The organism is Mesorhizobium sp. LCM 4577 (assembly GCF_001854795.2).
Taxonomy (GTDB): domain Bacteria; phylum Pseudomonadota; class Alphaproteobacteria; order Rhizobiales; family Rhizobiaceae; genus Mesorhizobium; species Mesorhizobium plurifarium.
In genome coordinates this window covers 113145-227172 of the sequence record NZ_MDDU01000013.1, presented here as the reverse complement: position 1 = coordinate 227172, position 114028 = coordinate 113145, and the positions used below count along the sequence as shown (strand labels likewise).

Sequence of the window (114028 nt, the reverse complement as noted above, 5' to 3'; positions counted from 1 at the left end):
GTAACCAGGAATGTGACGGCGAAAAACGCGATAGCGCGCATGGCAATTCCTCATTGATCGTCAAATGCCCGGTGCCTGAAAAAAAGCTAACTGGAGGACTGCGGAAGTCAATCATACGAAGGTCCAGACTCCGGATCGACAGATGCCCATCCTGTACTTTCGCCTTTGTTGACGGTCTTGGGGCGAGCGCGTAGCTTCGGATCGTTCTGGATTTCCAAGGGCACCTCGGGACGTCGGCCAGGCTGGCTGAGATTTGCCCAGGCAACGGGGTCGGCGGCATTTCGCCGGAGCGGGCATCTTCGCGCGCGAGAGGTGCTGAATGAGTATGGTCGACCTCATCTTGACGGTTTGCCTGAGTGCCAATCCCGGCGATTGCCGAGACGAGCACCTCTATTTTGAAAGCCGCGGCTCCCTGTTCCAATGCATGATGCTGGCGCCCAGCGAGATCGCGAAATGGTCGCAGGAGCATCCGGCCCTGAAGGTCAGGCGCTGGAAATGCGCTTTCCCGACGAAGGACCAGGCGATCTGACCGGCGCCCCTGGTTTGTTGCAGTCCCGGGAGGACGCGTCATGATTTCGCGGCGGGAAACGCTCCGTTTGGCGGCCCTTGGAACGGCGGCGCTTCTCGGCTCGCATGCCATTGCCGCTTCCGCCGCATCCAAGGTCCGCATCGGCGTGCTGAAGTTCGGCACGGTGAGCTGGGAGCTTGATACGCTGAAGCACCACGGGTTCGACGCGGCCAACCGGATCGATCTGGACGTCATCTATTTCGCCGGGGAGGATGCGACCAATGTGGCGATGCTGGCAGGCGCGATCGACATGATCGTGACCGATTGGCTGTGGGTCTCGCGCCAGCGCTCGGATGGCGGCGACGTCACATTGGCCCCCTATTCGACTTCCGTCGGAGCGATCATGGTGAAGGACGCATCGCCGATCCGCACGATCGCCGACCTCAAGGGAAAGAAGATCGGCGTCGCCGGCGGGGCGCTCGACAAGAGCTGGCTGCTGATACAGGCGCTGGCCAGGCGCGATCACGGTCTCGACCTGCCTTCGGTGAGCGATGTCGTCTTTGGCGCGCCGCCGCTGATTTCGCAAAAGGCCATCCAGGGCGAGCTCGATGCGGCGCTCAACTTCTGGCATTTCTGCGCCCGGCTGGAGGCCGATGGCTTTCGCCGGCTGATCGGCGTCGGTGACGCGCAGATGGCGCTCGGGGCATCGGGCCCGGTATCCGCGCTTGGCTATGTCTTCCACGACAAATGGGCGAACGACAATCCGCAGGCCGCCCGCAGTTTCTTCAAGGCTTCCGCGCAAGCCAAGGATCTGCTGGCAAGGTCCGACGAAGAGTGGTTGCGCCTCGCGCCGATCATCCGCGCGGACGGCAAGGAACTAGCAAAGCTGCGCGACCGCTACCGCGAGGGCATCCCCAGGCGCCCGGTCGCCGAGGAGGCGGCCGATGCCGGCAGGCTCTATCGGGTACTGGCCAGGATCGGCGGCGAAAAGCTGGTCGGCAGCGCGTCCGAGATGGCACCCGGCACATTCTGGCAGGAGCCGCCGCAATGACCACGAGAGACGGCGACGGACGCACACTTGGCGATATGATCGGCATCTCCAGCCGTTCCGGCTCCACTGCGACGCTGATGCCCGCGCTAACGGTGACGATCTCCTTGCTCGGGCTTGGCCTGTTGTGGAGCCTGGCGGCGAATACCTGGCCGAGCCGTGCCTTTCCGGGGCCGGGAGAGGTCTGGCAGGTGTTGCTGAGAGAGGCGGCGAGCGGCGACCTCTTCTACCATCTCGGCGCGACGCTGGGCCGGGTCGCCGCCGCATACGTCGTCGCGATGATCATCGGCTCGGTGATCGGCATCCTTCTCGGCAGCTACCGCCGCGCGGACCGGTTCTTCAACCCCTGGGTCATCCTGTTCCTCAACATCCCGGCGCTGGTGATCATCGTGCTGGCCTATATCTGGTTCGGCCTCACCGAGGCGGCGGCGATCGGCGCGGTCGCCGTGAACAAGATCCCGAATGTCGTGGTGACCATGCGCGAGGGCGCCAGGGCGCTGGACCCGCGTTACGCCGAAATGGCGGCTGTCTACCGCTTCGCTCCCCTCGACCGGCTTCGCCACATCCTGCTGCCGCAACTGCAGCCCTATCTGGCCGCGGCCTCGCGCTCCGGCATCGCCCTCATCTGGAAGATCGTCCTGGTGGTCGAGCTGCTCGGCCGCTCCAATGGCGTGGGCTTCCAGATCCATCTCTATTTCCAGCTTTTCGACGTCGCCGCCATTCTTGCCTATACGCTGGCATTCGTGGCGGTGATGCTCGTGATCGAACTTCTTCTGGTGCAGCCCGTTGAACGACATGCAACCCGTTGGCGCCGCCGCCCCGCTTAAGGTCGACATCGCCGAGAAGACCTTCAGGTCCGCGCAGGGCGTTTCGGTCACGGCGCTCAGGAACCTTTCCTTCGAGGTCCGGCAAGGCGAATTCGTCTGCCTGCTCGGGCCGTCGGGTTGCGGCAAAACCACGACGCTGCGCATTCTGCTTGGGCTCGACAGGCAGTTCTCCGGTTCTTTCCAGCTTCCCGAAGGCGGCTCGAACCGCATAGCCGCTGTGTTCCAGGAACCCACACTGCTGCCCTGGCGGACGGTGGAGGAGAATGTCAGGCTAGCGCTGCCGAAAGACCTGCGCGTCAAAAATCTCGACGCGCTGTTCGACACGCTCGGTCTCGCCGGCATGCGCTCGCTCTATCCGGCCGAGCTCTCGCTCGGCCTTGCAAGAAGGGCTGCCCTCGCGCGGGCCTTCGCGATCGAGCCGGCGGTGCTGTTCCTCGACGAGCCCTTCGTCTCGCTCGACGGACGGACCGCCGGGCAGCTCCGGCGCCTGCTTCTCGACGTCTGGTCGGCCCGGCCTACGACTGCCCTGATGGTGACGCACAACCTGACCGAGGCGCTGACGCTGGCGGATCGCATCATCGTGCTTGCGCCGCGCCCCTCGCACGTGCTCGGCGTTTTCGACATAGGGCTGCCCCGGCAACACCGCAGCCCCGAGGCGACGAACGACCTTTTGCGATCGTTCCATCAGAAATTTCCGGGCGTGGCCTGACCGCCCTGGCCTATTCCTATTCCGGACGGAACCTCGCTGCAGACTGTCCTGGTTCAGAAGCAACGCACGTCGGCTTCAGCCTGCGCCTGCTTCAGCTCCGTGCGCGCGGCTTTCGCCGGCGCGCTTTCGCGGAACAGACCTGCATTCTCGCCTGTCGTCAGGGACATGCTCTTGAAGGTCTCGGCCCTCTCATAATGGTCATAAGGCAGGATCGAGGCGATGACGTCGATCGAGCATGAACAACTCTCCAGCGCCTGGCGTGTCTGGCCGTTCGTCCGCATGCAGCCGAGCACATAGTCGACGATCGTTGCCGTCGGATAATCCCCCGCGGCGCCGGCCGGGTTTGCAAGGACCGTTGCCGACGAGAAGAGGAGCGTCAGGATCGAAAATCCAGCATATCTGACCATGAGAAATTCCTCCTATTGCCCGGGCGCGCCGCAGCGAGGCGGCATCATCGTGCCCACTTGGCGACATGCCGCAAGCGCGGTCAAGTTCTCACCGCCTCGGTATAGGACCAAAGGAGGAATGCCGTACCCACCGACAACGGCGCTCCAAGGCAGCTTCAGGACCATTCCCAGCGCCGACCTTCGTGAGTACTTTTTTATGACCATATAAATATGGAAACCAAAGATATCATACGAAATAACAAGAAAGAATATATATAAGTATAAATCGAAGTTAACTATACGCAACAATACGGGAATTGTAGTTATACATATATATGGCGCCTCAACTTTACACTAAAAAACGGCGCGAATTTTCGAGTGGTTTTTATCCTTGAATTTTGTATTGCGCCGCATCAAAGTTATGCTGCATCGCACAATCCAGGCAGGGGTTTTTCCTTGCCTGACTTTTTGCAATGACATAGCCTTACCCTGTTTCCGGCTTCAAGGACATCGCTGTAACAAGGGAGCGGCGACAGTCTTTCGTAGGCCACATCGGGCGGGTGCAGGCTAGACTGGTTTGGTAGAGGACGGAAAAGTTCCTCTGCTATTTGCAGTTTAGGTCGTGACAGCTGCCGGAAATACTTCCCAATACGGATCGCCTGGACAGGCTCTTGCGAGCTTGAGTACCGATTTCTTGTTGTCAACCTGGGAGGAATTTGATGCGCGCACTTAAGCAAGCTACCTACATCGCGACAACCACTGCGTTACTATCGTTGGGCGCGCTCTATACAGCGTCAGCCAACGAAGAACTCGCGAAGATGGCCAAAAATCCGAAAGACTGGGTGATGCAGACTGGCGACTATGCCAACACCCGTTATTCCACGCTCAAGCAGATCACCAAGGAAAATGTGAAGAACCTGCAGGTCAAGTGGACCTTCTCGACCGGCGTGCTGCGCGGTCATGAGGGCGGCCCGCTGATCATCGGCGATGTGATGTATGTTCACGCGCCGTTCCCGAACACCGTCTATGCTCTCGATCTCAACAAGGACGGAAAAATCCTTTGGAAGTACGAGCCCAAGCAGGACACGAACGTCATTCCGATCATGTGCTGCGACACGGTCAATCGCGGCGTTGCCTATGCGCCTGCCGATGGCGATCGCCCTGCGCTGGTCATTCTCAACCAGGCCGACACCACGGTCGTCGCGCTCGACGCCAAGACCGGAAAGGTCGTATGGTCGGTCAAGAACGGCGAAAACACCGACGGCGGAAAGGGCGAATCCGGCACGTCGGCGCCCGTGGTCGTCAAGGACAAGGTCCTCGTCGGCGTCTCGGGCGCGGAGTTCGGCGTCCGCGGCTGGCTGGYCGCCTACGATCTGAAGGACGGCAAGCTCGCCTGGAAGGCCTATTCGGAAGGCCCGGACGCAGACACCCTGCTCGATCCCGAGAAGACCACGCAGCTCGGCAAGCCGGTGGGGAAGGACTCTGGCACGAACACCTGGGAAGGCGAGCAGTGGAAGACGGGCGGCGGCACGACATGGGGATGGTATTCCTATGATCCCAAGCTGAACCTCGTCTACTACGGCACCGGCAATCCCTCGACCTGGAATCCCGTCCAGCGCCCCGGCGACAATCGCTGGTCGATGACCATCTTCGCCCGCGACGCCGACACCGGCGTGGCCAAATGGGTCTACCAGATGACCCCGCATGACGAGTGGGACTATGACGGCATCAACGAGATGATCCTCGTCGACGGCATGGAGGTCAAAGGCAAGAAGCACGACGTGCTGGTGCATTTCGACCGCAACGGCTTCGCCTACACCATGGACCGGGCCACCGGCGAGCTTCTCGTCGCCAAGAAGTACGACCCGGCGGTGAACTGGGCCACCGAAGTCAATATGGACCCCAACAGCAAGGAATATGGCCGCCCGCAGGTCGTGGCGAAATATTCGACGCAGCAGAACGGCGAAGACACAAACTCGACGGGTATCTGCCCGGCAGCGCTCGGAACCAAGGACCAGCAGCCGGCCACCTACTCGCCGAAGACCGGGCTGTTCTATGTGCCGACCAACCACGTCTGCATGGACTATGAGCCGTACAAGGTGAGCTATACCGCCGGCCAGCCTTATGTGGGCGCCACCGTATCGATGTATCCGGCGCCAGGCGGCGACGGCAACATGGGAAACTTCATTGCCTGGGACGCCGCCAAGGGTGAGATCGTCTGGTCGAAGCCCGAGCAGTTCTCGGTGTGGTCGGGCGCGCTGGCAACCGCCGGCGACGTCATCTTCTATGGGACGCTCGAAGGCTACATCAAGGCAGTCGATGAGCACGGCAAGGAACTCTACAAGTTCAAGACCCCGTCCGGCATCATCGGCAACGTCACGCCCTTCGAGCACAACGGCAAGCAATATATCGCCGTTCTGTCCGGTGTCGGCGGATGGGCAGGTATCGGCCTCGCCGGCGGACTGCTGTCACCCGACAACGCCGCTGCCTGGCACGGCGCCGTCGATCAGGGCCGCGCGCAAGGCGATCAGGCCGCGGTCGTTGGAACCGCCGGTCTCGGAGCGGTCGGTGGCTACGCGGCACTTGCCGACTACACGACGCTGGGCGGCCAGCTCACCGTCTTCGGTCTTCCGGATTGATCTCCCGGAAAACCCTTAAGACCGAAGACTGAAAGATCGAGAGCCCGGATCATCCGCAGGCAACAGCCGGGCTCTCGATCTGCAGCACACCCGAACACCGGTCAACAACGCCGCGTCGCGACGGCAACCCTTCGTCCTTGGCAAAATAAGGAAGTGTCTGAATGTCCATCCGCATCGCAATTTCCGTTCTCGCCCTGGCCCTTCTGCCTTTGGCCGGCCCGACGTCGGCGCAGGCCGAGGACAGCGCCGACAAAGCCAAGGCGGTGAAGGACGAGGGCGGCAAATATTTGGATGCGGATGGAAACCCAACCTTCAAGATCGAGAACGGAACCGTGGATTGGTATACGTTCAGCGGCTATCGCCGCTATCACTCGGACTGCCATGTCTGCCACGGACAGGACGGGATGGGTTCGACCTATGCCCCGGCCCTGGCGAACAGCCTTAAAACGATCGACTACCCTACCTTCCTCTCGATCGTCGCCCAGGGCCGCAAGAACACCGCCAACGGCAAGGAGAATGTCATGCCGGCCTTTGGCGACAACAAGAACGTCTATTGCTACCTGGATGACCTCTACGTCTATCTGCGCGCCCGCGCCGACGGCGCCGCGCCGCGCGGCAGGCCGCCCAAGCACGAGGACAAACCCCAAGCGGCCAAGGATGCCGAAAAATCCTGCATGGGGGGATGACGTGACAGGCCGGGTTGCATCGAAGCCACGTTTCGTTCTGCCCATGCTCGGCGCGCTCGCCTTGCTGCCATCGGCTGCCTGGGCGCAAGGCGCCGGCCTCGGCGCCGCGGGAGAGCTGGTCGATCCCGACATTCTGCGCGTCTGCGCAGATCCTTCCAACATGCCCTTCACCGACCAGAACGGCCAGGGATTCGAAAACAAGCTGGCCGAGCTGGTCGCCAGGAAGACGGGGCGCAAGTCAGTCGCCTACACCTGGTTTCCGACCGTGATCGGCTTCGTGCGCAACACGCTTGCCGCCAACCGATGCGACGTCATCATGGGCTACGCTCAGGGCGATGAGCTGGTGCAGAACACCAATGCCTATTATCGCTCTTCCTATGTGCTTGTGCATCCCAAGGGCGACGGCCTCGAAGGTGTCGAGACGATCGAGGATCCGAAACTCACCGGCAAGCGGATCGGCGTCGTCGAACGCACGCCGCCGACCGCCAACATGGCCGCCAACAAGCTTTTGCGGACGGCAAAGATCTACCCGCTGGCCGTCGACACGCGCGTCACGCCGTCGATGGGAGAGGTCATGATCAAGGACATGCTCGCCGGCAAGATCGACGCGGCGATCCTGTGGGGGCCGATGGCGGGCTACTATGTCAGGCAGCTCGGCGCGAATGTCGCGATCGTTCCGCTGGTCAAGGAAAAGACCGGTTCGCGCATGTCCTACCGCATCACCATGGGAGTGCGTCCATCCGACCAGGAATGGAAGCGTACCCTCAACAAGGTGATCCGTGAGAACCAGGCGGAGATCAACAAGCTGCTGCTCGACTACAACGTGCCGCTGATCGATGAGCATGACAACCCGATCACGGCGACGCCGGGGTAACCTCGATGGGAGCGAGAACGGCAGAGGCGATGGAGGGAAGGAACCGATCTTCGATGCGGATAGTTTCTTTTAGTTGTTTGAGAACCCGGTGTTTCATTTGTCCATTTGTGAAGTGATGGACGAGCCATTGCACCCGCCCGCAATGGCGCCAACGACATGACCGGCCCATTCGGGCTGGCAGAAGAGGAGAATGCGATGAAGAAGAGCTGGAAGAAACCGACCATGTGCCAGGTCGCTGCGGGCTTCGAAATTTCGCGGTATCTGCCTGCTGAAATTCCTCCCAGGAAGTAGGCCGCAAGGGTGCATGTCCCTGGCAGCAGGGGCATGCACCCCGCCTCACGTGAGGGCTTTGCAGCGGGAAACACGGATACGAAGCTGCCTGCCGCCGACAAGCCGGTCGGATGGGCCGCGGAGCGGGCATTTGGCATGCGCGTGAAGATCATCGGATCGGCGGCGGGAGGCGGCTTTCCGCAATRGAACTGCAATTACCGCCTGAGCCGCGCGGCCCGCGCCGGCATGCCTGGCGTGCATTCGCGTACCCAATCGTCCATCGCCGCCTCGGCGGACGGGAAAGGCTGGGTTCTCTTCAACGCATCGCCCGACATCCGTCAGCAGATTGCGCAAGCGCCCGAGTTGCAGCCCGCGGCGGACGCACCGCTGCGTTCGACGCCTATCCGCGCGGTGGTGCTGACCAATGCCGACGTGGACCATGTCGCGGGCCTGCTCAGCCTTCGTGAGCGACAGCCTTTCGCGATCTATGCGAGCGCGCAGGTGCTGGCGACGCTTGAGGCCAATTCGATCTTCAATGTTCTCGATCCGTCGATCGTGCCTCGGCGCCTCTTGGCGCCGATGGAGGAAGTGGCGATCCGCGGCGCGGACGGCCACCCGACCGGCGTGGTCGTCGGCAGCTTTCCGGTGCCAGGCAAGGTCGCGCTCTATCTCGAGCAAGGAGGCGATCCCGGCGCCGACTTCAGCTCCGACACGGGCGACACGATCGGCGTCCGCATCAGCGGGGCCGACGGTCGCGGCGCCGTGTTCTATGTTCCGGGCTGCGCGCGCATCGACGCCGCGCTGCGCATGCGCCTGGCGGACGCCGCCTGCCTTCTGTTCGACGGCACCGTCTACACGGACGACGAGATGATCACCGCCCGTGTCGGCCAGAAAACCGGCGCGCGCATGGGGCACATCGCAATGTCGGGAGAAGCGGGTTCGATCGCCGGCCTGGCCGATGTGAAGATCGGTCGCCGCATCTTCATCCATATCAACAACACCAATCCTGTTCTGGACGAGAATTCCGCCGAACACGCGGCGGTCAAGGCGGCTGGCTGGGAAGTCGCCGCCGACGGCATGGAGATGGAATTTTGAGCGATTTCCACGACCCGGCCCGAGGCGGCCTCTCCAAGAGCGGGCTCGAAGCCGTGCTGCGGCAGGTGGGCGACGAGCGCTACCACAACCGCCATCCTTTCCATCACAGGATGACCAGCGGCGCCCTGTCGAAAATCGAAATGCAGGCCTGGGCGCTGAACCGCTATTGCTACCAGGCCGTCATTCCGCGCAAGGACGCCATGATCCTGGCACATGCCGAGGATCCGGCGTTCCGCGCCGCCTGGCGCAAGCGCATCGAGGATCATGACGGCGAGGACGGCTGGAGCGGCGGCATCGCGCGCTGGCTGCATCTGGCGACTTCGCTCGGCCTTGATGCCGAAGCGGTCAAAAGCGAAAGGCTGGCGCTGCCGGCGACCCGCTTCGCCGTCGGCGCCTATCTTTCCTTCTGCACGAACCGGACGCTGCTCGAGTCGGTCGCATCGTCGCTGACCGAGATGTTCTCGCCAACCATCATCGGCGAGCGGGTGCCGGCGATGCTGGCGAAATACGATTACATCACCGAGGACACGCTGGCTTATTTCAGCCGGCGACCCGAACAGGCATCACGCGACGCCGACTTCGCCCTCGCCTATGTTCTCGCTCATGCCGACACGGCTGAACGCCAGCAGCAGGCGATCGATGCGCTGGTGTTCAAATGCGATATACTCTGGGCCATGCTCGATGCGCTCCAGCATGCCTATGGCGCGCCGGGAAACATACCGCCCGGCGCCTTCCGCCCGGAGGCGGCCTTATGACAGCACAGCGCGAAAGAGCCATCGTATCGCCGCGGTCGGTGCCATCGCTGCCCAGGCATGTGCGCATACAGCACGACCCCGTGCGGCAGGCCTTCGCCGTGCTTTCGCCGGAGAAGGTGTTCTGGCCGAACGAGATCAGCCTCGACATTCTGCGCCGCTGCGACGGCCGGTCCAGCGTCGAGCGCATCATCGCCGATCTTGCGGCCGACTATGACGCGGATCCGCAGGACGTGGCGGCCGACGTCGTCGCCTTCCTGCAGGAATGGTCGGACAAGCTCCTGGTGAAGCTATGAGCGAGCCCACTCTGCCTCCGATCGGCATGCTGGCGGAGCTGACGCATCGCTGCCCGCTGCAGTGTCCCTATTGCTCCAACCCGCTCGAACTGTTGAAGGCCAACCGCGAATTGGACACGCAGACCTGGCTCGATCTCTTCTCGCAGGCCGCCGATCTCGGTGTCCTGCAGGTGCATCTTTCCGGCGGCGAACCGACGCTGCGCCGCGACCTCGAGCAATTGATCGCCGGGCTTTCGGCGCGCGGCGTCTACACCAACCTCATCACCGCCGGCGTCGGCATTGCCGAGGGCCGCATCGAGGCCTTCGCCGAAGCCGGTCTCGACCACCTGCAACTGAGTTTCCAGGGCGCCCGTCCGACGACCACCGACCGTATCGGCAACAACCGTGGCAGCCACGAGAAGAAGCTGGAGACGGCGCACCGCGCCCGCGCGGCCGGGTTGCCCCTCACCATCAACGCGCCGGTCCATCGGCACAACATCGAGGAAGTACCGGAATTCATCGATCTGGCCCTCTCCTTGGGTGCGGAGCGGCTCGAGATTGCGAACGTCCAATATGCCGGTTGGGCGCTGGCCAACCGCGACAGGCTGATGCCCGACCTGGCAGCGGTCAACCGCCAGTCGGACATCGTCGCGGCGGCGCGCGAAAGGCTCGCCGGCATCATGACCATCGATTTCGTCACGCCGGATTATTTCGCCATCTATCCCAAGCCATGCATGGGCGGCTGGGCGCGCGACGCCTTCATGGTGGCCCCCGACGGCACCGTGTTGCCGTGCCATGCCGCCCAGACGATCCCCTCGCTGCGCTTCGAGCGCTTTGGAGACCGCAGCCTCGCCGAAATCTGGGCCGATTCACCGGCCTTCAACGCCTTCCGCGGCACCGACTGGATGCGCGAGCCGTGCCGAAGCTGCGAGCGCCGCGAGATCGATTGGGGCGGCTGCAGGTGTCAGGCGATGGCGATTGCCGGCGATGCCGCCGCAACGGATCCAGCCTGCATCAAGTCGCCGATCCACAATCGAATGGCGATACTGACCGACGCTGCGGAGGCGGAGGCAGCGCCGGAGGGAAATGAAAGCTTCATTTTCCGGCGGATCGGCTCGCCACAACGCGACCCGACACGCGCTCTTGAGCCTGCCCGCCGATGACGGCCGCGGCGGGTCTAAGCGCCGCTCAGGCCCGCAACCGCCGCCAGATCGATCTCGGTGATGTGCCAGCGTCCGAGGTTCGCAGTATAGAGCTTGTCGCCCTTGAACGCGATGTTGGTGGGATGCGCCAGCGTCGTCGCCGCCGGATCCTCGATCAGCACTTCGAGACCGCTGTCCTTTCGCCAGCGATAGATGCGGCTCGGCTCGTAGCATGAGATGAGCAGCGAGCCGTCGGAAGCGAAGGCGAGCCCGTCCGGAACATTGCGCACGTCTTCGACGACCACCTGCCGGGCCCCTGCCGCACCATCGGCGAGGATCGGCACATAGCTGATGCAGGGCGCATCGCTCTCGACAACATAGAGCCCGTTGCCGTCCGGCGCCATGGCCATGCCGTTGGCGAAGGACATCGCTTCCCGGCACCATAGGCCGCCCTCVCCCGTTTTGAGATCGTAGCGGAAGATGCCCGAGCGTTTGTTCTCTCCGACGCTGTCCGACACGTAGAGCCAGCCTCGCGCCTCGTCGATGACCGGATAGTTCGGCACGCGGATGCCGGATGAAGCGAAGCGCTCCATGTGACCCGTCGCGGCATCCCGGCGGAAGATCGCGGCATGCTTGAGATCGCAGGCAAAGCAATTGCCGGCGCTGTCGAAGGCGATGCCGAGAAGGAAGCCGTCGGTGCCGCCCATGCGCTCGACCGAACCGCCATCTGCCGCCAGCCGCAGGAGATCGCCGGTTTCGGTGCCGCACCAGATCGATCCGTCGCGGTGGACTGCCACGCCCTCCGGATGCGCCACCCGCGGATTGGTGAAGATGCCGTCGAAGAAGACGCGGGCGGCGGACATGTCGAGCAATGGTTTTGCCATGAAACGCTCCTCAGCTTGCGGCAGTCAACCTTTGCGCGGCGATGCAGCGCTCGACCATGGCGCGGTCGGCCGCGAGTATCTCGGCGATGAGCGCGCCGCGCTCCTTGGCGCTGACGAATTCCAAACGACGCAGGCCAAGCGGGTCGATGCGGTTCCGCAGCACCCACAGCGTCTTCTCGGAAGGCGTCGCCACCTCGCGGCAGTCGGCATCGAATGTCACCTCGAACCCTGTGGCTTCACGGATCTGCTGCCGGGTGACGCCCGGCATGGTTTCGATGACGATCAACTCCCTGGATGTCTGGTCGAGCCGGAAGATGCAGAGATCGGTGAAGACCAGCGCCTTGCCGGTTCGGTAGCCCATCGGCTCGCGTTCGGCCGGCGTCAGCAGGCCGCGGGCGGAACTTGCGATCTCGACCTCTTGCACAAGAGACTGGACCGAATGGCGCGGGACATAGAGCAGGTAGTCGCGATGCATGTTGGCTACGTCGGCCATGCCGCCCTGCCCCGGCAGCCGGATGAGGCCGCCGCTCGGCTTGCGCAACGCGATGGTGTTGACGCGGCCGTGCCGGTCGACCTGCGCGGCGCCGACGATCTCGTGCGTCACCGCGCCGGCCTGGTAGTAGGCCGAATAGGTGTCGTCGCCGCCGGCATGCGCCACCGCCGTCTCGCAATCGAGGCTCTCGATCAGCGACAGCACCATCGGGCTCGGCGCGATGTCGAGGTGGCCGCAGCTCATCGTCGCGATGATCATGTCCGGCGCGTGCGTCGCCTTGGCCAGCCGGTAGGCGACATTGGCGAGCGGCGACACCGCCCCGGCGCTGGCGAAGCTCTCATTGTCGAGCTCGGCGGCGATCCGCGCGGCGATGATCTCGTCGACGGATGCTTCCCTTTCGCCCTGCACCGATGCGGGCATCGCGAGGACTGTTTCGGCGCTGACTTTGGCCGCCTTTTCAACCAGCTCCGGCAGGCCATCCGCTGGCACGCGGAGCTTCTCCGACAAAGCCGCGTCCTTGGTCGCGAACGCCTCCGACAACGCCTGATAATCGGTGACGTAGAACGGCAGGCACGATGCCGGGTAGGCGCCGCCCGGGGCCAGCGCTATCGCCGAAACCTGGTTGCGGGTAAGCACGCTCTGGCGGCCATCCCGCCGCAGCGACCCGACCGGCACGACCTCTTCGACCGTGACCAGCACTTTCGGCGCCGCGCCCGCCATGGCGAAGTCCAGCGCCCGCGGCCCGATGATCTCGACATTGCCGCTTTCGTCGGCGCGCTGGGCGTGGACGATGAAGGCGTCGAGCCTGAGCGGCGGGACAAACCCGGTATCGGTCCCGGCGAGCGGATCGGGCCTGGCGACCGCGCCCGGCACACGCGCCAGCATGTCGGACCCTTGAGGAAGCTGGAACTGCATCGAGGGCAAGTTCTGCTGGGCCGCCCGCAGCGCCTGGATCATGGCCAGTGCCGTCCAATCACGAACCGGGATCGCGCCGCTCTCGGCGGCCGTACGGAACTTCGGCGGYAGCCCGAAGACATCCAGGCTGGAAAAGCAGAGGTCGATTTCCGCCACCGCGCCCGCCTCGAGCAGCAGTTCGAGCGGCAGGCCGCCAGCCCAGGAGACGTAGCGCAAATCTTTCACGCCGGACCCGGCGATCGCGCGCAGCAAGGCGATCGGCAGCCGGGCGAAGTGATGGCCGCCGACGCCGAAAGCATCGCCGTCGCAGACCATCGCCGCCAGCCCCTCGATATCGGTGAAGCGGGGCCGGTTCGGCTTGACCAGGGAAACTGAACTGCGATCTGTCACAGCGCCGATGCCTCGATACGGTAGCGGGTCACGAACGGTTTCTCGGGCGAGAAATCCAGCGCCGTCGCTATGCCGGATTGCGCGATCGGATTGTCGGCCAGCGCGGTCGCCGGACCGAGCCCAAAGGGCGAGCAGATCGGCTCGATGCCGATCGCGACATGGCGCCCCTGCCAGGGCGCCGCCTTGCGGCCGCGGTTGGAGTACCAGAGCAGAAGGCTCGGGAAGTGCTCCTTCTCCCAGGAAAGCTGCACCCGGTAACCGTCCTCATGGTTGACGAGCGCCGCGATACCGTCGACGCCTTCGATCTGCAGCAACTCCTCCGTGGCGGCAGCCAGGGGTAAACGGGAGGCGTCGATCGTGTTCCCGGTGCGCGCCGGCACCGATGTCAATTCGAAAAAGGTTTTATTCCTGGCAAACAAAGCCGCGCCGGGCTCGACATCATGCGGATAGGTGCGGCCTTCATCGAAGCCATCAAGCTCGAGCGTGGCGGCGCCCGTCTCGAACGGCAGCCGGAACACCGGATGCAGGCCGATCGGCAGGCGGCAGGCACGGCGAACGAATACCCGGAACGCAATATCGATTGCCGGCGCCGACGGATCGGGCGTCACCGTCCGCTCGACACGCTCGACCGGGCTTGTCTCAGGATAGGCAAGCGCCAGCGACAGYGATCCGCTCCCACTGGCGCGCCAGGTCCAGTCATGGTTGGAGCTATGGCCATGAACTTCCTCGTCCGGCGCAGGTGGCCCCATCACACGCGCCCATTCCTCCGGCCACCCGTCGGCAGACACCGAATAGCCGAAGGGCACGCAGGGCCATTCGCCGCGCAGTTTGCGCAGTATACCTGGCAGCGTTTCCGACTCCGGCTCGTTCGCCCAGGGTGCGATATGCATCGGCGAGACTTGCCGGCCATCGGCCAGTACGAATGTGACCGGCGCCAGCATCGCGCCGAGCCGCTGCACGGTCAGCGCGCCATGCGCCCAGCCGAGGCCGCGATGGTCGTCGCCACTCATGAGCCGGCCTTCTTCACGGCGCTCCTCTCGGCAAACTCCTTGACGCGCCGCTGGCCGGTCTCGCTGCGGTAGAGCCCGCCCAATATGTTGCGCTCCATCGCGAGGCCCTCACCCAGATCGCCAGACACGGCATGCGCCGTCAGGGCTTTCAGGCCTTCGATCGCGGCGGCGGGTTCGGCGGCGATCATCCCTGCCAGTTCCAGCGCGCGCGGCATCAGCCTTTCGACATCGACGATCTCGTTGACCAGGCCGGCGCCGACGAATTCGGAGGCCGGCACGATGGCGCCGGTCATCAGCAGCAGATTGGCGCGGTTGCGGCCGAGCTTGGCGACGCTGCGCTGCGTACCGCCGCCACCGGGAATCAGCCCGAGCTTGATCTCCGGCAAGCCGAGTTTCGCATACTGGTTGGCGATGACGATGTCGCAGCACAGCACCAGCTCCATGCCGCCGCCCAGCGMGAAGCCGTTGACCGCCGCGATCACCGGCTTTCGGTTGTCCTCGATCGCCGCGTACATGCGCGTGCCGGCAGCCTGGAACGTGTCGAACTCGGCCGCGGTCTGCGCGGCATATTCCTTGATGTCGGCGCCGGCCATGAAGCCGCGCCCCTCGCCGGTCACCACGATCGCGCCGATGCCCGCGTCGGAGGACAGCGCTTCGAATGCCTCGTTGATCTCGCCTTGCATCTGCCGGTTCATGGCGTTGAGTTGATCGGCGCGCCGGAAAGTCACGACCGCGACGCGATCGTGGGTTTCGACCGTAAGCGTCTGGTAGGTGCCCATCATCAGGCCGCGTCCACGGTCATATCGCCGGACGCCTCGAGCGCCGCGATCTCGTCCTTCGACAGRCCGAACTCAGCCAGGATCTCGCGCCCATGCTGGCCGACCAAGGGCGCCGGCCGCTCGATGGTCGCGGGCGTCTCGCTCATCTTGACGGCTGGCGCCACCACCCGCACCTTGCCGCCGCGCGGATGCTCGTAGCTGGTGATCATGCCCATATGCGTGACCTGCGGGTCCTCAGCCGCGCGACGGATGTCCTTCACCTCGGCGCACCAGATGTCGGCCTTGAGAAGCCGCGCCAGCAATTCCTGCGTGGCGAATTTCTTCGTCTCGGCGTTGACTTTCTCGAACACCTCGTCGCGCTTGTCGAACAAGGTCTTGAGGTTGTCATAGACGGCCAGCTGCGGCGCTTCCAGCACCTCGTAGAGCGTCTTGAACGGGCTCATGGCGATGGAGACGTAACCGCCGTCCTTCGTCTCGTAGATGCCGAACGGCGCCTGCATGCCGGGATGGCCGATGCCGGAATTCGGCCGAACGAAATCCTCGCCGAGATTGAGCACGGCGACATATTCCTGGTTGAGATGCGCGAGCAGCCCGGCCAGCAGGTTGACCTCGATTTTCTGCCCCTTGCCGGTCCTCTCGCGATAGTAGAGCGCCGAGAGGATGCCGTAGACCATGTTCATGGCGCCGATCTGGTCGGCGAGCCCGGCGCCGGCCGGAACCGGAGCCTGATCGCCGCGACCGGTGTTGGCGATCAGCCCGGCCAGTCCCTGGATCAGCATGTCCTGCCCGGGGCGCTCGACGTAAGGCCCCTCCTCGCCATAGCCCGAACCCGAGCAGTAGATGATGCGCGGATTGACGGCCTTGAAGTCCTCATAGCCGTAGCCGAGCTTGGCGAGCACGCCGGGACGGAAATTCTGCACCACGACGTCGGCGCTTTTCGCCATCTCCATGATGATGGCATGCACCTTGCGGCTCTTCAGGTTGAGCGCGATCGAGCGCTTGTTGCGGTTCCAGGCGAGGAAGTTCGGGCTCTCTGAGCCGCCCACCCATTTGGCGAAAAAAGTCATGCCGCGGAACATGTCGCCGGCGCCGGCGCGCTCGATCTTGATGACGTCGGCGCCCATGTCGCCGAGCAGCTGCGTGGCGAACGGTCCCTGCAGCAGATGGCTGAAGTCGAGGATGCGGACGCCTTCGAGGGCCTTGTTCATGTCATGTCTCGTTTCGTGTTCAAAGCAATTCGGGAACGTAGCGGGGCGCCGCCGTCAGCCCGCCGTCGACGCGCAGGTCCGTGCCGGTGGTGAAGCCGGCCGCATCGGAAGCCAGATAGACGGCGGCCTCGGCCACTTCGGAGGGCTCGCCGATGCGGCCGAGCGGATGCATCTTGACCCAGGCCTTGGCGAGGCTGCCGCCGATCTCCTTGATCAGCCTGTCGTTCATCGGCGTGTTGATGGTGCCCGGCGAGATCGAGTTGACGCGGATGTTCATCGGGCCGAACTCGACCGCCATCTGGCGCGTCATTGCCATCACCGCGCCCTTGGCGCCGGCATAGGCGGTCCAGCCGTCGAGGCCGATATGGCCCTGCGCCGAGGCCATGTTGATGATCGAGCCTGACTTCTGCGCGATCATGTGCGGCAGCGCGTATTTGCAGCCGCGAAACACGCTGGTCAGGTTGACCGCGATCAGCCTGTGCCATTGCTCGTCGGTCATCTCGTGCACCGGCATGCCGCCGATGGCGATGGCGGCGTTGTTGACCAGGATATCGAGATGTCCGGTCTTCTTCACCGCGCTGTCGATCAGGCCGGCGACATCGGCCTCCTGCGAAACGTCGCAATGGACATAGTCGGCGCGGCGGCCGGCCGCGCGAAGTGCTGCGGCGAACGTCTCGCCGGTCTCATCGGCGATATCGCCGAGGAAGACATGCGCCCCTTCCCGCGCCATCGCCTCGGCGATCGCGTGGCCGATGCCGTCGGCGGCGCCGGTGATGACGGCGGTTTTTCCTTCAAGACGAGCCATGTCAGCCTCCATTCGCGCGCCGGCGCTTCGCCTCGTCGAAGGCGACCGCGGCGATGATGATCATGCCGGTGATGACCAGCTGCCATTCGGTCGGCAGGCCGAGCCCGCGCAGGCCGTTGGACAGGAACTGCAGGATCAGCACGCCGAGCGCCATGCCGGTCAGGCTGCCGATGCCGCCGGCAAGGCTGACGCCGCCGAGCACGGTCGCGGCAACGACCTGGAATTCGAAATTGAGCCCCGCCGTATGCTGCGCCGAGCCGACGCGCGCCGCTAGGATGATGCCGGCGACCGTCGCCAGCAGCGCGCTGATGATGAAGCAGACGAACTTGACGCGCCGCACGTCGTAGCCGGCCAGCCGCGCTACTTCCTGGTTGCCGCCGACGGCATAGATCTGCCGCCCGAACGGCCGGTGCTGCATCATGTAGCCGAAGGCGGCAAGCAGCACGATGGCTATCACCGCCGAATAGGGGATGATGTTGAACAGGCGCCCGTCGGAGAGCGCGATGAAGCTATCGAGGCTGGCGTCGTCGGGGATCGCGCGCTGGCCGGTGTAGAGATAGACGCCGCCGCGCATGATGAACATGGTGCCGAGCGTCACGATCAGCGAGTTGATGCCGGCATAGGCGACGAGATAGCCGTTCACCACCCCAATGATCAGGCCGAACAGCAGCGCGCCGCTGACGCCGAGCAGCAGCGAATTGGTATCGTTCATGATGATGATCAGCGGCAGCGCGATGGTCGCCAGCAGCGAACCGATCGAGATGTCGACCTCGCCGGAAATGAAGACGATGGCGCAGCCGATGCCGGCGGTGAGCGCCAGCGAGGCCTGCCCGAGCACGTTGGTCATGTTGCGCACGGAGAAGAAATTCTCGACGGTGACGGAAAAGAACGCCAGCACCAGGATCAAGCAGACGAGCAGCGCGAGCTCCTGCCGGGCAAAGAGCCGCGCCAGCAGGGATGGCGGGGCTTTTGCGGACGCCGTGCTTGCAAGGCTCATCGCTTGCCTCCTTCGAGGGGATGGCGCGCATCGCAAGGAATGCCGAGACGATGTGTCATGGTTCTATCCGATCGCCGCATTGAGGATCTTCTCCTGCGTGGCTTCCTCGCGCGGCATGATCGCGGTCAGACGGCCTTCGCACATCACCGCGATCCGGTCGGCGAGGCCGAGCAGTTCCGGCATCTCCGACGTCATCATGACGACCGCCAGGCCCTCGCCGGCCAGCCGGTCGATCAGCGCGAAGATCTCCGATTTGGCGCCGACATCGATGCCGCGCGTCGGCTCGTCGACGACGATGACCTTCAGGCCGAGCATCAGCCAGCGCGAGATCAGCACCTTCTGCTGGTTGCCGCCCGACAGGTTCTTGATCTGCTGGAACAGGCTAGGCGTCTTGATGCGGAAGCGGTCGACATAGTCCTGCACCGCCTGATGCTCTTTCGCCTTGTCGACGAAGCCCAACCGGGCGAACGCGCCGAGCGACGCGAGGCTGGCGTTCTGGTAGACGGGCAGTTCGCCCATCAGGCCTTCGCTCTTGCGGTCCTCGGTGAGCAGGCCGATGCCGAGCCGCACACCGGTGCGCGTGTCGTGCGGCGCCAGCCGCTGACCGTCGACCGTGACCGTGCCCGAAATGATCGGATCGTAGCCGACGATCGCCTTGGCGAGCTCGGTCCGGCCGGCGCCCATCAAGCCGAAGAAGCCGAGCACCTCGCCGGCGCGTGCCTCGAAGGACACGTCGGTCAGCTTCTTCGCCGTGCTGAGGTTTTCAACCGACAGCGCCACTTTGCTGCCTGCCGCGCCTCGCTGGCGGGGAAAGAGGTTGTCGATCCGACGGCCGATCATGTCCTGGATCAGCGTATCGTTGGTGTGCTCGCCGATCGGTTTGGTCGAGATGTGGCGTCCATCGCGCAGCACCGTCACCGTGTCGGCGATCTCGAACACCTCGTCGAGCTTGTGGCTGACATAGACCACGGCGATGCCGAGCGCCGCCAGGCGGCGGATGACTGTGAACAGCAGCGAGACTTCATTCGGCGTCAGCGAGGATGTCGGTTCGTCCATCACCACCACGCGCGCCTCGTGGGCGAGCGCGCGGGCGATCTCGACCATCTGCTGCTGGCTGACCGGCAGCGATCCCGTCCGCGCCGCCGGATCGACGTTGAAGCCGATGCGGTTGAACAGTGCTGCCGAGTCCGCGCGGATCTTCTTCCAGTCGATCGAGCCCGTCCTGCCGGTCGGATAGCCTTCGAGGAAGATGTTTTCAGCGACGGTGAATTCGGAGATCAACGCGATCTCCTGGAACACGACCTTGATGCCTTCCTTCAGGCTGTCGCGCGGCGACTTGATGTCGACCTCGCGCCCGCGCATGCGGATGGTGCCGGCGTCCTTGCCGTAGACGCCGGCCATGATCTTGATCAGCGTCGACTTGCCGGCGCCGTTCTCACCCATCAGGGCGTGGATCTTGCCGGGCTCCAGGGTGAGATCGACATTGTCCAGCGCCACCACGCCCGGAAACCGCTTGCCGATGCCGCGCATTTCCAGCGCCGACACATTCGTGTCGATGGCCGCGCCCTCGCCGGGATGAAGGAAATCAACGGACATTGGCTTTGTTCCGGATGATGTCGAGATAGGTCGCCAGGATGATGACGATGCCCGGCACCACCATCTGCAGGTCCTGGTTCCAGCCGAGGATGATGATGCCGTTGTCGATCACCTTCAGCACCAGCACGCCGAGCAGCGTGCCGAACAGCGAGCCGCGGCCGCCGAGCAGGCTGGTGCCGCCGAGGATGACGGCGGCGATCACCGTCAGCTCGAAGCCGCGCCCGGCGGTCGGCTGGCCGGCATTCATCAATGACGACAGGATCATGCCGGCCACGCCCACGCACAGGCCGGTGACGATGAAGGCAAGCAGCTTCAACCGTTCCGAACGCAGGCCGGACAGGCGCACCGCTTTTTCATTGGCGCCGACCGCGTAGAGATAGCGGCCGAGCGTGGTGAAGCGCAGCGTCACATAGGCGACGATGAAGATCAGCGCCGCGATAATGACGGGGACGGGCACGGCGCCGACATAGCCGGCGCCGAGATCGGTGAAGCTTGCCAGCTGATTGTGGTTCTGCACCGCCTCGCGCGTGAACAGATAGACGCCGCCCTGCAGCATCATCATGGTGCCGATGGTGGCGATCAGCGAGTTCACCCTGAGCCTGGTGACGACGAGCCCGTTGAACAGGCCGACGCCGCCGGCAAAGGCAAGTGCGGCCAGCATGCCGAGCGCGAGGCTGTGGGTGGAATTGAGCACCGCCATGCCGATGCAGCCGACAAAGGCAAGCGAGGCGCCGACCGACAGGTCGACCTCCGCCGTGATGATGAGCATGGTCATGCCCGAGGCGACGATCAGCACCAGCGCGCATTGGCGCAGGATGGCGATGATGTTGGCCTCCGAATAGAACTGCGGCGCCGCGATCGAGATGGCGATGCAAAGCACCGCCAGGATGGCGCCCAGCACCAGCTGGCTGCTGCCGAGAAGCTGGCCGCCGATGAAACGCTTCTGCGCGGAAGCGTGTGTAAGCTCGCTCATGTCAGTCCGTTCCCGTCGCTAGAGCATGATGCCGAAAAGTGTGAAGCGGTTTTCGGACGACACCATGCTCTATCTCTTGGACTTAGGGGCGGATTCAGATTTCAGGTCGAACAGACCTGAAATCATCCGGCTCTAAGGTCAGGCGCCGGCTCCATGTMCTTGCCGGCCACCGGCGCCTGGCAGGTAGCCCTTCCCGCGTYGCGGGAAGGGCCGTGCCGATCGACCTATTTCTTCAGGTCGGCCGAGGTCTTCATGCACTTTGCCGGCGGCTGCAGCGCATTGACGGCGTCCCATTTGATGGTGCGGGTCTTGCCGTCATAATCATAGTATTTCTTCCAGTCGTCGCCAGTCATCGGAGCGGTCGGGCTGACGATGTGCTCCGGCACCTGCTCGTTGTTGAACAGCTTGACCGCCGCGTCGATGGTGGTGAAGCCTTCCTTTTCCGGGAACATGGCGGCCTCGATGCGGTAGGACGGCTCGTTCTGCATGGCGTTGATGAAGGCGAGCCCTTCGCCGCCGGTGCCGACCGTCAGCAGGCCGTCCTGCGACTTGCCGGCGGCCTTCCAGGCCTGCAGACCGCCGAGCGAGGAGGAGTCGTTGATGCCRTAGATGATGTTGATGTCGGAATTCTTGGCGAGCGCCGCCGAGGAGACTTCCAGCGCGCGGTCCGGATTGCCGCCGCCGTCGAGGTCATGCACCATGACCGCGTCGGGAATGATGGTCTTCAGCCCATCCATGAAGCCGTGCGAGCGCAGCACCGTCGCCGACAGCAGCGGCAGGCCGACATTCATCACCTTGGCGACGCCGCCGAGCTTTTCCTTGGCATATTTTCCGGCCTCGACGCCGGAGAAGTAGCCGGTGTCGTAGTCGCAGATGGCGACCATCGTGGTCATGCCCTTGACCGGGTTGCCCTCGAGCACCACCGGGATGTTGGCGGCTTTGGCCTGACGCAGCAGCGGCACCACGCCTTCCTCATTCACCGGGGTGATGATGAGCACGTCGACGCCCTTGGCGATGAAGTCTTCGGCCGCGGCGACCTGCTTGGCTATGTCGAGATTGGCGTCCTGCACCTCGACGTCGATCCCGAGTTCCTTGCCGTGCGCCTTCATGCCCTTGATGACGTTCTGGTACCACTCATGCGTGGCGTAATTGGTGACGTAGCCGATGTGCTTGGGCATGTTCTCGGCGCGCGCCGCCGCCGCGCCTATGGCCAGCATGGCCGCGGATGCGAGCAGGATTGATTTGGACCAGTGCATTTTTCTCTCCCAGGTTTTTCGTTTGTCTCAGTCGCTGAACGGGTAGTCCCGCCGTTCCGGGTCGGCACGTGAAGAGCTGTTGGCTTCGCCCCAGCCGAGCGCGGCCGATATCTTCTCGGCGGCGGTCCGGGTTCGTTCGAAGACGGTTTGACGGTCGAAGCGCGCCGCCTTCTGCGGCAGCAGCGGCACCGTGAGCGCGGCGATGACGGCGCCGACATGGTCGCGCACGGGCATGGAGATGTTGGTGCAGCCCTCGACGGCCAGCGACGCGCGCATCTCGTAGCCGAGCCTGGCCACCTCGTTCAGCCGTGCCTCGATTTCCTCGCGCGTCCCCTGCCCTTCGCCTGCGGCGACGATCCGCTCGACGATGCGGTCGCGCTCCGCCCGGTTCGAATGGGCGAGCAGCACCGCGCCGGAACTGGTTTCGAGGATCGGGAAATGCGATCCGAGCGCAACCGAGTAGCGCATCGGCAGCGGCGAATCGATCTGCAGCACCACCAGGGCGTTCTGTCCCTCGCGCACCACCAGGTGACAGCTCTGGTCGGCATTGGCGGTCAATTCGCGCATCACCGGCAGCGCGCATTCGACCAGCCTGTTCACCGGCGGGTGCATATGCGCCAGCTCGAACAGTTTCAGCGACAGCCGGAAGCGGTCCGATTGCGTGCGGAACAGGTAGCCGCGCTTCTCCAGCAAGAGCAGGATGCGGTAGATCTCATGGATGGACCTGCCAAGGCCGGTCGCGATCTCGGTCTGGGTCATCGCATCGGCGCTTGCAGCCATGAACTCCAAGACGTCGAGCGCCTTCTCCACCGCCGGCACGCGATATCCGTTGCGGCCGCTTTCGCTTTCCTCGAGCGTTTCGGCAATACCGGCAGCCATCACGCGACGCTCCGTTCCGGTTGCCTGGTTTCGCGATAGAGGCGGTTGACGTGATCGGCGAGTTCAGCGGCCGAGATGTCGCCGGCAATCGCAGCGGCCGCGCGCGGCGCGCATTCGCGGAAGAAGGCGATGAAACCCGGATGGGTCGGACGCAGATAGGAAGAGCTGATCGTGCGCAACGTCGAGGAGAAGAAATCGCCGGAAAGACGATTGACCTCGGCATCCTTCCACGCCGCCAGCGACCCGGGCTGTCCGCCCGACTTCACATAGTCGCCGCGCTGATAGTCGGGCGAGCATAGAAACAGCGCGTAATCGATCGCCGCCTGCTTGTGCTTCGACTGGGCGCTGACGCCGATGCCGGCGCCGCCGAGCAGCGCGCCGGCCGATCGCGCGGTCGGCACGTCGGCGAAGCGCAGATACGGCCTGTCGGTTTTCGCGGCGTAATTCACATAGCCGAAGGCGAACGGCACATAGACCACGTCGTCATGCGCGATCATATGATCGTAGCAGCGGATCGGATTCCATCCGGATGAGTTCGGGTGCGACAGCGCTGCCAATTCGCGCAATTGCCCGACGGCCTGCTCGACCATGTCCGTCGCGATGAACTGGTCGCCATCTTCCTGCGGATGTCCAAGCGTCAGAAGCAGGCACATCGCGTCCGTCGGCACAAAAGGCAGGCCGAGCCACTTGCCGTCCTTGCGCGCGCGCCGGCCGAGCTCGACGACTTCTTCATGCGTACGCGGCACCGGCCCGTAGCGCACCAGAAGGTCCGGGCGATACGAGGCGACGTGGCAGGCGGCGTCGATCGGCAACGCCCATTGGCGTCCGTTCTTCTCGTAGGACCGCCAGGAGGGACCCACTGAATCCTGTTCGAAGAAACGGACCTGCTCCGCCGACAGATAGGCGTCGAACGGCACCATCAGTCCATCCTGCGCGATGTCGCCGATGAAGGGATGGTCGAACACCACCAGGTCGTATTCGCCGAGCACCGGGCCGAGCGCGCCCTCGCCGAATTCATAGAGGCTGCGGCGGTCCCATTCGATTTCCAGGCCGGGATTGGCGGCGCAATACGGCGCGACGCTGGCGTCCAGCGGACCCCAGCAACGTCGATGATCCCACGCAAGACCGCGCAGTCTTGTCATATCCGGCAATCCCTCCCTGGAACCGGGCCACGTGCCCGGTCCGCAAACCACTAGCAGGTATTTTTACCTGGGCAAATAGTTTTTACATACGCAAACCGCTTCAGGCCAGCCCGAACCGCTCGACGGCCCGCATGATGCCGCGCAGTTCGGCGAGGCCCTTGAGCCGGCCGATCAGCGAGTAGCCGGGATTGATCCTGGTCTTGCCGATGTCGTCGGCGAGCAGATGCCCGTGGTCGGGCCGCATCGGAATGCGCCAGTCGGCGCGGCCTTCCTTGCGGCGACGCGCCTCTTCCTGCATCAGCGCGAGGATGACATGCGCCATGTCGGTACCGCCCTCGAGATGCTCGGCTTCATGGAAGGAGCCGTCATCCTCGATGGTGACATTCCGCAGATGGACGAAATGGATGCGGCTGGCGAACTCCTTGACCATGGCGACGATGTCGTTGTCGGCGCGCGTGCCGTAGGAGCCGGTGCAGAACGTCAGCCCATTGGCTGGGCTGTCGACGGCATCGAGGATGAAGCGCGCATCCTCGGCGGTCGAGACGATGCGCGGCAGGCCGTAGAGCGAGAATGGCGGATCGTCGGGATGGATGCACATGCGCACCCCTTCCTGCTCGGCCACCGGAATGATCTCGCGCAGGAACCAGGCGAGATTCTCGCGCAACTCCTTCGGACCGATTGCGTCATAGTCGGCAAGGGCCTCGCGAAAGCTGTCGCGGTTGTAGGCGCGCTCGGTGGCGGGCAGGCCGGCGATGAGATTGCGCTCGATCCTGTCGATCTTCTCGTCGCTGAGTTCCTTCAGCCGCGCTTCCGCTTCTGCGATGCGGGCGGGCGTGTAGCTGGCCTCGGCATTCCGGCGCTTCAGCACGAACAGATCGTAAGCGGCGAAATCGATGGCGTCGAAGCGAAGCGCATAGCCCGTCGTCGGCAGGCGGTACGCCAGGTCCGTGCGGGTCCAGTCGACCACCGGCATGAAATTGTAGCAGATCGTCGCGATGCCGGCCTTGGCCAGCGCGCGGATCGTGTCCTTGTAGAAGCCGACATAGCGGAGCCGCTCCGGCGAACCGATCTTGATCGAGTTGTGGACCGGAATGCTCTCGACGACCGACCAGGTCAGCCCCGCCGCCTCGATGATGCGCTTGCGCTCCAGGATGTTCTCCAGCGGCCAGACGCGCCCGTCATAGATGTCGTGCAGGGCCGAGACCACGCCGGTCGCGCCCGCCTGCTTGACATGATCGAGGGTGACCGGATCGTCCGGACCGTACCAGCGCCAGGTTTGTTCCATTTGCCGCTTTCCTCCGCGAGAGGTCGGCAACTTATTGTTGGACCACAATGAGAGTCAAATTAAAATTTGACGCTCGTAAGTGGCTACTCACTTGGGTCAAGTCGGGAAAATTCACCGACATCAAACCCAAACTGGTTGTTTTCCTCAAATCATACGATATGTTGGTCCAACAATTAGGAGGATCGATGCCGGAAAATCCCCAGGCTGCACGCGACAATGTCGCCGTCCGCCGCGCTGGCGGCTCCTCCGCGGTCGACACCGCGGCCGGGCGCATCCTCGACCTCATCCGCGCGCGGCAGCTGAATGTCGGCGACGTGCTGCCGACGGAGCGCGAGCTCAGCGAGATCACCGGCGCCAGCCGCAACACGGTGCGCGAGGCGCTGCGTACCATCCGCACCTACGGGCTGATCGAGCCCAAGCCGCGCGTCGGCGCCGTGCTCGCCGACGGGCAGAGCATCGCGATCCAGAATTTCTTCGCCGCGCACATGGATGTCTCGCGCTCCTCTTTCGCCGACATCCAGGGTTTCAGGCGCATCATCGAGGTCGGCATCGGCGACCACATCGTGCTCAACGCCACGAACGAACAGATCGCGGCGCTCGACGAGGTCAACGCCAGGATCGTCGACAGCCGCTCGATCGAGGAAGCCGCTCAGAACGACTTCAATTTCCACAGGGCGCTGATCGGCCTGGCGGGCAACCGCACGCTCATCGACATGTATTCCTTCCTGTCGCCCGTGATCCTGCGGATCATGACCATCGGCAAGGAAATGCGGCCGGTGCTTGCCGACACTCGCGCCGCGCATGGCGAGATCATCGCCGCGCTGCGTGCACGAGACCGACTGGCCTATGCCTATCTCATGAGCCGCCATCTCGATTTCGCCTTGCGCTTCCTGCCGGAAGAGCCGGTGTCCGACAGTGACTGAAGGAGTTCCCGCAATGAAGGATTTTGAAGGCAAGGTCGCGCTGGTGACCGGGACGACCGGGATCGGTCTGGCAACCGCCAGGCGCCTCGCCGCCGGCGGCGCCGCGATCGTCGCCTGCGGCATCGACCGCTCGGCCAATGAAGCGATGAGAGCGGAGCTGGGAAGCTTAGGGGCCGGCGCTCTGGTCGTGGACACAGACGTCTCCGTGCCGGACCAGGTTCGCGACGCCGTCGCGGCTGGCGTGGCGCGCTTCGGCGGCCTCGACGTGATCGTCAATTCGGCCGCGGTCCATCCGTATGGAACCGCGACGACGACCGACTGGGAAATCTGGAACAAGGCGATGACGGTCAATGTCGGTTCGATCTATCTGACCGCCCATTTCGGCATTCCGGAAATGATCAAGCGCGGCGGCGGCGCGATCGTCAACGTCGCCTCGGTGCAGGGCTTCGCCTGCCAGCGGAACGTCGCCGCCTACGCCACCACCAAGGGCGCGATCCACACGCTGACGCGTTCGCTGGCGCTCGACTACGCGGCGGCCGGCATCCGGGTCAATTCGGTCAGCCCGGGCTCGATCCGCACGCCGATCCTGGAGAAAGCCGCGCGCGGCGACAACGGCAGCGATGCCGATGTCGAGGAAGCCTACAGGCGCTTCGGCGCGGCCCATCCGCTCGGCCGCATCGGCGAGCCGGAGGAAGTGGCCGAGCTCATCGCCTTTCTATGCTCGTCCAAGGCCGGCTTCTGCACCGGCGCCGACTATAAGATCGATGGCGGCCTGACCGCCGGCATCGGCGTGAAGTGAAACCATGAAGATCGGTCTTGGCCTCTACCGGGAATCGCTGACGCCCGAGAATTTCCGCTTCGCCCGTCAGGCGGGCGCAACGCATATCGTCGCCCACCTCACCAATTACTTTCGCGGCCGCGATCCTTCCCTGTCGGCCGGCAGCGAGACGGAAGGCTGGGGCGATTGCTCCACCGACGAGCTATGGAACTATGAGGACTTCGCCGGCCTGGTGAAGACCGTGCGCGACAACGGGCTGGAAATCGCCGCGATCGAGAATTTCTCGCCGCGCTTCTGGTCCGATATTCTGCTCGACGGCCCCGATCGGGCGAAGCAGATCGAAGGGCTGAAGCGGCTTATCCGGGATGCCGGGCGCGCCGGCATCCCGTGCATCGGCTACAACTTCTCCATCGCCGGCGTCTGGGGCTGGTCGCGCGGGCCCTTCGCGCGCGGTGACGCGATGTCGGTGGGGCTCGACCTTGCGGCCATCGATCCCGATCTGCCCCTCCCCGACGGCGTGGTCTGGAACATGCGCTACCGCGCGGGCCGACCGGGCGCCGCTCCGGTGACGGTGAGCAGCGACGAGCTCTGGCAACGGCTCGGAGCCTTCCTCCGCGACATCGTTCCGGTGGCTGAGGAAGCCGGCGTGATACTTGCTGCGCACCCCGACGATCCGCCGGCCGAAGCGCTGCGCGGCGCGGCACGGCTCGTCAACCGTCCGGAGAAATACGACCGGCTGATGGACATCGTCGAGTCGCCGTCCAACGGGCTGGAGCTCTGCCTCGGCTCGCTGCAGGAAATGCCGGGCACCGACGAGATCTACGGGCATGTCCGGCGCTTCGCCCGGCGCGGGCGCATCGGCTACATCCATTTCCGCAACGTGCGCGGCAAGGTGCCGAACTACCACGAAACCTTCGTCGACGACGGCGACATCGACATGGCTGAAATCGTCCGCATCCTGCGCGATGAAAACTATGACGGCGTCATCATCCCCGACCATACGCCGGAAATGTCCTGCGATGCGCCCTGGCATGCGGGAAAGGCCTTCGCGCTCGGCTATATGCGCGCGCTGGTGCAGAACGCCGCGGCGCTGGGACCTTCGCAGTCGATTCAATCCACCAGCATCCGGATGCAAGCCTGATGACCAGATCGACACGCCTCTATGCCGACGACGCCGAAATGTACCACCTGTTCGAGGAGGAGCTCTTCGTCGCTGTCGTCGGCGACGTGATGGACACGATCGGGCTACAGCATCAGTTCCTGCCGCCGGTATTCAAACCTGTCGACGAGAAGACGAGACTGCTCGGCCGGGCCATGCCCGTGCTCGAGACCGACATCTTTCCGTCCAACGAACCGACCCACAATCCGCTGATGAGCAAGCCCTTCGGGCTGATGTTCGAGGCGCTGGACGATCTGAAGCCGGGCGAAGTCTACGTCGCAAGCGGCGCCTCGCCCCGCTACGCGCTGTGGGGCGAGCTGATGTCGACGCGTGCGAAGATCCTCGGCGCGCATGGCGCGCTGGTCGACGGCTTCGCCCGCGATACAGATGGCATCAAAGCGCTGGGATTTCCCTGCTTCTGCACCGGCTTTTACGCGCAGGACCAAGGCGTGCGCGGCAAGGTCGTCGACTATCGCTGCGCGCTCGAGATCGGCGGCGTCCGCATAGAGCCCGGAACGCTTCTGTTCGGCGACAAGGAAGGCGTCCTTGTTATCCCAACTGAAGCCGAGGAAGAGGTGGTGCGCCTCGCCCTCGAAAAAGTCCGCGGCGAAAAGCGCGTCGCCAAGGCGATCCGTGACGGAATGAGCGCGGTCGAAGCCTACAAGACCTTCGGCATCATGTGACAGGGCGTGGCAGTCAGTGGTAACCGGATGGTCAGTCGGGCTTGCGCGACAGCACGAGATACATGGCTGCAAGCATCAGGATCAAGGCCAACCAGAACGAGGCGGCCGGCCGTTCGTCGAAGACGGCCAGGCTCCAGAGAATGCCGGCGGCCACGGCCAGATAGTTGAAGATCGAAAAGCGCGCCGGTCCCATCCGAGCGACCAGCTCGAAGAACAGGACGAAGAAGACGGCATTGATCGTCGTGGCGAGAGCGAGCGGCATCAGGGTCCTGCCCGTCCACTCGAAAGGCAACACCGCGCCGCCGAGCGCAAGCATGACGACGCCAGCAACCGCGGCCCCTCCCAGCAGCGTTCCGGCCGCCATCATCAAGGAGGGCGCACCTTCGGGGCGCAGCCATTTGGCGCAATTGTTGGCGGCTGCAAACATCACCGGGGCAATGAGCGCCACCAAAAACCAAACGAAGCCGTCCGGGCCGACAGCGCCCGCATCGGGCAGCACGAGGACAGCCACGCCGGCCACGCCGAGAAGCATACCGGCGAAAGTTCGCCTATCGAAGCGATCGATGCCCGCCAGCGCGCCAATGGCGAGGGTGAATAGCGGAGAAAGGCAGAGCACCAGGGTCAGCACCGAGGCGTCGACATGCGGAGCGGCCGAGACCAGGATACCGATCGGCAGGCCAACCACAAGGCCGCCTATGATGAGGTATGTGCGCACCTGCCCGGCGGTGACGGCGAACCGCCCGCCGGCAACTACCGCCGCCAGGGCCAATATCGCGCCTGCCGCAAGCGACTGGGCGAAAGCGAAACCCACAGGCGGCCATTGCGTTTCGGCGGCCAGCCGGTTGACCGGAAAGATACCGCCATAGATCGCTGCCGCCAGGAGCAGAAGGGCAGCGTCCGTCGATGGCAGGCGGCGGCTCGATACCGGTCGATCATCATGCATGGCAAACCGCCGGCAAGGCGCTCCCTCCGCCAATCAATGGTCTGGAATTCCAGGTTTCTGCCGATTTCGCGCCTGTTGGAATCAAACCGCCCTGAGGGCGGCTGTACGGGCTTCGTCGACTTTGAGCAGGCCAGGCTCGTCGGCAACGGTCAGAACCACCTTGTAGACCGTTTCGGCGTCCTCGCGGCTCAGCCAGCCGCGATTGACGGTCGCCGCGACACGCTTCGGATCGCGCTTCAGCGGATCGCCGTAACCGCCGCCACCGCAGGCGGTGAACTCGATGCGGGCGCCATCCTCGATCRTCTCTTCGCTGAAGGCGGGCAGCACGATCTTCTCGCCGGCCCTGAGCTTGATCGTCTCGCTCTCCTTGCCGTCGCCGCCGCCCAGCACGCCGCGCGGCGGGAAGCTGGTGCCGTCGGCCGCGTAGACGATCGTCATGTCGTGGTCGAGCGGATAGAAGACGCCGCCGGTCGCCGGTGCGCCCTCGAACTCTCCGAAACCTTGCGATCCAGGCAGCACGCCGCGCCGCTCGATGACGATCGGATACATCGACTCGTCGACCTCGACCGAGTCGAGCTGGATCAGGCCGGCATTGGCCGGGCCGCAATAGGTCAGCCAGCCGTCATAGCCATGACGGGCGCCGCCGCCGGCGTAGCCGACGAAGACCTGGTTGACATAGGACTTGCCGTGCTTGAACGGATCCTCGCCCGAGATGACGCCGACGCCGGCCGGCAGGTGCGAGCCGCTCTCCGCCTGGCCGTAAGGCGCGCCCATGCGCGAGAAGACGCAATTGCCGGCAATCATCAGCCGGTCGTTGACATTGGTCGTGGCGACCGAAGTGCCGACCGGATATTTCGGCTTGCCGATGGCGCTGCCTTCGCGCAGCAGCACCTTGATCTGCGACTTCGCGCCCTCATTGTGCGGGATGCTCTCGTCGAGATTGTTGAAGACGCCGATCCGGCAGGAGCCGGTGGCGGTGTTCTCGGACAGATTGAGGCCGCCCGGCACATTGTCGATGTTGTCGCGCACGTCGACGACGATCTCGCCCTTTTCCGGATCGACATTGATCGTCACCTTCACCGGTATGCCTTCGTCGGCGACGCCCGGCACCGGATCATGGCGCGTTTCGTAGCTGTAGCTGCCGGCCGGCAGTTTGGCGATCGCGGCCTTGGCGCAACGCGCGCCGTAATCGAACCAGTCCTCGACGAAGCCGAGGATGGTGTCGCGGCCGTAGCGCGCGAACAGCTCGCCGATACGCCTTTCGCCGGTGCGGCAGGCGCCGATCTGTGCGCGCACGTCACCCAGCCACATGTCCGGCACACGGTTGCGCATCGTGCCGATGCGCAGGATGTCCTTCTTCTCCTCGTAATTCTGCGCGACGCGCACGCAGGGGAAGTGCATGCCTTCCTCGAAGATGTTCTTGGCGAAAGGCAGATAGGTCGACGGCACCGGCGCGCCGGTGTCGGCGTGGTGCGACAGCGCCACGACCCAGAACAGCGGCTCGCCCTCGAAGAACACCGGCATCGCCATGATCAGGTCGGCGTGATGGGTGCCGCCGGTATAGGGGCAGTTGTTGAGGAAGATGTCGCCCTGCGTGATGTCGTCGAACAGGTCGGTCAGCGGCCGCGTCGCCATGTCCATCGACATGACGTGGATCGGCAGCGCGTCCTCGACCGAGACCAGCCGATGATCATAGGTCAGGATGGCGCAGGAGAAGTCGCGCGCGTTCTTGATCACCGCCGAGCGGCTGGCGCGCATGACGACCAGCGTCATCTCGCGAACGATCGCCTCGAAGCGGCTTTTCAGCACCGACATCAGGAAGGGGTCGACACGGCGTTCAGCGACGTCGAGCTCGAGCCTGTTGATGGAGTCCATGGGTCGTTCTCTCACGTGATTGTTGAACTAGGCGATGTTGACGACGAGATTGCCGTAACGGTCGATCTGCCCTTGATGCTGATCCTTGAGATAGGCCGTGAAGGTCTCCGCCTCGACCAGGCAGGGGCCGGCAAGCTGCGCGCCGGCGCGCAGCTGCGCAAGTTCGTAGACCGGGACCGTTTCGACACGACCGCTCTCCTGCTGATAGATGCCGCGCCTGGCCTTCAGGTCGATGGGGCCATTCTGATCGGGCAGCGTGTTCTTCTGCCAGATGTCCTGACCCGAGCGCTTGCCGATGGCGCGCAGCTTCCACGCCGTGAACTCGACGACGTCATTGTCGGCGCGGATCGAATAGATGCGCTCATGCATCTTGTGGAAGGCCTCGACCAGCGTCGGCAGGTCGCTCTCCGACACCGCGCCGTCCTTGGCCTCGAACGGCACTTCGATCTCGAAGGACTGGTATTCGTAGCGGCCGAGGAAGGAGAATTCGAACTGACGATTCTCCGCCGCGACGCCCGCTTCCGCGAGGAAGGTGTTGCCGGCCTGCTTCAGCCGCTTCAGCGCGTCGTTGACGCCGGCGACGTTGAAGTCCGCGTCGGAGGTGAGCAGCACCGCGCTCTCTTCCGAGCGGATGTCGGAGATCAGGCCGCCGAAGGCGCTGAGCCCGGCCATGAAACGCGGCACCATGTAGCGCTTCAGGCCGAGGATGTCGGCCATCTCGGCGATGTGGATGGCGGTGGCGCCGCCGCCGCAGACAAAGAAAGAATCGCGCGGGTTGATGCCCTCGCGCACGGTGATCTCCTCGATCGCCGCCACCATGTTGTGGTTGGAAGTGGTGTAGATCGCGTAGGCGGCTTCCTCGCGCGTCACACCGAGCCGCGCGGCGATCTTGTCGACCGCGGCTTCCGCCAGCTCCCGCTTCAACTGCATCTTGCCGCCGAGGAAGTAATCGGGGTCGACGATGCCGAGCACCACATTGGCATCGGTCACCGTCGGCTCGGTGCCGCCCTGCCCGTAGCATGCCGGGCCCGGCCGGGCGCCGGCGCTGCGCGGGCCGACCTGCAGCAGGCCGCCTTCGTCGACGAAGGCGATCGAGCCGCCGCCGGCGCCGACCGAGCGCACGTCGACCTTGGGGATGCCGAGCGAATCGTCGTGGATCATGCTGTCCGGCGTGACGATGATCTGATGGTCGCGCAGCGCCGACACGTCGAAGGTGGTGCCGCCCATGTCGCCGACGATGATGTCGGGCTTATCGGACAGCGCCAACGCCGCCATCGGCGCCAGCGTCGGACCGGACATGACGCTGTAGATCGGCTTCCGGATCATGTCGGCCAAAGGCATCATGCCGCCGACGCAATTGGCAAGCAGCAGCTCGCCCTCGAAACCCTCCTCGTCGAGCGCCGTCTTCAGCTTCTCGATATAGGTGCGCACGATCGGATTGATCGAGGCATCGATCGCGGCCGCGATGATGCGCTTGTATTCGCGCGGCATCGGGTTGATCTCGTGGCTGAGCGTCACCGGAATGCCTGGCAGCTCTTTCTCCAGGATCTCGCGCACGGCAAGCTCATGCGCCGGGTTCACCACCGACCACAGCAGACCGACTGCGATCGCCTCGACGCCGAGGCCTCGGAATTCGGCCGCCGCCTTGCGCACGTCGTCCAGCGACAGCGGCGCGAGCTCGCGGCCGCGCGCGTCGATGCGGCCCGCGACCGTCTTGGTCAGATGGCGCGGCACATAGGGATCGGGATAGTTCAGCCGCCACTGGAAGGCGCCTTTGCGCGGGCCTTCGCGCAGCACGAGGATATCCTGGTGGCCGGAGGTCAGGATAAGGCCGACCTTGACCGTCTTGCGTTCGACCAGCGCGTTGGTCGACACGGTGGAGCCGTGCACGACGAGGTCGATCTCTTTCATGAAGTCGGCGCCGCTCAGGCCATAKCCCTCGGCCGCGACATGCAGCACGTTGATGAAGCCTTTCTCGAATTCGCCTGGCGTCGTCGGCGATTTGAAGATCGCGATCTCGCCCTTGCTGTTCGAGACGAGGCAGTCGGTGAAGGTGCCGCCGATGTCGATGCAAACTTGATAGGCCATACGAGCTTCCCGAAGAGGTTGGAGTATCAGCGCCTGGCTTCGTCGCGATTGACGATCAGGCTGACGATGATGATGACGCCCAGGCAGATCTGCTGCAGATAGCCGTCGATCTGGACGAGGTTCATGCCGTTGGAGAGCACGGTGACGAACAGCGCGCCGAGCACGGCAGCGCCCACGCCGCCCTCGCCGCCGGAAAGGCGCACACCGCCGACCACGGCGGCCGCGATTGCTTCCAGGGTGAGATTGCCGCCGAGATTGGGCTCGCCCGAGCCGGTGCGCGCGGTGAGCAGAAGCGCGCCGAGCGCCGCCAGCAGCGCACACAGAACATAGGCCAGCACCAGCACCGGCACGGTGCGGATGCCAGCTGCCACCGCCGCCTTGGGATTGGCGCCGATGATATAGAGGCTGCGGCCGAAGCGCGTCGCCTTGAGCGTCAGGAACAGAAGCACGAAGACCAGCGCGGCGATCCAGATCGGCGTCGGGATGGCGAGCAGCGAGCCCTCCGCGAATTCGGCTGTGAGGCTCTTCGGCAGGCCGGTGACGGGGAAGCCGCCGCTGATCGTCGAGGCGAGGGCCAGCACCATATTGGCCATGCCGAGCGTCGTCACCAACGGATTGATGCCGATGCCGGCGATAAGCAAGCCGTTGGCGAGGCCGATCGCGCCGGCGATCAGAACCGCCGCGCCGACGCCATAGAGGATCGAAACGTCGCCGCCGCCCATCGCCACCATCGCCATCGAGGCGGCGACGCTGACCAGCGAGACGGTGTAGCCGAGCGAGAGATCGAAGCCACGCGTCAAAAGCACCATGGTTTGCGCCATGGCGAAGATGGCGAGATAGCTCGCCTGCAGCGCGATGTTGCGAAAATTGCCGAAGGAAAGCACGCGCGGCTCGACCAGGCCAAACAGGACCAGCACGACGACGATGGCGATCGGCAGTCGCGCGGCGCGCAGGATCTCTTTCGGCGAGAGGCCGGAAGGCTGAGCCATCGGTTGTGTCTTGGCCTCGGTGCTCATGCCTGCCGCTTTCTCAACAGAAGCCGTTCGATGGCCAAAGCCACGATCAGCACAGCGCCGAGCACCAGCGTTTGATATTTGCTGTCGACCTGCACCAGGTTCATGGCGTTGGCGATCACCGACAGGAACAGCGCCGCCAATGCCACCAGTTCGGCGCGACCGACGCCGCCGCGCAGCGACACGCCGCCGATGACCGCGGCGGCGATGGTCTCGAGCGCCAGCGTCCCGCCGATGGTGGATTGGCCCGAGCCGAGCCGCGACGTCATCAGGAAGCCGGTGAGCGCGGCGAGCAGGCCGGCGAGCATGTAGGCCGCGATCAGCGTGCGGCTTGTGGCAACGCCCGACAGGCGCGCCGAGCGCTGGTCGCTGCCCACCGCATAGATATGGCGGCCGAGCGCCGTGAAGCGCTGCATGATTATACACGCGGCAAGGACGCCGAGCGCCACCCAAAGCACGATCGGCAGGCTGAGAAACTGGCCGCGCCCGACATTGGCGACGAAGGAATCCACCACGCCGTAGATCGGGATGCCTTGCGTGAAATAAAGCGCGATGCCCATCAGCACCGACATCATCGCCAGCGTCACCATGAAGGGCGAGAGGGAGAAGATCGAAACCAGACCGGCGTTGACGAGCCCGACAAGCGCCCCGACGCCAAGGGCGATCACCAGCGAGGCGATGATGAGGGCCAATTCCATGCCGGGGAAATAGATGCTGCCGACCAGCATCACCGCGGCCGTCACCACCGAGGTCGCCGCCACCACCGCGCCGACGGAGAGATCGAAACCGCCGGCCGTCATCACCAGCATCTGCGCCAGCGACGGGATGAGCAGCAGCGCGAAATTGCGCATGACGTTGAGCAGGTTGAGCCGGTTGAGGAAGCGCGGCTCGATCAGTGCGGTCGCGACCACCGCCACGACCAGGAAGGTGATGACGATGCCGCCTTGCATGAGAAAGCGGTCGAGTCGGCTCGCGCGGTGCGATGGCGCGTTGGCAACGGTCATGGTCGCCGTTTCAGAGCTCATGCGTGCCCTCCGAAATAATGCGACAGCACCTGGGCTTCGCTGAGCTCATGCTGGGCAAGCTCGGCGACGATTTTGCCTTCATGCATGACATAGACACGCGAGGCGAGATTGATCAGCTCCGGCAATTCGGACGTCGAGACGACGACCGAGGCGCCTGCCTCGACCAGCGATTTGATGAGATTGTAGACATCGGCCTTGGCGCCGACATCGATGCCGACGGTGGGTTCATCGAACAGATAGACATCGAAAGATTTCATAAGGCCACGCGCCAGCATCAGCTTCTGCTGATTGCCGCCGGAGAAGGCGGAGGCCCTGCGCTCGGGCGCCATCGGTCGCAATGCGAGATTGCCGAGCGGCTCCTTGATCGCCTCGGTCTCGCGCCAGAACTTCAGCACCGGTCCAGATGACAGCGCCGGCAGGTCGAGCGAGCTCATCGTCGCATTCTCGCGCGCCGATCGCGCCAGTGCCAGGCCTTCCGATCCGCGATCGGCCGGAAAATAGCAGACATTGGCGGCAAGCATCGACGTCGGCGTCGGCCGCTCGACCGGCTTGTCGCCCAGGCTGATGGTGCCTGCCTCGATGGTCTCCAGGCCGAACACGGCGCGGCAGAGCTCGCTGCGCCCGCAACCGACGAGGCCGGCAAGACCGACCACCTCACCCGCGCGGGCGGTGAAGGAAGCGCCGATGACGGAGTGCTTCTCCGTCGTGAGATCCCGCACCTCGAGCCTGACCGCGCCGGGCTTGTGCTCGATCTTCGGAAAGAGCTGCTCGACGGGGCGGCCGACCATCATCTCGATCAGCCCCTCGTCCGAAATCTCGGCCGTGACCACCGTGCCGATCTTCTTGCCGCCGCGCAGCACGGTGACGCGGTCAGAGAGGTTGCGGATCTCGCTCATGCGATGCGAGACATAGATGATGCCGACGCCCCGCGCCTTGAGCAGCGCCACGGCATTGAACAGTTTCTCCGCCTCGCCGTCGGTGAGCGACGCGGTCGGCTCGTCGAGGATGAGCACCTTCGGCCGCATGCGCAGCGCCTTGGCGATCTCGACCATCTGCTTTTGCGCGCGCGACAGGAAGGCGACCTTCTCGTCGAGCGGCAAATGGAAGCCGAGACTGTCCAGCAGCTCGGCCGCAGCCTGTCGCATCTGCTTGCGTTTCAGGAACAGTCCGGACGACTGTTCGCGGCCGAGGAAGATGTTCTCTACCACGGTGAGGTCGGGCACCAAGCTGAATTCCTGGAAGACCGCGGCAATGCCGATCTCTTGCGCCACCTGCGGCGTCAGGCTGGTGATTGTCCGGCCGTTGATGCGGTAGACGCCTTCGGCCCAGGGAAACGTGCCGGCAATGAGATTGATGAGCGTCGACTTGCCGGCGCCATTCTCGCCAAGCAACGCGTGGACCTCGCCCTCATTGAGGGAGAAGTCGACATTGTCGAGCGCGGCGATGCCGCGGAATCTCTTGGTGAACCCTGTAACTTCCAGCATCTCGTCCAAAGGCCCAAAGCCGGCAAGAGCAATTCAAGCAAACTGCGTGGCGGTTCGCCCGGAATTGCGTCAAGTCGCCTGACCGCCTTCTGCAAGGCGGTCAGGCCGGGAGGATCGCGATATAATCGCGAAGCTGAAGGCCGCGCCGGCGGCCTCGTTACTATTCGACCGAGAACACGGGGCGCCAGTTGTCCGGCGCGAAGATCTGGGTCGTGTCGATCTTGTCGACATTGTCCTTGGTAACGATGCCGGGGGCAACCAGCAGGACCTTTTCGTGATCCTTCTTCTCCAGCGCGCGCACCGCGAGGTCGACGCCGATGCGCCCCATGATGACCGGATACTCGGTGGCGAAGCCGAGCACCGAGCCATCCTTGACGGCCTTCAGCATGGTCTGGTTCTCATAGGACGACATGATCGTCACGTTGCTCAAGCCGGCATCGGCCACGGCGCCGATCGCGGCCTCCGCCGTCGGTGCGCCCCCCCAGATGACGTTGACGTCCGGATGGGTCTGCAGCGCGTCTTCGACCAATTTGAGCTGCGCCGGCACGCTGGCCTCGCCGAACATCTCGCCGACCAGCTTGATGTTGCCGCTCTTGGTGCTGTCGCGGAAGCCGTTCATGTAGGTCTCGGCCCAGCCGCTGCCCTGCGGCCCGGGGAACGCCACTGCGGTGCCCTGCTTGTCGCCGAGATACTTCTTCACATACTCGCCGGTCTGAAAACCCTTCTGGTAGAAGTCGGGCGTGATGCGAGCGGTGATCGGCGTCTCCAGGATCGGATTGGCGACGGCGATGTTGACGATGCCCTTGCCCATGCCCTCGTTGATCTTGGCGGCCACGCCGGCTTCCGAGATGGCCGAGATCAGGATGGCGTCGGCGCCCGAGGCGACGCAGTCGTCATATTGCGAGATCTGCTTCGGYAGGGCGGTGTAGCCGCCGGCCTGCAGCACCGTCACCTTGACGCCGAGGCGTTTCGCTTCCTCGACGATGCCATAGTCCACCGAGACCCAGTAGCTGTCCTGCAGGTGCGGGAAGAGCACGCAGAGCTTCCAGGGCTTCTCCGCCTTGTCGAGCGGCTTGTACTCGATCTCTCCGACATTCTTCAGATCGCCGTCCTTGGCCGAAGCGATCTTGAATGGCCACCAGTCGGCGGCCTGCGCCATTCCGGCCGACAGCACCGTCGCCGACAGCGCCAAGGCCAGTGATTTCTTCAATCCTCTCATATCAGTCTCCCATTTTTCAGCGCCCTGCTGGGCTGAAGTTTTCTCGATTTCGGCTTCAGTTGCCTTTGTATCCAATTGCCACTTCTGCGTTGGCATTTCATAATGTTGGACGACGCGTTGCAATAAGAATGTATCCAATAGGCATCGCAACGTACATCTTATATCTTATATGTCAACGCGAGAAAGAGCAACCGCCACCGCGCCGGATACCTGACGAAGCCCTTCAGCCCTGCGGGTAAACCTGCGGCAATGCAGCGTCGAGCGACCKCTCGAAGGCATCGACCAGGGCGTCGATTTGCGCCTCGGTGATGATCATCGGCGGACAGAAGGCGATCGCATCGCCCATGTTGCGCGAGATGACGCCGTTCTGCTGCAGGAAGCCGTTGACCAGCGCGCCGAGCGCCGCCGGCTTGCCCCACGACGCCTTGGTCGCCTTGTCGGCGACAAGCTCGACCGCGGCGATGAGACCGACGCCGCGCACCTCGCCCACCAGCGGATGYGAGGCGAGCTTGCGCAGCCTTGCCTGCAGGTGAGCGCCGACCTTGCGCACATTGCCGACGAGGTCGCGCTCCTCGATCAGCTTAATGTTCTCCAGCGCGACGGCCGCGGCGACCGGATGGCCGCCGCCGGTGAAGCCGTGGCCGAAAGTGCCGATGCGGTCGCTCTCGTCGGCGATCGGCTCGAACACCTTGTCGTTGATCAGCAGTGCCGAGATCGGCAGGTAGGAGGACGAGATCTGCTTGGACAGCACCATGATGTCGGGCTTGATGCCGAAGGTCTGCGAGCCGAACATCTCGCCAGTCCTGCCGAAGCCGCAAATCACTTCGTCGGCCACCAGCAGGATGCCGTATTTCGACAGCACCGCCTGGATCTTTTCCCAATAGCCGGCGGGCGGAACGACGACGCCGCCGGCGCCCATGATCGGCTCGCCGATGAAGGCGGCGATCGTTTCAGGCCCCTCGGCAAGGATGAGCTTCTCCAGCTCGTCGGCAAGCCGTGCGGAGAACTGTTCCTCGCTCTCGCCGGGCTCCGCGTCGCGCCAGTGATGCGGCGTCGACGTATGCAGGATATTGGCGATCGGCAGGTCGAAGGAGAGATGGTTGTTGGGCAGGCCGGTCAGGCTCGCCGAGGCGATGGTGACGCCGTGATAGCCGCGCTTGCGGCTGATGATCTTCTTGCGCGCCGGCTGGCCGAGCGCGTTCGAGCGATACCAGATCATCTTGATCGCCGTATCGTTGGCCTCGGAACCGGAATTGGTGAAATAGGCCTTGCTCATCGGCACCGGCGCCACCTGCACCAGCTTCTCGGCCAGGTCGATCAGCGGCGAATGCGCCTTGGAGCCGAAGTCGTGATAGAAGGGCAGCTTCGACATCTGCCGCGTCGCGGCGTCCACCAGCCGCTTTTCCGAGAAGCCGACGGCGACGCTCCACAAGCCCGCCATCGCCTCGATGTAGCGGTTGCCGGCGATGTCCTCGACATAGACGCCATCGCCCTTTTCGATCACCAGCGGCCCCGTCTCCTGATGCTTGCGGGCGTTGGTGTAGCCATGCAGGTGGTAGCGAATGTCGCGGGCTTCGGGGGAATTCGGTCTGGCGTCCATGACGGCTCCTGTCTGCAGGCGTCCAAGCGGGAATTGCCCTGCCTACCCCTCGTCCAAGGGATCGCAGTTCCCTCTTGCATTATGCTGTTTGATGCATCATGTTTCTTATAAGATATACTGTCAAGCCCTTTTGGGCCGGCAGCCAAAAAACGGGACGGGAACGGCATGGCGAGCTTCAGCTTCGAAACGCTCGAGCGCGAAAACCTCGGCGAAACCGTCTATGCGCGCGTCGCCGAGGCGCTGATCAAGGGACGTTTCGCACCGGATGCCAGGCTGACCATCCGCGATCTCGCCCAGTCGCTGGGAACCAGCGTCACGCCGGTCCGCGACGCCATCCTGCGCCTCATCCAGGACGAGGCTCTGGTGCAAAAATCGGCGCGCGAGGTGCGCGTTCCCATCATCACGCTGGAACGCTATCGCGAGATCCGCCAGATCAGACTGAAGCTCGAAGGGCTTGCCGCGCGCGAGGCCGCGCTCAAGGCGACGGCCAGGGATATCGAGCGGCTGCGCGATCTGATCGCCCGCAACGAGCGCGCGATCGCCGACAGGAACTGGACCGAAGGGCTGGAGCTCAACCAGACGTTCCACTTCGCGCTTGCCGACATAGGCGACATGGTGGTGCTGCGCGGCATCCTGAACCGGCTCTGGCTGCAGATGGGGCCGCTGATCGCGGAATCCTACCACGAAGGCGGCCGCGCCATGATCGACAACCATCATGCGGTTCTCGCCGCGGTCGAAAAGAAGGATGCCGATGCCGCCGAACGTGCGATCATCGCCGACATCACCGAGGGCGGAAATGTGATTCTCGAGCGGCTCTTCAGCAGGCATGCCGCCGGCGTCAGCCAGGCGAACTGAGTATGGAACAGGTCGACTGCATCGTCGCCGGGGCCGGCGTCATCGGCCTCGCGGTTGCCCGCAGCCTCGCCGCGAGGGGCCTTGAAACGCTGATCCTCGAAGCGGCGGACGCCATCGGCACCGAAACCAGCTCGCGCAATTCGGAAGTGATCCATGCCGGCATCTACTATCCGCGCGGATCGCTGAAGGCCCGGCTCTGCGTCGCCGGCCGCGACATGCTCTACCGCTACTGCGCGGAACGCGCGATCCCGCATCGCCGCTCGGGCAAGCTGATCGTCGCGACCGACGAGGCCCAGGAACCCGTACTCGCCACGATCCGGGCTGGCGCAGCGGCCTGCGGCGTGGACGATCTGCGCTTCGTTTCCGCCGCCGAGGCGCAGAACCTGGAACCGGCGCTTTGTTGCACCAAAGCGCTGCTCTCGCCTTCCACCGGCATCATCGACAGCCATGCGCTCATGCTCGCCTTGCTCGGCGATGCCGAGGAAAGCGGCGCGATGCTGTCGCTCAACACACGCATCGTCTCGGGCCGCATCGATGCCGGTCGTATCGTGCTCCAGACGAGGGACACGGCAAGCGGCGAAGGTTTCGAGGTTGCCACACCGCGCCTCATCAACGCGGCCGGCCTTGGCGCCGTCGCGCTGGCAGGCTCGCTCGAAGGCTTCGACCAGCAATTCTTGCCGACGCTTCGCTATGCCAAGGGCAATTATTTCTCCGTGGTGGGCCGGGCGCCCTTCTCGCGGCTGATCTACCCCGTGCCGGAACCGGGCGGCCTTGGCGTCCACCTGACACTTGATCTCGGCGGCACGGCTCGGTTCGGGCCCGACGTCGAATGGACGGACACGCTCGACTACCGCGTCGATCCGGCGCGCGGCAAACGCTTCTACGATGCGATCCGCCAATACTGGCCGGACCTGGCCGACGGCAGCCTGCAGCCGGCCTACAGCGGCATCCGGCCGAAGCTCTCCGGTCCGGGCGAAGCCAACAGCGACTTTGTGATCCAGGATGCCGCAACGCACGGCATCGATGGCCTGTTCAACCTGTTCGGCATCGAAAGCCCCGGCCTGACCTCCAGCCTGGCGATTGCCGAGCAAGTGGCGCGCATCCTGGCGCCTGAGACGGACTGACGGCGCCGGCGCGCGGTATCGAGTGCCGATCGCGTCGCGCGCCACCTCGGCGGGAGTCCGGCATATCCACTCAATGTATCCAATGATAATGATGAGCGGCAAATTTTGCCTTCCAAAAGGCAAGACACGTCGTTATCGTATCCAATGAGCTTCTCAAACCAGCCACCAGCCCGGCAGGAAGTCCTGATGCCCGACTATGCGACATTGGCCCCATCGGCTCCCTGGCGCGAACTGCGCACGACGCGCGCAGACTGGGACGACGCCGATCCGGCTGCGCTGGAATCGATGCTGGTTTCGGCTCATCTGATCCGCGCCTTCGAGGAGAAAGTGCTGGACCTCGCCGGCCAGGGCCTGGTGCATGGACCCGCCCATTCCGCCGTCGGTCAGGAAGGGGGCGCCGTCGGCTCGGCCGCGTTGATGCGCGCCGGCGATCAGATCAATGGATCCCATCGCGCGCATCACCAGTTCCTCGCCAAGTCGATCCGCTATGTCGCGCCAGACGGGCTCTTGCCAGCGGCGGAGTTTTCACCGGCCATCCGCGATCTCGCCCAGAGGTCGCTCGCCGAGATCCTTGGCCTCGCACAGGGCTTCTGTCGCGGCCGTGGCGGCTCGATGCATTTGCGCTGGGCCGAAGCCGGCAATCTCGGCACCAACGCGATCGTCGGCGGCGGCGTGCCCTTGGCTGCCGGCGCCGCCTGGGCGCACAAGCGGGCCGGCAAGGGCGATGTCGCCTTTGCCTATTTCGGCGATGGCGCCGTCAACATCGGCTCGGTGCTGGAGACGATGAACATTGCCGCCGCCTGGAAGCTGCCGCTTTGCTTCTTCATCGAGAACAACCGCTATGCCGTCTCGACCCATGTCGAGGAAGCGACCGCCGAGCCGCGCCTGTCGGCGCGCGGATTGGCCTTCGCCATTCCCGCCTGGAAGGTCGACGGCATGGACCCCCTCGCCGTCTACCTTGCGACGAAAGAAGCCATGGAGCTGATGCGCAATGGCGGCGGGCCGGCCATCATCGAGGCCGATGTCTATCGCTACTTCCATCAGAACGGCCCGCTGCCCGGCAGTGCCTTCGGCTACCGTGACAAGGTCGAGGAGGCGGCGTGGCGGACGCGCGACCCGCTCGACCGGCTTGCGAGCGAAATGGAACAACGTCAGATCATCGGCAGCTCGGGCGTTGCCGCTCTGCGCGAACGCGCGCTCGCGCTGATGGCCGATGTCGCCGCCGAGCTCGTCGAGCAGGCGGGCGGCAAGAACCGCATCAAGCCGGCGCTATGGCCGGACGAAGGGTTTCGCGACCACGGCATCCGCGGCGATCTCTCCGAACTTTCCGGCCAGCGCACGGAGGAGCTCGAAACCTTCGGCGGCGCGATCGACGGCAACGCCAAATTCATCGACACCGTGGCCAACGTCATGCAGCGGCGCATGGCGACGGACGACCGCATCGTTGTCATGGGCGAGGATGTGCACCGGCTGAAGGGCGGCACCAACGGCGCGACGCGTGGCCTTGCCGCCGCCTTCCCGGACCGGGTGCTCGGCACGCCGATCAGCGAGGCCGCCTTCACCGGCCTCGGCGGCGGCATCGCCATGGACGGCCGCTACCTTCCGGTCGTCGAGTTCATGTACCCCGACTTCATGTGGGTGGCGGCCGATCAGGTCTTCAATCAGATCGGCAAGGCGCGCCACATGTTCGGCGGCGATATCGACGTGCCGCTGGTGCTGCGCACCAAGGTCGCCATGGGCACCGGCTACGGCTCGCAGCACTCCATGGACCCGGCCGGCATCTTCGCCACCTCGCCCGGCTGGCGCATCGTTGCCCCTTCGACACCCTTCGACTATGTCGGCCTGATGAACAGCGCGCTGCGCTGCAAGGATCCGGTGCTCGTCATCGAGCATGTCGAACTCTACAATTCGACCGGCCCGGCGCCGGTCGACGATCTCGATTACTTCATCCCGCTCGGCAAGGCGAAAGTCGTGCGCCAGGGCAAGGCGATGACGATCCTCACCTACCTCGCCATGGTGCGGCCGGTGATCGAGGTGGTCGAACGTCTTGGCGTCGACGCCGAGGTCATCGACCTGCGCTCGCTCGATCGCGCCGGGCTCGACTGGCAGACCATCGAAGCCTCGATCCGCAAGACCGGCAATGTGCTGGTGGTCGAGCAAGGCGCCCGCGGCACGTCTTATGGCGGCCTGCTCGCCGCCGAGATCCAGGACCGCTGCTTCGACTGGCTCGACCAGCCTGTCCAGCGCGTCCATGGCGGCGAGGCTTCGCCCAGCATTTCCAAGGTGCTCGAGGCCGCCGCTTGCGCACGCCCCGCCGATATCGAGCGCGGCGTGCGCCAGGTCATGGCCGATCAGGGGCGACCGCTGGGCTGAAAGTCAGGCCCGCGGATCGTCGCGCGGCGTCATGAAGCCGGCGGTTTCGCCGCCGTCGACGCTGAGCACCGCGCCGTTGACGAAGCCCGCGGCGGGAGAGAGCAGCCAGCCGACCGCCTCGGCGACATCTTCCGGTGTGCCGAGGCGCGCCGCGGGAATGCGCTTTTCCAGCTTCTCGCGCCGGCCAGGAATGGCCAGCGTCTTTGCCATCATCTGCGTGGCGATCTGACCCGGGCAGACGGCGTTGAAGCGCACCTCCGAGCCGTATTCGAGTGCCAGCGCTTGCGTCAGGCCGATCAGCGCCGCCTTGGAGGCGGTGTAGATCGCAAGTCCCTCCTCGCCGACCAGGCCGGCCACCGACGAGATCGTCGCCACGGCGCCGCGCGCGGCCCGCAGACCAGCCAAGGCATGACGCGTGAACAGATAGGCCGAGGTGGCGTTGGCCGTCATCGTCCTGTTCCAGTCGTCGAGCGTCGTCTGGTCGAAGGCGGCGCGCCCGCCGGCGCCGGCATTGTTGACCAGGCCGGCGATACGCCCCTTGCCAAGCTCCAGCGCGACCTCGACCGCGCGCTTGCAGTCAGCCTCGCTGGTCGCGTCGCCTGCGGCGAAGACGGCGCCGGGGACCGCGGCGATCACATCATCGGCGGCGGCCCGGTCGCGCCCTGTGAAGACGACCCGCGCGCCATCCGCCGCCAGCCGTTCGACGCAGGCCGCGCCGATGCCGCGCGTGCCGCCGGTCACCAGGAAGACGCGCTCAGCCTCTTTGGCGCTCATGCCGCCGCTCCGTAGTCGACGAGGGTGCAAAGCGGCCCTTCCCTGTGCGCGGCCCAGTAGAGATCGTGGATGCGGTTGGTGATCGGGCCGGGCTTGCCGTTGCCGTAGATGCGGCCATCGAGCATCGTCACCGGCATGATGCCGCCGGCGGAGCTCGAGATGAAGATCTCGTCGGCCTCGCGCAATTCCTCGATCGGCAGCGGCCGCACCTCGCAGGTGACGCCCGCTTCGCCGGCCAGCTCGATCACGGTGCGGCGCGTCATGCCCTCGAAGACGCCGCGGTCCGGTGTCGTGATGACGTTGCCCTTCACCGAAAAGACGTTGAAGCCGGCGCCTTCGGTGACGTTGCCCTTTCCGTCGTTGAGCACGGCGACGATGGCATCCTGGTCATAGGCCTCGAAGATGCCCATCGTCAGGTCGAGCCAGTGGAAGTTCTTCAGGCGCGGATCGAGCGATTCGGGCGGGATGCGCTGCACCGAACTCACCACCATCTTCAGCCCGTCGCGGCGCTGCTCGTCATTGGCGATCCACACGAAGGGTTGCGCGAAAGCATAGAACCGGTTCTGGCAGAGCCTGGGGTCGCGGGTGCCGGCTGGCGGTACGCCACGCGTGCAGGTCATCTGCACGTAGGCATCGCGAAGCCCGGTCCGGCGAACGCATTCGACCAGGATGTCTGCTATCTCGGCCTTGGACAGCGGCAGGCTCATGCGCAGGCCGCGCATCGAGGCCAGGAAGCGCTCGATATGGTCGTCGAGCCTGAAGAAACGGCCTTTCCAGACATGGGTGACGTCATAGGTCGCATCGGACCGCACGAAGCCGCGGTCGGTGATCGGAACGGCAGCCTCCGCGAGCGGCATATAGCTGCCGTTGACATAGGCTATGCCCAACGCCGGATCGTAAGCGGTCCTGTCTGTCATGAAATCCTCCACAGATGTCGAGCCTATCATTGGATACAATCTGGCGGATTTATTCGGCCAGATCCGCTAATTTTCTTGCCAATTGCCGCATGTTGGATACGGTCATGTCGGATCATAGATGCCGGACCAGCAATGCTTCATGAAACCAGCCATGCCGGCAACGGCCTTCCGGGCCTGCGCGGCACCGATCATATCGGCTTCACCGTTCCCGATCTCGACGAAGCCGTCCGTTTCTTCGTCGAGGTCATCGGCTGCGAGCCCTTCTACGAGCTCGGGCCTTTCCGGTCCGACGGAGACTGGATGGAAACCCATCTCAACGTCCATCCCCGTACAGTGATGAAGCGGCTCAAATTCCTGCGCTGCCGTCACGGCTCCAATTTCGAGATCTTCGAATATTCCGCGCCGGACCAGGACGGCGTCCAACCCAGGAACAGCGATGTCGGCGGGCATCATCTCGCCTTCTACGTCGACGATATCGATGATGCAGTCGCCTATCTCCGATCGCATGGCGTGCGCGTGCTCGGCGAGCCGACGGTGCGCACCGAGGGACCGAGCGCCGGTCAGAGCTGGGTTTATTTCCTGAGTCCCTGGGGCATGCAGCTCGAGCTGGTCTCCTTCCCCACGGGCAAGGCCTATGAACGCGGGACGGATCGCCGGCTCTGGCATCCGGCCAACCCTCATCTGTGAGCGGCCGGTTCGTGCCGATTCCCACCTGCTCGCCGATGCACTAACATCCTGGGGATCAACACCATGCGGGGAATTGAGATCATGGCCGGCAGACGCGCAAGCGGCGGAACCGAAGGCAACGGCGCCGCCCTGGCCAGCGGCCGCGTCACCGATGCGCTGCGCGACGCCATCCTGTCGGGGCGGCTGCGGCCGGGCAGCCGCGTCCGCCAGGAAGAGCTCGCCGAAGAATACGGCATCAGCCGCATCCCCGTGCGCGAGGCGCTCCGGCAACTGGAAAGCGAAGGGCTGGTCATCCTCGTGCCCAACAGCGGCGCCTGGATTTCCAAGCTCGACCGCGCCGAGTGCATCGAGATCTACAAGATCCGCGAGCGGCTGGAGCCGCTGGCGCTTTCCGAAAGCAGCGCCAACCTTTCGCCCGAAACGCTTGCGCGCCTGGAAGACCTCGTCTCGCGCATCGAGGCCGCCGGCAGCATCGACGAGTTCCTGCAGCTCGACCGCGAGTTTCATCTCCTGAGCTATGAAGGCGCGCGCATGCCGCAGCTCGCCCAGATGATCCACAAATTCTGGAACACCACCCAGCAATACCGGCGCGCTTTCGCCGCATCGGTCGGCAAGGCCGGCATGGCGGCGGTGCATCACGAGCATCGGCTGATCCTCGAGGCGCTGAAGCGGCGCGACGGCGAACAGGCCGGCCTCATCCTCTACGGCCATATCCGCCGCACTCGCCTGCAGCTCGAGCAACACACCGAGATGTTCGCCTAACCCAAGCGGAAGACACTAGAATCCGGCCTGGCTGATGAACTTGGTGACGAGATAGGCCTCCAGCGCTTCCGAGCCGCCTTCGGAACCGTAGCCGCTGTCCTTCACGCCGCCGAACGGCACCTCCGGCAGCGCCAGGCCGAGATGGTTCGTCGTCAGCATGCCGGTCTCGATCTCRGCGCCAAGCTCGGTCGCCGTCTTCAGCGAACGGGTGAAGGCGTAAGCCGCGAGCCCGTAAGGCAGCCGGTTTGCCTCGGCCACCGCCTCGTCGAACGTCGCGAACGGCATCACCAGCGCCACCGGGCCGAACGGCTCCTCGTTCATGATGCGCATGCCGGGGCTGAGATCGCTGAGCACGGTCGGCTCGAAGAAGGCGCCCTTGTTGCCGATGCGCTTGCCTCCGGTCTCGATCTTTGCGCCCTCGGCCACCGCTTCGGAAATCATCGCCTCGACGGCTTGCAGCCGCCGTTCATTGACCAATGGCCCCATGCGGGTGCCCTCAGTCAGCCCGTCGCCGACCTTCATCGCGCGCGCATGGCCGACGAGCTTGTCGAGGAACGGCGCGTAGGATTTCTCCTGCACCAGGAAACGTGTCGGCGAGACGCAGACCTGGCCGCCATTGCGGAACTTGGCTGCCGCCAGCAGGCTCGCCGCGCTGTCGAGATCGGCGTCGTCGAAGACGATCGCCGGCGCATGCCCGCCGAGCTCCATGGTCACGCGCTTCATATGCTGTCCCGCGAGCGCCGCAAGTTGCTTGCCGACGGGAACGGAGCCGGTGAAGGACACTTTCCGGATCACCGGATGCGGGATCAGGTAGCTCGAAATCTCCGGCGGGTTGCCGTAGACGAGGTTGAGCACGCCGTCGGGAAGCCCGGCATCCTTGAAGGCGTCGGCGAGGCAGGCGGGCGAAGCGGGCGTCTCTTCCGGCGGCTTGACGATGATCGAGCATCCGGTGGCGAGCGCCGCGCCGATCTTGCGGATCGTCTGCGACACCGGGAAATTCCACGGCGTGAACGCCGCGACCGGGCCGACCGGCTCGCGCACGACCAGCTGGTGGACGTTGCTGGCTCTCGCCGGCACGATACGGCCGTAGGTGCGGCGCCCTTCCTCCGCGAACCAGTCGAGGATATCGGCCGAGGCCAGGACCTCGATCGTCGCCTCGCCCAGCGGCTTGCCCTGTTCGAGGCTGAGCAGGCTGGCGATCCTGCCCGCACGCTCGCGCATCAGCCGCGCGGCTTCGCGGATCACCTTGCCGCGCTCGAAGGCCGAGACCTTGCGCCACACCTTGAAGCCGCGTTCGGCCGCTGCGAGCGCTCGGTCGAGATCGGCAGTGCCTGCCATCGCAACCGAGCCGATGACTTCGTTGGTGGCCGGGTTGCGCACCTCAAGCGTCTTGCCGCCGGCGGCCGGTCCCCATTTGCCGTCGATGAAAAGCCCGATCTCCGGATACATGCTTTTGTCCTGTCTGATGGTGATTGTCATGGCAGCCAAGCCTCAGAGCGAGAGGCTCTCCCTTGTGTCTTCGATGGCGAGGAAAAGCGCGCGGACGAGTTCGTCGATCTGGTCCGGCTCGATGATGTAAGGCGGGCAGAGCGCCAGCACGTCGCCCATGTTGCGCAGGATGATGCCGCGGGCCCGGCAGGCGCGTTCGACCTGCGCGCCAACCCTGGCCTCGGCCGGAAAGCCCTGTTTCTTGCGTCGGTCGGCGACCAGCTCGACGCCGGCAACCAGGCCGACGCCGCGGATCTCGCCGACCATCGGATGATCGGCAAGCGCATCGCGCAGCTTTTCCAGCATCCGGGCGCCGAGAGTTCGGGCACGTCCGACGACGTCGATCTCGTGATAGATGCGCAACGCTTCCGCCGCGACGGCCGAGGCGACGGGATGGCCCGAATAGGTGAAGCCGTGCCCGAAGACGCCGTTGCGGTGCCCCTCGTCGGCGATCGACTGGTAGGTCTTGTCAGACACGACCACCGCCGCGATCGGCAGATAGCCGGAGGACAAGCCCTTGGCGACCGAGAACATATCGGGCTTGAAGCCGAAAGTCTGGCTGCCGAACCAGTTGCTGGTGCGGCCGAAGCCGCAGACCACTTCGTCGGCCAGAAGCAGGATGTCGTGCTTGTCGAGCAGTTGGCGCAGTTTCGGAAAATAACCCGTCGGCGGCACGATGACACCGCCCGCCCCCATCACCGGCTCGGCGATCATCGCGGCGATCGTGTCGGGGCCGGCGGCAAGGATCATCGCCTCCAGCTCGGCGATCAGCCGGTCGGCGAACGCCTGCTCGCTCTCTCCCTCCTGCCCTTCGCGGTAGAAATGCGGCTTGCCGGCATAAAGGATGTCATCGGTGTTCATGCCGAATGAGCGGTGCATATGCGGCAGCCCGCTCAGCACCGCGCCCATCACCGTGCTGCCATGGAATGCGCCGTTGCGGCTGATGATGCGGCGCTTCTCCGGCTTGCCGCGCGCCGCCTGATAGTACCAGGCGAGCTTGATCATGGAATCGTTGGCTTCCGATCCGGAATTGGCGAGGAATATCTTGCACGATGAAATCGGAGAGACCGCCGCGAGCTGTTCGATCAGATCGATGCAAGGCTCGTTCGAACGATGGTTGAAGGTGTGGTAGTTGGCGAGCTTGGCGAATTGGGCGGCCGCGGCTGCGGCCAGCCTCTGATCGTTGAACCCGAGCGATGCCGTCCATAGCCCGGCCATGCCTTCGATATAGCGGTTTCCGGCATCGTCCCGCACATAGACGCCGTCGCCGCCGGAGACGATCAACGGCCCGTCCTGCTCGTGCCGTCGCGGGTCCGTCTGCGAATGCAGATGCAGGCTCATGTCGATGGCCCGAGCCGAATTGTGCAGCATTTCCTGTTCCCTAGGGCGAATGATTGTTCTTGCGGCTCAACCAAATATCTTATAACTTATAAGTTGTCGAGGGTCAGATAAACGGAAATGGAGGAGATCGACCATGGCGTCCTCAGGCGCGAGCCGGTGGCCGAGCAACAGCGGCAATGACGGGATATCGGACGAACAGGCTGCCCGCCTGCGCGAGCGCGCGCGCTTCGTGCGGCTGGAAACGATCAGGCTGATTTCGATCGCCAAGGTCGGCCACTACTCGTCGGTCTTCTCCTGCGCCGAGATCTTCTCGACGCTCTATTACGACACGATGCGGCTGCGCCGTGGCGAGCCGGGCTGGCCCGATCGCGACCGCTTCCTGATGGGCAAGGGCCATGCGGCGGTCGGCCAGTTCCCGATCCTCGCCGACCTCGACTTCTTCGGCCGCTCCTGGCTCGACGACTACACCCGCCTCGGCAGCCCGCTTGGCGATCACCCCGATATGCGCAAGGTGCCCGGCGTCGATTTCAGCTCCGGCTCGATCGGCCATGCCCTCTCCAACGGCGTCGGCATGGCGCTCGGCGGCCGCTTCCACGGAAAGGACTTCAACGTCTTCGTCCTGCTCGGCGATGGCGAGATGCAGGAAGGACAGGTATGGGAGGCCGCCATCAGCGCCGCCACCCATCGGCTGGGCAGGCTCGTCGCGATCGTCGATCGCAACGGCTATCAGCTCGACGGCAAAGTCGACGACGTCGCCGCGGTCGAGCCGCTGGATGAGAAGTGGCGCGCCTTCGGCTGGGAGGTGCATGAGGTGGACGGCCACGACGTCGTCGCGCTCGCCAACCTGCTGCGCAAGGTCAAGGCAGACACCGGCCGCGAAAAACCCTGCTGCATCATCGCCAGAACGGTCAAGGGCAAGGGCATCGACTATATGGAAACCGAACCCGGCTGRCATCTCGGCTATCTCGCGCCGGAAGACGAAGCACGCGCCCGCGACATGATCCTTGAAGGTGCGCAATGAGCGCGGCCCTGCATCCCGACAGCTGGCAGTACCGCGAACTCAACAAGCGTGCACCCTCGCTCGCGACTTTGGCCGACACGCTGATCGAGCTTGCCGAGGCCGGTCATCCGGTCGTTGCCGGCACCGCCGACCTGCAGCACTCCAACGGCCTTGTCGGCTTCGCACGCCRCTTCCCGGAGCGCTTCACGCAGTTCGGCATTTCCGAGCAGAACATGGTCTCGGCCGCGGCCGGCATGGCCACCACCGGCGTCATGCCCTATGTCGCCACCTTCGCCTCCTTCCTGGCGCTGCTCTGCTGCGAGCAGATTCGCATGGACGTCGCCTATTGCGCGCAGCCGGTCCGCCTGATCGGCCATCACACCGGCATCTCGCTCGGCTTCTACGGCACCTCGCATCACGCGACGGAAGACATCGCCATCATGCGCGCGATCGCCGACCTCACTGTCGTCTCGACCGCGGACGGCCCGCAATTCGCCGCGGCGCTGCGCGCTTCCGTCAATCATCCACAGCCGATCTATTTCCGCATCTCGCGCGGCCACGATCCGGCCGTCTATGGCAAGGACGGCCCGTTCGAATTCGGCAAGGCGGTGGTTCACGGCATCGGCAACGACATCACCATCATTGCCTGCGGCATGGCGGTACACTCGGCCAAGCAGGCGATGGAGGCCTTGAACGGCAAGGGCCACTCCGTCGGCCTCATAGACATGCACACGATCAAACCGCTCGACCGCGCGGCGGTGATGGCGGCGGCGCGCAAGTCGCGCATCATCCTCACCGTCGAGGAGCACAATATCCTTGGTGGTCTGGGTGGCGCGGTCGCCGAAGTGCTGGCCGAGGAAGGCGGCGGCGCACGGCTCGTCCGGCACGGCATCAAGGACGAGTACAGCCTCATCGCGCCGCCGACCCATCTCTACCGTCACTACAAGCTCGATGCGGCGGGCGTCGAAAGCGTCGCGCAATCCCTGCTCGCTTAGAGCACGATCCCGAACCGCAGGTCAGCGTAGCAAAAGTGGGAACCGGTTCGGGAAAGATCATGCTCCAACAAAGAGCTGGGCAGGATGACGATTCAACGAAACGTCATCCTGCTCCAGCAGGCTCTACAATACAGTGAAGAAAAAAGCGTCTATTGGTTATATCTTGTAGAATCACCGCCGGCAGAAGACGCCACACAACAATGCCGAGGAGACCTTTGCCGTGAACATTCAGCCGCTCGAGCAAGGCAACCTTTCCGCGCGCGCCTATGTCGCTCTTCGCGAAGGGTTGATCGCGGGGCAGTTCCGGCCGGGGCAGCGCCTGGTGATGCAGGATCTCGCCGACCAGCTCGGCACCAGCGTCACCCCTGCCCGCGAAGCCTGCCTGCGGCTGGTCAGCGAGCGCGGCCTGGAGCTGCGCTCGGGCCGTTTCGTCACCGTGCCGGCGCTGACGCTGGCGCGCTATATGGAGGTGCGCACCATAAGACTGTCGCTGGAGGGCCTTGCTGCCGGGCTCGCCGCGCAGAACGCGACCAAGGAAGACATCGAAAAGCTGACCGCCATCCAGAAAGTCTTCGAGAAGGCGGACCGGGCCGGCGATCCGGAGCTCTCATTCCGCTACAACCGCGACTTCCATTTCACCGTCTACCGGCTCTCCGGCATGGAGATGCTGGTCGCCCATATCGAGAGCCTGTGGGTTTCGATGGGGCCGATGCTGACTGTCTTCTTCAAGGAAGGCGAGCACAAATATGTCGGCGCCGCCGAGCATCTGACGGTGATCGAGGGCTTGCGCGAGAAGAATTCGGAAAAGGCGCGCGCCGCCATGGAGCGGGACCTCATCCTGGGCGGCGAGGATTTCCTGCGCTTCCTGCAGGGACACGAAGGCTTCGTCGCGCCGTAACCTTTCTCAGGTCTATAGCCGCGCGACCGCTGCCAGAGCCTCGTCCGTCACCGCCAGCGCCTTGTCGATATCGGCCTCCTGGTGGGCCGCCGACAGGAACAGCGTGTGCGCCGGATGCAGGTAGACGCCGCGGGCGAGCGCTCCCAGGCAGAACGTGTCGCCGAGCTTGCGATCGATATCGTTCTCGAACAAAAGCACCGGCATCTGCACCGGCCCGCTTTGCCGCAAGGGCACGCCGTGCTTCCGCGCCTGCGCGTCGAGACCGTCGCGGAGGCGCTGGCCCATGGCCCGCATATGCGCCACGGCATCGACCGCGCTGAGCTTCCGGATCGTTGCGATCGCGGCCGCCATCGATACGCCGGCGGTCCAGAAGGAGCCGGTGGTGAAGATGCGTGTCGCGCCTTCGCGAAAGCGGTCGTTGCCGGTGACGGCGGCCAGCGCATGGCCGTTGGCGATCGCCTTGCTCCACGCGGCCATGTCGGGCCGCACGCCGACCGTTTCCCAGCTGCCACCCATAGCGAGGCGAAAGCCGGCACGCACGTCGTCGACGATCAGCGCGGCATCGGCGCTGTCGGCGAGCGCGCGGGCCTTTCGCGCGAACGCCACGATCGGCAATTCATGCGGCTTGCCAAGGTCGTGCTTGAAGGCCGAGACCAGTATCGCGGCGAGATCGCCTTTGCACAGCTCGGCCGCGGCCTCGAGACTCTCGACATCGTTGTAGTTGTAATAGACCAGATGCGCGCGGTCTTCCTCGGTAACGCCCGCAACCGATGGCGAGCACCACGGAATGGCGCCGTGATAGGCGCCGCGCGCGACCAGGATCTTGCGGCGCCCGGTGCCCGCGCGAGCGATCGTCAGGCAGGCGGTCGTGGCGTCGGTGCCGTTCTTGGAGAACATCGCCCAATCGGCATGCGGAACGGTCTCGACCATCAGTTCCGCCAATTCGACGAGCCGTTCGCTCGGCCCGTTCATCGCATCGCCAAGCGCGCGCTGCCTGTCGGCCGCCGCCTCGACGTCGGCATCGCCATAGCCCAGGATCATCGGCCCCCAGCCGCAGAGGAAATCGATATATTCGCGGCCGTCCGCGTCCCAGGTCCGGCACCCTTGCGCCCGGGAGAAATATTGCGGATAGCCGGCCGGCAGACGCGGTGCATTCTGATGCCCCCACATGCCGCCGGGGATGACGCGCTGTGCCCGGGCACGCAAGGCGCCGTCGATGCTCTTTGAATGCTGGTCCATGGAAAGATGCCCCCGTCTGGCGTCGTTCCGCCCGACTCGCCAAGACTTGTTTGCAGCACTCGATATATCATGTATCATCCGCGCACAATAGTTCGGGGACGCGGAGAAAATGCAGCCCATCATCGGCATCGTCGCCGACGATCTCACCGGCGGCATGGAAACCGCCGCGATGCTGGTGGCGCTCGGCGTCGACTGCGGTTTCGTGACCAGGCCTGCCCTGGTCCGGCATTTCGCCAACGCGCCCGCCGTGGTCGTCGCGCAAAAGACCCGCGTCGTTCCCGCCGCCGAGGCCGTGCGGAAATCGGAAGAAGCGGCACAGCGGCTGCTCGACATCGGCGTCAGGCGGCTGTTCTTCAAATATTGCGCCACCTTCGATTCCACCGACGACGGCAATATCGGCCCGGTGGCCGATAGGCTGCTTGCCCTGACGCGTGCTTCCCAAACCGGCTTCTGCCCGAGCTCCGGCGATCTCGCGCGCAGCGTCTTCCAGGGCCATCTCTTCGTCGGCGCCCAACTCGTGTCGGAATCACCGAAACGGTTCGATCCACTGACCCCGATGACCGATCCCAACCTGGTCCGCGTGTTGCAGCGGCAATCGAAACTCGCCGTCGGGCTGTTGCCGCACAATGTCGTGCGGGCCGAGCCTGCCACCCGGCAAGCCTTTGTCGACCAGCTGGTCGCGCAAGGTATCCGGCACGTCATCATGGACGCGATCTATGCCGAGGATCTTGCCGCGGTCGCGGCGCTCACCGTCGATTGGCCGCTGATGACCGGCAACGCGCCGGTCATCCGCCACTACCCCGCGCTTTGGCGCAAGCGCGGCTGGCTGGACGACGCGCCGCCGAAGCGCCCCCTGCCGGCGGTCGAAAGCCCCGGTGTCGTGCTGGCCGGCAGTTGTGCGGAACGGACGCTGGAGCAGCTCGCGGCGTTCGAACAGGCAAGGCCGGTGCACCGCATCGACATCGCTTCGGCCGGAAGCGTCGATGCGGCGGTTGAGACGGCGCTCGCCTGGGCGGGCATACATCTTGAAGGCGGCCCGATCGCGATCGCCACCTCCGCCGGTCCGGAGCAGGTCGGCACCGCGCAGGCAAGACATGGGCGCGAAGGCGCGGCAAGCTTCGCCGAGGCTATTCTAGGCCGGCTCTCCGTGGAACTCCGCAAGCGCGGCGTCCGGCGCTTCCTCGTCGCGGGCGGCGAGACGTCCGGCACGGTGGTCGAGCAGCTCGGAATAGATCGCCTGAGGATCGGCGCCTACCAGGGTCCAGGCATCGCCCGCGCGACGACGGAAGATGGCGAGATCGTCGCCCTCAGCCTCAAATCGGGAAAGCTGGGGCCTGTGGACATGTTCTTGCCGACGCTGGAATCCATGCGGCATCCGGAGCACTGATGATCAACGAAGACAATCTGCCCAACGCCATTATCGAGACGGTCGGCCGCCTGCAGGAGAAAGGCTTCAACCACGGCAACAGCGGCAATGTGAGCCGGCGGGTGCCAGGCGGCATGCTGATCACACCAACGGGAGCCAACAGCAGCAATCTCACGCCGGACCGGCTCGTCCAAGTCGATCCCCAGGGCGCCATCAGGGGCGAAGGCATTCCATCGAGCGAATGGCACATGCATGCCGCGATCCTCAATGCCTACCCGGCCGCCAACGCGGTGATCCATACCCATGCCGATGCTTGCGTTGCGCTGGCATGTCTGTGCAAGCCGCTGCCGTCGTTTCACTACATGGTCGCGGCCTTCGGCGGCACCGATGTGCGCTGCGCTCGCTACGCCACCTTCGGCACGGCCGACCTCGGAACGTCGGCGGTCGAGGCGCTCAAGGATCGCACCGCCTGTTTGCTCGCCAACCACGGCATGATCGCCATCGGCAAGACGCTGGAAGCCGCCTTCCAGACCACGGTGAAACTCGAAACCCTGGCGCGCCAGTATCTGATGGCATTGCAAGGTGGCGCGCCGGTGCTGCTCCCTGAAGAGGAGATGGCGCGTGTCGGCAAGCGCTACGGCAACTACGGAACGGGTTTGCTGCCCGGCTGACGGGTGTGGGCGCAAGGAACTGGATATGAACCGGATTTTCGAACGCGCCCTGGGCCGCGATATGGACATGCCTGGTGCTGTGTGGTCATGAGGACAGTCGGCCAGATGCAAAAGCGAGTCCGCTGAAATGCAGAACCTGCCTGAGATTCAGGCCACAAGCCTGTCCTCGCAGATCTACCTGCGCCTGCGCCAGGAGCTTATGTCGGCGAGGCTGCATCCGGGCGACCGGCTGAAGATCCGCGACCTCGCCCAGCAGCTCGGCACCAGCGAGACGCCGGTGCGCGAAGCCATCTTCCAGCTCGTCAAGGACGGCGCGCTGGAGATGAAGCCGGGCTACTACATCCGCGTGCGGCGGATCAGCCTCAAGGAATATCTCGAGCTGCGCGACATCCGGCTGGTGCTCGAGCCCTATGCCGCTTCAAAGGCGATGCCGCATATCGACGAGCCGTTCCTGAAAACCCTCGAAGACATCCATAAGAAGCTGATCGAGGCCGAGCGCACCAAGGACTACGCGGCCGCGCTTCAGCACAATTACGACTTCCACTTCGCCGTCCATCGCAAATCGGAAATGCCGCATTTGATCGAGATGATCGAGAGATTGTGGATCCAGGCCGGTCCGTTGCTCAGCCTGCTCTACCCGCACGGCCACCCGACCTATGAAGGCCGGCACCAGCACGTCAACGTGATCGCCGCCCTGCGCGCCAAGGACGAAGCGGCGCTGCGGCGCGCCTTCGAGCAGGACCTGATCGAAGGCGGCCGCAAATTCGTCGAGCACCTCGCGGCGATCGAGAGCAAGGAAGACGCCGAAGACGAGCCGCCGCGGCGGTCGCGGCGCTAGTCCAGCCCCTTCCCGTACCTCAAAATCCAGAACTCGCTCCATCCCGGACAAGCTCCCGGATGGGCTCTGAGGCTCAGCCGTTTCGCCGCGCCTCCACGTGCGTCTGTCCTCGATTTCGCCGTCGGCCGCGCAGCGCGGAAACGTCGTCATGCGCGCTTGCGACCTCCATCATATATGATATATTCTATTTCCAGAGGTCAAAAATAAGGGGAGAACAATGAAGCTTCGCAATGGGATTTTGGGACTGGCGCTCGGCCTCTTGATGGGCGGCGTCTCCTACTCTGCCTTCGCCGACGACGCGTCCACCTTCGTCTATGCCGATGCCGGCGAGCCGAGCACAATCGACCCGGCCAAGGCCAATGTGAACTGGGAGTTCACGGTCACCCGCAACATCTACGATCGACTGGTCGATTTCGACCTTGATGACCCATCCAAATTGCTGCCGGCGCTGGCGACGGAATGGAAACAGGATGGCAAGATCTGGACCTTCAAGCTGCGCGACGGCGTCACCTTCCACGACGGCACCGCTTTTGACGCCAACGACGTCAAGGCGACGCTCGACCGGCTGCTGAAGATCGGCCAGGGGCAGTCCTATCTGGTCGACGACATCGCCAGCGTCACGGTGGTCGATCCCAAGACCGTCAAGATCGAGACCAAGGCGCCGACAGTCTTCCTCGCCTCCAACCTCAGCCGCATCGAGATGCTGTCCGACGAGGACATCGCCAAGCACAAGGACGACCTCGGCCAGGCGTGGTTCAACGAGAACGCCAACGGCACCGGTCCCTACGAATTCGTGTCTTGGACGCGCGGCACCCAGATCGAGTTGAAGCGCAACGACAAATGGTGGGGCAAGTTCCCGGAAAAGCCGTTCGACCGCGTGCTCGACCGTTTCGTCACCGACGGCGCCAACCGCGCCCGCGGCCTTGAGGGCGGCGAGTTCGACCTCGCCAATTTCGTGCCGCTCGACGAGGCGCTGCGCATCGGCACCAGCAGCGGCTTCCATCTGGTCGAAGGCAACAATCTGTGGGCCTGGCCGGCGATCTATCTCAACATGGATCTGGCGCCGACCAACAACAAGGATTTCCGCGAGGCGCTGGTCAAGGCGTTCGACTACAACGCCATGGTGCAATCCTTCCAGGGCAAGGCCGAAGTCGGCCGCGGCCCGGTCCCCTCCTGGTTCCCCGGCAGTCCGGAAAAGGAAGAGGCCGAAATCAAGACCGATCTCGAAGGCGCCAAGGCGGCGCTAGCCAAATCGGGTCTCGCCAACGCCAAGATGAAATGCTCGGTGCCTGCCGGTTTCCCGGAATTCCGCTTCGCCGCGACCGTGCTTCAATCCTCGGCCCAGCAGCTCGGCGTCACTGTCGAGATCGAGGAGCAGCCTTTCGTCGAGGCGATCACCGCCATCAAATCCGACAAGAGCAACTGCTTCGTGCTCGGCAACGCGAACCTCAGCCCTTCGGATGCGACCAAGTTCTTCTCCGCGCATTACCTCAAGGGCGGGTTCTACAATTCGGGCAAATTCTTCGACCAGACGCTGCAGGACCTCGTGGCGAAGCTGCCGACGATTTCGGACGCCGTCGAGCGCGGCAAGCTGCTCAAGCAGGCGGCCGATATCGTGGTGGACTCGCACTACATCATCTGGACCGCGCGGCCGAAGACCGTGGTGCCCGAGCCTGACCGCATCGGCGGCTACCGCATCGATCCGGCCGAGTACATCAACGCCCGGTTCTGGGAAATGTACAGCAAGTAATAGCGGGGTGAGCATGCGGACGGCACGGTTGTGATCGCCTTCCTGTTGAAGCGTCTGGTCTGGGGTCTTGTCGTCCTCATCGCCGTCGCGGTCATAACCTTCTTCCTCAGCCGTGTCGTTCCGGCCGACCCTGCCGCCTTCCTGGCCGGCCAGAACGCCTCCGAGGAGACCGTGCAGCGCATCCGCGTCGAGCACGGTCTCGACCGGCCGCTGCCGGAGCAATTCGCTTCCTACATGATCGGCCTCGCCAAGGGGGACCTCGGCGAGTCCATCCGCACGCGCCGCAGCGTCAGCACCGACCTCAAGCAGTATCTGCCGGCGACGCTGGAACTCCTGATCGTCAGCTTCGTCCTTTATCTGGCGGTCAGCTTCTCGCTGGCGGTGCTCGCCGCCCGCCGCCCCGGCGGCGCGGTGGACGGCGCAATCCGCCTCATCACCATGGTCGGCACCGGCATCCCGGTATTCTGGCTCGGCATGACGCTGCAGTTCTTCTTTTTCTACAAATTACACTGGCTGCCGCTCGGCGCGCGCTTCCCGATCCGCGAGACGGCGCCGCCCGTGGTCAGTGGCTTCCTGCTGGTCGACTCCCTGCTGGCCGGCAGCCTCTCGGCCTTTCTCGCCAGCCTGAAGCATCTGACGCTTCCCGCCGCGACCATTGTCGTCAACCTGCTCGCGGTCGGCACGCGGCTGTCGCGCGCCGCCCTCATCCAGGAGCAAAGCCGGCTTTATGTGCGCACGGCGCGTGGCAAGGGCCTGTCGCCCAACCGCATCCTGTTCAAGCACATCTTGCGCAATGCGCTGTCGCCGATCCTGACGGCGACCACCATGCAGTTCGGCTACATGATCAGCTGGGTGATCCTGGTCGAGGTCATCTTCGACTGGCCCGGCATCGGCCTCTACGCCTACCAGTCGTTCCAGGTCTTCGACTATTCGCCGGTGATCGCGCTGGCGATCGTCTCGACGGCGGGCTTCGTCATCATCAACCTGGTGATGGATCTGCTTTATCCGGTGATCGATCCGCGCGTGCAGAGTGTCGGCTCATGAGCATTTCCACCGAGCCCACGCGCCGGACCATCGCGAGGCCGAAGGGCGTGCTCTTGCCGCTCGCGCTGCTGGTGCTGGTGATCCTGGCCGCCTTCACGCTTCTGCCCGGCCTGATTGCGCCGCACGACCCGATCGCGCTTGCCATGGCCGACCGGCTGAAGCCGCCGAGCCTCACCCATATCTTCGGCACGGACGAAGGCGGCCGCGATGTCCTCTCGCGCATCGTCTACGGCACCCGCTATTCGCTTGGCGTAGCGATCGCCATCGTCTTCGCTTCCGCTCTGTTCGGCGTGATCTATGGCGCGGTCTCCGGCATGGCGCGCCAAGGCGTCGACAATCTGATGATGCGCATTGTCGACCTGTTCTTCGGTTTCCCGGCGCTGGTGCTGGCGCTCGCCGTCGCCGCCTCGATCGGGCGTGGGCTCGACAGCGTGGCGCTGTCGCTCGCCATCATCTGGTGGCCGGGCTATGCGCGGCTGGTGCGCGGCGAGGTGCTGCGCCTGCGCGAGCGGCCGCATGTCGAGGCCGCCCGCGCGCTCGGCGTGTCGGAGATGACCATCCTGCGCCGCCACATCATCCCTTTCGTCGTCCAGGAGGTGAATGTGCGCGTCACCACCGACATCGGCTACGCGCTGGTCGCCGTCACCGCCCTTTCCTTCCTCGGCCTCGGCGCCAATTCGCCGACGCCGGAATGGGGCCTGCTGATCCGCGACTCGCGCCCCTATTTTGGTTCGGCCTGGTGGTATCTGGTTTTTCCCGGCACCATGATCATGCTGACCGCCACCGCCTTCTCGCTGATCGGCGATGCGCTCGCGTCGAGGCGGGCCGCATGATCCTGTCGGTCCGCGACTTCGCAATCGGCTTCCAGCGCGAGGGCCAGAACCTCGTCGCTGTAGACGGCATTTCCTTCGACGTCGCCGAGGGCGAGACCTTCGTCATCATCGGCGAGTCCGGCTCGGGCAAGTCGCTGACCGGCATGTCGATCGCCGGCCTGCAGCCGCCCACCGCCTTCGTCTCCGGCTCGATCCGCTTCAAGAATCGCGAAATGCTGAAGCGACCCGACGCCGAATTGCGCAAGCTGCGCGGCCCGGAGATCGGCTTGATCTATCAGGACCCGCTGAGCTCGCTGAACCCGGTCTGGCCGGTCGGTGACCAGATCGCGGAGACACTGACCGCGCACGGCCTTGCCAGCCGCGCCGAGGCAAGAAAGCGCGCGGTGGAGATGCTGGAGCGCGTGCGCATTCCCGATCCGCGCCGCGTCGCCTCTGCCTATCCGCACGAGATCAGCGGCGGCATGCGCCAGCGCGCCATGATCGCGATGGCGCTGGCCGCCGGCCCGAGCCTGCTGATTGCCGACGAGCCGACGACGGCGCTCGATGTCACCATCAAGGCGCAGATGCTCGAGCTGCTTGCCGAACTGAAGCGCGAGCTTTCGCTGACGATCATCCTGATCACCCACGACATGGGCGTGGTCGCCGAAGTCGCCGACCGGATCCTCGTGCTCTATGCCGGCCGCATCGCCGAGGTCGGGCCGGCCGACGCCATCATGCTGCAGCCCTCGCATCCTTACACCGCCGCGCTGATGACCAGCGCCATGATCTCGCAGACGCCTGCCAAGCAGGACCTTAACGCCATCGTCGGCGGTGCGCCCGGACTGGGCGCTTTCCCGGCCGGCTGCCGCTTCCATCCGCGCTGCCCGCGCGCGCAGGACGACTGCAAGGCGATCGAACCGCCGCGGCGGAAATTCGGCAGCGTCGAGCTTGCCTGCCATCATCCCATCGAGGCCGCCATGCCTCTTGAAACCGCGAGGAGCTGACCATGGCGCTTCTCGAACTCGATGCCGTCTCGAAGACCTTCTCGCAGCGCCGCGGCGGCCGTGCGGTGCAGGCGGTGGCCGGCGTTTCGCTTACCGTGGGCAAGGGGGAGACGTTAGGGCTGGTGGGCGAGAGTGGATGCGGCAAGTCCACTCTCGCCCGGCTGGCCCTCAAGCTGGTCGACGTGACGGACGGGCGCGTGCGCTTCGACGGCGTCGACGTGACCGGGTTCGCCAGCCGACGCATGCTGCCGATCCGCCGTCGCCTGCAGGCCGTGTTCCAGGATCCGCTCGCCTCGCTCAACGCGCGCATGACGATCGCCGAAGTGATGCGCGAGCCGTTCGACACGCATGGCGTCAAGCTTGGCGCCGAGCTTGAGACGCGCATTCGCGAGCTTCTCTCCTTCGTCGGCTTGGAGAACATCGATATCCGGAAACTGCCTGGCCAGTTTTCCGGCGGCCAGCTGCAGCGCATCGCCATCGCAAGGGCGCTGGCGCTCGACCCGGAAATCATCGTCGCCGACGAGCCGACCTCGGCGCTCGATCCGTCGATCCAGGCGCAGATCGTCAACCTGATGCTGCAGATCCAGCGCAAGCGCGGCATCTCCTACCTGATCATCTCGCATGACCTCGACGTCATCGGCCATGTCGCCGACCGCATCGCGGTGATGTATCTCGGCATCATCATCGAACAGGGAACGGCCGACGCAATCATGCAGCGGCCGCTGCACCCTTACACGCAGGCGCTATTGTCGGCCGCGCCGACGCTTGCCGCGCGCCGCCAGGTTGGGTGGAAGCGCATCATGCTCACCGGCGATCCGCCCAATCCGGCCGACGTGCCATCCGGGTGCCGGTTCCATCCGCGCTGCCATCTGGCGCGCGACATCTGCCGGGAGAAAGTGCCGCCGCTGCGCGCCACGCCCGGCACCGGCCAGATGGTGGCCTGCCACCTCGCGCCCGACGAGACAGCGCAAGCCGGAGCCGAGGTCGGACGCGCCCGGCGCGGGCTGGCCGTAGCCAGCTAGAAGCTCAGCGAAGGGAGGAGCAATGAAACGGTCGAAGGAAATCCATGTGACGGGCCTGGGCTTTCCGGAGGGACCGGTGGCGCTCCCGGACGGTTCGATCGCCTTCGTCGACCTGCTGCACGCCAGGGTCTGCGCCTTCAAGGACGGCGCCGTGCGCGAGCTGGCCGCCCTTTCCGGCGCGCCGAACGGCATGCGGCTCGGTCCCGACGGCGCGCTCTATATCTGCAACAATGGCGGCCTTGCGCCGGAATCGTTGGAGACGCTGCATTTCGCGGCACCGATGATTCCCGGCTGCATCCAGCGCGTGCAGCTCGACGGCCGCTGGGAGAATTTTGCCGATCAGTTGCCCGGCGCCAAGCCTTCGCGGCCAAACGATTTGATCTTCACGCAGGAAGGCGGGATCGTCTTCACCGATCCGCAGAACTGGGAGGTGCTGGGCGCAGATGCCAGTGCTTACCATGGCGGACAGTTGCTTGCGGTGGGACAGGACCGGAAGGTCCGCGCGCTGGCCAAGATGACCGGCTTCCCGAACGGGCTTGTGTTCCATCCCGACGGCTCGCTGATCGTCGGCATCACCATGGAGCATCGCCTGCTGCGCTTCGACTGGAATGACGGCAACGTCGGCGCGATGACCGAATGGGTTCGTCTCGACGACCGCTTCAACCCCGACGGCATGGTCTTCCATGACGGCCTGCTCTACGTCACCGGCAGCACCGGCGACCGGGTCGCCATCCTCGACAACACCGGCCGGCTGGTCGAGATGATCGATTGCGGCGAGGGCAGCGACCCGACCAATTGCTGCGTCCATGACGGCCGGCTCTGGGTGACGCTCGGCCTGCCCGGCCAGCTCATCTCCTACGCTCTTTGACCAACGCCTCTCAGACCATCCTCGAACGAGTAAGCCCATGTCCCGTGAAGACGATTTCGTTCCGCCCGAACTCGGCCCCGTCAACATCCGCCCGCGCAAGGCCTGGGCGATGTCCGCCGACGAGCACTGGCACTCCAACCCCTGGTATGAGGCGCCGCGCGGCGACCCTGCTTTGCCCGAGGTCTATACCTACACCGACACGATGTCCTACGATCCGGGCGACGAGGTGGTCTTCCACTCCTCTACCACCGCGCCGCAGTGGACGCTGGAGATCTACCGCGACGGCTATCGGCCGGAGACAGTCCACAAGGTCGAGAACATCGCCGGCGTCTTCGCGCCGACCCCGGCGGATGCATATAGCTCCGGCTGCGGCTGGCCCGTCAGCCACCGCTGGCGCCTGCCGGCCGATCTGCGCTCGGGCTTCTACCGGGTCGTCTCGACCTGCGCCCGCGCCAATGGCGGCAAGTTCGTCCAGCATCATTTCTTCGTCGTTCGTCCGACGGCGGCCACGCGCCGCGCCAAGATCCTGATGATCCTGCCGACCGGCACATGGACCGCCTACAATGATTTCGGCGGCGCCAACCACTATTTCGGCGTTGTCGGTCCGGGCAAGGACCAGCCCTCGCCCGTGCTTTCGCTCGAGCGCCCGTGGACCCGCGGCGTCGTCTGGCTGCCGCCCGGAGCACCGCGCATCTGCGCCGACCCGCTGCCGGAATTCGGCGACGCGCCGCGCTATCCGATGAAGGAATGGGCCTATGCCAACGGCTTCGGCCAGTATTACGCCGCCGCCGGCTGGGCGCAGTTCGACCGCCATTTCGTGCTGTGGGCGGAGAAGGAAGGCTACGAGCTCGACATGATCACGCAGACCGACCTGCATTACAGGCCGGAGCTGCTCGACGCCTATCCGTGCCTGACCATTGTCGGCCACGACGAATACTGGACCCGCGAGATGCGGCTGGCGATCGAAGCCTATGTCGAACGCGGCGGCCGGCTGGCGCGCTTCGGCGCCAATTTCCTCTGGCAGATCCGCCTGGAGGACGACGGCAAGCGCCAGATCTGCCACAAGTTCAACGCCATCAACAACGATCCGGTGGCCGGCACCGACAAGGCCCACCTGCTGTCGACCGCCTGGGAGGACAAGGACGTCGCCTGGCCGGGCGCCTCGACGGTCGGCGTCAACGGATTGCATGGGCTCTACGCGTCCTGGGGCGGCTTCGCGCCGCACGGCCAGAAAGGCTTCACCGTCTACCGGCCCGAGCACTGGGTGTTTGCCCGCACCGGGTTGCACTATGCCGACATCTTCGGCGACAAGGAGCGCATCTTCGCCTACGAGGTCGACGGTCTCGATTACACATTCAGGCATGGCCTGCCCTACCCTGTCCCGGTCGACGGTCAGCCGGAAACGATCGAAATCCTCGCCATGGCGCCGGCGGTGCTTGCCGAGGACGAGCCGGACGGCGAAGGTTTCCGTTATTATGTCCGCGGCAGCGACCATGAGGGCCTGGTCAAATGCGTGACCGGCGAGGTGACGCCGGAAGGCCTCGCCCGCTACAAATACGGCGCCGGCATGATGGTGCACATGACCCGCGGCAAGGGCGAAGTGGTGACCGCGGCGACATGCGAGTGGGTCATGGGCCTCAAGCGCGGCGACCGCTTCACCGAGCAGATCACCCGCAACGTGCTTGATCGGTTCACAGACTCATAATGTCGGTTGCCGGGAAATCGAGCCTCAGCGGCGGCTGGTCATTTCACTTCAAATATCTCGGGAGCGGCTATGTCCGTCACCCAACTGACCAGACTTTGCGCAAAGCTATGCGGCGCAAGAATATCGCAAGCATCGGCTGCCGTGCGCAAGAGAAGCACCGGTACGTGATGGAAGCCGGTCTGCAACACGCTTCCTGGCTTCGCTTGCGGTGAATCCCAGTCGATCGCGACGCAGGCTTTCAGGATGTCGAAGCTGCGCGGACCGCTAAGCCTCAGCCGCATCCTGCCTTCGCCGAGCGACAGCGAGCAGCCAAAGGCCGGATCGATCCTCAAGCGTTCGAGCCTCGTTTCCACATTCGAACAACCGCACATTGACGGTCAGCCTGTCAGGCAGCGACACCGCCCAGATAGGCGCTGACGACGGCATCGTCGTTGGCGAGATCGGTCCCCCGACCCTCGAGCACTATGCGTCCGCCCTTTAGAACGTAGCCATAGTCCGCGAACTTCAACGCGACTTTGCTGTTCTGCTCGACCAGAAGGATCGTCACGCCCTCGCGATTGAGGCGCTGCACGATGTTCATGACTTCCTTGATCAGTTGCGGCGCCAGCCCCATCGAAGGCTCGTCGAGCAACAGCACCTTCGGCGCCGCCATGAGCGCTCTGCCGATCGCCAGCATCTGCTGCTCTCCGCCGGACAGGTTCCTTGCATCGCCATTGTGCCTCTTCGCCAGGATCGGGAAGAGTTCGAACACATGGTCCAGCCGCCGTCGCCGCTCCGCATCGTCGGTCAGCGTGAACGAACCCAGGTCGAGATTCTCGCGGATCGTCATGTCGCCGAAGATGCGCCGTCCCTCGGGAACGTGAACAAGACCGCGGTGGGGCAAGCGGTGGGCCGGGACCCTGGTTATGTCCTCACCCAGGAACCGGACACTTCCCGAGGACGCAGCGATGAGACCGGACAGCGTTCGCAATGTCGTGCTTTTGCCGGCGCCGTTCGCGCCGAGCAGCGCTACGATCTGGCCGCGCCTTATCGCGAGGCTGACGCCATGAAGCGCCTCGATGCTGCCGTAGCGCGCGACGATCCGGTCGGCCGCAAGGACAATATCGGTGTCCATCAATCCTCCGTGCCGAGATAGGCTTCGATGACTTTGGGATCGGCGCGCACGGCCTCCGGCGTGCCATCGGCGATCTTCTGGCCATAGTCGAAGACGACGATCTTTTCCGACACCTGCATGACCAGGCCCATATCGTGCTCGATCAAAAGCACGGTGACGCCAGTCTCGTCGCGAATGCGGCGGATCAGATGCACGAGGTCGAGCTTCTCGCGCTCGTTCAGCCCGGCGGCAGGTTCATCGAGCAGGATGATCTCTGGCGTCGACGCCAGAGCCCTTGCGAGTTCGAGCCGTCGCTGGTCGCCGTAGGAAAGGCCGCCGGCGAGACGATGCGCATGCTCGGCGATGCCGACGAAGTCGAGCCAGCGCATGCCCGCCGCGCGGATCCTGTCCTCCTCCCGCCGTTGCGACGGCAGGTGCAGGATTGCCGAAACGATGCCGTGGYGGCTGCGGCAATGCTGCCCGGACATGGCGTTTTCCAGTACCGACATTTCCTTGAACAGCCGAATGTTCTGGAAGGTTCGGGCAAGGCCAAGCGCCGTGATGCGGTGCGGCGGCAAGCCGGTGATCGGCCGGCCGCCCAACCGGATCGAGCCGCCCTTCGGCTTGTAGAAGCCGGTCAGGCAGTTGAAGAGCGACGTCTTGCCCGCGCCATTCGGCCCGATGAGGCTGTTGATGGCGCCCTTCTCCACCGAGAACGAAATATCCTGCAGGACCTTCAGCCCTCCGAAGCTGAGGCGCAGATCGCGGACTTCCAGCAAGGCCATGGTGGTCAACCCCGCTTGTCCGGCCACAGGCCGTTCGGTCTGAAGAGCATGATCGCCAGCAGCGCCACGGCCGTGACCAGCGGACGATAGGTGCCCGCTGCGCGCAGCACTTCCGGCAGCAGGGCCACGAGGATGGCACCCAGGACGACACCGGGAATGCGGCCCATGCCGCCAAGCACCACACCCAGAAGGATCAGAAGCGACTGGTTGAAGGTGAAGCTTTCCGGCGAGATCGCGGTCATCTTCGCGGCGTAGAGGCACCCGGCCACCGACGCGATCACCGCCCCCATCATATAGGCCTGCAGCTTGGCCGACACGCGGTTGATGCCGATACCGGCGGCGGCGTCCTCGTCATAGCGGACATAGAACCACGCACGCCCCATGCGCGACCGCTCGACGCTCAGGCACACGAAGACGGCAAGCAGCGCGAGCGCCAGGAACGCGTAATAGAAATGCTGCACCTGCATCAGCCTGAAGCCCAGGATCTCCGGCCGCTCGATGCCGACAAGGCCGCTGGCGCCGCCGGTGATATCGAGGTTGCGGGCAATGATGCGCACGATCTCGCCGAAGCCCAGCGTGACGATCGCCAGATAGTCGCTGCGCAGCCGCAAGGTCGGCGCGCCGATGATAATGCCGGCCAGGCAGGCAGCCGCCATGGCGACGGGAATGGTGAGCCAGAAATTGAAGCCGAACTCCGAGGTCAGGATTCCGGTCGTGTAGGCGCCGACGGCGAAGAAGGCCGCATAGCCGAGGTCGAGCAGGCCTGCGTAACCGACGACGATGTTGAGGCCGAGGCAGAGCACGACATAAAGCAGCGCCGTGGTTGCCACCTCCGTCACATAGGCATTGGCGAAGTGGGGCAGCGCCAGCGCGCAAGCGAGCGCGGCGAGAGCCCACAGCAAGAACGAGCGCCGCACCAGTGGCGGTTGCGCGGCGGCGGACAGGGTGCTCGCTCCGTCGCTCATCACACCCGCTCCACGACCGAGCGTCCGAGCAGGCCGGTAGGCTTGAAGACCAGGAACAGGATCAGCGCGCCGAACACGAAGACGTCTCGCCATTCCGATCCGACGAAGGGCAAGGATGACCCGTAAGCCTCGAGAAGGCCGAGCAGCAGGCCGCCGAGCATGGCGCCCGGCACGCTGCCGATGCCGCCGATGACGGCCGCAGTGAAGGCCTTGAGCCCCATGATGAAGCCCATGAAGAAATGGACGCTGCCATAATAGGCGCCCGCCATGACGCCGCCGCCGGCGGCGAGCGCCGATCCCATGAAGAAGGTCAGCGCGATCACCCGGTCGACATCGATGCCCATCAGGCGGCTCGCCCCCATGTCGATCGATACGGCGCGCATCGCTTTGCCGTACATGGTGCGCGAGACGAAGGCCTGCATGCCGGCCATCAGCAGGATCGAGGCGGCGACGAGCACGATCTGCGTGTAGGTGATATGCACAGCCGAAACGTCCAGGCCGGCAAAGCCGAGGTCGGTGTTGAAGGCGAAATGCCGCCCGCCGGTCAGCGCCAGCGCGCTGCCGTTCAGCACCATCGAGGCGCCGAGCGCGGTGATCAGGATCGACAGGCGCGGCGCGTTGCGCATCGGCCGGTAGGCGAAGCGCTCGATGACGACGCCGAGCAGGCCTACGGCGAGCATCGAAACCAGCAACGCGCAGACGACGCCAAGCCAGCCATTGCCAACCCACACGCCGACGAAGGAAAACACGATGAGACCGACGAAGGCGCCGCTCATATAGATATCGCCATGAGCGAAATTCAGGAGCTTGATGACGCCGAAGACCATGCTGTAGCCGAGCGCGATCAGGGCGTAGAACGAGCCGACGATGAGGCCGTTCACCAGTTGCTGAATGACAAGGTCGAGCGTCATTGATGCTCCGGTGCAGGTATTGAAAAGTCGTGCCTTGGCGCAGCATCGATAGCCCACCAGTCACATAGCCGCAAAACAGGAATGATGCCGGGGCCGGCAAAGGCCGCCCCGGTATCAGTGTGTTCTGTCGGTTACTCGTCGGCGACCCACTTGCCGCCCTTGGCGATCACCGGGCGGAAGTTCGACGTCTGCAGCGTGTTCTTGTCGGTGAACTTGATTTCGCCGGCCAGACCCTTGAAGTCGCTTGCTTTCAGCGCCTCGATGATCGCCTTCTGATCGGCAGACTTTGCCCGTGCGATCGCGTCGACGATCAGGTCGCCGACATCATGGGAAAGCGCCGCGTAGGCGCCGGCGTCGCGGCCGTAGGCCTCCTTGTACTTGGCCTTGAAATCGGCAGCGCCGGAGAGGAGATCGACGGTTGGCGGGGACAGCAGGAACACGCCCTCGCCGGCCGAGCCTGCGATCTCCAGATATTCGGGCGAATTGTTGCCGTCGCCGAGAACGATGCCACCCTGGAAGCCTGCCTGCCGAAGCTGCTTGGTGAGAAGCGCGCCGCCGGCATGATAGGCGGTCCAGAAGACGGCGTCCGCGCCGCTTGATTTCACCTTGGTGACGACCGCTGAATAGTCCTGCTCGCCGGCGGTGGTTGTTTCCTTGGCGGCGATCTCGCCGCCCGCGTTCTTGAAGGCTTCGGCGGTGAGCTTCGCCAGGTCGGACGAATAGGCATCGCCCTCGTCTATGACGGCGATCTTCTTGTAGCCATTCTTCTTGAAGAGATCGACGGCTGTCGTCGCCTGCATGTCGCCGGTCGAGTTGGCGAGGAAGGCGTTCCCCTGATTGGCGGCGACCAGCTTGGTCGAATTCGCGCCGATGATGACGAATGGAACGCCGGCGTCACCATAGATCTTCAACGTGGGCAACACGGCGCCGGAGCAGTAGCCGCCGACGATTGCCGTCACGCCTTCCGATACCAGCTTGCTGCCGACGGTGACCGCCTGCTGCGGGTCGCAGGCGTCGTCGGCAGTGGTCGTGGTGATCTTGTCGCCATTGACGCCACCCTTGGCATTGGCGGCATCGATCGCCATCTTCACCGCGTTTTCCATGTCCTGCCCTTCGCTGGCCAACTGGCCGGTCATCGGCGCGACGATGCCGATCTTGATCTCGGCAGCGGCGGCGGCTGTGGTCATGGCCAGCCCGGCAAGGGCGGTGGCGCAGGCAAGCCTCTTGAAGGAAACAACCATCATTCTCTCCATTTTCCCCTGTTGGCGCATCCGGGTCGTGGCCGGAATGCATTCTCTTGATTGTCGCCGAGCCGCCCTGGGCGGATCGGCGAGGCTGCGCTCCTCCTTCAGAGGTGGAGCGGCAATGTCTGCAATCGCTGGCCGGCCTGCGATCGAGGCCCCGGCGTCAAGCTCCGCGATTCAATGGCTGCTGGCCGAAGCCTGGGCATAGGCGCCCTGGTAACGGTTCTCCTTGATGCTCTGCATGATGTCGGCTTCGCGCGCTTCCTGCGCCTTGACGGCTGCCAGCAGGGCCACCGCCCCTTCGAGCGGAAACGCAACGACGCCATCCTCGTCGCCCATGACGATATCGCCGGGACCGACGACCATTCCGCCCACCGAGATCGCAACATTGATGGCCCCGGGACCGTCCTTGTAGGGACCGAGATGGATGGCCGATCGCGCGAAGCAGGGAAATGGATTGCGGCCGATGGCGCCAGCATCGCGGATGGCTCCGTCGATGACGATGCCGGCCGCGCCGCGTGAGGCAGCGAGGCTTGTCATGATCTCGCCGACGAGCGCCCGCCCTTCGTAACCGCCGCCATCGACGACAATGACATCGCCCGGCTTTACCAGGTCGAGCGCGCGGTGGATGAACTGGTTATCGCCCGGGCGCGTCCTCACTGTCAGCGCCCGTCCGACCATGATGCCGTCGATCTTGTGGAACGGTCGCAGCCCGACAGCGCCGGGCACGCGGGCGAGATTGTCGCTGATCAACGGCGTGGCAAAGACGCGGAACGCGTCGACCAGTTCACCTTCCCGTTGCCCGCCTGCCATTTCATCCTCCAGCAGTTCAATTTTCTGAATATATTATCCAATCATCATTTGAACACCAAAGTCAACCGACTTGCTGGGGATCGTTCGAAAAAGCCAATTCTCCTGCAATTTCACGCGCGGGAGCCGTTTTTCGACCGGCCATACCGGGCTTGCCATAAGTTCGCGCTTGGCGATAGATTGGATAACATATCCTCATTGGACTCGCAAAAAGGAATCGACCGTGAAGCATGCAGGCAAAGTCGTCATCATCACCGGGGCAGCGCAGGGCCTGGGCCTCGCCTGCGCCGAGCGCTTTCATGCCGACGGCGCCAATGTCGTGCTCGTGGACGTGAAGGCCGACCGCGGCCGCGAGCATGCGCAACGTCTCGGCGAGCGCGCCGTCTGGCTCGAAGCGGACCTTTCCGCATGCACGGCGGACATGGCCGCCAGCATCATCGCCGCGGCCGCCGATGCCTTCGGCGGCGTCGATGTCTTGATCAACAATGCCGGCGTGATCCACCTCGATGATTTCGTCGACTTCCCCGAAGAGGCTTTCGATTGGGTTCAGCGCATCAATCTGAAGGCGCCGTTCCTTCTCGGCCAGGCCGCGGCGCGAGCCATGATCGCTCAGGGGCGCGGCGGCTCGATCATCAACATGTCGTCGATCAATGCGATCCTCGCCATTCCCAATTCCGTCGCCTACGCGGTGTCCAAAGGCGGCATCAAGCAATTGACGGCGGTGATGGCGGTCGGACTCATCCCGCACAACATCCGCGTCAACGCCATCGGACCGGGCACAATCCTGACCGACATGGTCAAGAGCTCGGTGATGGCCAGCGAGGCGCAGCGGCACACCATCCTGTCGCGAACGCCGAGCGGGCGCTGCGGCGAGCCATCGGAGATCGCCAGCGTCGCTTCCTTCCTCGCCAGCGACGATGCCTCCTACATCGTCGGTCAGACCATTTATCCAGATGGCGGCCGCCTGATCCTGAACTACACGGTGCCGGTGAAGGACTGACCGCTCATGACCATTGGGCCGGCGCCGCGCATCAGCCTTGCGGGATCAGGCGCGCTGCTTCTCGATGGCGCGCAGGCAAGCTTCGACGACGCCGTTCAAGAGTTGGTCTGGGCTGTTGCAGCAGCCGCACGAGGCCTCGACGGCGTGCGTGAGACGGTCCCCGGCATGAACAACCTGCTGGTGCTCTTCGACCCGCTCGTTACGGATRCATCGCGTGTCGGCGAGCAACTGCAATCGCTTTGGGCCGGCACCGATCCGAAAACAGCCACCGGCACCCTGCACCGGATTCCCGTGCATTACGGCGGCTCAAGCGGCGAAGACCTCGCTGGCTGGGCCGCGCATTGCGGGCTGTCGCTGGAAGAGACAGTCAATCGTCACGCGGCCGCGACCTATTCGGTCGCCGCTATCGGGGCCATGCCGGGCTTTCCTTACCTGTCCGGTCTCGACCCGCGGCTCACCTGGCCACGGCGCAAGAACCCCCGCCTGAAAGTGGCCGAAGGCGCCGTCATCATCGGCGGTGCGCAGGCGGGCATCATGCCGATGACCGCCCCGTCGGGATGGCACATCATTGGCCACACCGACGTGAGGCTCTTCGATATCGAGGCGCAATCGCCTGTGCTGCTGAGGCCGGGAGACAAGATCCAATTCGAGATTGCGGGCGTAGAGCAATGATCGAGATCCTGACCACCGGTCTTCCGAACACTGTCCAGGACCTCGGCCGTCCGGGCCATCTGTCGCTCGGGATCAGCCATGGCGGCGCGATGGACAGCCAGGCGCTGGCGATCGCCAATCTCATGCTGGGCAATGACCGATCGGCCGCGGGGCTCGAGATCGCGCTCCATCCCTTCCGGCTCAAGGCACATGTCGACACAGCGCTAGCCATTACGGGAGCCGACTGCCCGATCCGTATCGATGATCGGCGGTGTCCGCCCTGGTGGGCAACCGCCATCCGCGCGGGCGAGACGCTTCTTGTGGAAGCGCCGCGCGCAGGCGCGCGTTCCTACATCGCCTTCGCCGGCGGGCTCGACCTGCCATCCGTCATGGGATCGCGCGCGACGGATGCGAAAGCTGGTTTCGGCGGGTTGGCCGGGCGCGGCCTTGCGCGCGGCGACCGGCTTCGGCTCAACACCGCGATGTGCCCGCTTCCTCCAGCAGGGCTTGGCGTGGCGCTGGAAGAGCGGCAAATCACCGGGAACGCTATCGCCTCTGCAATCGAACTGAGGGTGCTTCCCGCTGCCGAGTTCCACAGCTTCACGGCGCAGGCGCATGCGGCCTTCACCGGAAGTGAATGGGAGATCACCAGCGAAGCCAATCGCATGGGCTATCGTTTGTCCGGAGAAACGCTCTCGCTTGCCTCGCCAAGGGAGCTGCTCTCGCATGGCATCGTCCCCGGTACCGTCCAGGTGCCGCCATCCGGCCAACCGATCATCCAGCTTGCCGACGCCAACACCTGCGGCGGCTACCCGAAAATCGCAACCGTGATCGAGGCCGATCTCTGGCGGCTCGCGCAAGCGCCGGTCGGCGCGCGCTTGCGTTTTTTGCCGGTCTCGATCGAAGCGGCGACCCAAGCACTGCGTACTGCCAGGCAGCAGCTTGACGCATTTGTCGCCGCGCGGAACATCAGCGCCGGTCGCCTCCGACCAGCATGACGGCCGGAACGACGACAAGAACCGCAACGATATCGACTGGCTCAACCCATATCGGCGAGCGAACATGTCAACGGATATCCGACCCTTCACGATCCAGATCGCACAGCCTGAAATCGACGACCTCAAGCGGCGCATTTCAGGCTGGCGAGAGCCGGACCAATTGCAGGAAATCGGCTGGGCTCAAGGGACGGAGCGGGAGGAACTGCGGCGATTCGTTGAGCGCTGGCGCACAGGCTTCGACTGGCGCGAACACGAAGCCGCCTGGAACGCCCTTCCGCACTACCAGACCGATATCGGTGGCCAGACCATTCATTTCATCCATGTCCGTGCCGCGGTCCCAACCGCCAGAACGGTCATTCTCACCCATGGCTGGCCGGGCAGCTTTTGCGAATTCATCAGGCTTTTGCCGCTTCTGTCCGATCCGCTTGCCAATGGCGGAGGACAGGAGGATGCATTCAACGTCGTGATCCCTTCGATCCCCGGATACGGCTTTTCGGGACGGCCGGCCAAGGCCGGCCTTAACCTGTTTGCCGTCGCCGACCTCTGGGCGGAACTGATGGACCGGCTGGGCTATGAGCGCTACCTGGCGCAGGGCGGTGACCTCGGCGCCAGCGTGTCGACCATCCTGGCGCATGCCTATCCCGGCAATCTCGCCGGCGTGCATCTGAATTTCATTCCCGGCTCCTATTCGCCATCGCATGATCCAGGCCCCGGCGGCGATCTCACCACGGAAGAACGCGCCTTCCTGGGAGAGAAAGCCCGGTGGGCGGACCTCCACGGCGCCTACAGCCACATTCAGGGAACACGCCCCCAGACCCTTGCCTACGGGCTCACCGATTCGCCCGTCGGGCTGGCGGCATGGATGATCGAAAAGTTCCGCGACTGGAGCGACTGCGACGGCGATCTGGACAACGCCGCATTCTCCCGCGACGAAGTCCTCGCCAACATCTCGCTCTACTGGTTCACGCGAACCGTCGCCTCGTCCATGCGTCTCTATTGGGAGACCCGCGCGCGGCCGTTGACATTTCCGCCTGGCGCGCGGATCGAGGTTCCGCTCGCGGTAGCGCTGTTTCCGAAGGAATTGCCGATGCCGCCAAGAAGCTGGGTCGAACGGGTTTTTCGCAACGTGCGCCGGTGGACAACCATGCCATGCGGCGGGCATTTTGCAGCCTTCGAGCAACCCGGCCTGCTCGCGCAAGATCTGAGAACCTTCGCGAGCGAGCTGCAATTTTCCTGACCCGCAGGCGCATGCTCTGCGGGCAAATCGCGAAGGCCAGAATGAGCAGCACAACCGCCCTCACCATCGAAGCCCTGCATGAGCGCGTCGAGGCGATCTTCAGCAAGGCCGGGCTCAACCCGGCCCAGGCCGGCGCGATCACGCGCGCCATCGTCGCCGGGGAACGCGACGCCTGCAAATCGCACGGCATCTATCGCATCGAAGGCGCGCTGCGCACGGTCAAGGCCGGAAAGGCCGAGCCGAAGGCGGTGCCCGAATTGCTGCCGCCGGGCGCGCCGGCAATCGTGAAGGTGGACGCCAAAGGCGGCTTCGCCAATCCAGCCTTCGAGCTCGGCCTGCCCGTGCTGGTCGAGCGGGCGCGCGCGACCGGCATCGCGGCATTGGCGATCAACAACGCGGTTCATTTTTCAGCCCTCTGGGTCGAGGTCGAGGCGCTGGCCGACGCCGGTATGGCTGGCCTAGCCATGTGTCCAAGCTACGCGACCGTCGCACCGACGGGTGGTTCAAGACCCTTGCTTGGCACCAATCCCTTCGCCTTCGGCTGGCCGCGCCAGGAGCATCCGCCCTATGTCTTCGACTTTGCCACTTCAGTCGCGGCACGCGGCGAAATCGAGCTGCATCGTCGTGCCGGCAAACAATTGCCGGAAGGCTGGGCGATCGATTCGGACGGCAGGCCGACGACCGACCCCGCAGCAGCGCTCGGCGGCGCCATGCTCTCCTTCGGCGGGCACAAGGGCTCGGCCATCGGCACCATGATCGAGCTGCTCGCCGGCGCCATGCTCGGCGACCTGACGAGCCGCGAGGCCCTCGATCTGCTCGGCACCACGACGCTCTATCCGAAGCATGGCGAGCTGGTCATCGCCCTGTCGCCGGAAGCTTTCGCCGCCGGTCGCCCTGGAAGTCCTTTCTCCCGGGCAGAAGCGTTGTTCGAGGCGATCCTCGGCCAGGGCGCGCGCCTGCCTTCGCAGAGGCGGTTCCTCGCCCGCGAGAAGTCGAGACGGGACGGCATCAGCCTCACGCCCCAGGAGATGGAACAGCTCGACCGCTTCCTCGAACAGGGACTCGACGCCGTCTGAACGCCCGGCGCGGGCGCTGTGAGCCGTGAGCGGCCGGCCCTCAGGCGAACGCCTTGACCCTTACACCGCTCTGTTCCAGCCCGGCGCGCACGCGGGCGGCGATGGCGACCGCCGCCGGCGTGTCGCTGTGAACGCAGATCGAGTCGATCGGCGTCTTCAGCAATTGTCCGGAAATCGTCTCGATCGCGCCCTGCCTGACCATGCGCACGACCCGCTCCGCCGCCGCTGCGGCGTCGTGGATGACAGCGCCCTCCAGCTTGCGCGAGACCAGGAACCCCTCTTGCGTATAGGCGCGATCGGCGAAAATCTCCGACTTGACGGTCAGGCCTGCCTCGCGTGCGATCCTGTCCTGGAAGCCGAGCGCAATCGCCAGGCAGATCAGGCTGGGGTCGACGGCCTTGACGGCGCGTGTGACGGCTTCGGCGACGCCGCGATCGGTCTGGGTGAGGTTGCCCAGCGCGCCATGCGCCTTCACGTAGCGGATCGGGTGTCCGGCATAGGCGGAAAGCGCCTGCGCTGCGCCGATCTGGTATGCGACCAGCCTTTCGATCTCGTCCGCCGAATGCGGAATGGTGCGGCGTCCGAACCCCCACAGATCGGCGAAGCTTGGATGCGCGCCGACGGCGACGCCCTTGGCCCGCGCCATGGAAAAGGTCGCCGCCATGATCTCCGGGTCGCCGGCGTGGAAACCGCAGGCGACATTGGCCGAGCTCACGATATCGAGGATCGCCGCGTCGTCGCCCAGCCTGTAGGCGCCGAAGCCTTCGCCCATGTCCGAATTGATATCGACTTCAAGCCCGCTGCCCGTCATGGCGACTTCCCCAGAATTCATGTCACAGCAACTCGTAGAGCGGTGTGCCGTAGCCGACGACCGCGCCATCCTCGGCCAAGGCAACCCCCAGCTCGCCGTCTGCCGGCGCAACCACGCCCTTGAGGCATGAGCCGATCTGCAGGACGCCGACAGTCTCGCCCTTCCGGACCCGCTGCCCGCGTTCGACGACCGGATGGCCGGTCGTCGGATGAACGAGACGGAACACGCCGACGCCGGGCGCGCGAACCGTCTTCAGAACCTCGGCCCGCGGTGCTTCGCTCGCCGCCGCGCGCGGCGCAGGACCGACCGGCTGGATACGCAGGCAAAGCGAAAAGCCGGCCTCCGCCAGCTCGATCTCGCCGACACCCGCGGCCGCGCACCATGCGGCAAGCCTCTCGATCTCCTCGGCCGTCATCGCTGTGCTCGTCCGTCGAGCAGGCCGCCTTCAATCAGGCGTTCCAGGTGGTGGATGTCGAAACCTCCGGCCGCGAAACCTGGCTCCTCCATCAACACGCCGTGCAGCGGCGCGTTGGTGGCGATGCCGACCGCCTCCATCTCGGCCAGCGCGCCCTTCATCCTGCGGATCGCATCGGCCCGGGTGGCGCCGTGCGCGAGCAGCTTGGCGACCAGGGAATCGTAGTGCGGCGGCACGGTGTAGCCGGAGTAGAGATGCGACTCGACGCGGATCCCCGGGCCGCCTGGCGGCGTCCAGCGCTCGACCCGTCCCGGATGCGGCCGAAAGCTGTAGGGGTCCTCGGCGTTGATGCGGCATTCGACGGCGTGGCCCTCGATGCGTATGTCTTCCTGCTTGAAGGACAGAGGCTTGCCCTGGGCGATCCGGATCTGCTCGCGAACGATGTCGATGCCGGTGATGAGCTCGGTGACCGGATGCTCCACCTGCACGCGGGTATTCATCTCGATGAAATAAAAACGCCCGTCCTCATAGAGGAACTCGAACGTACCCGCCCCCGTGTAGCCGATCTCGACACAGGCGCGGGCGCAAAGATCGCCGATCCCGGCGATCGCCGCGCGAGCGATGCCGGGCGCCGGCGCTTCCTCGATGATCTTCTGGTGGCGACGCTGCATGGAGCAGTCCCGCTCACCGAGCCAGACAGCCGCGCCATGCCGGTCGGCCAGGATCTGGATCTCGACATGGCGCGGATGCTCGAGGAATTTTTCCAGATAGACTTGCGGGTTGCCGAAGGCTCGTCCGGCCTCCTCTCGTGCCAATGCCACGGCTTCCATCAACGCGCGTTCCTCGCGCACGATGCGCATGCCGCGCCCGCCGCCGCCGCCGGCCGCCTTGACGATGACCGGATAACCGACGGCTTGGGCGATGGCCCGCACCGCTTGCTCGTCCTGCGGCAGCGCGCCTTCCGAACCCGGAACGCAGGGCACGCCGGCAGCCATCATTGCCCGCTTGGCCGCAACCTTGTCGCCCATGGTGCGGATCGCCGCCGCGGACGGCCCGATGAAGACAAGGCCGGCATCCTCCACCGCCTCGGCGAAGGCGGCGTTCTCCGACAGGAAGCCGTAGCCGGGATGGATCGCGCCTGCGCCGGTGAGCTGCGCCGCGGTGATGATCTCGGCGACGTTGAGATAGCTGTCGGCCGAGGCCGCCGGCCCGATGCAGATCGCCTTGTCCGCCAGCCCGACATGGCGAAGGCTCGCGTCGGCTTCCGAATAGGCCGCCACCGTCTGAAGGCCGAGATCGCGGCAGGCGCGCAGAATGCGCAGCGCGATCTCACCGCGATTGGCGATAAGGACGGTATCGAACATGGCGCTCAATCCGCCTCGTCCAGGACGAACAGCACGTCGCCGGACTGCACCGCGGCATGGTCCTCGAACGCGACCTCGACAATCCTGCCGGCGCGATCGGCCTCCACGACGTTGAATGTCTTCATGGCTTCGAGGACGCCGATCTTCTGCCCCTCCTCGACCAGATCGCCTACCGAGACGAGCGGTGGCTCGCCCTCGCCGGCGGAGCGATAGAACACACCCGTCAGCGGCGCGCGGATCGAATGCCGCGGAATGGTCGCGACGGTGGGGCTTGAACCCGAAGCGGCGGACGCGTCGGAAGCCGAAACGGGCTGCGTAGGCGATTGGGTCTGGAATGCGGGCGACAACACCTGCCTGGCAATGCGGATGCGAATCCCGTCGCGCTCGATCTGCAGCTCGCCAATCGGTGAGCGCGAGACAAGGTCGATAAGTTCGCGGACGAGGTTCAGGTCCATCGCGGCTCTACCGCAGCGCTTCGGCCGCCTCGGCGATGCGGCCGATCGCCTTCTCGATCAGGTCCATCGACGTGGCTATGGAGATGCGGAAATGCGGCGACAGGCCGTAGGCCGAGCCCTGCACCACCGCCACCCGCGCGTGATCGAGCAGGTAGAGCGAAAGATCGTCGTCGCTGCCGACAACGGAACCGTCCGGACGCCGGCGGCCGATCAGGGCCGAGCAGTCGGGATAGAGGTAAAAGGCTCCTTCAGGCGTCCGGCAGGAAAGGCCGGGGATTGCCCGCAGCAGCTCCAATGCGCGATCGCGCCGGACCTGGAACTCGAGCGCGCGCGGCGCCAAGAAATCCTGCGGGCCGTCCAGCGCGGCTATGGTCGCGGCCTGCGAGATGGACGACGCGTTCGACGTGCTCTGGCTCTGCACCGTCGCCATGGCGCGGATCAGCGGTTCCGGCCCGCCGGCATAGCCGATCCGCCAGCCTGTCATGGCATAGGCTTTCGAGACGCCGTTGACCGTCAGCGTACGCTCCTTCAACCGCGGCTCGACACTGGCGATCGTGTGGAAGGCGCGCCCATCGAACAGGATGTGCTCGTAGATGTCATCGGTCAGCACATGGACATGCGGATGGTCGAGCAGCACTGCCGCCAAGGCGGCAAGTTCGTCACGGCCATAGACTGCGCCCGTCGGGTTGGACGGGGTGTTCATGAGCAGCCATTTCGTGCGCCCGGTGATGGCGGCCCGTAAGGCAGACGGCGTGAGCTTGAAGCCAAGCTCCTCGCCGCAGGGAACAACCACGGGCTTGCCTTCCCCCAGAAGCACGATGTCGGTGTAGGAAACCCAATAGGGCGCGGGAACGATCACCTCGTCGCCCGGCGCCAGCGTTGCCAGCAGGGCGTTGTAGATGATCTGCTTTGCACCGCCGGCGACAGTGATTTCCGGCAGCCTGTAGTCGAGGCCGTTCTCGCGCCTGAACTTGTCGGCCACCGCTTTCTTCAGCGCCACCGTGCCGTCCACCGCCGTATAGCGGGTCTCTCCCCGGCGCATCGCCGCATAGGCCGCCTCGACGACATGCGCCGGCGTCGGGAAATCCGGCTCGCCGGCGCTCAGGCTGATGACGTCGATGCCGGCCGCGCGCATCTCGATCGCGCGGGCCGTGACCGCCATGCTCGGACTTGGCTTGATGACGTCGAGACGGGGCGCGATGAAACCCACTGAACACTCCTGGGACGGCTGCGCGGCCCGGCCGGCGCGGATGCGTAAAATTGGATAATGTATTCTGATTTTCGCGTCAAACCCCTTTTTCTCGTCATTAGCCTAGGTTATGAGTGTCCTTGAAGGGCTTGGCAGCGGGCAAAAGTATCCAATCTTTGCCGCAACCAAGACATTTGAGACAAGGGGAACGCGACCGGAATGAGCGCAAACTACGATGTGGTGATCGTCGGCGGAGGCGTCGTCGGCAGCTCGATTGCCTATTTCCTCTCCGCCAATCCGGATTTCGATGGTAGCATCGCCGTTATCGAGCGGGACCCCTACTACACCGCCTCTTCCTCTTCGCTGTCGACCAGCGCCATACGCCAGCAGTTCGGCACCCCGCCGAACATCGCCATGTCGAAATTCAGCCTCGACTTTCTGCGCGAGGTAGGCACCCGGCTTGCGGTCGGGGCTGAGCCCGCGGACATCGGACTGCACGAACCTGGCTATCTTGTGCTGGCGACGCCGGAGCGGGCCGAGGCGCAGCGCGCCAAGAACCGCGTTCAGCGCGACATGGGTGTCGATATCGAGCTGGTCGAGCAGGCCGATCTGGCGCGACGCTTCCCTTGGCTCAACACGCAGGACCTGGCGCTCGGCTCATTCGGCCGCGGCTGCGAAGGCTGGTTCGACGGACCTGGCCTGATGCAGGCTTTCCGCCGCAAGGCGCGCGCCCAGAAGGTCGACTATCGTGCCGCGACCGTGACCGGACTGACCATGGCTAACCGAAAGAGGGTCGGCGAAGTGGTACTGGACAATGGCGAACGTATTTCCGCCGGCATGGTGATCAACGCGGCCGGTCCGTGGAGCGCGGGCATTGCGCGGATGGCCGGCACGCATCTCCCAGTCGTGCCCAGCAAGCGATGCGTCTTCGTCTTCGAAAGCCCGGCGCGGATCGACAATTGTCCTTTCGTCTTCGATACAAGCGGCTTCTGGCTGCGGCCGGAGGGGCAACTCTTCCTCTGCGGCATTCCACCGGTGCGCGAGAACGATCCGGACGATTTTGGCCTCGATGTGGACTACGACCTGTTCGACGAGCTGATCTGGCCTGCCCTGGCGCACCGCGTGCCCGGCTTCGAACAATTGCGCATGCTGCGTGCCTGGGCAGGCCTCTACGAGTACAACACCTTCGACCACAGCGGCATCATCGGGCCCCATCCGGAAATCTCGAACTTCGTGCTGGCCACCGGGTTCAGCGGTCACGGCATGATRCACGCCGCGGCGACCGGTTCCGGCGTGAGCGACCTCATTGCCTATGGCGAATACCGTTCCATCGATCTCTCGGCCTTCCGCTACGAGCGTATCGCCAACAACCAGCCGATCGAGGAACATGTCTACTGAAGCGGAAGCAAGGCATTGGCGTCGGAGTGACAACAACCTGTGAGCGGTGCTATGCGTCCGTTTCTTCAATCAAAATGGCGCCGTACGCTAAATAAAGGCGCCGTCGCCCTAGGCTGATCCATGCTCGTACAGAAGAAAACCATATCGGCCCAGGTCGCCGACGCCATCAGGCAGAAGATCCTGATCGGTGAATACGAGGCGAATGCCCAGCTGCGGCAGGAGCATCTGGCGACCGAGTTCGGCGTCAGCCGGATACCCGTGCGCGAGGCGCTGCATCAGCTTCATTCGGAAGGCTTCGTCACGCTCGTCTCCCACAAGGGCGCCGTGGTTTCCTCGATCTCGCTCGACGAAATCCTCGAGCTTTATGAATTGCGCGCCCGGATCGAGACCTGGCTGCTTGCCCTTGCCATCCCGAGGATGACCGACGACGACCTCGCACTTGCCAAGGAACGAGCCAGGCAGCATCAGGAACAAGGCGCGACCGGCGAATACTCCAACCAGCTGAACTGGAACTTCCATGCCGCCCTCTACGCCCCGTCCGGCCGCAAGGCGACGATCGAGCTGGTGGGACGCATCTACCAGCAATTGGAACGCTACACCCGCATGATGGTCTCGCTCACCGAAATTCAGGTGAAGTCCGATCGAGACCACTGGCAGCTTATCGAGCTGTGCGAGGCGAAGGATACGCTGCGCGCCGTCAGCCTGCTGGAAATGCACATCATCACCAGCGGCAAATTCCTGGTCGACAGGCTTCAGGAATTGCGCGGCGACTGACGCAATTCCAGCGGTTTTCCGTCCAGAATTGCGCCGAAGCAAAAGATTGAGCGGCCGCATCAGCGTGTCGCGCCATTTCACGTCCTCAGTGAGATCATTTGCCCGGTAAATTCGTCGCCCGGGTCAAAAGGATCACGCCCGCCTTGTCGGCCGTGTCGTAATAGGTGAAGCCGGTGCGATTTTCCCGGCGCCCGCGCATCAGCACGGAGAGGCCGTCGCGCTCGGCCTCCGCTTCGGCTGCATCCGCGTCGCGGACTTCAAAGCCGATGTGGAAGACACCCTCGCCTTTCGTGTCCAGGTGGATGCGCTGCGGCGTAGGATCGTGGCTCGGTTGGCAGAGCTGCAACTGAACGTTCGGCAAATTGCAGATCCGATATTGCATCGCCATGAAGCCTTTAGGGCTCGGGACCTGCAGCTCCTCATATTCGGCCAGCGGCGGGTAGGCTTCCCACGGGCCGATACCGATGGAGTCGTAATAGGCCTGCGCCTTATCGATATCATGCACGACGATGCAGATGTGATGCAGCTTGTCGAAATTACCCATTACCTCGTTTCCCAATTCCCTACTCCTTGACCGGGACGGTGTAGTTGAGCACGCGGCGCCCGCCATCCGGGTAGATGGTCTCGCCGGTGATGTAGGACGCATCGTCGCTGGCGAGAAACGCCACGACCGAGGCGATCTCCGCCGCGGTGCCCAGCCGCCCGAGCGGCGTACGCGAAAGGATCGCGCGGCGCATTTCCTCGGAATCGATGAAGGTACCATCCATCACCATCTCCGTGGCGATCGTGCCCGGACCGACACCGACCACGCGGATGCCATAGGGCGCGAAGGCGACGGCGGCGGTGCCGGTCACCTGATTCATCCCGCCCTTCGAGATCGCATAGGTCGCGACCCGGGGATTGGCGAGCCCGGAATTGATCGAGGACATGTTTATGATCACGCCGCCCTGCCCTTGCGCGATCATCTGGCGTGCGGCCGCCTGCGTGCCCATGAACGCACCCTTCAAATTGACGGCGAGGACCCGGTCGTAATCGGCCTCGCTGATGTCGAGAAAGTCCTGGACCGGAGCGATGCCGGCATTGTTGACCATGACGTCGACACGGCCGAACCTCGTGACCGCCGCCGCGACCAGCGCGTCGACCTGCTCCTTCCTGCTGACATCCGTGACCACCGCTGCGACGCTCGCCGGGGAGCCGATTTCGGCAGCGCATTTCTCGAGCTCTTGAGCGTCGATATCGCCGAGCACGACCTTCGCGCCTTCAGCCAGGAAGCGCTCGGCGCATGCGCGCCCGATGCCGCGTGCCGCTCCGGTGACGATCGCTACCTTGCCTGCTTGTCTCATATGCGGTTCCCTCGTCATTCTGAACGGGCCATTGCCTTCGGACCCTTGTCTATCTTAGCGGATCACGAAGGGATTGGCGGTCTTGCCTGCCATATCTATCCACACCGTCTTGGTCTGCAGATAGGCGCCGATCGCCTCCTGCCCGCTCTCGCGGCCGATACCGCTTCTCTTGTAGCCGCCGAAGGGCGCCATATAGGAGACCGCGCGGTATGAATTGATCCAGACCATGCCCGCCTCCATCGCCGCCGCGCCGCGCAGCGCCCTGCCCATGTCGCTCGTCCACAGTCCCGCCGCCAGCCCGTAGGGGCTGTCATTGGCAATGGCGAAGGCCTCTTCCTCGTCATCGAAAGGAATGACCGACAGGATCGGCCCGAACACTTCTTCACGCGCGATGCGCATCGCGTTGTTCACGCCGGTAAAGATGGTGGGCTCGACGAACCACCCCTCCGCCAGCTTGTCCGACGCAGGCTTGCCGCCGCCCAGCACGCACAAGGCGCCCTCGCGCTTGGCGATTCCGAGGTAGGAGAGCACCTTCTCACGCTGGGACTGCGTGGTGATGGGTCCGACCTGCGTTTCCGGCAGCGCCGGGTTGCCCATTCGGGCGCTGGCGGCAAGCTTGATCACCTCGGCCACGAACCGGTCATGTATCTTGCGCTGGACGAGCAGCCGCGAGCCGGCGATGCAGGTCTGGCCGCTGGCCGCGAAAATGCCGGAGATCGCGCCGTTGACGGCGCTTTCCAGATTGGCGTCGTCGAAGACGATGTTGGCCGACTTGCCGCCGAGCTCGAGCGTGACCGTCTTCAACCCCTCGGCGGCCGCGCGGTAGACGGCAAGCCCGCCCGGCTCGCCGCCCGTGAAGGCGATTTTGGCGACGTCGGGATGGGAGACGAGCGGCACGCCGACATCCTGCGGCATGCCGGTGACGGTGTTGACGACGCCCGGCGGAAAGCCCGCTTGCGCGAACAGCTTGACGAATTCCAGCGTCGAGGCCGAGGCGTGTTCCGACGGCTTGATGACGACGGTGTTGCCGGCCGCCAGCAGCGGCGCAAGCTTCCAGGTGAGCAGCAGCAGCGGCGAGTTCCAGGGCACGATCGCGGCGATGACGCCGAGCGGCTCGTGGCGGGTGAAGGCGAACATGCCGGCCTTGTCGATCGGCAGCACCGCTCCTTCGATCTTGTCGGCGAGGCCGCCGAAATAGCGGTACCATTCGGGGATGTAACGCAGCTGCGCCGTCATCTCGGTGATCAGCTTGCCGTTGTCGCGCGTCTCGATCGCGGCGATGCGCTCGGCATTCTCGGCAATCAGTTCGGCGAGCCGCACCAGGAGCTTGCCGCGCGCGGTCGGCGTGATGCCTGCCCAGTCCTTCGAGCGGAAAGCCGCCTTGGCGGACGCCACGGCCGCGTCCACTTCGGCCTTGCCGCCGCGCGGAATCAACGCCCACGGCTTGCCGGTGAAGGGGTCATAGCTCTCGAACGTGTCGGCGCTCGATTGCAGCCGACCACCGACCGTGTTCTGGAAGCTGACCAGCGGCATGTCGGCCCTCAACAGGTGGCAAAGCCCAGATGGGCGCGAAAGCGGTTCTTGACCGCTACGGCATCGCGCGGCGGCAGAGAGCGCGGCAGGTTCTCTGCCGTGATCTTCAGCACGAACAAGCGAGGCCCTTCCGCAGGACGGCGCAGCTTTTCGCACAGCGCGTCGACCTCCTCCAACGAGCGCAGTTCGGCGACCGCCGCGAAACCGCAGGCGGCGGCGACCTTGTCGAAGCGGATGCCGCGGCCGGTATGGCTGGACTGCATGCCGGTCTCGCCGAAATGCTGGTTGTCCAGAATGATCAGGTCGAGATTTTTCGGCCGCGCCACCGAGATCGTCGCCAGCGATCCGAAGGCCATGAGTTGCTCGCCGTCGCCGGTGATGACCATCACCCGCCTCTGCGGCTGCGCCTGTGCAAGCCCGAGGCCGACCAATGCCGCGCCGCCCATTGCGCCCCAAAGATAGTAATTGTCGTCCCTGTCGCCGGCGGCATGCACGTCATAGCTCGGCGATCCGAGCCCGGTCACCACCAGGGCGTCATCGCGCGTGTCGAGCAGCTTCTTCACCGCCGCGCGGCGATCCATCGTCGGCAATGCCATGTCGTTCACCACTTCTTCTTGCCAAGCAGGCGCTGCCCGATGAGCACGGCGATCTGCTGGTCGGCGTCGAAGGCCATCGCGGCCGCCTGCGCCACGGTGTCCACCAGGTCGGGGCCGGTCTCTGCCCGCAGCACGCTGAGGCCGATCGCTTTCAGTGAAGCTTCGGTCGCCTGTCCCATCGGCACCTGCCATGGATTGAACTCGGCCCACTCGCCGCGCATCGTCACCAGGACGAGTAAGGGAAGGCGCGCCTGCACCGGTAGCGACAGCATGTTGATGCAATTGCCGACGCCGGAGGATTRCATCAGCACGACGCTGCGCTTGCCGCCGAGCCAGGAGCCGGCAGCAATGGCTATGCCCTCCTCCTCGGTTGTCAGCACATTGGTGACGACTTCGGGATCGGCGCCGAAGCGGCGGATCAACGTGGTATGGCCAGCGTCCGGCACATAGGACATCTGGCTGATGCCGGCGGCCTTCAGCACGTCATAGACCTGATCCGGCCACTGCGTTTCAGATGCCGCCGGAAGAGCCGCAGAGGCAGCCGCTTCCGGGTGTTTCGCATGTAGGCTGCTCGCCGTCACCTTGGACCCCCGAGGATTGGATTTGGCATAAGACTACGTCAACCATCCGATACAATCTTCGTCCCTTTCTTGTGATCAGATATAATGATATTCGATAGCTTATGGAGCTGTCACAGCTGCGCACCCTGATCCACGTCGCCGAGCTCGGCAGCCTCAGCAAGGCCGCAGACCGGCTGCATATCGCGCAGCCGGCGCTGAGCCGCCAGGTGCGCATGCTGGAGGAGGAACTGGGCTTTGCCCTGTTCCTGCGTCATGGGCGCGGCATGGTGCTGTCCGAACAGGGCAAGCAAGTGCTGGCCCACGCCGTGCGGGTGCTGGCCGAGATCGACGAGATCCGCGCGACCGCCACGCCCGCCGATGCGCCGCTGACGGGCGAGATCGCCATCGGCTTGCCGCCCACGGTGGCCGACATCATCTCGCTGCCGCTGGCGGCGGCTTTCGGCAAGGCCCATCCCAAGGCGAAGCTCAGGCTTGTCAGCGCCTATACCGGCTATTTGCTCGACTGGCTGCATCGGGGCGAAATAGACGTCGCGGTGCTCTACGATCCGCGCATGGCGAGATCGCTTCGCACCCGCCCGCTGCTCCTGGAGAACCTGTTCCTGATCGGCCCCCCCGATGCCGGCTTCTCGACCGTGCGCGCCGTGCCGTTCGCCTCGCTCGCCGGCAAAAGGCTGTTGCTGCCCAGCGTCAAGCACGGGCTGCGCATCATCGTCGAACGCTGCGCCGCGGAGACCGGCATCACGCTCGATGTCGGCATCGAGGCGGATACCTATTCGGTGCTGAAGGACCTCGTGCGCAATGGCCATGGCTGGACGATCCTGCCGCTCGCGCCCATCCATGCCGATGTCGCCGCCGGCCTGCTCACCGCCGCGCCGCTGATCGATCCCGTGCCCGTGCGTCGCCTCATCCTTGCCTATCCGGCCGACCGGCCGGCCTCGCGGCTGGCGCGCTTTGCCGGCCAGGCGATCGAGGATACCGCCCGCGATCTTGTCGAGCGGGCCGTATGGGTCGGCCAGCTTCTCGGTTCGGCGCCGTAAGGGTTTCAATTTCGGCATAGCTGATCACACCTGCCTTGCGTTGCTGTCGAGATGTGCCGGCGTGATACTGGCCGCCGGAGCGAGACGAAAGGCCCGGCAATCCATGGAACACTATCAGGATATTCGCGAAGCCGTCGCCAAACTCTGCGCCCGTTTTCCCGGCGAGTATTGGCGCGCCCTCGATAGGGATATGGCCTACCCTCGCGAATTCGTCGAAGCCCTGACGGAAGCCGGCTGGCTCTCGATCCTTATCCCCGAGGAGTATGGCGGCTCCGGCCTGCCGCTTTCGGCCGCTGCCGCGGTGCTGGAGGAGATCCAGCGCGCCGGCTGCAACGGCGGCGCCTGCCATGCGCAGATGTACACGATGGGCACGTTGCTTCGCCACGGCTCGGCAGCGCAGAAGCAGCGCTATCTGCCGAAGATCGCCACCGGCGAGTTGCGCCTGCAGGCTTTCGGCGTCACCGAGCCGACCAGCGGCACCGACACCGGCGCGCTGAAGACCACCGCCCGGCTCGACAGCGACCATTTCGTGGTCAAAGGCCAGAAGATCTGGACCAGCCGCGCCGAGCATTCGGACCTGATGCTGCTTCTGGCGCGCACCACGCCGCTGGCGGACGGCATGAAGAAGACCGACGGCCTTTCCGTCATCATCGTCGAGATGCGCGAGGCCATCGGCAACGGCCTCACCATCCGGCCTATTCGCACCATGATGAACCATGCCACCACGGAGATATTCTTCGATGATTTGCGCGTGCCCGCCGAAAACCTGATCGGCGAGGAGGGAAAAGGCTTCCGCTACATCCTCTCCGGCATGAATGCCGAGCGGATCCTGATCGCTTCCGAATGCGTCGGCGATGCCAAATGGTTCATCGACAAGGCAAGCGCTTACGCCAGGGAGCGCCATGTGTTCGGTCGGGCGATCGGCCAGAACCAGGGAATCCAGTTTCCGATCGCCAGGGCCTACGCCAACATGCGCGCGGCCGAGCTGATGGTGCGCGAGGCGCTCGCCCTTTACGAAGCCGGCAAGAACCCCGGCGCCGAGGCGAACATGGCCAAGATGCTGGCGGCTGATGCCTCGAACGAGGCCGCCAACGCCTGCATCCAGACGCATGGCGGCTTCGGCTTCGCCGAGGAATATGACGTCGAGCGCAAGTTCCGCGAGACGCGCCTCTACCAGGTCGCGCCGATTTCCACCAACCTCATCCTGTCGTTCCTGGCCGAGCACGTGCTCGGCCTGCCGCGTTCTTATTAGGAGTGGTCGTTGTGAACGTCCTCATCGTCTACGCGCATCCGGAACCGAAGTCCTTCAACGGCGCCATGAAGGACCTCGCCTTCGAGACCCTGACGCGGGTCGGCCACAGCGTGGTGGTCAGCGACCTTTATGCGATCGGCTTCAATCCGGTCGCCGGGCAAGGCGACATGACTGGCGAGCGCAACGATCCGGATTTCTTCAGCCTGCAGCGAGAGCAGACCGCCGCCTATGAGACGGGTCGGCTGGCGGCCAACATCAATGCCGAGATCGAGAAGCTGAAACGGGCGGACTTCGTGATCTTGCAGTTTCCCGTCTGGTGGTTCGGAATGCCGGCGATGCTCAAGGGTTGGGCCGACCGGGTCTTCGCGCGCGGCTTTGCCTATCTGCCGGGCCGCAAATACGACACCGGCATGTTCAAGGGAAAGCTCGCCATGGTGGCCGCCACCACGGGCACCTCGGCCGACACCTATGCGCCCGACGGCATCGACGGCGACATCCTCACGGTGTTGTGGCCGATCCATAACGGCCTGCTGCGCTATGCGGGCTTCGATGTGTTGCCGCCCTTCGTCGCCTACATGCCCGGCCGCGTCGGCGACGACGGCCGCAAGGCCTATCTGGAGACCTATCGCAAAAGGCTCGAGGACATCGACGACACGCCGCGCCTGTTCTTCCACCCAGCTGAAGATTACGGCAAGAACGAGAGGCTGAAGCCAGGCGTGCTCGCCCGTTCTGGGGTGCAGCGCAATGTCTGACGCCGCCCGCCCGCTGGAGGGCCTGTTCGTCGTTTCGATCGAGCAGGCGGTCGCTGCTCCCTTGTGCACGGTCCGCCTCGCCGATGCAGGTGCTCGCGTCGTGAAGATCGAACGCCCCGAAGGTGAGACCGCGCGCCACTACGATTCCACCGTCGAAGGCATGTCGGCCTATTTTGTCTGGCTGAACCGCGGCAAGCAGAGCGTGGCGCTCGACCTCAAGGCCGAGAAAGACCTCGCTCTGCTGCATCGGATGGTCGCCCAGGCGGATGTCCTCGTGCAGAACCTTGCACCGGGCGCGATCGACAGGTTAGGCCTTTCCGCCACCGTGATTGGCGAGAAATTTCCCCGGCTGATTGCCGTCAACATCGTCGGCTACGGGCAGGACACACCCTACGCATCAATGCGGGCCTACGACATGCTGGTGCAGGCGGAAAGCGGTATCTGCGCAGTGACCGGCACCGCCGATACGCCTTGCAAGATCGGCGTGTCGGCTGCCGACATCGCAACAGGAATGAACGCGCATGCGGCGATCCTCGAGGCGTTGCTGGCGCGCGGCAGGACCGGCCGAGGCCGGGCGATCGAAATAGCCATGTTTGACGGCATGGCCGACTGGATGGCGGTGCCGCTGCTGTACTACGAGCATACCGGCCGCGAGACGGGCCGTTACGGCTTGGCGCACGCCTCGATTTATCCCTACCGGCCCTATGCCTGCTGCGATGGCGCGGCCGTGGTCGTCTCCGTCCAGCAAAACAGCGAATGGAAGCGCTTTTGCTCGGCGGTCCTGCGGCGGCCGGATCTCGCCAATGACGAACGCTTCGCGACCAACGCCCAGCGCGTCGCCAACCGCGAAGCGCTCGATGCCGAAGTCGAGCCGATTTTCGCGGCGATCGATTCCAACGAAGCGATCGGGCGGCTCGATCAGGCCCAGAACGCCTGGGGACGGGTGAGCGAGGTGCGCGATCTTCCGCTGCACAAAGCGCTGCGCCGGATCGAGGTCGCGCTGCCCGGCGGCAAGAGGGTCACGGTCCCGAAACCCTCGGTGCGGTCCGCTGCGTTCGAGACGCCGCCGACCGTTCCGGGGCTCGGAGCCGATACCGATCGCATCCGCGCGGAATTCGAGACTTGAAGCGGAGTCGGAGCCTTGGGATCGGACAACATCGTATTGCAGGAATGGATCGGACGGTCGTGGGAGGCCGAGGACATCGTCACCCCGCGCGTCATCGCCAGCTTCGAAGCCACACTCGGAGCGCATGCGGCGCGGCTCGACGAGACTCCCCCCGGCCTGCACTGGTGCCTGACCCCCGACATCGCRGACGCGCGCGAACTGGGTCCAGACGGGCACCCGGCCAAAGGTGGATTCTTGCCGCCCGTGCCGCTTCCGCGCCGCATGTGGGCAGGCAGCGACGTGCGATTCCTGGCGCCGATCCGCCCCGGTGACGCGATCCGCCGCCGCTCGATGGTGCGCGCGATCGAGGAAAAACAGGGCCGTTCGGGCAGGCTCGCTTTTGTCACGGTGCGCCACGAGATCGCCAACGCCGCCGGTCCGGTGGTCGAAGAGGACCAGATCATCGTCTATCGCGAGCCGGAGACTGGCGCGCCACAGGCCCCGGCTCAGCCCGCCGGCCCCAGGTCGGCCACGTCGCACGAGCGGACAGTCGACGTCGATCCGGTGCTGCTTTTCCGTTATTCCGCGCTGACGTTCAACGGGCATCGCATCCACTACGATGCGCCTTACGCCACGGGCGTCGAGCACTATCCCGGGCTCGTCATCCACGCCCCGCTGCAAGCGACGCTGCTCATGAACTTCGCTGCTGTCGTCGCCGGACTCGCGCCGCGCCAATTCTCGTTTCGCGGAGTCCGCCCGGCGATCGGCCCGCAGACCCTGCTGCTCAGCGGAACGGCCCGCGGAAAAGGCGAGATGGAAATGGAAGTTCGCTCGTCGGACGGACAGGTGACGGTGAAGGCCACGGTGCGATGGTGAGCTTCGTCACGCCCGTCCCGCCGCTGTCTGCGCCGGATCACGGCCGGAGAAATTTGCTAGGCCGACAGCAGTGGCGCCGACACGGTGATCCTCGACCTCGAGGACGTTCGAGTGACGATGCGCATTCACCCCGGAGAACTCACCGGTTCTGGTGAAGGATGGTTTCGGCGGCGATGAAACCCCAGGTCAGATTGGGGCCAAGCGTCGTGCCGGCTCCAACCGCGCGGGTGCCGATCGGGTTGGCCATGGCAAGGCCGGCCGCGTACAGGCCGGGGATGATCGAACCGTCCGGCCTCAGCACCTGCGCCCGCTCGTTGGTGCGGGCGCCGCCCTTGGTGCCCAGGATCGAACGATTGAGCGTCATGCCGACATAGGGCGGCTTGTCGATCGGCTTCAGCCGATTTTCAGGGCCATGCGCCTTGTAATCCTCCCAGCCGTTCTCACCGCGGCGGAAATCCTCGTCGCGCCCCTTGGAGCAAAAGCCGTTCCATCGGGCGATCGTCGCTTCGAGAGCCGACGCCGGTAATCCCAGCTTTGCGGCGAGGCCGCCGATCGTGTCCGACTTCTTGATCCACTGGCGTTCGTAGGACGCATACCAGCGGAAGGGCAGAGACGTCCTCAGGAAGCGATGATCGCCGACGAGATAGCAGGGCAGGTTCACCGGGGCGCCGTCCGCTCCGCGCGCGTCGATCGCCTCACCGATGTTGAAATCGTTCTCGCTGACAAAGCGTCTGCCGTCGCGGTTGACGACGATCGAATGCGGCTCGGCCTGAAAGGTCATGGGCAGGCCATGCGGCTTGCCCTGGTAGAGCGTCGGCAGGCAGGGATAGACGTTCGCCTGGTCCATGCGGTCCAGCTCCGCCCCGACGGAAGCGGCAAGCTTCTGGCCGTCGCCCTCATTGGTGGGAGGGCTGCCGATACGATCGAGCGCGCCGGGAAAATGCCGCGCCCGCATCTCGGCATCCCATTCGAATCCTCCCGTCGCGATGATCACGCCGCGCCGAGCAAGAAGTTTCGTCCGCCGGCCCTCGCGCTCCACTTCGGCGCCGATCACGCGCGAGTCCGAATCCTGAAGCAGGCCCACGGCGCGCGTTTCCAACTGGAAGGCGACCCCCGCATCCAGGCAGCCCTTGATGAGCCCGGTCATGAGGGCCGTGCCCTGCCCGCCGGCATTCGTCAGCCGCCGCCAAAGCAGCTTCGGCCAGAGCCTGAGGCCGGCGCGGATAGGGTGGTGATAGAGGTCGAGATCGACGATTTCCTGGTAGCTGAAGCTGTGCGGCAGGGTGGAGCGGCGCAGGCGCGGCGCAAACTTGCCCAGGATGCGGCGGCTGAGCGGCCTCGGCGAGAGCATGCGGCCGAAAAGCTTGCCGCCGGGCGCCTCGGCGAAGGGATCCGGCTCGTTGACCAGGCGGAAGTCGAGAGGCGTGTTGCCAGAAAGGAAACGCAGCATATCGGGAGCCGCCCTGACGAAGGCGCTCCAGAGCGCATCTTCCTTCCGCGCCCAATCCCGCGGAGACACCGCGCGCAGATAGGTCAGCGCATCGTCCCGGCTGTCGGCGACGCCGGCAGCCGCTGCCAGATGGTTGGCGGGTATCCAGACCCCCGCGCCGGACATGGCCGAGGTGCCACCAAGCCATTCGCTCTTTTCGATAACCAGCACATTGAGGCCGCCCTTGGCCGCCCTCAATGCCGCCGAGCAGGCCGCCGAACCGGAACCGATAAGCAGAACATCGAATTCGCCCATTGGCGGTCCCCCAGACTGTCATCGCGGCGTCACTATAGGTGCGGGAAATTAAATCTGTCTACTATTGTGTCGACACTTTTTGCATTATACGCTCTGTTGGAGAGCGGCATGCGCCCGCACGATAATCTCAAGCGCTTTTCGAGAGGCAGAGCCATGGATGATACTCACCTTCCGCCAGCTCCATCCGGCATTCATATCTCCGGGCTCGAAACGCGTGAAAGCTACTGGCAGCCGGTGCCGGCGAACGGCCATATCGACGTGGCGCTGGCGCCTCATATCGTCGGCATGGAGCACCCGTTCGCGCTTGGCACACAATCGGTGGCGCCTGGCGGCTATGTGCGCGAGCACACGCATGAGCGTAATGAGGAGGCCGTCTATATCATCGAAGGCCACGGCCGCGCCGTCGTCGACGGCAAGGAGTATCCCCTCGGCCCCGACAGCGTGGTGTTCCTGCCGAAGAATGTCAGGCACATGTTCATCAACGATGGCGAAACGCAGCTTCGCTGGCTCTGGCTGATCGTGCCCAACGGGCTCGAAGACTTTTTTCGCCTCATCGGCAAGCCACGCAAGCCGGGCGACCGCGTGCCCTCCAACTTCCCACGCCCGGAAAACGTGCTGGAGATCGAGCGCAGGACCGTCTTCGGCGTCGATCTCACCGACAAGTTTGATCCCGTGGGCCGCGGCTCCTGAAGACACCGGATGACGACGCTCGGCCTCATCGGCTACGGCGCGATCGCGCGTGACATCGTCTCGGCCTTTCCACCGGACGCGGTCGATTGGCTGGTGTTGCTGCGCGAAGGCGCCAGTCCCGAACTGCCGGCGAATGTCAGTGCGGTCACCAGGGTCGAGCGACTGATCGAGGCAAAGCCGCGGGCTGTGGTCGAAGCAGCGGGCCAGGGGGCAGTGGCGACCTACATACCAGCCTTGCTGGAGGCCGGAATACCAACCGTCGTGGCATCGGTCGGCGCGCTTGCCGATGCCACGCTTCACGCCCGGATCACCGCCGCCGGCCGCAGCGGCGGCGCGCGCTTTATCCTGCCGGCGGGAGCGCTGGGCGGCCTCGATTATCTGCGTGCCATAGCGGCCCTTCCCGACGCGCGGGTGCGCTATACCTCGCGCAAGCCGCCGGCGGCCTGGGAAGCCGAGATCGCCGCGCTTGGTCTATCGGCCGAACGCGATGCCGTGACGCTCTTCGAGGGCACCCCCGCGGACGCGGCATCGGCCTATCCGAAGAACCTCAACGCGGCCTTCGCCGTGGCGCTGGCCGTAGGGGACGAAAAGGTCACCGTGCGGGTGATCGCCGACCCGAAGGCGATCGGCAACAGCCATGAAATCGAGGCCGAGAGCGCTGCGGGCACCGCCTTCTTCAACATGGTCAACGCGCCCTCGCCCGTCAATCCGAAGACTTCGGCACTGACCGCGCTGAGTCTCGTCGCCGCGCTGCGCGATCTGCTCGACATCGACCCGCCCGGGAAGGGAGGCCGCCGCTGATGGCCTTCTTCGTCGCCGCCGATGGCTGCCGCATCCACTACGAAACGTTCGGGGCGAAGGGGCCGCGCCTCGTCCTCATCCCGGGACTCGGCGGCGACGGACGATTCTGGTCCGGCGTCGTGCGCCTGCTTGAGGCCGACTATCGCCTCATAGTCATCGATCATCGCGGCGCGGGCCGCAGCGACCGCCCCGACGGCCCCTACTCCGTTCCACTCATCGCCGGCGATGTCGCGGGCCTGCTGGCGCAGACGGGCGGGCCGGCCCATATCGTCGGGCATTCCACCGGCGGCGCCATCGCCCAGAGACTTGCCCTCGACCATGCGGATCTCGGGCTGAGCTACACGATCAGCAGTTCCTGGGCGCGGGCCGATACACGCTTCCGCACCGTCTTCACCGCGCGTGCCGAACTGCTCGAGGCAGGCATGGCTGAGACCTACCAGCGCCTTACCCATGTGCTCTGCCACGAGGCTTCCTACCTAGCCATGCATGCAGCCGAACTCGAGGCGGCGGTCGCCACCGCCTCGCGGATCCTTGCCCCATTGAACGTCGCCGCGTCGCGCCTGCGCATGCTGCTCGATCACGATTGCCTCGATGACCTCGCGGGGATTGCCGTTCCGGTGCAGGTGATCGCCGCCACGGGCGACGTGCTGACTCCGCCTGAACTGACGCGAGCCATTGCCGCCGCGATACCGGGCGCCCGATACGCATCCGTCGACGGCGCGCATTTCCATCCCCTCGCCAGGCCGGGAGGCATTGCCGCCGTCATCCACCGTTTCATCACCGAAGCCGAACAGCAGACATCATGACCGCCGACATCGTCCCCGTCCTCACCGATCCGCGTCTCAAGCCAGGCCGGGACCTGCTCGCCGAGGGGCGAACCATGGCGCGCGACTGGCGGCTCGGAAGCTGCCGTTTCCTCATCGAAACGGGAATGCCGTCCGAAGCCGCGTGGAAACGCAAGGCGGTGGCGGAAAGTCGCGTCATGCAGCATGCCCACATCGGCTTCCGCAGCGTCGACCGCACCATCGCGGCGATCGGCGAAGTGCATGAGCAATGCCGCAAGGCAGGGGTTACGGTCGATCGTTTCGGCATCACGCTGGACTGGTCGATGGGTTATCCGCAGGCCATGCGCGCCAAGGCCGCGCGCGGCACAGGCATCGTGCTGACCGGTCCGGAGGATTTCGCGCGCATCACCAATGCTGCTTCCGCGGCCGCGCATTTCGGAGACTTCATGCTCGGCCTGCCGGGCGCCGTCGAAAACACGCGTGCCGCGATCGCGGCCGGAGCAACGGCCATCGGCAATCTTGGACAATATTTCACCTTCCGCCTGCCCTACTGGGACGACGATGTGGCGACAACCGAGGCGACCGTGACCGCGCTCGGGCTGATCGCGGCGCAGGACGCGGAGATCCTGGTCCATTCGAATCTCGACGACGGATTTGCCGGACTTTTCATCGACATGGCCTGCGCGCTCGGCATGGTGCTGGTGGAGAAGCATATCGTCGAGACGCTGATCGGCGCGCACCTTGCCCATTGCTACGGCCATCACTTCAGCGACCCGCTTTCGCGCACCGCCTTCCACGCGGCGCTCGTGCGGGTCACCGACACGCCGGGCACCATGATCTTCGGCAACACCGTCTCCTACCAGTCGACCCCCGCAGGCAATTACGCCAGCCTGGCCAGCTACCTGATGGCCGACATCCTCGCTATGGGGCGCTGGCCTTCGGGCCATGCGATCAATCCCGTGCCGGTGACGGAGAACCAGCGTATTCCCGACGTTGACGAGATCATCGACGCGCAGACATTCGCCCACAGGCTGACGCTGCACGCGTCTTTCTACGATCCGGTCTTCGATTGGGCCAAGACCGAGGCGATGGCCGACATGCTCGTCGAAGGCGGTCGACGCTTTGCCGATGCCGCTCTCGCCGGTCTCGCCGAACGAGGGGTCGATGTGGACGACCCTGCTGCGCTGATGCTGGCCATCCGCCGCATCGGTCCGAAACGCCTGGAAGCTCTTTTCGGCCCAGGTGCGACAGGTCCGCGCGGGCGTGTGYCGCTGATCCACGCCGAATGGGCGCGAGAGCTCAACCACAAGGCGGCAAGCTGGGCGGCGGCCCAGAAGCGGATGGAGGCGGCGAGAAATCTCACTATCTGCATCGGCACCACGGATGTTCACGAGCACGGCAAATATCTCGTCGAACAGGCGCTCGAAGGTCTCGGCATCGCCATCGTCGACGCTGGCGTCGCCGTCGACCCGGAAGCGCTCGTCGCCCGTGCCGCCGAAACCGGCGCGGACGCCATCGCGGTCAGCACCTACAACGGCGTCGCCCTACGCTATGCGCAGGCTGTGAAGGCCGCGATGGCGGTGCGCGGACTTTCCTTGCCCGTGCTGATCGGCGGACGACTGAACGAGGTGCCGAAGGATTCGAATTCAGGCCTGCCGGTCGACGTGACCAAGGATATCGCCGACCTCGGTTGCCTCCCTTGCGCCGACCTCGACGAGATGCTCTCCGCCCTTCGTTCCATCCCACCAGCCGCCTGAATCCTCCCCTTTTTCGAACTTGTTTCGCGCCGCTCTGCAGAAGCGCTTGCAAAGTGTCGACACTTTTGTATTTAATTCGGCGCACAACTGGGGATAGCCCGTGAAGAACACTCCGTCCGTCGAACAGCATTTGGAGATTTATCGTCGGATGCTGCTGGTGCGGCACCTCGAGGAGAGGCTGGGGGCGCTTCATAAGGAAGGGCGCACGCGTGGCCCTATCCATCGATGCGACGGCCAGGAGGCTGTGGGCGTCGCGGCCACGGCCGCCCTGGAAGCCGGCGACAAGGTTGCCACCACCCATCGCGGCCATGCCGTCTACATCGGCAAGGGCATGGCCATGCGCCCAGTCGTGGCCGAGATATTCGGCAGGGCAACGGGCGCCTGCGGCGGACGTGCCGGCCATATGCTGGTGGCCGATGCCGAAAAGGGCGTGATTGGCGGCAACGCGATCGTCGGAGCCGGTATCCCCGCGGCTGCCGGCATGGCGCTGTCGATGCAGATCCTCGGCACGGGCAATGTCGCCATGTGCGTCTTCGGCGACGGCGCCGCGCAGACGGGCATATGCCATGAGGCGATGAACATGGCCGGGCTCTGGAAGTTGCCGGTCGTGTTCGTGCTCGAGCACAACCAGTTCGGCCTGACCGTTCCTTCCGATGTCCAGTCGCCGGTCGCGGATCTATCGATCCGCGCCGCCGGCTACGCGATGCCGGCCAAGATCGTCGACGGCAACGACGCGGTCGCCGTTTATCGCGCCGTGTCGGCGATGGCAGAAAGAGCGAGACGTGGCGAAGGTCCCGGCATGGTCGAATGCAAGACCTACCGCGTCGAAGGTTTCTCGACTTCCGATATGGGCGGCTACCAAAGGCCCGACGATATCGCTGCCTGGAAAGCGCGCGACCCGCTGATCATCTCCCGCAAGGCTTTGCTGGGCGATGTCGGCGAGGCACGGCTCGCCGATATCGAGGCCGCGGCCAAGGCCGAGACGGATGAAGCGTTCGAGGTCGCCCTTTCTGACCCGATGCCGGAGTTCCTGGTGGACGAAGCCTGCAATCCCTACAGCGAGACGCACTGACATGGCGATGATGCGATACGCCGAGGCGCTCAACGCCGCGCTGCGCGAGGAGATGCAGGCCGATCCTTCCGTCTTCCTCTTCGGCGAGGACATCGGCCGCTACGGCGGCGTGTTCAAGGTGACGAAGGGGCTGATGGAGGAATTCGGCGAAAGGCGGGTGCGCGACACGCCGATCTCGGAACAGGCCCTGACCGCGATGGCGGTGACCGCAGCCATGACCGGCACCCGGCCGGTGCTGGAAATCATGTATGCCGACTTCATACCGCTGTCGCTCGATGCTTTGGTCAACCAGGCATCGATCTATAACTATGTCTGGAACGGTCAGGTGAAGATGCCATTCGTCGTGCGCACCCAGGGCGGCGGCGGAGCGGGCGCGGGCGCGCAACATTCCAAGGCGCTGGATTCCATGCTTGCCCACGTACCCGGCATCAAGGTCGTAGCGCCTTCGACGCCGGCCGACGCCAAGGGCATGCTGAAGGCCGCCATCCGCGACAGCCAGCCGGTCGTCTTCCTCGAGCACAAGCTGCTCTACAACATTCGCGGCGAGGTTCCGGAAGGCGACGTGATCGTGCCGCTTGGCAAGGCGGCAACCGTGCGCGAGGGCAGCGACATCTCGATCTTCGCCACTTCCAAGATGGTGGTTGAAGCGACAAAGGCGGCCGATCTGCTGGCCGCGGACGGCGTTTCGGCGGAAATCATCGATCTCCGGTCGCTGCGCCCCCTTGACCTCGACGCCATCGTCGCCTCGATCGCGAAGACGCACCACGCGGTGGTGGTCAACGAGGGCTGGCGCTTCTGCGGCTACGCCGCCGAACTTTCGGCAACGATCATGGACCATGCCTTCGACGAACTCGACGCTCCGGTCGCGCGCGTGACGCTGCCGGACATGCCGATCCCCTATTCCGAGCCTCTCGAAACGGCGATGCTGCCGAGCGCCGAGAAGATCCGCGCTGCCGCGTTGAAGACCTTGAAGTGACGAGGCGGCAGATGGCAACCCATCCGATCAGCATCGACAGCGCCGGCGGCGAGTATATGGAAACCGTGCTGGTGATTGCCTGGGCGGCCAAATCCGGTGACCCGGTCAAGGCCGGCGATCTCATCGTCACCGTCGAGACGGCCAAGGCGGCGACCGAAATCGAGGCGGATCGAGATGGCTGGCTGGCCGATATCTACTTCACCGAGGGGCAGGAAGCGCCGGTGGGCGCCGTGCTCGGCACCATCGCCGACGAAAAACCGGTGGCAGGCCACGCGGCTCCAGCCGCAACAACAGCGACGGCCGATCCCCTCTCCGCAACCGACGCCCCTGCGCCCTCCCACCAGTCCGGCACCCGTGCAATCGCAAGCCCGCTTGCCCGCCGGCTTGCGGCGGCCGCGGGGCTGGACCTGTCGACCGTCTCAGGGACCGGTCCAAGGGGTCGCATCAAGAAGCGTGACATTGACGCCGCACTCGCCGGGCGTCCGGATCGGTCCGGCGGCATCCAGACGGAGCCGACGGAGTCCCCGGCATCGCACGTCGCCACGCCGGCGACAGCGCGTCGAACGGCGCCGGCGGTCCTCATCCACGGCTTCGGAGCGGACCGTTCCGTTTGGCGGCAAGTCGTGCCTTTGCTCGAACCAGATGTTACGACGGTCAGCCTCGACCTGCCCGGCCACGGCGCGGAGGCCGCGCGGCCGGCCAAGAGCATCGAGGAGATCGCCTTCGCCCTTTCCGACCAACTGGAGGCCATGGGCGTCAGGGACGCTCATCTCGTCGGCCATTCCCTGGGCGGGGCGGCCGCTCTTGCGCTTACGCGGATCGGCCGTCTCACCGTGCGCTCCGTGACCCTTCTTGCCCCGGGCGGTCTCGGCCCGGAGATCAATGCCGGCTTCATCGCCGGGCTTGCGCGCTCGACCACCGTCCAGGCGCTCGAGCGCTGGCTGGCGGTCATGGTGGGCGATCCTCGAACCCTGCCGGCCGGCTACGCGCAAGCGGCGCTGAGGCAAATGGAAAAGAACGGCAACAGGGATGTGCTGGCCTCAATGGCGGAAGCGCTGTTCCCGGATGGAACGCAAGGCTTTGACCTGACGCCCGCTCTCGCCGGGCTCGGCGTGCCGACACGGCTCGTGTGGGGCAAGCTCGACCGCGTAGCACCTGCCGCTCATGCCGCCCGCGCGCCCGGCTTCGCCGCCGTTCACCTGCTCGACGGCGTTGGCCATGTGCCGCAGATCGAAGCGCCGGCGCTGACGGCCAGGCTTATCGCGGAGACGGTGCGAAGTTGCGGTTGAGACGACCCGCGCTTGCGGCGTCGGCAAAGCCGAGCCGGACAAGACTTTTCTGGCCTCACGGGGCCGGAACAGGAACCAGAAGGAGTGACCGAGATGATCTTCGACCACCGCACCTACACCGCCCGCCCGAACAAGCTGCCCCATTTCCTCAAGCTCTATGAGGATGTCGGCCTGCCCATGCAGCGGCATTATCTGGGAGAGCCTTTCGGCTTCTTCCAGACTCATATCGGCGATCTCTCCCGGACCGTGCACTTGTGGAAATACGAGACCCTTGCCGACCGTGAGGAGCGTCGCGACCGCATGGAAGCCGACCCGGAATGGCAAGCCTATCGGCGCAAGGTGATCGAGACGGACTATCTCCTCGACATGCGCAACCAGATCCTGAAGCCGGTTTCGTTCTTCAACCCCGGCAAGTGACATGCAGCTCGTTTTCTCGGCCGAGGGCAAGGCCTGGCCCATTCAACTGAACGGCGACACCCTGCGCACTCGCCGCTCGCTGCTGGCCGCCCTACCCCTGCGTTTGCAACTGCACACGCCCAAGATCGCCGGCAGCCATATCTACTGGCACGCCCCCTTCGTCGAGGACGTGGAGGGCGCGACCCACGTGCTCGACGCCAAGGCGGGAGCCTTCATCTACTGGCCGGTACGGCAGTTCCTGGAAATCACCTTCGCGCCGCTCCAGGCCGAGACGGCGGAGATCACCGTGCTCGGCCATCTCGATGCGCCGGTCGAGGGCATCGCGGAGCTCGCCGCGGTGCTCAAGCGGGAACAGGGACGCCGCATCATCGACGGGACCCTGGCACTGGCCGACGGAGGGACTGAGGAGTCCCCGCCGGCATCGACGCTTCCGCACGACATCGTGGCCGGACGCAAGGTGATCTGGGACCGCATGCCCGACGACATAGCCCATATCACCGCTTCGCGGGCCATCATGCATCCCGCCGGACCGGTCTTCACGGCGGAGGCGGAGGCGCGCGTCCTGCACGAACTGCTCTGGTGGATCCGATCCGAGCGGGCAAGCGTCGACGAGGCGGTGCTGCGCCAGACGGCGGCACTTGCGCTGAACAAGGCGGCGACGCGGCTGCGAGATTTCTGCCATCTCGCGGAAACGCCGGCGCTGCTGTTTCGTCTAGAGAGGGCGATGGAGGAGGCAGTGCCTTTCGACCCCCTTGTCAATGAGGCGATCCTCGTCGCCGGCCGCATCGGCGCCTGGCTCGACCTGCTTATCCCATGGAACGACCTCAACGAAGCGTTTCGTGCCGCGCTCGATGGGAGAAGGGCCTGAAAAATGGACAGACTGACCATCGGCATTGTCGGGTTCGGCATCATCGGGCAGCGCTGGGCAGCTTGCTTTGCCCATGCCGGTCATGATGTGCGCGTATATGATCCGGCGGAGGGTCAGGAGGCAGTCCTTCACGAAGTCCTGCCGGCGCTCGCGGCAGACCTGGACAGCTTGAAGGGCCCCGCGCCCGCGCCCGGGGCGATCAGGCTTTTCCCGACGATGGCCGAGACACTCGAAGAAGTCGACTTCGTGCAGGAGAACGGTCCGGAAGACCTGCCGCTCAAACGGCGGCTGCTTGCCGAGATTGAAAACCATATCGGCGACGAGGTCATCGTCGCTTCCTCCTCCTCCGCGCTGCTCGTCTCCGACATCCAGGCCGAGTGCCGCGTCCCGGGTCGCATCGTGCTTGGTCATCCGTTCAACCCGGTGCATCTGATGCCGCTCGTCGAGATCGTCGGCGGTAAGGCGACCGATCCGCAGGCAATCGCGCGGGCGCGCGCCGTCTACGAAGACATCGGCAAGAAGCCGGTCACGCTCAACCGGGAAGTGACAGGCCATCTCGCCTTGCGCCTGATGGGCGCGATGTGGCGCGAAGCCATAGCCATGGTGCGCGACGGCGTCGCGTCGGTCGAGGATATCGATCGGGCATTCATGTACGGACCGGGACCGAAATGGACGTTGCAGGGCTCATTCATTTCCAACAGCCTCAATGCCGACGGCATCGAGGACTTCCTGCGCAAATACGGTCCCACCTATCAGGCCATCTGGGACACGCTGTTCGAGGCCAGGCTCGACGCTGACACGATCCGGACGGTTTCGGCGTCGACGGGCGCGGCGACGCATGGCCGCGGCCCCGAGGAACTCAGGGCAGCGCGGGACGCCGGGCTGGTCGGCATCCTGAGGACGGTCGCCGAACACGGCGCGCTTTGATCGTAGCAGCTTGGGAGAACGAGCATGGACTATCGCACCGCCCTCGTCACCGGAGCCTCCAAAGGCATCGGCGCGGCGATCGTTGAGAGCCTCGTGGCGGAAGGGCTGACGGTCCATGCGCTGGCGCGTAGCAAGGACGCGCTGCTTGCCTTGCGGGAGCGGCTTGGGCCGCAGGTCAAGCCCATCACAACCGACGTTCGCGATGGCGAAGCGATCATGTCCGCGCTGGGCACCGCCGAAATCGACGTGCTGGTCAACAATGCCGGCGGCCTGGCGACCGTGCGCCCCTTGCATGAACAAAGCGCCGAAGAGACGGCGGAGGTGGTGGAACTGAATCTCACCGCGCCGCTGCAACTCATCCGCCTTCTCCTGCCCGGTATGATCGCGCGCAAGCGCGGCCACATCTTCACCCTGACCAGCACGGCAGCCAGCGGCGTCTTTGCCGGTACGACAGCCTATGGCGCGGCAAAGGCCGGCCTGTCGCAAGCCGGTCGCATCCTGCGCTTCGATCTTGCAGGCACTGGCGTGAGGCTGACCGAAATCGCGCCTGGACGCGTCGAGACGGATTTCTACCTCAAGGCCTTTGACGGAGACCGCGAAGGCTTGCGCAAGCGCATGTATTGCGAGCAACGGCCATTGCGCCCGGCCGACATTGCCGCCGCGCTTGTTTCGGCGCTGCGGATGCCTGACCATGTCGACATCGCGGAATTGACCATCGCGCCGAGCGAACAGGCGGCCGGGGGCCAGAAATACCCGCCGCCGCCGCTACGATGATCCTCCTCGCACCGCCGCTTCTAGGTATCGGCAGGGCCGCCGGTCAGCTTCGCGAGAACCGCCATGCAGGCCTCCTCCCAGGCCGCCGGCACTTCGCGCGCCGAGAGAACCTGCAGTCCCCGCTCGGTGATCCCACCCGGCGTCACCAATTCCAGCAGCATCCGCTCCATCGGGTCTCCCTTTTCGGCGATCAGTCGCCCGGCCGCCACGAAGGTCCTTGCCGCCAGCCGGCGGGCCGCCGTGGGATCGAGGCCCTGGGCGCTCGACCATTCCGCCGTCCTGCGGATGAGATCCTGTGCCCAGCCGTAGACCGCGGCACTGACCGTCGCGACATCGAAATCCCTCTCGCTGGAGAGTGCTATCGGGGGGCCTAACCGGTCCAGCACCGCCCTCGCCTGCTCCACGTCGGGATAGTAGACCGTCGGACTGGCCGCGATCTCGGAAGCGGTGAGCGGCATGGCGCGAACGATACGCGCGGGCGCGACATCCAGACCGGCCAGCGGCACGCCGGCGCAAACCGATATCACGGTCTGTCCTTTTCGCCACGGCAAGCCGCTAACTGCTTCCGGCGCATGGACGGGCCGCACAGCGACGAGGACGACATCGGCAACCTCAACGAGTTCGCGATTGTCGGCGGCGAGCCGAAAGCCGTGCTGGACCGCAAGGGCCGCGGCCTTGCCGCGTGGAGACAGGATGATTGCCGCTGGATCCAACCCGGACCGCACAAACCCGGTCAGCATGGAAGCGGCCAGATGCCCGACGCCAAGAATGCCAATGATCATTTCCTTGCCCCCGAAGCGCCGCTTGCCATTCGTATGAACTTGCGAAAGAAGTGTGAGCCGCAAAGTGTCGACACAACCTGCAGACAAATCCGATTGGAACTTTCATGACCGAACGAGTTGAGGGCGACGCCGGCAGCGGCCAGCCCGCCATGAACGAGGCCGAAACGCGACGCAGCGCCGACAGCAGCGAACGTGCCTATCTCACGATCCGCAAGCATCTCGTGGAGTTCACGCTCAAGCCCGGCGAGCGCATCAACGAGGTCCAGCTTTCGCGCAGCCTGGGTGTCTCGCGCACGCCAATCCGCGAGGCGTTGAACCGGCTCGCTTCCGAGGGCTTCGTTTCGCTCACCCCCAATCGCGGCTTCTTCGTAAGGAGCCTCAGCACCGAGGGCCTGCTCGATCTCTATGAGCTGCGCTCCATCATCGAATGCGCCGCTTTCAAGCTGATGTGCGAGCGCGCCGAAGACCGCGAAATCGATCGGCTGCGTGAATATTGGGAGGCGATCGTCGAYGGCTATCGAGATCAGCCGGCCGACATCATTCTGGCTGAGGACGAAGGCTTCCATCTGCTCATCGCCGAGCTCTCGGGAAATCCCGAACTTGTCGCGCAGCTCGCTTCCATCAATGCGCGCATCCGCTTCATCCGCCGTATCCAGATCGAGCACCCTTCGCACGACAAGGCGCAAGTCACCTTCCACTCCGGGATCGTCGCCGCCGCCGTCAAACGAGATGCCGAGGAAGGCATGAAACTGTTGCGCGAACATATCGAAATGACCGTCTCCGTCACGCAGCAGGCGCTCAAGGACGCGCTGCTCAAGGTTTTTGCGCCCGACAATGCCGCCGATTTGAAGCGTCGCCGAAAGGTCCGTGATGCTTAATCGGTATCTGACCACAAGATTGAACGCAATAGTGTCGACACTTTCTTGACTGCCACTCCTTTGTCTGCTTCGATGCGCTGGCAAAGAGGGGAGAAGACCGGAACGGCCGCCCTCACGTGACAGCAGCTAAGGGGAACCTTCATGAGAAAACTTACCGCCGCACTCCTTCTCGGCGCCTCACTCTTCGCGGCACCCGCAATGGCGGAGCAGATAACCGTCGGCATGGCCGCGCCGCTTTCCGGCCCGCAGGCGTATTTCGGCAATACCTGGCACAATGGCTTCAAGCTCTACGTCGACAAACTGAACGCGAATGGCGGCGTCAACGGCGTCACCATCGCCTACGATCAGCAGGACGACAAAGCCGACCCGCGCGAGGGAACGCTCGTCGCCCAGAAGTTCTGCGACAACGACAAGGTCGTGCTCGGTCTTGTGAATTTCAATTCCGGCGTTGCCCAGTCGACGCTGCCGATCTAYGAGGACTGCTCGCTGCCGACCATGACCTTCGGCTCGAACCCGTCGCTGACCAAACAGGGCTACAAGTTCATGGTGCGCCCCGTCGCCAACGACCTGGCCGGCGCCCTATTGCCGGCTGAATACGCCTTAGGCAAGCTCGGCGCGAAGACCGCCGTCATCGTCAACGACAAGCAGGTCTTCGGACAGGGAATTTCCGAGATATTCGCCAAGAACTTCGAAGCGGGCGGCGGCAAGGTCCTCGATACCCTGGCGGTTGCGCCGACCGACGTCGACTTCACCGCCGTTCTGGCCCAGATCAAGACCAAAAAACCGGACGCGATCTATCTTGGCGCGGTGATGCCGCAGCTTGCGCTGTTCGCCAAGCAGATGCACGAACAGGGTATAGCCGCGGCGCTGATGGTGCCGGACGGCGGCTATACCCCGGACCTTATCAAGCAGGCCGGCGAGGCCAACGTCCAGGGCACGCTTGTCGCCATCCAGGTCCCGCCGATGGATGCTTCCCCCGAGATCGCGGATTTCGCTAAGCTCTATAAGGCCAAGTATGGTGAGGATGCCGGGCCATATTCGATCTACGGCTATGTGCAGGGCCAAATTCTCGAGCAGGTGCTCAAGACGACCAAGGGCCTTACGCGCGAGGACATGAACGCCGCGCTGCATGCGGCCAAGGTCAAGACCGCGGTAGGCGAACTGGAGTTCGACGACACTGGCGAACTCAAGGTGGCCCCATCTTACCTTTACAAGGTCGAGGGCTCGGACTTCAAACTGGCCGGCCAGAAATAGTCATGCGCCGGAGTCGCCTCGGCGGTCTCCCGGCTTGTCTATGGCCGCGCTCCGTCGAAGCGCGGCCGTAGAGATTGTTCTTTCCCCGGCTGCGCCAGCCGCGCGAAACCTACTGCACAGGATGCCGGTCCATGCTGGGAAGCCTCATCCAACAAACGGTCAATGCCCTGACGATAGGCTCCATCTACGCGCTGATCGCTCTCGGCTACACGATGGTCTACGGCGTGCTGCGCATGATCAATTTCGCCCATGGCGAAATGTTCATGCTCGGCGCCTACGTGGCTTTCCTGGTGCTCAGCATGCTGATCGGCACCGTGGGCGGCGCCGGCGCGATTGCGCTTACCGCGGCCTTCGTCCTCGCCATCTTCCTGGTGGGTGTCATCGGTGTCGGCATCGAACGGATTGCCTATAAGCCCCTGAGGAATTCCACGCGTCTCGCGCCGATGCTCTCCTCGCTCGGCGTATCGCTCTCGCTGGTCACCGGCATCCAGATTCTTGCCGGTCCACAGCCTGTCGCCTTTCCGAGCTTCTTTCCCGCCGTCCGCTACGAGGTGATGGGCGGCACGGTCAGCTCGGTGCAGATCGGCATCCTGATCGCCGCCTTCGCGCTGATGTTCGGCCTGCATTTCCTCGTCAACCGCAGCCGCATCGGCATCATCGTGCGCGCCGTCTCGGAAAGCCGGCCCACGGCCCAGCTTCTGGGCATTAACGTCAACGGCGCGATATCCATGGTGTTCTTCGTCGGGCCGCTGCTCGGCGCGGCCGGCGRCATCCTCTACGCCAGCTACTACGGCATCATGACGCCGACCATGGGCGCCGTCATCGGCTTGAAGGCCTTTACCGCGGCGATCCTCGGCGGCATCGGCTCCATTCCAGGCGCCATGCTCGGCGCCTTCATCCTCGCCTTCGTCGAGGTTGGCGGAACGGCGCTGCTGCCCATCGTCACCCATGGCGTGCTCGGCACCGAATACCGCGACGTGCTGTCCTTCGCGATCCTCATACTCGTGCTCCTGATCCGTCCCGCCGGCATTCTGGGCGAGGCCGTTTCCGAGGAAAGCATCGTATACAAGAGGGAGTTCTGATGTCCGTCGCCGAGACCCTCGCCGCCGCCAAGCCGCGTTCAGGACGGGCCATTTCGTTCCTCTTCTTCGCCATCGCGATCGCGTTGATCGTAGCGACACCTTTCCTGCCCAACTACTACGTCCGTGTCATCAACAGCCTGCTGATCTACATTCYGCTCGGCATCGGGCTGAACATCGTGATCGGCTATGCGGGACTGCTCGATCTCGGCTTCGTCGCCTTCTATGCGGTCGGAGCATACAGCTACGCGCTGCTCGCCAGCCCGCAGCTCGACCTGCACTGGCCGTTCCTGCTCATCCTGCTGGTCGCAGCCTGCCTCGGCGCGGTCACCGGCATATTGCTCGGCATACCGGTGCTGAGATTGCGCGGCGACTACCTCGCCATCGTCACGCTCGGCTTCGGCGAGATCATCCGCATCATCATCAACAATCTCGACTGGCTTACCGGCGGACCGAAGGGCATAGCGCGCCTCGACAAGGCGTCGATCCTCGGCATCCAGGTCGCCCGTCCGATCGATTTCTTCTGGCTATTGCTCATCACCGTGCTCGTGGTCGGCACACTGGTCTGGCGGCTGGAGCGCTCCATCCTCGGCAAGGCCTGGGCGGCCATCCGCGAAGATCAGGACGCCGCGCGCGGCATCGGCATAAACACGACCAACGCCAAGCTTGCCGCCTTCGCCACGTCTGCGACGATCGGGTCGATCGCGGGAGCGATCTTCGCCGCCTCCCAGCGCTTCGTCAGCCCGGAGAGCTTCACGCTGCAGGAATCGGTGCTGATCGTGCTGATGATCGTGGTCGGCGGCATCGGCAACATTCTGGGCATCGTCGCAGGCGCAACGATCCTGATGCTCTTGCCGGAGGTGCTGCGCGAGTTCGCGGAATGGCGCATCCTTTTCCTGGGGTTGTTGATGATCTTCCTGATCATCGTGCGACCGGCGGGAATCGTGCCGCGCAGCTTCGGCCCGGACAAGCTCATCCGGAGGCTCTTCGGCAAATGACGCTCACCTTCGACAGACTGCGAAAGCAATATGGYCAGGTCGTCGCCATCGACGACGTGACGGCCTCCTTCGCTCCCGGGCTCATCCACGGCGTGATCGGACCGAACGGCGCCGGCAAGTCGACGCTCATCAACATGACCGCCGGCTCCTACAGCGTCTCGGCGGGATCGATCGCGCTCGACGGCAAGCGCCTCGACACGCTGAAGAAGTATCAGATCGCCAATTCCGGCGTGGCCCGCACTTACCAGAACATCCGGCTTTTCGACCAGATGACGGTGCTCGAAAACCTCGAAGTGTGCTTCTACCCGGCCGATGTCGGCGGCACCTTGAAGGAAGTGATGTGGCCACCCTATGCCGCAGCCAGACGCGAAAGACGCCGTGAGAAATGCATGGAGATCCTGCGCCTCTTCGATCTGCAGGGCTACGCGCAGGCCGAAGCCGGAAGCCTTCCCTACGGCCGCCAGCGCATGCTGGAAATCGCCCGCGCCCTCGTGTGTGATCCACGCGTGCTGCTGCTCGACGAGCCGGCCGCCGGCCTCAACCATCACGAGACGGCGGAGCTGACCGCGAGGCTCGCGGCCCAGCGCCTGCCCGACCGGATCACCATTATCGTCGAGCACGACATGGATCTGGTCATGTCGCTCTGCGACAACATCATCGTCATGCATCACGGCAAGCTTCTGTTCCAGGGCACGCCCGCCGAGGTGCAGGCGAGCCCCGACGTCCAACTCGCCTATCTGGGAACCGCCAATGACATCGACGACATCCGGGCCGCTGCTCAGGATCGCCGGGCTCAGCTCGGGATACGGGCGCGTCGGCGTTCTTGAAAACATCGATATCGAGGTCGATCCAAACGAGATCGTCGTCGTGCTTGGTCCGAACGGCGCGGGCAAGACGACGTTGCTCAACTCCATCTCCGGCGTCGCACGACCGACCGCGGGTTCGATTACCTTCGAAGGGCGCGACATCACCGGTATGCGTCCGGAGCAGGTCGTGCGCCTCGGCATCACCCATTGCCCGGAAGGCCGCCAGATCTTCCAGCGGCTGACGGTCGAGGAGAACCTTGTCGCCGCTCACATCCGCCGAGCGGGAAGGAGCTTTGAGGCGCTGCGCGCCGAGGCGTTCGATCTCTTCCCGGTGCTGAAGGAGCGCCGCAACAGCGTGGCGAGCCGGATGTCGGGCGGACAGCAGCAGATGCTGGCAATCGGCCGCGCGCTGATGGCCGAACCGAAGCTGCTGATGCTCGACGAGCCGTCCCTTGGCCTCGCGCCTAAGATCGTCCATCAGATATTCCGCATCATCCTGGACCTGTCGCGCAACGGCATCTCTATCCTGCTCGTCGAGCAAAACGTCCAGCTCGCACTGGAATGCGGCGACTACGCCTATCTTCTCAACACAGGCAAGGTGAAGCTTCACGGGCCGGCACAGGAAATGGCCGAGCACTCCGCGCTGAGCGAGCATTACCTTGGCGGCGTCAACGAGACTGTCCTTCATGTTTGAGGTCGACTGGAAGACGCCGCATCTGTGGCGCAAGACCGCGAAGTCGCGCGAGACGGCGCCGGCGCTCCAAGGCGATCTGCAAACAGACGTGCTGGTCGTCGGTGGCGGCTTCACCGGCATGGCCGCGGCGCTCGGCGCGCGCGACAGCGGCGTCGACGTCATACTGCTGGAAGGCAATGAGATCGGATCGGCTGCTTCCGGCCGCAACAACGGCCTCGTCATCTCGCATCACTCGAAGGCATCGCCCTCGGAATTCGAAGCCGTCTACGGCAAGGCCGTCGGCTCCCGCTACAACCGCATGGTGGCGGACGCCGCCGGCGTCGCCTTCGGCCTGATGCAGCGCTTCAACATCGATGCCCATCAGGTGCAGGAAGGCTGGATCCAGCCCGCCCACACCGAGGCCACCCTTGCCCGCGCCCGCCAGTTCCACGACGAGTGGAAAGCCTTCGGCGCAGACGTGTCCTGGCTTGACCGCGCAGAAGTCAGTGCTCGCATCGGCAGCCCCTATCTCGGCGGTTGGATGGTCAACAATTCGGGTCACATCAATCCGTTCGCCATGACGATCGGTCTCGCGGCCGCCCTGGAGCGCGAAGGCGTGACCATCCATGAGAACTCCCGCGCGACTAGGATGGAACGCCTGCAAGGCGGCTGGCGCGTCTTCACYGGATCGGGCAGCGTCAGCGCGCCGCAGGTGATCCTGGCGACCAACGCGCTGACCGGCGACATCTGGCCGGGCCTGAAGAAGACGCTGGTGCCCTTCAAGGTGTTCCAGGCTGCGACCGGTCCGCTGTCGGATGAATTGCGCGCCAGAATTCTTGTCGGCAACCCGGCCGTGTCCGACATGCGCCGGGATCTCCGATACTTCCATTACGACCGCGATAACCGGCTGGTCAGCGGCGGCACGCATACATTCTGGTTGGATGAAGCCGACCGCGGCCGCGCCAAGGTCTCGCGTATGCTCGGCAAGGCATTCCAGGCCTTCGGCGGCGAGCCCGAGATGGTGGAATACTGGCACGGCACCTTCGCGGTGGTGCCCGATCGCAGGCCTCGTCTCTACCGGTTGGCTCCTGGCCTTGTGTTCGGCGGCGTATATTCAGGCCGCGGCGTGGCGCTTTCGATGTCGCTCGGCCAGGAGATCGGCCGCTGGGCGGCAGGCCGCCGCACCGACGAGCAGATGTCGCTACCGGTCACCAGCATGAATCCGATTCCGTTTCATCCGATCGCGGTGCAAATCGCCAATCGCATGCATGCCTGGAACCGTTTTCAGGATCGCCGCTCGTAAGACGCGGAGTGGCTATGAACATTCCAGGAGCCTGTCCGCTCGGTCCTGGAGCGGTTCAGCGTTGCACAGAATCGCCAGGCGCCGGGCCTTGATCTGGCTCGAACTGCCGTAAATCAATGGCTTACGGATGGTTAGCCAACCCTCGGCGAACCGGGTGGCGAAGCATCCTATAAGCGATTGATAAATAATGGTGGGCCCGGAGGACATATTAAAGCGATTGATTTCACTGGCCTTTTTTGTGGATCAAAAACTCGAGCCTCCCCGTATCGTTCCGTATGATCTTGCCACGTTGGATGGTTGCGAAGACGTATCTTCGGTCGGTATCGCCAACTGCGACTGCGGCGGGATACCGGGGCAGTCCGGATCAGGCTCGATAAAAATCCCGATACCATTCCACGAAACGCCGGACCCCGATCTCGATCGGAATTCTCGGCCTGAAGCCAGTCGCTTGCTCAAGTGAGCTGACATCGGCGCAGGTCGCGGGCACGTCACCCGGCTGAAGCGGCATGGAGTTGCGTTTCGCTTTTTTGCCCAGCGCGTCTTCCAGCAGTTCGATCAAGTGATTCAGCTCAACTGGCGAACTGCCGCCGATGTTGTGGATCCTGAACGGCGCGCTGCTCGTCGCGGGATCAGGCGCGGCACTGCTCCATTCCTTGTTGGGCGTGGCGGGCAGTTGCATGATGCGGATCAAGCCCTCGATGACGTCATCGATATAGGTGAAGTCTCGCTGCATGTTGCCGTGGTTGAAGACGTCGATAGGCTCACCCGCAAGTATGGCCTTGGTGAAGATGAACAGGGCCATATCCGGGCGGCCCCACGGCCCGTAGACCGTGAAGAACCGCAAACCAGTCGTCGGCAGTCGGAGAAGATGACTGTAGGTATGGGCCATCAACTCGTTGGCCCTCTTGGTGGCAGCGTAGAGACTGAGCGGGTGATCGACAGAATCGTGAACGGAGAACGGCATTCGCGTGCTGCCGCCATAGATCGAGCTCGAGGACGCATAGACAAGGTGGCCGACCGAGGCTTGGCGGCATCCTTCCAGGACATTGAGGAATCCGCTCAGATTACCTTCGCCGTAAGCGTAGGGATTGGTGAGCGAATGACGAACGCCGGCCTGGGCTGCGAGATTGACGACGATTTCCGGACCAACCGAGGCAAAGAGCGCCGAAACGCGGTCGCGATCGGCGAGGTCGACATGCTCGAACCGGAAATGTGGAAATTCTTCCAACTGATCGAGCCGGGCCCGCTTCAGGTTGATGTCGTAGTATTCATTCATGGAATCGAGGCCGACAACTTGCCAACCGTCGGAAAGCAGTCTCCGGCATAGATGAAAGCCTATGAAACCCGCTGCGCCGGTGACAAGAGCAGGCCTATTTGATGTCACGGCATATCCCTAACGTTAAGCTGTGACCCGATTCACACCCGTTTCCACCCTCGCCTCTCTTTGTCCCCGGAAGCATCATCAGAATGATCGATGAAACATCTCTTGAGCAGAGCCATAACCAAACTTCATCTCTAGCTCAGGCAAGCCATGCTCCCGGCATATGTGAAGGCACAAGCGGCGGATCAGGATCTTGATGAGGCTCCTCCTCCACCGGAGCCGCCCAGGTGGGCAGAGGTGCGCGACTATGCCCTGGACCGGGGCGGGCCTGCCCTGCGGCCATATCTGCCTTTGCCAACCGGGTTTGCGGATATCGGCATTGGTCCTCGGCTGGAAACCCTCGCCAGGCAACATCCGCAGAAGATCGCCATCAATGA

The 114028-nt window shown here is 64.6% G+C and carries 112 protein-coding genes and 1 pseudogene (2 of these 113 only partly in view); 64 read left to right on the top strand and 49 right to left on the bottom strand.

Annotation, left to right across the window (positions count from 1 at the left end):
* On the bottom strand, positions 1–41 hold the start of the coding sequence (locus tag LCM4577_RS16370) for a cytochrome c family protein (protein WP_040983854.1). The gene continues 340 nt to the left of window position 1, outside the view; 41 of the gene's 381 nt are visible here — the first part of the coding sequence; the start codon lies at positions 39–41; the stop codon falls past the left edge of the window.
* 278 nt (positions 42–319) lie between these two features.
* On the opposite strand from LCM4577_RS16370, the gene LCM4577_RS16365 reads away from it, so the two are divergent.
* From LCM4577_RS16365 to LCM4577_RS16350, 4 genes are read left to right on the top strand one after another with little or no spacing between them, the layout of a single operon-like run.
* Positions 320–529, top strand: a complete 210-nt coding sequence (locus LCM4577_RS16365; RefSeq protein ID WP_040983853.1) for a hypothetical protein — start codon at positions 320–322, stop codon at positions 527–529.
* Between the two features lie 40 nt (positions 530–569).
* Positions 570–1559 carry an ABC transporter substrate-binding protein gene (locus LCM4577_RS16360; RefSeq protein WP_071072227.1) on the top strand — a complete coding sequence of 330 codons (990 nt, stop codon included), beginning with the start codon at positions 570–572 and terminating at the stop codon, positions 1557–1559.
* Positions 1556–2383: an ABC transporter permease gene (locus tag LCM4577_RS16355; RefSeq protein WP_083354743.1), complete on the top strand. Its 828-nt coding sequence runs from the start codon at positions 1556–1558 to the stop codon at positions 2381–2383. Before LCM4577_RS16360 ends, LCM4577_RS16355 begins: the two co-directional genes overlap by 4 nt.
* Positions 2352–3092, top strand: a complete 741-nt coding sequence (locus LCM4577_RS16350) for an ABC transporter ATP-binding protein (RefSeq protein WP_071072225.1) — start codon at positions 2352–2354, stop codon at positions 3090–3092. The genes LCM4577_RS16355 and LCM4577_RS16350 overlap by 32 nt, the downstream gene beginning before the upstream one ends.
* A gap of 53 nt (positions 3093–3145) precedes the next feature.
* Here LCM4577_RS16350 and LCM4577_RS16345 read toward each other — a convergent pair whose 3' ends face one another.
* On the bottom strand, positions 3146–3499 hold the full coding sequence (locus LCM4577_RS16345; protein ID WP_071072223.1) for a hypothetical protein: 354 nt from the start codon (positions 3497–3499) through the stop codon (positions 3146–3148).
* Between the two features lie 698 nt (positions 3500–4197).
* On the opposite strand from LCM4577_RS16345, the gene LCM4577_RS16340 reads away from it, so the two are divergent.
* From LCM4577_RS16340 to pqqE, 7 genes are all read left to right on the top strand, one after another.
* On the top strand, positions 4198–6117 hold the full coding sequence (locus tag LCM4577_RS16340; RefSeq protein ID WP_071072221.1) for a methanol/ethanol family PQQ-dependent dehydrogenase: 1920 nt from the start codon (positions 4198–4200) through the stop codon (positions 6115–6117).
* 161 nt (positions 6118–6278) lie between these two features.
* Entirely contained in the window at positions 6279–6803 is a 525-nt protein-coding gene (locus tag LCM4577_RS16335) for a c-type cytochrome, methanol metabolism-related (RefSeq protein ID WP_082037135.1), read from the top strand.
* A gap of 43 nt (positions 6804–6846) precedes the next feature.
* Positions 6847–7677, top strand: a complete 831-nt coding sequence (locus LCM4577_RS16330; protein ID WP_071030335.1) for a substrate-binding domain-containing protein — start codon at positions 6847–6849, stop codon at positions 7675–7677.
* Between the two features lie 426 nt (positions 7678–8103).
* Positions 8104–9042, top strand: a complete 939-nt coding sequence (pqqB, locus tag LCM4577_RS16325) for a pyrroloquinoline quinone biosynthesis protein PqqB (protein ID WP_071072531.1) — start codon at positions 8104–8106, stop codon at positions 9040–9042.
* Positions 9039–9797 carry a pyrroloquinoline-quinone synthase PqqC gene (gene pqqC / locus LCM4577_RS16320; RefSeq protein WP_071030339.1) on the top strand — a complete coding sequence of 253 codons (759 nt, stop codon included), beginning with the start codon at positions 9039–9041 and terminating at the stop codon, positions 9795–9797. The genes pqqB and pqqC overlap by 4 nt, the downstream gene beginning before the upstream one ends.
* Entirely contained in the window at positions 9794–10090 is a 297-nt protein-coding gene (pqqD, locus tag LCM4577_RS16315; RefSeq protein WP_040983845.1) for a pyrroloquinoline quinone biosynthesis peptide chaperone PqqD, read from the top strand. The genes pqqC and pqqD overlap by 4 nt, the downstream gene beginning before the upstream one ends.
* A complete protein-coding gene (pqqE, locus tag LCM4577_RS16310) occupies positions 10087–11232 on the top strand; it encodes a pyrroloquinoline quinone biosynthesis protein PqqE (protein WP_071072219.1) in 1146 nt (381 codons plus the stop codon). The genes pqqD and pqqE overlap by 4 nt, the downstream gene beginning before the upstream one ends.
* Before the next feature lie 14 nt (positions 11233–11246).
* Here pqqE and LCM4577_RS16305 read toward each other — a convergent pair whose 3' ends face one another.
* From LCM4577_RS16305 to uxuA, 13 genes are all read right to left on the bottom strand, one after another.
* Positions 11247–12095, bottom strand: coding sequence for an SMP-30/gluconolactonase/LRE family protein (locus LCM4577_RS16305; protein WP_071072218.1), 849 nt, complete (start codon positions 12093–12095; stop codon positions 11247–11249).
* Between the two features lie 10 nt (positions 12096–12105).
* Positions 12106–13893: a CoA-transferase gene (locus LCM4577_RS16300; protein ID WP_071072216.1), complete on the bottom strand. Its 1788-nt coding sequence runs from the start codon at positions 13891–13893 to the stop codon at positions 12106–12108.
* On the bottom strand, positions 13890–14903 hold the full coding sequence (locus LCM4577_RS16295) for a hypothetical protein (protein ID WP_071072214.1): 1014 nt from the start codon (positions 14901–14903) through the stop codon (positions 13890–13892). The genes LCM4577_RS16300 and LCM4577_RS16295 overlap by 4 nt, the downstream gene beginning before the upstream one ends.
* Positions 14900–15685, bottom strand: a complete 786-nt coding sequence (locus LCM4577_RS16290) for an enoyl-CoA hydratase/isomerase family protein (protein WP_244508341.1) — start codon at positions 15683–15685, stop codon at positions 14900–14902. The genes LCM4577_RS16295 and LCM4577_RS16290 overlap by 4 nt, the downstream gene beginning before the upstream one ends.
* On the bottom strand, positions 15685–16890 hold the full coding sequence (locus LCM4577_RS16285) for a CaiB/BaiF CoA-transferase family protein (protein ID WP_041006159.1): 1206 nt from the start codon (positions 16888–16890) through the stop codon (positions 15685–15687). Before LCM4577_RS16285 ends, LCM4577_RS16290 begins: the two co-directional genes overlap by 1 nt.
* 19 nt (positions 16891–16909) lie before the next feature.
* Positions 16910–17695: an SDR family NAD(P)-dependent oxidoreductase gene (locus LCM4577_RS16280; protein WP_041006407.1), complete on the bottom strand. Its 786-nt coding sequence runs from the start codon at positions 17693–17695 to the stop codon at positions 16910–16912.
* Between the two features lies 1 nt (position 17696).
* Positions 17697–18692 (bottom strand): ABC transporter permease, encoded by a 996-nt coding sequence (locus LCM4577_RS16275; protein WP_040983832.1) that lies wholly within the window; start codon positions 18690–18692, stop codon positions 17697–17699.
* Between the two features lie 63 nt (positions 18693–18755).
* The gene (locus LCM4577_RS16270) at positions 18756–20288 is read right to left on the bottom strand and encodes a sugar ABC transporter ATP-binding protein (protein WP_071072210.1); all 1533 of its coding nucleotides are present in this window, start codon (positions 20286–20288) and stop codon (positions 18756–18758) included.
* The gene (locus LCM4577_RS16265; protein ID WP_041006018.1) at positions 20278–21261 is read right to left on the bottom strand and encodes an ABC transporter permease; all 984 of its coding nucleotides are present in this window, start codon (positions 21259–21261) and stop codon (positions 20278–20280) included. The genes LCM4577_RS16270 and LCM4577_RS16265 overlap by 11 nt, the downstream gene beginning before the upstream one ends.
* A gap of 224 nt (positions 21262–21485) precedes the next feature.
* A complete protein-coding gene (locus LCM4577_RS16260) occupies positions 21486–22517 on the bottom strand; it encodes a sugar ABC transporter substrate-binding protein (RefSeq protein ID WP_040983828.1) in 1032 nt (343 codons plus the stop codon).
* A 27-nt stretch (positions 22518–22544) separates the two neighbouring features.
* On the bottom strand, positions 22545–23396 hold the full coding sequence (locus LCM4577_RS16255; RefSeq protein ID WP_040983826.1) for an IclR family transcriptional regulator: 852 nt from the start codon (positions 23394–23396) through the stop codon (positions 22545–22547).
* A complete protein-coding gene (locus LCM4577_RS16250) occupies positions 23396–24538 on the bottom strand; it encodes an ABC transporter substrate-binding protein (RefSeq protein ID WP_071072208.1) in 1143 nt (380 codons plus the stop codon). Before LCM4577_RS16250 ends, LCM4577_RS16255 begins: the two co-directional genes overlap by 1 nt.
* A 100-nt stretch (positions 24539–24638) precedes the next feature.
* Positions 24639–25823 (bottom strand): mannonate dehydratase, encoded by a 1185-nt coding sequence (uxuA, locus tag LCM4577_RS16245; protein ID WP_071072206.1) that lies wholly within the window; start codon positions 25821–25823, stop codon positions 24639–24641.
* A 185-nt stretch (positions 25824–26008) separates the two neighbouring features.
* Here uxuA and LCM4577_RS16240 point away from each other — a divergent pair, with 185 nt between their 5' ends.
* From LCM4577_RS16240 to LCM4577_RS16225, 4 genes are read left to right on the top strand one after another with little or no spacing between them, the layout of a single operon-like run.
* Complete coding sequence (locus LCM4577_RS16240; protein WP_071072204.1) at positions 26009–26746, top strand: FadR/GntR family transcriptional regulator; 738 nt, start codon at positions 26009–26011, stop codon at positions 26744–26746.
* A 13-nt stretch (positions 26747–26759) separates the two neighbouring features.
* Positions 26760–27545 carry an SDR family NAD(P)-dependent oxidoreductase gene (locus tag LCM4577_RS16235; RefSeq protein WP_071072202.1) on the top strand — a complete coding sequence of 262 codons (786 nt, stop codon included), beginning with the start codon at positions 26760–26762 and terminating at the stop codon, positions 27543–27545.
* Positions 27546–27549: 4 nt separating this feature from the next.
* Complete coding sequence (locus LCM4577_RS16230; RefSeq protein WP_071072200.1) at positions 27550–28665, top strand: mannonate dehydratase; 1116 nt, start codon at positions 27550–27552, stop codon at positions 28663–28665.
* Positions 28665–29366 (top strand): RraA family protein, encoded by a 702-nt coding sequence (locus LCM4577_RS16225; protein ID WP_071030371.1) that lies wholly within the window; start codon positions 28665–28667, stop codon positions 29364–29366. The genes LCM4577_RS16230 and LCM4577_RS16225 overlap by 1 nt, the downstream gene beginning before the upstream one ends.
* Before the next feature lie 31 nt (positions 29367–29397).
* Here the strand turns inward: LCM4577_RS16225 and LCM4577_RS16220 are convergent, their stop codons facing one another.
* From LCM4577_RS16220 to LCM4577_RS16185, 8 genes are all read right to left on the bottom strand, one after another.
* A complete protein-coding gene (locus tag LCM4577_RS16220) occupies positions 29398–30309 on the bottom strand; it encodes a DMT family transporter (protein ID WP_071030372.1) in 912 nt (303 codons plus the stop codon).
* A gap of 81 nt (positions 30310–30390) precedes the next feature.
* Positions 30391–32184 carry a hydantoinase B/oxoprolinase family protein gene (locus LCM4577_RS16215; RefSeq protein ID WP_071072199.1) on the bottom strand — a complete coding sequence of 598 codons (1794 nt, stop codon included), beginning with the start codon at positions 32182–32184 and terminating at the stop codon, positions 30391–30393.
* 27 nt (positions 32185–32211) lie between these two features.
* Positions 32212–34272, bottom strand: coding sequence for a hydantoinase/oxoprolinase family protein (locus tag LCM4577_RS16210; RefSeq protein ID WP_071072197.1), 2061 nt, complete (start codon positions 34270–34272; stop codon positions 32212–32214).
* Between the two features lie 26 nt (positions 34273–34298).
* On the bottom strand, positions 34299–35288 hold the full coding sequence (locus tag LCM4577_RS16205) for an ABC transporter permease (protein ID WP_244508340.1): 990 nt from the start codon (positions 35286–35288) through the stop codon (positions 34299–34301).
* The gene (locus tag LCM4577_RS16200) at positions 35285–36310 is read right to left on the bottom strand and encodes an ABC transporter permease (RefSeq protein WP_040983807.1); all 1026 of its coding nucleotides are present in this window, start codon (positions 36308–36310) and stop codon (positions 35285–35287) included. The genes LCM4577_RS16205 and LCM4577_RS16200 overlap by 4 nt, the downstream gene beginning before the upstream one ends.
* On the bottom strand, positions 36307–37794 hold the full coding sequence (locus tag LCM4577_RS16195; protein WP_040984440.1) for a sugar ABC transporter ATP-binding protein: 1488 nt from the start codon (positions 37792–37794) through the stop codon (positions 36307–36309). The genes LCM4577_RS16200 and LCM4577_RS16195 overlap by 4 nt, the downstream gene beginning before the upstream one ends.
* 160 nt (positions 37795–37954) lie before the next feature.
* Positions 37955–39013 carry a TMAO reductase system periplasmic protein TorT gene (gene torT, locus LCM4577_RS16190; RefSeq protein ID WP_040983806.1) on the bottom strand — a complete coding sequence of 353 codons (1059 nt, stop codon included), beginning with the start codon at positions 39011–39013 and terminating at the stop codon, positions 37955–37957.
* Between the two features lie 223 nt (positions 39014–39236).
* Positions 39237–40613, bottom strand: coding sequence for an aspartate aminotransferase family protein (locus tag LCM4577_RS16185; protein ID WP_071072195.1), 1377 nt, complete (start codon positions 40611–40613; stop codon positions 39237–39239).
* A gap of 165 nt (positions 40614–40778) precedes the next feature.
* Here LCM4577_RS16185 and LCM4577_RS16180 point away from each other — a divergent pair, with 165 nt between their 5' ends.
* The 3 genes from LCM4577_RS16180 to LCM4577_RS16170 all read left to right on the top strand — a co-directional run bounded on the left by LCM4577_RS16180 (position 40779) and on the right by LCM4577_RS16170 (position 44965).
* A complete protein-coding gene (locus LCM4577_RS16180) occupies positions 40779–41468 on the top strand; it encodes a GntR family transcriptional regulator (protein WP_040983801.1) in 690 nt (229 codons plus the stop codon).
* Positions 41469–41470: 2 nt separating this feature from the next.
* Positions 41471–42592, top strand: a complete 1122-nt coding sequence (locus LCM4577_RS16175; RefSeq protein ID WP_071072193.1) for an NAD(P)/FAD-dependent oxidoreductase — start codon at positions 41471–41473, stop codon at positions 42590–42592.
* Positions 42593–42778: 186 nt separating this feature from the next.
* The gene (locus LCM4577_RS16170; protein ID WP_071072192.1) at positions 42779–44965 is read left to right on the top strand and encodes a thiamine pyrophosphate-dependent enzyme; all 2187 of its coding nucleotides are present in this window, start codon (positions 42779–42781) and stop codon (positions 44963–44965) included.
* 3 nt (positions 44966–44968) lie between these two features.
* Here the strand turns inward: LCM4577_RS16170 and LCM4577_RS16165 are convergent, their stop codons facing one another.
* Positions 44969–45739 carry an SDR family NAD(P)-dependent oxidoreductase gene (locus tag LCM4577_RS16165; protein ID WP_071072190.1) on the bottom strand — a complete coding sequence of 257 codons (771 nt, stop codon included), beginning with the start codon at positions 45737–45739 and terminating at the stop codon, positions 44969–44971.
* Positions 45736–46656 (bottom strand): aminotransferase class IV, encoded by a 921-nt coding sequence (locus tag LCM4577_RS16160; protein WP_071072188.1) that lies wholly within the window; start codon positions 46654–46656, stop codon positions 45736–45738. The genes LCM4577_RS16165 and LCM4577_RS16160 overlap by 4 nt, the downstream gene beginning before the upstream one ends.
* 132 nt (positions 46657–46788) lie before the next feature.
* On the opposite strand from LCM4577_RS16160, the gene LCM4577_RS16155 reads away from it, so the two are divergent.
* Positions 46789–47343 (top strand): VOC family protein, encoded by a 555-nt coding sequence (locus LCM4577_RS16155; protein WP_071072186.1) that lies wholly within the window; start codon positions 46789–46791, stop codon positions 47341–47343.
* Between the two features lie 81 nt (positions 47344–47424).
* Entirely contained in the window at positions 47425–48105 is a 681-nt protein-coding gene (locus tag LCM4577_RS16150; RefSeq protein ID WP_052467741.1) for a GntR family transcriptional regulator, read from the top strand.
* A 15-nt stretch (positions 48106–48120) separates the two neighbouring features.
* Here LCM4577_RS16150 and LCM4577_RS16145 read toward each other — a convergent pair whose 3' ends face one another.
* Positions 48121–49584 carry an NAD-dependent succinate-semialdehyde dehydrogenase gene (locus LCM4577_RS16145; protein ID WP_244508339.1) on the bottom strand — a complete coding sequence of 488 codons (1464 nt, stop codon included), beginning with the start codon at positions 49582–49584 and terminating at the stop codon, positions 48121–48123.
* Positions 49585–49596: 12 nt separating this feature from the next.
* Positions 49597–50964: an aminotransferase gene (locus LCM4577_RS16140; RefSeq protein WP_071072184.1), complete on the bottom strand. Its 1368-nt coding sequence runs from the start codon at positions 50962–50964 to the stop codon at positions 49597–49599.
* Positions 50965–51067: 103 nt separating this feature from the next.
* On the opposite strand from LCM4577_RS16140, the gene LCM4577_RS16135 reads away from it, so the two are divergent.
* From LCM4577_RS16135 to LCM4577_RS16125, 3 genes are all read left to right on the top strand, one after another.
* Positions 51068–51955, top strand: coding sequence for a transketolase (locus tag LCM4577_RS16135; protein ID WP_071072182.1), 888 nt, complete (start codon positions 51068–51070; stop codon positions 51953–51955).
* Positions 51952–52929: a transketolase family protein gene (locus LCM4577_RS16130; protein ID WP_071072180.1), complete on the top strand. Its 978-nt coding sequence runs from the start codon at positions 51952–51954 to the stop codon at positions 52927–52929. The genes LCM4577_RS16135 and LCM4577_RS16130 overlap by 4 nt, the downstream gene beginning before the upstream one ends.
* A gap of 220 nt (positions 52930–53149) precedes the next feature.
* Positions 53150–53827: a GntR family transcriptional regulator gene (locus LCM4577_RS16125; RefSeq protein WP_071030401.1), complete on the top strand. Its 678-nt coding sequence runs from the start codon at positions 53150–53152 to the stop codon at positions 53825–53827.
* Between the two features lie 12 nt (positions 53828–53839).
* Here the strand turns inward: LCM4577_RS16125 and LCM4577_RS16120 are convergent, their stop codons facing one another.
* Positions 53840–55066, bottom strand: a complete 1227-nt coding sequence (locus LCM4577_RS16120) for an aminotransferase class III-fold pyridoxal phosphate-dependent enzyme (RefSeq protein ID WP_071072178.1) — start codon at positions 55064–55066, stop codon at positions 53840–53842.
* Positions 55067–55175: 109 nt separating this feature from the next.
* On the opposite strand from LCM4577_RS16120, the gene otnK reads away from it, so the two are divergent.
* The 10 genes from otnK to LCM4577_RS16070 all read left to right on the top strand — a co-directional run bounded on the left by otnK (position 55176) and on the right by LCM4577_RS16070 (position 66146).
* On the top strand, positions 55176–56453 hold the full coding sequence (gene otnK, locus LCM4577_RS16115) for a 3-oxo-tetronate kinase (protein WP_071072176.1): 1278 nt from the start codon (positions 55176–55178) through the stop codon (positions 56451–56453).
* Positions 56453–57103: a class II aldolase/adducin family protein gene (locus LCM4577_RS16110; RefSeq protein WP_071072174.1), complete on the top strand. Its 651-nt coding sequence runs from the start codon at positions 56453–56455 to the stop codon at positions 57101–57103. The genes otnK and LCM4577_RS16110 overlap by 1 nt, the downstream gene beginning before the upstream one ends.
* Positions 57104–57230: 127 nt before the next feature.
* Positions 57231–57941 (top strand): GntR family transcriptional regulator, encoded by a 711-nt coding sequence (locus tag LCM4577_RS16105; protein WP_040983779.1) that lies wholly within the window; start codon positions 57231–57233, stop codon positions 57939–57941.
* A 262-nt stretch (positions 57942–58203) separates the two neighbouring features.
* Positions 58204–59691, top strand: coding sequence for an ABC transporter substrate-binding protein (locus tag LCM4577_RS16100; protein ID WP_244508351.1), 1488 nt, complete (start codon positions 58204–58206; stop codon positions 59689–59691).
* A gap of 30 nt (positions 59692–59721) precedes the next feature.
* Positions 59722–60735, top strand: a complete 1014-nt coding sequence (locus tag LCM4577_RS16095) for an ABC transporter permease (protein WP_041005982.1) — start codon at positions 59722–59724, stop codon at positions 60733–60735.
* A gap of 68 nt (positions 60736–60803) precedes the next feature.
* Entirely contained in the window at positions 60804–61568 is a 765-nt protein-coding gene (locus tag LCM4577_RS16090) for an ABC transporter permease (protein ID WP_371410054.1), read from the top strand.
* Positions 61568–62551: an ABC transporter ATP-binding protein gene (locus tag LCM4577_RS16085; protein ID WP_083354752.1), complete on the top strand. Its 984-nt coding sequence runs from the start codon at positions 61568–61570 to the stop codon at positions 62549–62551. Before LCM4577_RS16090 ends, LCM4577_RS16085 begins: the two co-directional genes overlap by 1 nt.
* Positions 62548–63573 carry an ABC transporter ATP-binding protein gene (locus LCM4577_RS16080; RefSeq protein ID WP_071072170.1) on the top strand — a complete coding sequence of 342 codons (1026 nt, stop codon included), beginning with the start codon at positions 62548–62550 and terminating at the stop codon, positions 63571–63573. Before LCM4577_RS16085 ends, LCM4577_RS16080 begins: the two co-directional genes overlap by 4 nt.
* A gap of 22 nt (positions 63574–63595) precedes the next feature.
* The gene (locus LCM4577_RS16075) at positions 63596–64441 is read left to right on the top strand and encodes an SMP-30/gluconolactonase/LRE family protein (RefSeq protein WP_071072168.1); all 846 of its coding nucleotides are present in this window, start codon (positions 63596–63598) and stop codon (positions 64439–64441) included.
* Positions 64442–64478: 37 nt separating this feature from the next.
* Positions 64479–66146, top strand: coding sequence for a N,N-dimethylformamidase beta subunit family domain-containing protein (locus LCM4577_RS16070; RefSeq protein WP_071072166.1), 1668 nt, complete (start codon positions 64479–64481; stop codon positions 66144–66146).
* A 38-nt stretch (positions 66147–66184) separates the two neighbouring features.
* Here LCM4577_RS16070 and LCM4577_RS16065 read toward each other — a convergent pair whose 3' ends face one another.
* From LCM4577_RS16065 to LCM4577_RS16035, 7 genes are all read right to left on the bottom strand, one after another.
* Complete coding sequence (locus LCM4577_RS16065; protein WP_206744871.1) at positions 66185–66427, bottom strand: hypothetical protein; 243 nt, start codon at positions 66425–66427, stop codon at positions 66185–66187.
* Between the two features lie 104 nt (positions 66428–66531).
* Entirely contained in the window at positions 66532–67260 is a 729-nt protein-coding gene (locus LCM4577_RS16060; protein WP_041005944.1) for an ABC transporter ATP-binding protein, read from the bottom strand.
* Positions 67260–68024 carry an ABC transporter ATP-binding protein gene (locus tag LCM4577_RS16055; protein ID WP_071072525.1) on the bottom strand — a complete coding sequence of 255 codons (765 nt, stop codon included), beginning with the start codon at positions 68022–68024 and terminating at the stop codon, positions 67260–67262. Before LCM4577_RS16055 ends, LCM4577_RS16060 begins: the two co-directional genes overlap by 1 nt.
* Before the next feature lie 5 nt (positions 68025–68029).
* Complete coding sequence (locus LCM4577_RS16050; RefSeq protein WP_116390074.1) at positions 68030–68989, bottom strand: branched-chain amino acid ABC transporter permease; 960 nt, start codon at positions 68987–68989, stop codon at positions 68030–68032.
* Positions 68989–69900 carry a branched-chain amino acid ABC transporter permease gene (locus LCM4577_RS16045; RefSeq protein WP_040983766.1) on the bottom strand — a complete coding sequence of 304 codons (912 nt, stop codon included), beginning with the start codon at positions 69898–69900 and terminating at the stop codon, positions 68989–68991. Before LCM4577_RS16045 ends, LCM4577_RS16050 begins: the two co-directional genes overlap by 1 nt.
* 131 nt (positions 69901–70031) lie before the next feature.
* Positions 70032–71141 carry a branched-chain amino acid ABC transporter substrate-binding protein gene (locus LCM4577_RS16040; protein ID WP_083354751.1) on the bottom strand — a complete coding sequence of 370 codons (1110 nt, stop codon included), beginning with the start codon at positions 71139–71141 and terminating at the stop codon, positions 70032–70034.
* Between the two features lie 180 nt (positions 71142–71321).
* Positions 71322–71957 (bottom strand): RraA family protein, encoded by a 636-nt coding sequence (locus LCM4577_RS16035; RefSeq protein ID WP_041006231.1) that lies wholly within the window; start codon positions 71955–71957, stop codon positions 71322–71324.
* 220 nt (positions 71958–72177) lie between these two features.
* Between LCM4577_RS16035 and LCM4577_RS16030 the strand changes: the two genes are divergently transcribed.
* The 5 genes from LCM4577_RS16030 to LCM4577_RS16010 all read left to right on the top strand — a co-directional run bounded on the left by LCM4577_RS16030 (position 72178) and on the right by LCM4577_RS16010 (position 76916).
* Positions 72178–72954, top strand: coding sequence for an SDR family NAD(P)-dependent oxidoreductase (locus LCM4577_RS16030; protein WP_040983760.1), 777 nt, complete (start codon positions 72178–72180; stop codon positions 72952–72954).
* Positions 72955–72960: 6 nt separating this feature from the next.
* A complete protein-coding gene (pxpB, locus tag LCM4577_RS16025; protein WP_071072157.1) occupies positions 72961–73626 on the top strand; it encodes a 5-oxoprolinase subunit PxpB in 666 nt (221 codons plus the stop codon).
* Positions 73623–74603, top strand: a complete 981-nt coding sequence (locus LCM4577_RS16020; protein WP_071072156.1) for a biotin-dependent carboxyltransferase family protein — start codon at positions 73623–73625, stop codon at positions 74601–74603. The genes pxpB and LCM4577_RS16020 overlap by 4 nt, the downstream gene beginning before the upstream one ends.
* Before the next feature lie 64 nt (positions 74604–74667).
* A complete protein-coding gene (locus tag LCM4577_RS16015; protein WP_071072523.1) occupies positions 74668–75840 on the top strand; it encodes an epoxide hydrolase family protein in 1173 nt (390 codons plus the stop codon).
* A gap of 41 nt (positions 75841–75881) precedes the next feature.
* The gene (locus LCM4577_RS16010; RefSeq protein ID WP_071030569.1) at positions 75882–76916 is read left to right on the top strand and encodes an Ldh family oxidoreductase; all 1035 of its coding nucleotides are present in this window, start codon (positions 75882–75884) and stop codon (positions 76914–76916) included.
* Between the two features lie 40 nt (positions 76917–76956).
* Here LCM4577_RS16010 and LCM4577_RS16005 read toward each other — a convergent pair whose 3' ends face one another.
* Genes LCM4577_RS16005 through LCM4577_RS15985 form a run of 5 tightly spaced genes read right to left on the bottom strand, consistent with a single transcriptional unit; the run spans position 76957 to position 81123 of the window.
* On the bottom strand, positions 76957–77727 hold the full coding sequence (locus tag LCM4577_RS16005) for a LamB/YcsF family protein (protein WP_040983753.1): 771 nt from the start codon (positions 77725–77727) through the stop codon (positions 76957–76959).
* A 22-nt stretch (positions 77728–77749) separates the two neighbouring features.
* The gene (locus LCM4577_RS16000; protein WP_071030436.1) at positions 77750–78142 is read right to left on the bottom strand and encodes a biotin attachment protein; all 393 of its coding nucleotides are present in this window, start codon (positions 78140–78142) and stop codon (positions 77750–77752) included.
* On the bottom strand, positions 78139–79506 hold the full coding sequence (gene accC / locus LCM4577_RS15995) for an acetyl-CoA carboxylase biotin carboxylase subunit (RefSeq protein WP_071072153.1): 1368 nt from the start codon (positions 79504–79506) through the stop codon (positions 78139–78141). Before accC ends, LCM4577_RS16000 begins: the two co-directional genes overlap by 4 nt.
* Positions 79507–79511: 5 nt before the next feature.
* Positions 79512–79961 (bottom strand): biotin/lipoyl-containing protein, encoded by a 450-nt coding sequence (locus LCM4577_RS15990; protein WP_071072151.1) that lies wholly within the window; start codon positions 79959–79961, stop codon positions 79512–79514.
* Between the two features lie 7 nt (positions 79962–79968).
* Positions 79969–81123 carry a pyridoxal phosphate-dependent aminotransferase gene (locus LCM4577_RS15985; RefSeq protein ID WP_071072521.1) on the bottom strand — a complete coding sequence of 385 codons (1155 nt, stop codon included), beginning with the start codon at positions 81121–81123 and terminating at the stop codon, positions 79969–79971.
* Positions 81124–81369: 246 nt separating this feature from the next.
* On the opposite strand from LCM4577_RS15985, the gene LCM4577_RS15980 reads away from it, so the two are divergent.
* Both LCM4577_RS15980 and LCM4577_RS15975 read left to right on the top strand, forming a co-directional pair.
* The gene (locus LCM4577_RS15980; protein WP_071072149.1) at positions 81370–82548 is read left to right on the top strand and encodes an FAD-binding oxidoreductase; all 1179 of its coding nucleotides are present in this window, start codon (positions 81370–81372) and stop codon (positions 82546–82548) included.
* A 120-nt stretch (positions 82549–82668) separates the two neighbouring features.
* On the top strand, positions 82669–83322 hold the full coding sequence (locus tag LCM4577_RS15975) for a GntR family transcriptional regulator (RefSeq protein ID WP_040983741.1): 654 nt from the start codon (positions 82669–82671) through the stop codon (positions 83320–83322).
* A gap of 94 nt (positions 83323–83416) precedes the next feature.
* Here LCM4577_RS15975 and LCM4577_RS15970 read toward each other — a convergent pair whose 3' ends face one another.
* The 5 genes from LCM4577_RS15970 to LCM4577_RS15950 are packed head-to-tail and all read right to left on the bottom strand — an operon-like array spanning position 83417 to position 87375.
* Positions 83417–83866 (bottom strand): VOC family protein, encoded by a 450-nt coding sequence (locus LCM4577_RS15970; protein WP_041005922.1) that lies wholly within the window; start codon positions 83864–83866, stop codon positions 83417–83419.
* A 19-nt stretch (positions 83867–83885) separates the two neighbouring features.
* Entirely contained in the window at positions 83886–84665 is a 780-nt protein-coding gene (locus tag LCM4577_RS15965) for an SDR family NAD(P)-dependent oxidoreductase (protein ID WP_071072147.1), read from the bottom strand.
* Positions 84666–84719: 54 nt separating this feature from the next.
* The gene (locus tag LCM4577_RS15960) at positions 84720–86198 is read right to left on the bottom strand and encodes an aldehyde dehydrogenase (RefSeq protein WP_071072145.1); all 1479 of its coding nucleotides are present in this window, start codon (positions 86196–86198) and stop codon (positions 84720–84722) included.
* An 8-nt stretch (positions 86199–86206) separates the two neighbouring features.
* Positions 86207–86794, bottom strand: a complete 588-nt coding sequence (locus LCM4577_RS15955; protein WP_071072519.1) for a thiamine pyrophosphate-dependent enzyme — start codon at positions 86792–86794, stop codon at positions 86207–86209.
* Positions 86795–86799: 5 nt separating this feature from the next.
* Complete coding sequence (locus LCM4577_RS15950; protein ID WP_071072143.1) at positions 86800–87375, bottom strand: thiamine pyrophosphate-binding protein; 576 nt, start codon at positions 87373–87375, stop codon at positions 86800–86802.
* Between the two features lie 101 nt (positions 87376–87476).
* Between LCM4577_RS15950 and LCM4577_RS15945 the strand changes: the two genes are divergently transcribed.
* The 5 genes from LCM4577_RS15945 to LCM4577_RS15925 all read left to right on the top strand — a co-directional run bounded on the left by LCM4577_RS15945 (position 87477) and on the right by LCM4577_RS15925 (position 92397).
* Positions 87477–88412, top strand: coding sequence for a LysR substrate-binding domain-containing protein (locus LCM4577_RS15945; protein WP_071072141.1), 936 nt, complete (start codon positions 87477–87479; stop codon positions 88410–88412).
* Between the two features lie 103 nt (positions 88413–88515).
* Positions 88516–89664, top strand: coding sequence for an acyl-CoA dehydrogenase family protein (locus tag LCM4577_RS15940; RefSeq protein ID WP_071072139.1), 1149 nt, complete (start codon positions 88516–88518; stop codon positions 89662–89664).
* Between the two features lie 11 nt (positions 89665–89675).
* Positions 89676–90416, top strand: a complete 741-nt coding sequence (locus tag LCM4577_RS15935) for an NAD(P)H-dependent oxidoreductase (RefSeq protein ID WP_071030572.1) — start codon at positions 89676–89678, stop codon at positions 90414–90416.
* Positions 90409–91542, top strand: coding sequence for a CaiB/BaiF CoA-transferase family protein (locus LCM4577_RS15930; RefSeq protein WP_071030455.1), 1134 nt, complete (start codon positions 90409–90411; stop codon positions 91540–91542). The genes LCM4577_RS15935 and LCM4577_RS15930 overlap by 8 nt, the downstream gene beginning before the upstream one ends.
* 15 nt (positions 91543–91557) lie before the next feature.
* Positions 91558–92397, top strand: coding sequence for a MaoC family dehydratase N-terminal domain-containing protein (locus LCM4577_RS15925; RefSeq protein ID WP_071072137.1), 840 nt, complete (start codon positions 91558–91560; stop codon positions 92395–92397).
* 139 nt (positions 92398–92536) lie between these two features.
* Here LCM4577_RS15925 and LCM4577_RS15920 read toward each other — a convergent pair whose 3' ends face one another.
* A complete protein-coding gene (locus LCM4577_RS15920; RefSeq protein ID WP_071072135.1) occupies positions 92537–94141 on the bottom strand; it encodes an FAD-dependent oxidoreductase in 1605 nt (534 codons plus the stop codon).
* A gap of 153 nt (positions 94142–94294) precedes the next feature.
* Between LCM4577_RS15920 and LCM4577_RS15915 the strand changes: the two genes are divergently transcribed.
* From LCM4577_RS15915 to LCM4577_RS15865, 11 genes are all read left to right on the top strand, one after another.
* The gene (locus LCM4577_RS15915) at positions 94295–94831 is read left to right on the top strand and encodes a cupin domain-containing protein (protein ID WP_071072133.1); all 537 of its coding nucleotides are present in this window, start codon (positions 94295–94297) and stop codon (positions 94829–94831) included.
* A 9-nt stretch (positions 94832–94840) separates the two neighbouring features.
* Positions 94841–95632 (top strand): aspartate dehydrogenase, encoded by a 792-nt coding sequence (locus tag LCM4577_RS15910; protein ID WP_071072131.1) that lies wholly within the window; start codon positions 94841–94843, stop codon positions 95630–95632.
* Positions 95632–96438, top strand: coding sequence for an alpha/beta fold hydrolase (locus LCM4577_RS15905; RefSeq protein ID WP_071072129.1), 807 nt, complete (start codon positions 95632–95634; stop codon positions 96436–96438). Before LCM4577_RS15910 ends, LCM4577_RS15905 begins: the two co-directional genes overlap by 1 nt.
* Positions 96435–98174, top strand: coding sequence for a cobalamin-dependent protein (locus LCM4577_RS15900; RefSeq protein WP_071072127.1), 1740 nt, complete (start codon positions 96435–96437; stop codon positions 98172–98174). Before LCM4577_RS15905 ends, LCM4577_RS15900 begins: the two co-directional genes overlap by 4 nt.
* Before the next feature lie 100 nt (positions 98175–98274).
* Complete coding sequence (locus LCM4577_RS15895; RefSeq protein WP_041006248.1) at positions 98275–99246, top strand: thiamine pyrophosphate-dependent dehydrogenase E1 component subunit alpha; 972 nt, start codon at positions 98275–98277, stop codon at positions 99244–99246.
* A gap of 1 nt (position 99247) precedes the next feature.
* Complete coding sequence (locus LCM4577_RS15890; protein WP_041005903.1) at positions 99248–100222, top strand: alpha-ketoacid dehydrogenase subunit beta; 975 nt, start codon at positions 99248–99250, stop codon at positions 100220–100222.
* Between the two features lie 11 nt (positions 100223–100233).
* Positions 100234–101511 (top strand): alpha/beta fold hydrolase, encoded by a 1278-nt coding sequence (locus LCM4577_RS15885; protein WP_071072125.1) that lies wholly within the window; start codon positions 100234–100236, stop codon positions 101509–101511.
* Positions 101512–101604: 93 nt separating this feature from the next.
* A complete protein-coding gene (locus LCM4577_RS15880) occupies positions 101605–101928 on the top strand; it encodes an NIPSNAP family protein (protein ID WP_071030573.1) in 324 nt (107 codons plus the stop codon).
* 1 nt (position 101929) lies between these two features.
* Complete coding sequence (locus tag LCM4577_RS15875; protein ID WP_041006253.1) at positions 101930–102796, top strand: hypothetical protein; 867 nt, start codon at positions 101930–101932, stop codon at positions 102794–102796.
* A gap of 3 nt (positions 102797–102799) precedes the next feature.
* A complete protein-coding gene (locus LCM4577_RS15870; protein WP_071072123.1) occupies positions 102800–103723 on the top strand; it encodes a 3-hydroxyacyl-CoA dehydrogenase NAD-binding domain-containing protein in 924 nt (307 codons plus the stop codon).
* A gap of 24 nt (positions 103724–103747) precedes the next feature.
* Positions 103748–104497, top strand: coding sequence for an SDR family oxidoreductase (locus tag LCM4577_RS15865; RefSeq protein ID WP_071072121.1), 750 nt, complete (start codon positions 103748–103750; stop codon positions 104495–104497).
* 20 nt (positions 104498–104517) lie between these two features.
* Here the strand turns inward: LCM4577_RS15865 and LCM4577_RS15860 are convergent, their stop codons facing one another.
* Together LCM4577_RS15860 and LCM4577_RS15855 are read right to left on the bottom strand one after the other, a co-directional pair.
* The gene (locus LCM4577_RS15860; RefSeq protein WP_371410053.1) at positions 104518–105024 is read right to left on the bottom strand and encodes a pyrroline-5-carboxylate reductase family protein; all 507 of its coding nucleotides are present in this window, start codon (positions 105022–105024) and stop codon (positions 104518–104520) included.
* Between the two features lie 39 nt (positions 105025–105063).
* Positions 105064–105237 (bottom strand): annotated as a pseudogene (locus LCM4577_RS15855) (NAD(P)-binding domain-containing protein); the annotation flags it as partial.
* A gap of 146 nt (positions 105238–105383) precedes the next feature.
* On the opposite strand from LCM4577_RS15855, the gene LCM4577_RS15850 reads away from it, so the two are divergent.
* The 7 genes from LCM4577_RS15850 (at position 105384) to LCM4577_RS15820 (ending at position 112270) form a co-directional block, all read left to right on the top strand.
* Positions 105384–106157 (top strand): GntR family transcriptional regulator, encoded by a 774-nt coding sequence (locus LCM4577_RS15850; protein ID WP_052457802.1) that lies wholly within the window; start codon positions 105384–105386, stop codon positions 106155–106157.
* A gap of 141 nt (positions 106158–106298) precedes the next feature.
* A complete protein-coding gene (locus LCM4577_RS15845; protein WP_071072117.1) occupies positions 106299–107411 on the top strand; it encodes a branched-chain amino acid ABC transporter substrate-binding protein in 1113 nt (370 codons plus the stop codon).
* 131 nt (positions 107412–107542) lie between these two features.
* Positions 107543–108493 (top strand): branched-chain amino acid ABC transporter permease, encoded by a 951-nt coding sequence (locus tag LCM4577_RS15840; protein WP_244508337.1) that lies wholly within the window; start codon positions 107543–107545, stop codon positions 108491–108493.
* On the top strand, positions 108493–109488 hold the full coding sequence (locus LCM4577_RS15835; protein ID WP_071072115.1) for a branched-chain amino acid ABC transporter permease: 996 nt from the start codon (positions 108493–108495) through the stop codon (positions 109486–109488). Before LCM4577_RS15840 ends, LCM4577_RS15835 begins: the two co-directional genes overlap by 1 nt.
* Complete coding sequence (locus LCM4577_RS15830; RefSeq protein ID WP_041005892.1) at positions 109485–110315, top strand: ABC transporter ATP-binding protein; 831 nt, start codon at positions 109485–109487, stop codon at positions 110313–110315. The genes LCM4577_RS15835 and LCM4577_RS15830 overlap by 4 nt, the downstream gene beginning before the upstream one ends.
* Positions 110239–110988 (top strand): ABC transporter ATP-binding protein, encoded by a 750-nt coding sequence (locus LCM4577_RS15825; RefSeq protein WP_082037130.1) that lies wholly within the window; start codon positions 110239–110241, stop codon positions 110986–110988. Before LCM4577_RS15830 ends, LCM4577_RS15825 begins: the two co-directional genes overlap by 77 nt.
* Positions 110981–112270 (top strand): FAD-binding oxidoreductase, encoded by a 1290-nt coding sequence (locus tag LCM4577_RS15820; RefSeq protein WP_071030475.1) that lies wholly within the window; start codon positions 110981–110983, stop codon positions 112268–112270. Before LCM4577_RS15825 ends, LCM4577_RS15820 begins: the two co-directional genes overlap by 8 nt.
* A gap of 364 nt (positions 112271–112634) precedes the next feature.
* On the opposite strand, the gene LCM4577_RS15815 is transcribed toward LCM4577_RS15820, so the two are convergent.
* Complete coding sequence (locus LCM4577_RS15815; RefSeq protein WP_071072113.1) at positions 112635–113654, bottom strand: NAD-dependent epimerase; 1020 nt, start codon at positions 113652–113654, stop codon at positions 112635–112637.
* 234 nt (positions 113655–113888) lie between these two features.
* Between LCM4577_RS15815 and LCM4577_RS15810 the strand changes: the two genes are divergently transcribed.
* Positions 113889–114028 carry the beginning of an AMP-binding protein gene (locus tag LCM4577_RS15810; RefSeq protein WP_338012034.1) on the top strand. 2509 nt of this gene lie beyond the right edge of the window, so 140 of the gene's 2649 nt are visible here — the first part of the coding sequence; it begins with the start codon at positions 113889–113891; the stop codon falls past the right edge of the window.

Bases quoted from the DNA above. Each gene is read 5' to 3' on its own strand.
- LCM4577_RS16365 (WP_040983853.1), top strand. From the start codon at position 320: ATGAGTATGGTCGACCTCATCTTGACGGTTTGCCTGAGTGCCAATCCC.
- LCM4577_RS16360 (WP_071072227.1), top strand. From the start codon at position 570: ATGATTTCGCGGCGGGAAACGCTCCGTTTGGCGGCCCTTGGAACGGCG.
- LCM4577_RS16355 (WP_083354743.1), top strand. From the start codon at position 1,556: ATGACCACGAGAGACGGCGACGGACGCACACTTGGCGATATGATCGGC.
- LCM4577_RS16350 (WP_071072225.1), top strand. From the start codon at position 2,352: ATGCAACCCGTTGGCGCCGCCGCCCCGCTTAAGGTCGACATCGCCGAG.
- LCM4577_RS16345 (WP_071072223.1), bottom strand. From the start codon at position 3,499: ATGGTCAGATATGCTGGATTTTCGATCCTGACGCTCCTCTTCTCGTCG.
- LCM4577_RS16335 (WP_082037135.1), top strand. From the start codon at position 6,279: ATGTCCATCCGCATCGCAATTTCCGTTCTCGCCCTGGCCCTTCTGCCT.
- LCM4577_RS16330 (WP_071030335.1), top strand. From the start codon at position 6,847: ATGCTCGGCGCGCTCGCCTTGCTGCCATCGGCTGCCTGGGCGCAAGGC.
- pqqD (WP_040983845.1), top strand. From the start codon at position 9,794: ATGACAGCACAGCGCGAAAGAGCCATCGTATCGCCGCGGTCGGTGCCA.
- pqqE (WP_071072219.1), top strand. From the start codon at position 10,087: ATGAGCGAGCCCACTCTGCCTCCGATCGGCATGCTGGCGGAGCTGACG.
- LCM4577_RS16280 (WP_041006407.1), bottom strand. From the start codon at position 17,695: ATGGCTCGTCTTGAAGGAAAAACCGCCGTCATCACCGGCGCCGCCGAC.
- LCM4577_RS16275 (WP_040983832.1), bottom strand. From the start codon at position 18,692: ATGAGCCTTGCAAGCACGGCGTCCGCAAAAGCCCCGCCATCCCTGCTG.
- LCM4577_RS16270 (WP_071072210.1), bottom strand. From the start codon at position 20,288: ATGTCCGTTGATTTCCTTCATCCCGGCGAGGGCGCGGCCATCGACACG.
- LCM4577_RS16265 (WP_041006018.1), bottom strand. From the start codon at position 21,261: ATGAGCGAGCTTACACACGCTTCCGCGCAGAAGCGTTTCATCGGCGGC.
- LCM4577_RS16255 (WP_040983826.1), bottom strand. From the start codon at position 23,396: ATGGCTGCCGGTATTGCCGAAACGCTCGAGGAAAGCGAAAGCGGCCGC.
- LCM4577_RS16250 (WP_071072208.1), bottom strand. From the start codon at position 24,538: ATGACAAGACTGCGCGGTCTTGCGTGGGATCATCGACGTTGCTGGGGT.
- uxuA (WP_071072206.1), bottom strand. From the start codon at position 25,823: ATGGAACAAACCTGGCGCTGGTACGGTCCGGACGATCCGGTCACCCTC.
- LCM4577_RS16240 (WP_071072204.1), top strand. From the start codon at position 26,009: ATGCCGGAAAATCCCCAGGCTGCACGCGACAATGTCGCCGTCCGCCGC.
- LCM4577_RS16235 (WP_071072202.1), top strand. From the start codon at position 26,760: ATGAAGGATTTTGAAGGCAAGGTCGCGCTGGTGACCGGGACGACCGGG.
- LCM4577_RS16230 (WP_071072200.1), top strand. From the start codon at position 27,550: ATGAAGATCGGTCTTGGCCTCTACCGGGAATCGCTGACGCCCGAGAAT.
- LCM4577_RS16225 (WP_071030371.1), top strand. From the start codon at position 28,665: ATGACCAGATCGACACGCCTCTATGCCGACGACGCCGAAATGTACCAC.
- LCM4577_RS16220 (WP_071030372.1), bottom strand. From the start codon at position 30,309: ATGCATGATGATCGACCGGTATCGAGCCGCCGCCTGCCATCGACGGAC.
- LCM4577_RS16205 (WP_244508340.1), bottom strand. From the start codon at position 35,288: ATGAGCACCGAGGCCAAGACACAACCGATGGCTCAGCCTTCCGGCCTC.
- LCM4577_RS16200 (WP_040983807.1), bottom strand. From the start codon at position 36,310: ATGAGCTCTGAAACGGCGACCATGACCGTTGCCAACGCGCCATCGCAC.
- LCM4577_RS16195 (WP_040984440.1), bottom strand. From the start codon at position 37,794: ATGCTGGAAGTTACAGGGTTCACCAAGAGATTCCGCGGCATCGCCGCG.
- LCM4577_RS16180 (WP_040983801.1), top strand. From the start codon at position 40,779: ATGGCGAGCTTCAGCTTCGAAACGCTCGAGCGCGAAAACCTCGGCGAA.
- LCM4577_RS16175 (WP_071072193.1), top strand. From the start codon at position 41,471: ATGGAACAGGTCGACTGCATCGTCGCCGGGGCCGGCGTCATCGGCCTC.
- LCM4577_RS16170 (WP_071072192.1), top strand. From the start codon at position 42,779: ATGCCCGACTATGCGACATTGGCCCCATCGGCTCCCTGGCGCGAACTG.
- LCM4577_RS16165 (WP_071072190.1), bottom strand. From the start codon at position 45,739: ATGAGCGCCAAAGAGGCTGAGCGCGTCTTCCTGGTGACCGGCGGCACG.
- LCM4577_RS16160 (WP_071072188.1), bottom strand. From the start codon at position 46,656: ATGACAGACAGGACCGCTTACGATCCGGCGTTGGGCATAGCCTATGTC.
- LCM4577_RS16155 (WP_071072186.1), top strand. From the start codon at position 46,789: ATGCTTCATGAAACCAGCCATGCCGGCAACGGCCTTCCGGGCCTGCGC.
- LCM4577_RS16150 (WP_052467741.1), top strand. From the start codon at position 47,425: ATGGCCGGCAGACGCGCAAGCGGCGGAACCGAAGGCAACGGCGCCGCC.
- LCM4577_RS16140 (WP_071072184.1), bottom strand. From the start codon at position 50,964: ATGCTGCACAATTCGGCTCGGGCCATCGACATGAGCCTGCATCTGCAT.
- LCM4577_RS16120 (WP_071072178.1), bottom strand. From the start codon at position 55,066: ATGGACCAGCATTCAAAGAGCATCGACGGCGCCTTGCGTGCCCGGGCA.
- otnK (WP_071072176.1), top strand. From the start codon at position 55,176: ATGCAGCCCATCATCGGCATCGTCGCCGACGATCTCACCGGCGGCATG.
- LCM4577_RS16110 (WP_071072174.1), top strand. From the start codon at position 56,453: ATGATCAACGAAGACAATCTGCCCAACGCCATTATCGAGACGGTCGGC.
- LCM4577_RS16105 (WP_040983779.1), top strand. From the start codon at position 57,231: ATGCAGAACCTGCCTGAGATTCAGGCCACAAGCCTGTCCTCGCAGATC.
- LCM4577_RS16100 (WP_244508351.1), top strand. From the start codon at position 58,204: ATGGGCGGCGTCTCCTACTCTGCCTTCGCCGACGACGCGTCCACCTTC.
- LCM4577_RS16075 (WP_071072168.1), top strand. From the start codon at position 63,596: ATGAAACGGTCGAAGGAAATCCATGTGACGGGCCTGGGCTTTCCGGAG.
- LCM4577_RS16070 (WP_071072166.1), top strand. From the start codon at position 64,479: ATGTCCCGTGAAGACGATTTCGTTCCGCCCGAACTCGGCCCCGTCAAC.
- LCM4577_RS16065 (WP_206744871.1), bottom strand. From the start codon at position 66,427: ATGCGGCTGAGGCTTAGCGGTCCGCGCAGCTTCGACATCCTGAAAGCC.
- LCM4577_RS16060 (WP_041005944.1), bottom strand. From the start codon at position 67,260: ATGGACACCGATATTGTCCTTGCGGCCGACCGGATCGTCGCGCGCTAC.
- LCM4577_RS16050 (WP_116390074.1), bottom strand. From the start codon at position 68,989: ATGAGCGACGGAGCGAGCACCCTGTCCGCCGCCGCGCAACCGCCACTG.
- LCM4577_RS16045 (WP_040983766.1), bottom strand. From the start codon at position 69,900: ATGACGCTCGACCTTGTCATTCAGCAACTGGTGAACGGCCTCATCGTC.
- LCM4577_RS16040 (WP_083354751.1), bottom strand. From the start codon at position 71,141: ATGGTTGTTTCCTTCAAGAGGCTTGCCTGCGCCACCGCCCTTGCCGGG.
- LCM4577_RS16035 (WP_041006231.1), bottom strand. From the start codon at position 71,957: ATGGCAGGCGGGCAACGGGAAGGTGAACTGGTCGACGCGTTCCGCGTC.
- LCM4577_RS16020 (WP_071072156.1), top strand. From the start codon at position 73,623: ATGATCGAGATCCTGACCACCGGTCTTCCGAACACTGTCCAGGACCTC.
- LCM4577_RS16015 (WP_071072523.1), top strand. From the start codon at position 74,668: ATGTCAACGGATATCCGACCCTTCACGATCCAGATCGCACAGCCTGAA.
- LCM4577_RS16010 (WP_071030569.1), top strand. From the start codon at position 75,882: ATGAGCAGCACAACCGCCCTCACCATCGAAGCCCTGCATGAGCGCGTC.
- LCM4577_RS16005 (WP_040983753.1), bottom strand. From the start codon at position 77,727: ATGACGGGCAGCGGGCTTGAAGTCGATATCAATTCGGACATGGGCGAA.
- LCM4577_RS16000 (WP_071030436.1), bottom strand. From the start codon at position 78,142: ATGACGGCCGAGGAGATCGAGAGGCTTGCCGCATGGTGCGCGGCCGCG.
- accC (WP_071072153.1), bottom strand. From the start codon at position 79,506: ATGTTCGATACCGTCCTTATCGCCAATCGCGGTGAGATCGCGCTGCGC.
- LCM4577_RS15990 (WP_071072151.1), bottom strand. From the start codon at position 79,961: ATGGACCTGAACCTCGTCCGCGAACTTATCGACCTTGTCTCGCGCTCA.
- LCM4577_RS15985 (WP_071072521.1), bottom strand. From the start codon at position 81,123: ATGGCGGTCACGGCCCGCGCGATCGAGATGCGCGCGGCCGGCATCGAC.
- LCM4577_RS15975 (WP_040983741.1), top strand. From the start codon at position 82,669: ATGCTCGTACAGAAGAAAACCATATCGGCCCAGGTCGCCGACGCCATC.
- LCM4577_RS15970 (WP_041005922.1), bottom strand. From the start codon at position 83,866: ATGGGTAATTTCGACAAGCTGCATCACATCTGCATCGTCGTGCATGAT.
- LCM4577_RS15965 (WP_071072147.1), bottom strand. From the start codon at position 84,665: ATGAGACAAGCAGGCAAGGTAGCGATCGTCACCGGAGCGGCACGCGGC.
- LCM4577_RS15960 (WP_071072145.1), bottom strand. From the start codon at position 86,198: ATGCCGCTGGTCAGCTTCCAGAACACGGTCGGTGGTCGGCTGCAATCG.
- LCM4577_RS15955 (WP_071072519.1), bottom strand. From the start codon at position 86,794: ATGGCATTGCCGACGATGGATCGCCGCGCGGCGGTGAAGAAGCTGCTC.
- LCM4577_RS15945 (WP_071072141.1), top strand. From the start codon at position 87,477: ATGGAGCTGTCACAGCTGCGCACCCTGATCCACGTCGCCGAGCTCGGC.
- LCM4577_RS15940 (WP_071072139.1), top strand. From the start codon at position 88,516: ATGGAACACTATCAGGATATTCGCGAAGCCGTCGCCAAACTCTGCGCC.
- LCM4577_RS15930 (WP_071030455.1), top strand. From the start codon at position 90,409: ATGTCTGACGCCGCCCGCCCGCTGGAGGGCCTGTTCGTCGTTTCGATC.
- LCM4577_RS15920 (WP_071072135.1), bottom strand. From the start codon at position 94,141: ATGGGCGAATTCGATGTTCTGCTTATCGGTTCCGGTTCGGCGGCCTGC.
- LCM4577_RS15915 (WP_071072133.1), top strand. From the start codon at position 94,295: ATGGATGATACTCACCTTCCGCCAGCTCCATCCGGCATTCATATCTCC.
- LCM4577_RS15910 (WP_071072131.1), top strand. From the start codon at position 94,841: ATGACGACGCTCGGCCTCATCGGCTACGGCGCGATCGCGCGTGACATC.
- LCM4577_RS15905 (WP_071072129.1), top strand. From the start codon at position 95,632: ATGGCCTTCTTCGTCGCCGCCGATGGCTGCCGCATCCACTACGAAACG.
- LCM4577_RS15890 (WP_041005903.1), top strand. From the start codon at position 99,248: ATGGCGATGATGCGATACGCCGAGGCGCTCAACGCCGCGCTGCGCGAG.
- LCM4577_RS15885 (WP_071072125.1), top strand. From the start codon at position 100,234: ATGGCAACCCATCCGATCAGCATCGACAGCGCCGGCGGCGAGTATATG.
- LCM4577_RS15880 (WP_071030573.1), top strand. From the start codon at position 101,605: ATGATCTTCGACCACCGCACCTACACCGCCCGCCCGAACAAGCTGCCC.
- LCM4577_RS15875 (WP_041006253.1), top strand. From the start codon at position 101,930: ATGCAGCTCGTTTTCTCGGCCGAGGGCAAGGCCTGGCCCATTCAACTG.
- LCM4577_RS15870 (WP_071072123.1), top strand. From the start codon at position 102,800: ATGGACAGACTGACCATCGGCATTGTCGGGTTCGGCATCATCGGGCAG.
- LCM4577_RS15865 (WP_071072121.1), top strand. From the start codon at position 103,748: ATGGACTATCGCACCGCCCTCGTCACCGGAGCCTCCAAAGGCATCGGC.
- LCM4577_RS15825 (WP_082037130.1), top strand. From the start codon at position 110,239: ATGACATCGACGACATCCGGGCCGCTGCTCAGGATCGCCGGGCTCAGC.